The organism is Eubacterium sp. (assembly GCF_057858645.1).
On sequence record NZ_DBLZZO010000004.1, the window covers coordinates 1 to 115343 of the forward strand.

The 115343-nt window shown below is 33.8% G+C and carries 88 protein-coding genes, 1 tRNA gene, 1 pseudogene and 1 riboswitch (1 of these 91 running past the window's edge); of the genes and pseudogenes, 73 read left to right on the plus strand and 17 right to left on the minus strand.

The window, feature by feature from the left end:
* The 7 genes from ACZM4J_RS02140 to ACZM4J_RS02170 form a co-directional block, all read left to right on the plus strand.
* On the plus strand, window positions 1-225 hold a 225-nt coding region (locus ACZM4J_RS02140), incomplete at its 5' end, for a DUF4368 domain-containing protein (RefSeq protein WP_489485528.1).
* A 405-nt stretch (window positions 226-630) separates the two neighbouring features.
* A complete protein-coding gene (locus tag ACZM4J_RS02145) occupies window positions 631-1989 on the plus strand; it encodes an MATE family efflux transporter (RefSeq protein ID WP_022165884.1) in 1359 nt (452 codons plus the stop codon).
* An 86-nt stretch (window positions 1990-2075) separates the two neighbouring features.
* Window positions 2076-3005 carry a glycosyltransferase family 2 protein gene (locus ACZM4J_RS02150; protein WP_022165885.1) on the plus strand — a complete coding sequence of 310 codons (930 nt, stop codon included), beginning with the start codon at window positions 2076-2078 and terminating at the stop codon, window positions 3003-3005.
* 41 nt (window positions 3006-3046) lie between these two features.
* The gene (locus tag ACZM4J_RS02155) at window positions 3047-3538 is read left to right on the plus strand and encodes a GtrA family protein (RefSeq protein WP_022165886.1); all 492 of its coding nucleotides are present in this window, start codon (window positions 3047-3049) and stop codon (window positions 3536-3538) included.
* A gap of 58 nt (window positions 3539-3596) precedes the next feature.
* Complete coding sequence (locus tag ACZM4J_RS02160; protein ID WP_022165887.1) at window positions 3597-4091, plus strand: InlB B-repeat-containing protein; 495 nt, start codon at window positions 3597-3599, stop codon at window positions 4089-4091.
* Window positions 4092-4174: 83 nt separating this feature from the next.
* Complete coding sequence (locus tag ACZM4J_RS02165; protein ID WP_022165888.1) at window positions 4175-5299, plus strand: BNR-4 repeat-containing protein; 1125 nt, start codon at window positions 4175-4177, stop codon at window positions 5297-5299.
* Between the two features lie 323 nt (window positions 5300-5622).
* The gene (locus tag ACZM4J_RS02170; protein ID WP_489485531.1) at window positions 5623-10668 is read left to right on the plus strand and encodes a glycosyl hydrolase family 18 protein; all 5046 of its coding nucleotides are present in this window, start codon (window positions 5623-5625) and stop codon (window positions 10666-10668) included.
* A 237-nt stretch (window positions 10669-10905) separates the two neighbouring features.
* On the opposite strand, the gene ACZM4J_RS02175 is transcribed toward ACZM4J_RS02170, so the two are convergent.
* Window positions 10906-11757: a patatin-like phospholipase family protein gene (locus ACZM4J_RS02175; protein ID WP_022165890.1), complete on the minus strand. Its 852-nt coding sequence runs from the start codon at window positions 11755-11757 to the stop codon at window positions 10906-10908.
* 347 nt (window positions 11758-12104) lie between these two features.
* Between ACZM4J_RS02175 and ACZM4J_RS02180 the strand changes: the two genes are divergently transcribed.
* From ACZM4J_RS02180 to ACZM4J_RS02235, 12 genes are all read left to right on the plus strand, one after another.
* Window positions 12105-12383 carry an acylphosphatase gene (locus ACZM4J_RS02180; RefSeq protein WP_022165891.1) on the plus strand — a complete coding sequence of 93 codons (279 nt, stop codon included), beginning with the start codon at window positions 12105-12107 and terminating at the stop codon, window positions 12381-12383.
* Window positions 12384-12624: 241 nt separating this feature from the next.
* Window positions 12625-15759 (plus strand): CotH kinase family protein, encoded by a 3135-nt coding sequence (locus ACZM4J_RS02185; protein ID WP_022165892.1) that lies wholly within the window; start codon window positions 12625-12627, stop codon window positions 15757-15759.
* Between the two features lie 316 nt (window positions 15760-16075).
* Complete coding sequence (gene feoB, locus ACZM4J_RS02190; protein WP_302689321.1) at window positions 16076-18430, plus strand: ferrous iron transport protein B; 2355 nt, start codon at window positions 16076-16078, stop codon at window positions 18428-18430.
* Window positions 18431-18537: 107 nt separating this feature from the next.
* Window positions 18538-18728, plus strand: a riboswitch (cobalamin riboswitch).
* A 151-nt stretch (window positions 18729-18879) separates the two neighbouring features.
* Window positions 18880-20964: a DUF4430 domain-containing protein gene (locus ACZM4J_RS02195; protein ID WP_412334060.1), complete on the plus strand. Its 2085-nt coding sequence runs from the start codon at window positions 18880-18882 to the stop codon at window positions 20962-20964.
* A gap of 153 nt (window positions 20965-21117) precedes the next feature.
* Window positions 21118-22065 (plus strand): AAA family ATPase, encoded by a 948-nt coding sequence (locus ACZM4J_RS02200; RefSeq protein ID WP_428244909.1) that lies wholly within the window; start codon window positions 21118-21120, stop codon window positions 22063-22065.
* Between the two features lie 28 nt (window positions 22066-22093).
* Window positions 22094-23080, plus strand: coding sequence for a DUF58 domain-containing protein (locus ACZM4J_RS02205; protein ID WP_022164648.1), 987 nt, complete (start codon window positions 22094-22096; stop codon window positions 23078-23080).
* A gap of 17 nt (window positions 23081-23097) precedes the next feature.
* Entirely contained in the window at window positions 23098-25218 is a 2121-nt protein-coding gene (locus ACZM4J_RS02210) for a transglutaminase-like domain-containing protein (RefSeq protein WP_302689324.1), read from the plus strand.
* 2 nt (window positions 25219-25220) lie between these two features.
* Window positions 25221-29558 carry an outer membrane protein assembly factor BamB family protein gene (locus ACZM4J_RS02215; RefSeq protein ID WP_489485534.1) on the plus strand — a complete coding sequence of 1446 codons (4338 nt, stop codon included), beginning with the start codon at window positions 25221-25223 and terminating at the stop codon, window positions 29556-29558.
* A gap of 14 nt (window positions 29559-29572) precedes the next feature.
* Window positions 29573-35203: a hypothetical protein gene (locus ACZM4J_RS02220; protein WP_428244906.1), complete on the plus strand. Its 5631-nt coding sequence runs from the start codon at window positions 29573-29575 to the stop codon at window positions 35201-35203.
* Between the two features lie 707 nt (window positions 35204-35910).
* Window positions 35911-37668, plus strand: coding sequence for an aspartate--tRNA ligase (aspS, locus tag ACZM4J_RS02225; protein ID WP_022165742.1), 1758 nt, complete (start codon window positions 35911-35913; stop codon window positions 37666-37668).
* 184 nt (window positions 37669-37852) lie between these two features.
* Window positions 37853-38194 (plus strand): hypothetical protein, encoded by a 342-nt coding sequence (locus tag ACZM4J_RS02230; protein WP_022165743.1) that lies wholly within the window; start codon window positions 37853-37855, stop codon window positions 38192-38194.
* 143 nt (window positions 38195-38337) lie between these two features.
* The gene (locus ACZM4J_RS02235; protein ID WP_022165744.1) at window positions 38338-38991 is read left to right on the plus strand and encodes an HAD family hydrolase; all 654 of its coding nucleotides are present in this window, start codon (window positions 38338-38340) and stop codon (window positions 38989-38991) included.
* Window positions 38992-39195: 204 nt separating this feature from the next.
* On the opposite strand, the gene ACZM4J_RS02240 is transcribed toward ACZM4J_RS02235, so the two are convergent.
* Both ACZM4J_RS02240 and ACZM4J_RS02245 read right to left on the minus strand, forming a co-directional pair.
* Window positions 39196-39870, minus strand: a complete 675-nt coding sequence (locus tag ACZM4J_RS02240; protein ID WP_302689327.1) for a ribonuclease H1 domain-containing protein — start codon at window positions 39868-39870, stop codon at window positions 39196-39198.
* A gap of 63 nt (window positions 39871-39933) precedes the next feature.
* Window positions 39934-40821: a L,D-transpeptidase gene (locus ACZM4J_RS02245; protein ID WP_428244905.1), complete on the minus strand. Its 888-nt coding sequence runs from the start codon at window positions 40819-40821 to the stop codon at window positions 39934-39936.
* 207 nt (window positions 40822-41028) lie between these two features.
* On the opposite strand from ACZM4J_RS02245, the gene glnA reads away from it, so the two are divergent.
* From glnA to ACZM4J_RS02265, 4 genes are all read left to right on the plus strand, one after another.
* On the plus strand, window positions 41029-42360 hold the full coding sequence (gene glnA / locus ACZM4J_RS02250) for a type I glutamate--ammonia ligase (protein ID WP_022165746.1): 1332 nt from the start codon (window positions 41029-41031) through the stop codon (window positions 42358-42360).
* Window positions 42361-42374: 14 nt separating this feature from the next.
* Window positions 42375-42923 carry an ANTAR domain-containing response regulator gene (locus ACZM4J_RS02255; protein ID WP_022165747.1) on the plus strand — a complete coding sequence of 183 codons (549 nt, stop codon included), beginning with the start codon at window positions 42375-42377 and terminating at the stop codon, window positions 42921-42923.
* 30 nt (window positions 42924-42953) lie between these two features.
* Complete coding sequence (locus ACZM4J_RS02260) at window positions 42954-44168, plus strand: LL-diaminopimelate aminotransferase (RefSeq protein ID WP_022165748.1); 1215 nt, start codon at window positions 42954-42956, stop codon at window positions 44166-44168.
* 255 nt (window positions 44169-44423) lie between these two features.
* Window positions 44424-45179, plus strand: a complete 756-nt coding sequence (locus tag ACZM4J_RS02265; RefSeq protein ID WP_022165749.1) for an NYN domain-containing protein — start codon at window positions 44424-44426, stop codon at window positions 45177-45179.
* A gap of 126 nt (window positions 45180-45305) precedes the next feature.
* Here ACZM4J_RS02265 and ACZM4J_RS02270 read toward each other — a convergent pair whose 3' ends face one another.
* From ACZM4J_RS02270 to ACZM4J_RS02290, 5 genes are read right to left on the minus strand one after another with little or no spacing between them, the layout of a single operon-like run.
* Window positions 45306-45953, minus strand: a complete 648-nt coding sequence (locus ACZM4J_RS02270) for a phosphoribosyltransferase (RefSeq protein WP_022165750.1) — start codon at window positions 45951-45953, stop codon at window positions 45306-45308.
* A gap of 53 nt (window positions 45954-46006) precedes the next feature.
* Complete coding sequence (locus tag ACZM4J_RS02275) at window positions 46007-46984, minus strand: lysylphosphatidylglycerol synthase domain-containing protein (protein WP_022165751.1); 978 nt, start codon at window positions 46982-46984, stop codon at window positions 46007-46009.
* A 12-nt stretch (window positions 46985-46996) separates the two neighbouring features.
* Window positions 46997-49309 (minus strand): polysaccharide pyruvyl transferase family protein, encoded by a 2313-nt coding sequence (locus ACZM4J_RS02280; RefSeq protein ID WP_022165752.1) that lies wholly within the window; start codon window positions 49307-49309, stop codon window positions 46997-46999.
* An 8-nt stretch (window positions 49310-49317) separates the two neighbouring features.
* Complete coding sequence (locus ACZM4J_RS02285) at window positions 49318-50292, minus strand: glycosyltransferase family 2 protein (protein ID WP_022165753.1); 975 nt, start codon at window positions 50290-50292, stop codon at window positions 49318-49320.
* Between the two features lie 45 nt (window positions 50293-50337).
* Window positions 50338-52254 (minus strand): hypothetical protein, encoded by a 1917-nt coding sequence (locus ACZM4J_RS02290; RefSeq protein WP_022165754.1) that lies wholly within the window; start codon window positions 52252-52254, stop codon window positions 50338-50340.
* Window positions 52255-52643: 389 nt separating this feature from the next.
* Here ACZM4J_RS02290 and gatC point away from each other — a divergent pair, with 389 nt between their 5' ends.
* The 7 genes and pseudogenes from gatC to ACZM4J_RS02325 all read left to right on the plus strand — a co-directional run bounded on the left by gatC (window position 52644) and on the right by ACZM4J_RS02325 (window position 61571).
* Window positions 52644-52937 (plus strand): Asp-tRNA(Asn)/Glu-tRNA(Gln) amidotransferase subunit GatC, encoded by a 294-nt coding sequence (gene gatC / locus ACZM4J_RS02295; protein WP_022165755.1) that lies wholly within the window; start codon window positions 52644-52646, stop codon window positions 52935-52937.
* A gap of 76 nt (window positions 52938-53013) precedes the next feature.
* A complete protein-coding gene (gatA, locus tag ACZM4J_RS02300; RefSeq protein ID WP_022165756.1) occupies window positions 53014-54486 on the plus strand; it encodes an Asp-tRNA(Asn)/Glu-tRNA(Gln) amidotransferase subunit GatA in 1473 nt (490 codons plus the stop codon).
* Window positions 54459-55931, plus strand: a complete 1473-nt coding sequence (gene gatB, locus ACZM4J_RS02305) for an Asp-tRNA(Asn)/Glu-tRNA(Gln) amidotransferase subunit GatB (protein ID WP_367113880.1) — start codon at window positions 54459-54461, stop codon at window positions 55929-55931. The genes gatA and gatB overlap by 28 nt, the downstream gene beginning before the upstream one ends.
* Window positions 55932-56127: 196 nt before the next feature.
* Entirely contained in the window at window positions 56128-57570 is a 1443-nt protein-coding gene (purF, locus tag ACZM4J_RS02310; protein ID WP_199521859.1) for an amidophosphoribosyltransferase, read from the plus strand.
* A 121-nt stretch (window positions 57571-57691) separates the two neighbouring features.
* Window positions 57692-59122 (plus strand): adenylosuccinate lyase, encoded by a 1431-nt coding sequence (purB, locus tag ACZM4J_RS02315; RefSeq protein ID WP_022165759.1) that lies wholly within the window; start codon window positions 57692-57694, stop codon window positions 59120-59122.
* Window positions 59123-59276: 154 nt separating this feature from the next.
* Window positions 59277-60143 (plus strand): annotated as a pseudogene (locus ACZM4J_RS02320) (phosphoribosylaminoimidazolesuccinocarboxamide synthase); the annotation flags it as partial.
* 246 nt (window positions 60144-60389) lie between these two features.
* On the plus strand, window positions 60390-61571 hold the full coding sequence (locus ACZM4J_RS02325; protein WP_489485538.1) for an FKBP-type peptidyl-prolyl cis-trans isomerase: 1182 nt from the start codon (window positions 60390-60392) through the stop codon (window positions 61569-61571).
* Window positions 61572-61747: 176 nt separating this feature from the next.
* On the opposite strand, the gene ACZM4J_RS02330 is transcribed toward ACZM4J_RS02325, so the two are convergent.
* From ACZM4J_RS02330 to ACZM4J_RS02340, 3 genes are read right to left on the minus strand one after another with little or no spacing between them, the layout of a single operon-like run.
* Complete coding sequence (locus ACZM4J_RS02330) at window positions 61748-62221, minus strand: hypothetical protein (protein WP_022165761.1); 474 nt, start codon at window positions 62219-62221, stop codon at window positions 61748-61750.
* Between the two features lie 28 nt (window positions 62222-62249).
* On the minus strand, window positions 62250-62612 hold the full coding sequence (locus tag ACZM4J_RS02335) for a DUF6120 family protein (RefSeq protein ID WP_412335111.1): 363 nt from the start codon (window positions 62610-62612) through the stop codon (window positions 62250-62252).
* Window positions 62602-62961: a PadR family transcriptional regulator gene (locus tag ACZM4J_RS02340; RefSeq protein WP_022165763.1), complete on the minus strand. Its 360-nt coding sequence runs from the start codon at window positions 62959-62961 to the stop codon at window positions 62602-62604. The genes ACZM4J_RS02335 and ACZM4J_RS02340 overlap by 11 nt, the downstream gene beginning before the upstream one ends.
* A gap of 145 nt (window positions 62962-63106) precedes the next feature.
* On the opposite strand from ACZM4J_RS02340, the gene ACZM4J_RS02345 reads away from it, so the two are divergent.
* The 10 genes from ACZM4J_RS02345 to ACZM4J_RS02390 all read left to right on the plus strand — a co-directional run bounded on the left by ACZM4J_RS02345 (window position 63107) and on the right by ACZM4J_RS02390 (window position 72035).
* On the plus strand, window positions 63107-64282 hold the full coding sequence (locus ACZM4J_RS02345) for a C39 family peptidase (RefSeq protein ID WP_302689339.1): 1176 nt from the start codon (window positions 63107-63109) through the stop codon (window positions 64280-64282).
* Between the two features lie 14 nt (window positions 64283-64296).
* Entirely contained in the window at window positions 64297-64701 is a 405-nt protein-coding gene (locus ACZM4J_RS02350) for a hypothetical protein (protein ID WP_022165765.1), read from the plus strand.
* A gap of 85 nt (window positions 64702-64786) precedes the next feature.
* Entirely contained in the window at window positions 64787-65233 is a 447-nt protein-coding gene (locus tag ACZM4J_RS02355; protein ID WP_489485539.1) for a hypothetical protein, read from the plus strand.
* A gap of 105 nt (window positions 65234-65338) precedes the next feature.
* A complete protein-coding gene (locus ACZM4J_RS02360) occupies window positions 65339-65695 on the plus strand; it encodes an alpha-1 2-mannosidase (protein ID WP_022165767.1) in 357 nt (118 codons plus the stop codon).
* Between the two features lie 498 nt (window positions 65696-66193).
* Window positions 66194-67033, plus strand: a complete 840-nt coding sequence (locus tag ACZM4J_RS02365) for a Rossmann-like and DUF2520 domain-containing protein (RefSeq protein ID WP_022165768.1) — start codon at window positions 66194-66196, stop codon at window positions 67031-67033.
* Entirely contained in the window at window positions 67030-67857 is an 828-nt protein-coding gene (panB, locus tag ACZM4J_RS02370; RefSeq protein ID WP_022165769.1) for a 3-methyl-2-oxobutanoate hydroxymethyltransferase, read from the plus strand. Before ACZM4J_RS02365 ends, panB begins: the two co-directional genes overlap by 4 nt.
* Window positions 67858-68075: 218 nt before the next feature.
* A complete protein-coding gene (gene panC / locus ACZM4J_RS02375; RefSeq protein ID WP_428244902.1) occupies window positions 68076-68918 on the plus strand; it encodes a pantoate--beta-alanine ligase in 843 nt (280 codons plus the stop codon).
* Between the two features lie 306 nt (window positions 68919-69224).
* The gene (gene panD / locus ACZM4J_RS02380) at window positions 69225-69620 is read left to right on the plus strand and encodes an aspartate 1-decarboxylase (RefSeq protein WP_022165771.1); all 396 of its coding nucleotides are present in this window, start codon (window positions 69225-69227) and stop codon (window positions 69618-69620) included.
* A 36-nt stretch (window positions 69621-69656) separates the two neighbouring features.
* Entirely contained in the window at window positions 69657-70844 is a 1188-nt protein-coding gene (coaBC, locus tag ACZM4J_RS02385) for a bifunctional phosphopantothenoylcysteine decarboxylase/phosphopantothenate--cysteine ligase CoaBC (protein WP_302689366.1), read from the plus strand.
* A gap of 96 nt (window positions 70845-70940) precedes the next feature.
* Window positions 70941-72035 carry a glycoside hydrolase family 25 protein gene (locus tag ACZM4J_RS02390; protein WP_022165773.1) on the plus strand — a complete coding sequence of 365 codons (1095 nt, stop codon included), beginning with the start codon at window positions 70941-70943 and terminating at the stop codon, window positions 72033-72035.
* Between the two features lie 41 nt (window positions 72036-72076).
* Here ACZM4J_RS02390 and ACZM4J_RS02395 read toward each other — a convergent pair whose 3' ends face one another.
* The gene (locus ACZM4J_RS02395; protein ID WP_022165774.1) at window positions 72077-72370 is read right to left on the minus strand and encodes a helix-turn-helix domain-containing protein; all 294 of its coding nucleotides are present in this window, start codon (window positions 72368-72370) and stop codon (window positions 72077-72079) included.
* A gap of 10 nt (window positions 72371-72380) precedes the next feature.
* Complete coding sequence (locus ACZM4J_RS02400) at window positions 72381-73184, minus strand: zinc dependent phospholipase C family protein (RefSeq protein ID WP_022165775.1); 804 nt, start codon at window positions 73182-73184, stop codon at window positions 72381-72383.
* Between the two features lie 240 nt (window positions 73185-73424).
* Here ACZM4J_RS02400 and ACZM4J_RS02405 point away from each other — a divergent pair, with 240 nt between their 5' ends.
* From ACZM4J_RS02405 to ACZM4J_RS02420, 4 genes are all read left to right on the plus strand, one after another.
* Window positions 73425-74759, plus strand: coding sequence for a putative DNA modification/repair radical SAM protein (locus tag ACZM4J_RS02405; protein ID WP_489485540.1), 1335 nt, complete (start codon window positions 73425-73427; stop codon window positions 74757-74759).
* Entirely contained in the window at window positions 74759-75529 is a 771-nt protein-coding gene (locus tag ACZM4J_RS02410) for a TIGR03915 family putative DNA repair protein (RefSeq protein WP_022165777.1), read from the plus strand. The genes ACZM4J_RS02405 and ACZM4J_RS02410 overlap by 1 nt, the downstream gene beginning before the upstream one ends.
* A 138-nt stretch (window positions 75530-75667) precedes the next feature.
* Window positions 75668-79423: a phosphoribosylformylglycinamidine synthase gene (locus ACZM4J_RS02415; RefSeq protein ID WP_489485542.1), complete on the plus strand. Its 3756-nt coding sequence runs from the start codon at window positions 75668-75670 to the stop codon at window positions 79421-79423.
* A 446-nt stretch (window positions 79424-79869) separates the two neighbouring features.
* Window positions 79870-80523, plus strand: coding sequence for a DUF308 domain-containing protein (locus ACZM4J_RS02420; RefSeq protein ID WP_022165779.1), 654 nt, complete (start codon window positions 79870-79872; stop codon window positions 80521-80523).
* Between the two features lie 144 nt (window positions 80524-80667).
* Here ACZM4J_RS02420 and ACZM4J_RS02425 read toward each other — a convergent pair whose 3' ends face one another.
* A complete protein-coding gene (locus ACZM4J_RS02425; RefSeq protein ID WP_022165780.1) occupies window positions 80668-81546 on the minus strand; it encodes a DegV family protein in 879 nt (292 codons plus the stop codon).
* A 186-nt stretch (window positions 81547-81732) separates the two neighbouring features.
* Here ACZM4J_RS02425 and ACZM4J_RS02430 point away from each other — a divergent pair, with 186 nt between their 5' ends.
* The 20 genes from ACZM4J_RS02430 (at window position 81733) to ACZM4J_RS02525 (ending at window position 103745) form a co-directional block, all read left to right on the plus strand.
* Window positions 81733-83547 carry a DUF2079 domain-containing protein gene (locus ACZM4J_RS02430; RefSeq protein WP_022165781.1) on the plus strand — a complete coding sequence of 605 codons (1815 nt, stop codon included), beginning with the start codon at window positions 81733-81735 and terminating at the stop codon, window positions 83545-83547.
* Between the two features lie 277 nt (window positions 83548-83824).
* Window positions 83825-85102, plus strand: a complete 1278-nt coding sequence (locus ACZM4J_RS02435; RefSeq protein ID WP_022165546.1) for a dihydroorotase — start codon at window positions 83825-83827, stop codon at window positions 85100-85102.
* Window positions 85103-85142: 40 nt separating this feature from the next.
* Window positions 85143-86060: an orotidine-5'-phosphate decarboxylase gene (gene pyrF, locus ACZM4J_RS02440; protein WP_022165545.1), complete on the plus strand. Its 918-nt coding sequence runs from the start codon at window positions 85143-85145 to the stop codon at window positions 86058-86060.
* Window positions 86061-86151: 91 nt separating this feature from the next.
* On the plus strand, window positions 86152-86919 hold the full coding sequence (locus ACZM4J_RS02445; RefSeq protein ID WP_022165544.1) for a dihydroorotate dehydrogenase electron transfer subunit: 768 nt from the start codon (window positions 86152-86154) through the stop codon (window positions 86917-86919).
* Window positions 86919-87821: a dihydroorotate dehydrogenase gene (locus ACZM4J_RS02450; RefSeq protein ID WP_022165543.1), complete on the plus strand. Its 903-nt coding sequence runs from the start codon at window positions 86919-86921 to the stop codon at window positions 87819-87821. Before ACZM4J_RS02445 ends, ACZM4J_RS02450 begins: the two co-directional genes overlap by 1 nt.
* A 126-nt stretch (window positions 87822-87947) precedes the next feature.
* The gene (locus tag ACZM4J_RS02455; RefSeq protein ID WP_489485545.1) at window positions 87948-88949 is read left to right on the plus strand and encodes a glycosyltransferase family 2 protein; all 1002 of its coding nucleotides are present in this window, start codon (window positions 87948-87950) and stop codon (window positions 88947-88949) included.
* A 236-nt stretch (window positions 88950-89185) separates the two neighbouring features.
* On the plus strand, window positions 89186-89866 hold the full coding sequence (gene pyrE / locus ACZM4J_RS02460; RefSeq protein ID WP_022165541.1) for an orotate phosphoribosyltransferase: 681 nt from the start codon (window positions 89186-89188) through the stop codon (window positions 89864-89866).
* A 20-nt stretch (window positions 89867-89886) separates the two neighbouring features.
* Window positions 89887-90342, plus strand: a complete 456-nt coding sequence (locus tag ACZM4J_RS02465) for a VanZ family protein (protein ID WP_022165540.1) — start codon at window positions 89887-89889, stop codon at window positions 90340-90342.
* Window positions 90343-90387: 45 nt separating this feature from the next.
* A complete protein-coding gene (locus tag ACZM4J_RS02470; protein WP_022165539.1) occupies window positions 90388-90750 on the plus strand; it encodes a hypothetical protein in 363 nt (120 codons plus the stop codon).
* A gap of 41 nt (window positions 90751-90791) precedes the next feature.
* Window positions 90792-92795, plus strand: a complete 2004-nt coding sequence (locus ACZM4J_RS02475; RefSeq protein ID WP_489485547.1) for an aminopeptidase — start codon at window positions 90792-90794, stop codon at window positions 92793-92795.
* A 239-nt stretch (window positions 92796-93034) separates the two neighbouring features.
* On the plus strand, window positions 93035-93535 hold the full coding sequence (gene purE, locus ACZM4J_RS02480) for a 5-(carboxyamino)imidazole ribonucleotide mutase (RefSeq protein ID WP_022165537.1): 501 nt from the start codon (window positions 93035-93037) through the stop codon (window positions 93533-93535).
* A 155-nt stretch (window positions 93536-93690) separates the two neighbouring features.
* Window positions 93691-94716 (plus strand): phosphoribosylformylglycinamidine cyclo-ligase, encoded by a 1026-nt coding sequence (gene purM, locus ACZM4J_RS02485; RefSeq protein ID WP_117998605.1) that lies wholly within the window; start codon window positions 93691-93693, stop codon window positions 94714-94716.
* 122 nt (window positions 94717-94838) lie between these two features.
* A complete protein-coding gene (gene purN / locus ACZM4J_RS02490) occupies window positions 94839-95432 on the plus strand; it encodes a phosphoribosylglycinamide formyltransferase (protein ID WP_412621784.1) in 594 nt (197 codons plus the stop codon).
* A gap of 127 nt (window positions 95433-95559) precedes the next feature.
* A complete protein-coding gene (gene purD, locus ACZM4J_RS02495; protein WP_022165534.1) occupies window positions 95560-96831 on the plus strand; it encodes a phosphoribosylamine--glycine ligase in 1272 nt (423 codons plus the stop codon).
* A gap of 46 nt (window positions 96832-96877) precedes the next feature.
* Window positions 96878-98464 (plus strand): cadherin-like beta sandwich domain-containing protein, encoded by a 1587-nt coding sequence (locus tag ACZM4J_RS02500; RefSeq protein ID WP_489485549.1) that lies wholly within the window; start codon window positions 96878-96880, stop codon window positions 98462-98464.
* A gap of 115 nt (window positions 98465-98579) precedes the next feature.
* On the plus strand, window positions 98580-101099 hold the full coding sequence (locus tag ACZM4J_RS02505; RefSeq protein WP_489485550.1) for an ATP-dependent Clp protease ATP-binding subunit: 2520 nt from the start codon (window positions 98580-98582) through the stop codon (window positions 101097-101099).
* 132 nt (window positions 101100-101231) lie between these two features.
* Window positions 101232-101645: a hypothetical protein gene (locus ACZM4J_RS02510; protein ID WP_022165531.1), complete on the plus strand. Its 414-nt coding sequence runs from the start codon at window positions 101232-101234 to the stop codon at window positions 101643-101645.
* Between the two features lie 71 nt (window positions 101646-101716).
* Window positions 101717-103072, plus strand: coding sequence for a DNA repair protein RadA (radA, locus tag ACZM4J_RS02515; RefSeq protein WP_022165530.1), 1356 nt, complete (start codon window positions 101717-101719; stop codon window positions 103070-103072).
* 47 nt (window positions 103073-103119) lie between these two features.
* Window positions 103120-103190: transfer RNA gene (locus tag ACZM4J_RS02520), tRNA-Trp, on the plus strand.
* A 426-nt stretch (window positions 103191-103616) separates the two neighbouring features.
* Window positions 103617-103745, plus strand: coding sequence for a hypothetical protein (locus ACZM4J_RS02525; RefSeq protein WP_302689355.1), 129 nt, complete (start codon window positions 103617-103619; stop codon window positions 103743-103745).
* Here ACZM4J_RS02525 and ACZM4J_RS02530 read toward each other — a convergent pair.
* Window positions 103738-104259 (minus strand): TetR/AcrR family transcriptional regulator, encoded by a 522-nt coding sequence (locus ACZM4J_RS02530; protein ID WP_022165528.1) that lies wholly within the window; start codon window positions 104257-104259, stop codon window positions 103738-103740. The genes ACZM4J_RS02525 and ACZM4J_RS02530 overlap by 8 nt on opposite strands.
* Before the next feature lie 144 nt (window positions 104260-104403).
* On the opposite strand from ACZM4J_RS02530, the gene ACZM4J_RS02535 reads away from it, so the two are divergent.
* Entirely contained in the window at window positions 104404-105246 is an 843-nt protein-coding gene (locus ACZM4J_RS02535) for a DegV family protein (RefSeq protein WP_489485552.1), read from the plus strand.
* Window positions 105247-105397: 151 nt separating this feature from the next.
* On the opposite strand, the gene ACZM4J_RS02540 is transcribed toward ACZM4J_RS02535, so the two are convergent.
* The gene (locus ACZM4J_RS02540; RefSeq protein WP_022165526.1) at window positions 105398-106123 is read right to left on the minus strand and encodes a class I SAM-dependent methyltransferase; all 726 of its coding nucleotides are present in this window, start codon (window positions 106121-106123) and stop codon (window positions 105398-105400) included.
* Between the two features lie 237 nt (window positions 106124-106360).
* Between ACZM4J_RS02540 and ACZM4J_RS02545 the strand changes: the two genes are divergently transcribed.
* The gene (locus ACZM4J_RS02545) at window positions 106361-107044 is read left to right on the plus strand and encodes an HAD family hydrolase (RefSeq protein ID WP_022165525.1); all 684 of its coding nucleotides are present in this window, start codon (window positions 106361-106363) and stop codon (window positions 107042-107044) included.
* A 233-nt stretch (window positions 107045-107277) separates the two neighbouring features.
* Here the strand turns inward: ACZM4J_RS02545 and ACZM4J_RS02550 are convergent, their stop codons facing one another.
* On the minus strand, window positions 107278-108384 hold the full coding sequence (locus tag ACZM4J_RS02550) for a fibronectin type III domain-containing protein (RefSeq protein ID WP_489485553.1): 1107 nt from the start codon (window positions 108382-108384) through the stop codon (window positions 107278-107280).
* A gap of 401 nt (window positions 108385-108785) precedes the next feature.
* On the opposite strand from ACZM4J_RS02550, the gene ACZM4J_RS02555 reads away from it, so the two are divergent.
* From ACZM4J_RS02555 to ACZM4J_RS02585, 7 genes are all read left to right on the plus strand, one after another.
* A complete protein-coding gene (locus ACZM4J_RS02555) occupies window positions 108786-109094 on the plus strand; it encodes a hypothetical protein (RefSeq protein ID WP_022165523.1) in 309 nt (102 codons plus the stop codon).
* A gap of 447 nt (window positions 109095-109541) precedes the next feature.
* Window positions 109542-111122 (plus strand): V-type ATP synthase subunit I, encoded by a 1581-nt coding sequence (locus ACZM4J_RS02560; RefSeq protein ID WP_489485565.1) that lies wholly within the window; start codon window positions 109542-109544, stop codon window positions 111120-111122.
* Between the two features lie 2 nt (window positions 111123-111124).
* Window positions 111125-111613 (plus strand): V-type ATP synthase subunit K, encoded by a 489-nt coding sequence (locus tag ACZM4J_RS02565; RefSeq protein ID WP_022165521.1) that lies wholly within the window; start codon window positions 111125-111127, stop codon window positions 111611-111613.
* Window positions 111614-111653: 40 nt separating this feature from the next.
* The gene (locus ACZM4J_RS02570) at window positions 111654-112247 is read left to right on the plus strand and encodes a V-type ATP synthase subunit E (RefSeq protein WP_022165520.1); all 594 of its coding nucleotides are present in this window, start codon (window positions 111654-111656) and stop codon (window positions 112245-112247) included.
* Window positions 112248-112273: 26 nt separating this feature from the next.
* Window positions 112274-113242 carry a V-type ATPase subunit gene (locus ACZM4J_RS02575; protein WP_022165519.1) on the plus strand — a complete coding sequence of 323 codons (969 nt, stop codon included), beginning with the start codon at window positions 112274-112276 and terminating at the stop codon, window positions 113240-113242.
* A complete protein-coding gene (locus ACZM4J_RS02580) occupies window positions 113235-113552 on the plus strand; it encodes a V-type ATP synthase subunit F (RefSeq protein WP_022165518.1) in 318 nt (105 codons plus the stop codon). The genes ACZM4J_RS02575 and ACZM4J_RS02580 overlap by 8 nt, the downstream gene beginning before the upstream one ends.
* Before the next feature lie 24 nt (window positions 113553-113576).
* Window positions 113577-115343, plus strand: the 5' portion of a protein-coding gene (locus ACZM4J_RS02585; protein WP_022165517.1) for a V-type ATP synthase subunit A. Its footprint extends 6 nt past the window's final position; the window shows 1767 of its 1773 coding nt (coding positions 1-1767); the start codon lies at window positions 113577-113579; its stop codon lies off the right edge, out of view.

Below are 115343 nucleotides of genomic sequence, written 5' to 3' on the forward strand. Positions count from 1 at the left end.
AAAAAGGAAAGTGTAACAGAAGATGTTTTTGAAACACCGTGGTTAAGGCGGTTGTTGGAACTGAAAGACATTGAAGAATTAGACAGAGATATTATTGTGGAAATGATAGACCAGATAACAGTTTATGAAAACCGCAAACTTAAAATCTCATACAACTTCGGAAATGAGCTGGAACATTTATTTTCAAGCGTTTACTGTGAGGACTTGGAGAAAAAGGCTATCTAATCTCAATACATTTCTAACTCCCCATATATACTGGGGAATACATATCACAATTTGCGTAAACTACAATCAGCACAAGCTGCATCAAATGAAAGCGCAACTTGTTTTTTATTAGTTTGGACATTATAGATTGGAAGCTCTTTGGTTGTATTAGAGACGGTTATTGCATCAAAGCCGTCCTTAAACAGATTTTCCTGATAGTAGTATGTAAGACCAACGACTGCAATTAGAACGCAAAGCCATAAAATACTTCGCTTTAATAAGGAAACTTGTTGTGAATTAGACATAACAATTCTCCAAAAACTTATTACTATAGTTTATGCATAAATCAAGGGAATATGAGTGCCTCTTGACAGGGATGTTATAATGTTATAGGAAAAATTAGCATAGAGAAAAATGAGGTTTAGAATGAATAGAAGAGTAAAACAAAAGAAGTCAAAGCAGGTGGACATGTTACGCGGTTCCCTTGCAGATAAAATTATATTATTTGCACTTCCTTTGGCGGCAAGTAGTATTTTGCAACAGTTGTTTAACTCAGCAGATGTTGCTGTTGCAGGAAGATTTGCAGGTAGCGAGGCTTTGGCAGCCGTTGGTGGCAACAGTCCGGTTATTAACCTAATAGTTAATTTGTTTGTAGGATTTTCCATTGGGGCCAATGTTGTTATTGCCAATGCAATAGGACAGGGTAATAAGAAAAAAGCAAACAGAGCAGCACATACGGTAATTTCATTAGCAATTATTTGTGGTATAGCTTTAATATTCATAGGGAATGCAGTGGCAGCACCAATATTAAGTATGATGGATACTCCTGATAATGTATTACCTTTGGCGGTGGAATATCTTAGAATTTATTTTTGTGGCATGCCGTTTTTTATGGTTTATAATTTTGGTTCTGCTGTGCTTCGAAGTATTGGTGATACAAAAAAGCCATTATATTGTCTTTTAGTATCAGGTGTTATAAATGTTGCCCTTAATTTGTTTTTGGTAATTGTGTTCGACCTTGGAGTTGCAGGTGTGGCAATTGCCACAGTTACAGCAAATGCAATAAGTGCATCAATGATTATTTTCTTCTTAATTCATGCAGATGAAACAATCAGACTGGATATAAAGAAATTATCACTTAACAAAGATGAGGTAATCAATATAGTAAAAATTGGGGCACCGGCAGGGCTTCAGGGAATGGTATTCTCATTGTCAAATGTTTGTATTCAGGCTGGAATTAACAGTTTTGGGACAGCAGGAATTGCAGGTTCTGCGGCTGCAGTAAATTATGAATTTTTTACTTATTTTGTGACGAGTGCTTTCACACAGGCGTGTATAACATTTACAAGTCAGAATTATGGGGCAAAGCAATATGACAGATGCAAAAAAATATTGAGGGTAAGCCTTGTACTTGCTATGGTATGCACAGCCTGCATGAGTATTGTCTTTGTTCTCGGAAAAGAATTTTTCATTGGCATATACACAACAGATAAAGATGCAATGGTGTATGGTGTGGCGAGATTAATAAGAGTAGGTCTTTTAACAGCTTTGCCACCATTATATGAGGTGACAGGTGGTGCTTTAAGAGGTATAGGTCACTCCATGACACCAGCTGTGCTTACAGTTTTTGGCTCATGTGTGTTAAGAATTGTGTGGATAAATACAATATTCAAAATGTTTAGTTCATTTGAAATATTAATGGCAGTTTATCCGTTTACATGGGTAGTGACAAGCCTGTTGGTAATAGGAACGTATTTTATTATTCGGAAAAAAGAGTATGTGTAAAAATAGGGGTTTAATATGTACAGAGCAATTTTAGTGTGTTATACTTGTACAGGTTTTGAGTATAGGAAAAGGAGTAAGAGTAACCAATGAAAAAAGAAGGTTTATTATCTATTATTTTACCTGCGTTTAACGAGGAAAAAATAATAAAAAAAGCTGCAAATGTTATAGGTTCTATTTTAAATGGAGCATCTATTCCATACGAAATTATTTTTGTGGACGATGGTTCAAAGGATGATACATGGAATCAGATTGAAGCAGTATCAAAAGAAGATGAGCATATTATTGGAATTCATTTTTCAAGAAATTTTGGAAAAGAATCAGCGCTTTTTGCAGGACTTGCTAATGCTAATGGCGACTGTTGTGCAGTTATGGATTGTGATTTACAGCATCCACCTGAGGTTTTAGTGGAGATGTATAGACTTTGGCAGCAGGGCTACGAAGTTGTTGAAGGTGTTAAGCATAGCAGAGGTAAGGAAAGTTTCTTACATAAGATGAGCGCAGGCTTGTTCTACAAATTAATTTCTAAGGCTGTTAAGATTGATATGTCAAGAGCCTCTGATTTTAAATTGATGGATAGACAAGCAGTAGAATCACTTCTGAATATGCCTGAGAAAAATGCTTTCTTTAGAGCATTGTCATCATGGATTGGGTACAAGACAACAAGTGTTGAATTTGATGTAAGAGAGCGTGAAGAAGGCGAGTCAAAATGGTCAACATGGTCATTGGTAAAGTATGCAATTACAAATATAGTTGCATTTTCAGCAGCACCAATGCAGATTGTAACAATTCTTGGAGTGATAGTTTTTATTTTGGCAGTTATTTTGGGAATACAGACAATTGTAAAATTCTGTATGGGACATGCAGTTGCAGGCTTTACAACAGTTATACTTTTGGTATTGATGATAGGTAGTATCATAATGATGAGTTTAGGAATCATCGGCTACTATATTGCAAAGATTTACGAGGAAGTAAAGGGAAGACCTCGTTATTTAATATCAAAAAAAGTTGGAAAATAGTTAGTGGGGGTGTAATAAACTATATACTTGGGAGAAATTTAATGGAATCATTAATAAAATTATTTAATAAATACAAAGAGATAATAATGTATCTTATAATGGGCGGTGCTACAACAGTAGTCAACTGGGTTACATATAGCGTAATGATTACGATTTGCCATCCGGGACAAAGCCTGTCAGGACTTTTGAAAATGTCGGCAAACACAATAGATGTATTTATTGCCAATATTGTAGCGTGGACAGTTGCTGTAATATTTGCTTATATTACAAATAAAATATGGGTATTTAGAAGTTATTCCTGGAAGTTTAAATTTGTTATGAAAGAACTTGGTTTGTTTTTATCAGCCAGAATCTTAACAGGTTTAATAGAAATTTTCGGCGTTCCATTTCTTGTGGACCATGGATTTGATCAGGCAATCTTCGGCTTACGAGGCAGTGTTTGTAAGATAGCAATGTCATTCTTTGTAGTTTTACTAAACTATGTATTTAGCAAACTTGTTATTTTCAAAAAAGACAAGAGTGAAGAAGAATAGAATATTAAAACAATATCCGCTCTGTCAGTTGGCAGAGCGGTTTTTGAAAGGAAGAAAAATGAGTGAAAAACAAATAATTATAAATGAAATAAAAAATAAAATAGGATTTTATACAGTAGTAGTGCTGACTTTGGCATTAGTGTTAGGTTTTAGTAATAACATCTCGGCAAAAACAAAGATTAAAACCTACAAGATTACATATGTTTTAAAAGGCGGAACCAATAATAAGAAGAATACTAAAAAATATAAATCAACTAAAAATACAAAATTATATTCGCCTAAAAGAAAGGGCTATACTTTTAAGGGATGGTATAAGGACAAAAATTATACAAAGCGTATTAGAAAAATAAAAAAAGGTTCTAAGGGAAACAAACGGATTTATGCTTTATGGAAGGCTGTCAAATACAAACTTTCATACACTTCTAATGGTGGTGTAAATGATTATAGAAATAAGAAGAAATATACTTGTGAGAGGAGTGTAAAATTATATCCGGCAACAAAGGAGAATTATACTTTTGTAGGCTGGTACAAGGATAAAAAGTTACAAAGCTAAAAAAAGGCACAAGAGGTAACATAAGACTATACGCAAAGTGGCAATTAAAAGCTTTGAATATTAACAGGGAAGGCACTGGTGACATGATTTGGAGCTGGTGGTCTTATCCACAGGTTGTGTCTTACAACAAAACACAAAATAATGTGTATTGGGGATTTACAACAAGTAAGGGTTATAGTGGAATTGCTTCATATAATAATATAACACATAAAACAAATAAAACATTATTAAAAAAAGTGTCACAGTCAGATGTAGATGACCATAATGGTGTAGCAGTAACTATTATGAATGATGGAAAAATAATGTGTGCTTATACCGGTGGACATAACATAGATAATAAATTACATATAAGAATATCTGACAAAAAAGAAAATATCGAAAAATTTAGCAAAGACATAGTTCTTAGTTCTTCAGGAAAGGTATGTTATAGTCAGATAATTAAATATCAAAATAAATACTATATTTTCTATAGGGTAAATAACAAAAGCTGGGCTTACCGTTATTCATCTAATGGAACAAAATGGAGTGCAGAAAAAATAATAATAACAGCAAAAATGCAGTATTATTGTAAATTTATGCCTACAACAACAAATGGTGTTATTAGAATTTGTATGACATCTAATCCCGGATCTAGTGACCCTAATATTAGAATGGGTTTTATACATTTAAGTAATAAAGCTATTTATAATTCTAACAATAAAACAAAATTAGGAACTTCTAATATTTCAGCAACTAAATTTAATACAATTATAAAAAATGTGTCAGGAAAAACACAGCGTTTATTTGATGTTGCAATAACTACACCTAAAAAACCATTGGTTTTATTTACTTCATTTTCTAATAAGACTAAGGCAAAGAATTCAGTTTATTACGTTTTTGATACAAACAGAACTATAAGAATTTGCAATGGCGGAAACCCTCTTTGGAATCCAAAATATCAATTAGGAGCTTCGTTTGTTGGTAATGACAAGATTGTTGTAGCAAGAGAAGAACATGGTTATGATAAAATAGAACTTTATAATTACAGCTCTGGAAATATTACATTAAATAATTCTGTTTATTCAGAAGCCATTGGCAGTAACTATATTAGAAATGCAAGACCAATTGTAGACATAAATCAAAAAGTTTTCTTATGGCATAGGGGATTTTACAATCCAAATGTGTATACAGATTTCTTTACGGAAGCAAAAATATACGATTTGCAATAAAAATAATTCTAAAAAATCAACTTTTGTGTCATTTTTTTCAACGTTTGTGCATAAACTATTGACATTTTAAAATTAAGAAAATGAACCAGTATTGAAATGTTTTTTTCCAATATTGGTTCTTTTTTATTACATCATCACGTGCAATGTGAGTGAACTTAACAAGAATATATTCACATAAAGTTTGTGGATAAAAATATTTTCAAAAATGATTTTAGAAAAAAGAGTACCCAATAAAATAAGCCTACGTTTTCTTAAAAATGTTTTTAGTCTAGAATTTTTAGTGGAGGAGAAGCTTTAGATTTATGAAAAAATGGGAGGGTACAATGAATTTCAAAAAATCTATATCAAAAAAAAGTTTGCTTCGTAGAATTAGCGGAATCGCTTTAACATTGGTAATGGTAATAAACCTTATGTATGGTTATAGCGCAGCTAAGGCACAAGTTACTGAGGAAGCCAGAAAGGCATCACAGGTAGCAGCACAAAAAGCAGAAGCAAATAAGGCACCATACCGTAACGTAATGTATTACGGTGATTGGTCAATTTATTCAGGTCAGAAGAATTTCACACCTGATAAGATTGACGGTAGTTTAATAACACATTTGAATTTTGCATTTATGGATGCAGATGAAAATGGTGATTTAATCACAACAGACACATGGGCTGACTATGAAAATCCAAATGTAGGATATTCAGTTGGAACAGACAACAAATACGCAGGAGTGTTGGGAGGAATGCTTTTATTAAGACAAAAATATCCTAACATGAAGATAGGTATTTCTGTTGGTGGTTGGACAAGATCAGGGGATTTCCCAAAACTTGCAGCGTCAGAAAAGACAAGAAAGAACTTTGCAAACAATGTTGCAAAATTTGTTCATTACTATGGATATGATTTTGTAGATATTGACTGGGAATATCCAACAGCAGATAGAGATCCTGATCCTGAAGGCAATGGCGTTGCCATTGATAAGGGATGTAAGGGCTCAGCAGCAGACACACAGAATTATACACTGTTATTACAGGCAATTAGAGATGCATTAGACAGCTATGGAGAAGCTGATGGAAAGTATTATGAATTATCAGTGGCAATGTCAGCATCACCAAAGATGATGGCTGCAATTGAATACGAAAAAGTATTAAAAATTGTAGACTTTGCAAATATGATGACATATGACTTAAATGGTGCCTGGGGAGGTTTTACTGCTCACCAGACAGCGCTTTACACAAATCCTGCATATGATGAAGGGGACGCAGGTCTTTCAGTTGATTCATGCATTAAGTATCTTGAAAATAAATACGGTGACAGCATTGATTATTCAAAGATTGTAGTTGGTGTTGCACCTTACACAAGAGGTTGGAAAGAAGTTAAAAAGGAAACAGGAAGAGATTCTAAGAATCCGGGCTTATATGCAGACGCAACAGGAGAAAATGGCGTAACTTATGCATATGGAGACATTAACTCTTTAATAAGTAAGTATAATTTAAAGAAATATTGGGATGATACAGCAAAGGCAAACTATTTTTATAGTGAGTCAACAGGTATGTTCTTTACATGTGATACTGAAGAATCAGTAGCTGAAAAAGGAAAATATGTAAAGAGTAAACATTTAGGCGGACTTATTTCATGGATGGCATCATTGGATAGTACAAATTCAGTTACTAAGGCAATGAAGGAATCTTTATATGGTTCAGAGGCACTTCCTACAAATGAGATTACTACACCAAAAATGGATGGCATTAAATTAGATGTGCAGGCTTCAGGAGAGTCATATACTTTGAATTTGCAGAATACAAATGCAAAAGTAACACTTCCAAGTGGAGCAAAAGATATTTCGGTTATGCCATGGGCAGAAAAGTTTGGCAAGACTTTAAGCTATCCTTCATTAGAAATTAAAACAATTAACGGTGAAACTTTAACAGGAGACTGGAGTGCAGGTGGAACAATTACAACTGAAAATGGAAATACAGTAATTACACCACCTGAATGGAGTTCAAAAGCAGTGGCACCTGGTGATACATTAACATTTACATTTAAGTCAGGTAAAGGAACTGCAAGCTTATCCAATATTCAGTCAGTTACACTTAGACAGAAAGCTGTTTCAAGTGGTAGCATTATTTCAAGAAATGTTTTATATGAAAATAATGAAAGCGGTGTTGTAGAAACAACAACAGAAAAAGTTACTACAACAAAAGCACCTGAAACAACAAGTAAAACAGAGCAGGTAACAACAGTGCCTGAAGTACCGGCAACAACTGCACCGGAACAGACAACAACAAAGAAGGCTTCAACAGGTGCATATCCTCAATGGTCACCAAACAGTGTTCTTTACAACATAGGAGACCTTGTTCAGTATCAGGGAAATGTATATGAATGTACATTTGCACATACTTCAAATTCAGGTTGGACACCAACAGAAGCATTTACATTGTGGAAACTTAGAAGTGATTTAGTAGCAGGAGAAATCGAAACAACAACTAAGGGAGGAAGTTCTGTAGAAGAAACAACAACTGTTGAAAATAATTACACAGTTAATTCAAAACTTCCACAGCATATGGTAACAGGCTATTGGCATAACTTCCTTAATGGTTCAACAGCATTAAAGATTTCAGATGTTCCAAGTTACTATGACATGATTTGTGTATCTTTTGCAAACTCATCAACAACACCTGGTAAGGTTACTTTTGAGCTTGATAAGGATTTAAGCAATGCCTTAGGTGGCTATACAAAAGCACAGTTTATTCAGGACATCAAAGATGCAAAAGCAAAAGGACAGCATGTAATTATTTCAGTAGGTGGCGCTGAAGGAACTACTTATATTACAAATCAGGTAGCAGCAGATGAATTTGCAAAGAGCCTTATTTCAATGATTGAGGAATATGGATTTGAAGGTGTTGATATTGACTTTGAAGGTAGTGCAGTATCAGGAACAGATTATATTGCTGAAGCATTAAGAACAGTACATAATCATTTCGGAGATGATTTTATTATAACAATGGCACCGGAAACATATTATTTCCAGGATACAAATCCAAATGGAACAGCAGCAACATCAGCATACTACAGACTTGCATACAAGATTAAGGATATTCTTACAATCTGTTATCCACAGTTTTATAACTCAGGTGGTATGATTGGTTATAACGGATTTAATGCACAGGTTGGAACTGCAGATTTCTTAACATCACTTGCAACTTTATTATTAGAGAACGGATTAAGAGCTGATCAGGTAGCGTTAGGATTACCATCAACTGCCAAAGCAGCAGGTAGTGGCTATGTATCAACTGATGTAATTAATACTGCTGTAAAGGCACTTGTGAACGGAACATCATCAGGAAGTTTTACTGCACCAAGAGCGTACCAGTCATTTAGGGGTGTAATGACATGGTCAATTAACTGGGATGCAACTAACAACTATGCGTGGGCTAAGGCTATGGATAAGACAATGGACGAACTACCAACAACAGCACAGCCTACAACAACAAAAGCTACAGAAACAACAACTACAACAACAGAACAGACTACAACAGTTAAACCTACAACAACACAGGAAACAACAACTTCCAAGAAGGCAGAAGAAGTTACAACAGTTGACGGAAAACAGCCAATCGAAGTTATTGGTTTAACAAAGATTTCCCAGAACAAGGGAGATGTAACATTTGCCTGGGGACAGACTAATGAACAGATGGCTTTAGGTCAGACATATAACGTATATGTAGACGGCCAGTTATTTGGAACATACAATACTGCAACACAGCTTAATTATACATTTGCAACTAACGGAAATCATATAATTAAGGTAACAGCTGTTTATAACGGAAAAGAAACAGCAGGTCAGACACTTAAAGTAGTAGTAACAGGTCTTGAAAATACAACAACACAGGTAACTACAGAGCCTGTTGTGGAACCAACAACTACAGCAAAGGTAACAGAACCTGTAGTAGAGCCTACAACAAAGGCAGAAGTTACAACAAAGAAACCTGAGCAGACAACAACAAAGAAGGAAGAAACTACAACTAAACCGGAACAGTCAACAGGTACAGATGTAAAACCATCAACAGGACTTTCATCAAAATTATTAATTGGTTATTATCATACATGGAATAACGGTGGAAATCCATTTATTAAATTAAGAGATGTTGATAAAAACTGGGATGTAATTAATATCTCCTTTGCTGAACCTGTAAGTGCAGGTAGCACAGATGGAAAGATGCAGTTTAATATTTCAGGTTTAACAGCTGATTATACAAAAGCTGATTTCAAGAAAGATGTTAAAGATCTTCAGGCACAGGGCAAGAAGATTGTATTATCAATTGGTGGTTATGAAGGCTACTTCTCATTAACATCACAGAGTGCGGTTGATCAGTTTGTAAGCGATATTAAATCTATTGTAGACGAATATGGATTTGATGGAATTGATATTGATTTAGAACAGTCTTCAGTACAGTTTGAAAGTGGAAATGATAAGGACATTAACAATCCTACATCTCCAAAGATTGTAAATATGATTAAAGCAATTAGAACTATTTGCAGTAGCTATGGTGATGATTTCATTTTATCATGGGCACCTGAAACATTTTATGTACAGTTAGGTTACTCATTCTATGGTGGAATTAATCAATACTGTGATAGCAGAGCAGGGGTATATTTACCTATGATTAATGCATTAAGAAACGAAACATCATATGTACATGTACAGTTATATAATTCAGCACCTATTACAGGACTTGATGGAACTTCTTATAGCATGGGTACAAAGGAAAGCACAGTTGCAATGTGTGAAATGCTCTTAAAGGGATTCCATGTAGGAGCATATTATACAAATTCAACAGATGCTTCAACATACTTTGCTCCACTTAGACCAGATCAGGTTGTCATTGGTGTTCCATCATCAGTAAGTGCGGCAGGTAGTGGACAGATTGCAAATAAGGATCTTCAAAGCGCATTTACAGAACTTAATAATAAGTATCCGGGCTTGAGAGGAATTATGACATGGTCAATTAACTGGGATTCAAGTCAGAATAATAATTCTTTTGCAAAAGAAAATGGAGCATTTCTTGCGGCATTAAGAAATAATCAGGAAGAAACAAAGCAACCTGAAACAACAACAGAAGAGCCTACAACTAAAGCACCTGAAACAACAGAGCAGCCAACAACAAAGGCACCTGAGACAACAACGGAGAAGCCAACAACAAAGGCACCTGAAACAACAACACAGAAACCTAGTCAGTATCCAGCTTGGGATGCATCAACTATATATGTAAGAAACGATTATGTTTCATATAACGGACACGTATATAGAGCAAAATGGTGGACAAAGGGAGAAAATCCTGAAAAGTCAGGTCAGTGGGATGTATGGCAGAAGATAAAATAGTTAATATTAAATAATGTAAGCCATATAAAAGAAAATCACAGGGATTTCACAAAAGTGAAATTACCTGTGATTTTTGTGTAATAAGAAATTCCACTGGAATTTCTATTAGATAAAAAGCGTTCCACCAGGGAAGCACCTTGGTGCGAAAAGAAATCAGTTGTGAATAGGCACGTGCTCGGTGGGTAGAATGTCACAAGCGACATGCTTTACATACAATAGAAAATTTAAAAATATATTTTATTGATTTAGAAATTTTTTCATTGCTTCAATATGTTCAAGCCCTTCTTTGTAGCCTACATTGTAAAGAAGTCTAAGCTTGTTGGGATCACGTTCAGTTCGTTTAATTGTAATTGGATTTTTAGGTCTGATAACATAAACAGAACCTTCTTTTTCAAGTTCTTTAATATAGTCCAATGTTTTATTATATTCATTGTGTCTGATTTCCATATCGTGAATAAGGTTGGGATATTTTTTACCCATTTTCATTTTTAATAATGGAATAATACTGCTTTTGGTTTTGCGATAGCCGTTATGCTGGGTTAGTATCAATATGTTTTTTTCGTAGCCCATTTCTCTAAATTTCTTTATTGGTATGGAATCTGAAATACCACCATCTAAAAGTTCAAGACCATCAATTTTTACAATACGTGAAACTAAGGGCATTGATGCTGAAGCTCTATACCATTCAATATCATCAGCTTCTCCTGTAGGGCAAAGGTGATATACCGGTTTTCCTGTATTTACATCTGTTGCAACAACATAAAAAGCCATTGGATTTTCCTGATAGGTTTTGGTATCAAAGATATCCAGCTTTTCGGGGATTTCTCTGTAACAAAAATCGGCTCCATATAAATCTCCTGTTTTAATTAAAGAACGAATTCCAACATAGCGTGGATCTTTTGAATATTTCATGTTGTATCTTATTGAACGACCAATTTGTTTAGATTTGAAATTGCAACCAAAAGTTGCTCCGGCTGAAACACCAATTGTTCCATCTACTGTAATATTGTTATTCATCATGGCGTCTAAAACGCCGGCAGTGAACATGCCGCGCATGGCACCGCCTTCTAGTACAAGTCCTGTTTTCATAACACAATCCTTTCTAAAGTCATATCCCCATTATAGTGAGAGCACAGATGTGGAATGACTTTTTGACGTTGAAGTATAGATTACCCGGATTGCTCCGTGCATTGCACTCCCGCAATCCTCCCCAAGTATTCGCATATGGTGAAGCTATCGCTTCACTTTTATGCTCATACTGGGGCGTGTCTCAAAGTCATATCCCCATCATAGTTAGGGCACAGATGTGGAATGACTTTGATACACTGTAATCAAGAGTATCTTAACACAAATAGGGAAGAATGTTAAAATGAAAAAGGAAAATAAGTATGCTATTTTGATGATTTTGCAGTTTAGAATATGAAAGGAAGGTAAAAATGGAAATAAAATTAGTTAGAAAACATATTATTTTTAAGGGCAGAGTACAAGGGGTAGGTTTTAGATATTTTTGTTATACAGAAGCAAATAAAATGAACTTAACAGGTTATGTCCGAAATTTATACGATGGCAACGTGGAAATGGAAGTACAGGGAGATTATCGTGATGTTGAAATGTATGTTTTTAGAATAAAACAGGGTGATTATTTTATTAGAGTGGATGAGGCGGAAGTGACGGATATGAAAGTTAAGGAAGAGAGTGGCTTCCAGATAAAATAGGCAAATAGAAAGAAAAAGTGAAAAGCATAAAAATGAAAAGAACATAGAAAATAAAAATATACAATAACATTTAAAATAAAAACGTTACAGATATTGACATTAAATAGTTCGATGATATTATGATGATATATCACAATTACATCAAATTTTAAAGACTCACAGTAAGGTGTAATTTGATAATAGATGGTTAATTGAAATTAAAGGAAGCAATTAGCCAAATAAAACTGAAAGGAATAAAAATATGAGAAGGGAAAAAGTAGTAAAAGCGGTGGCAATATTAATGTCTGTTTGCATGGTTGCACCTGCTACAGTGTTTAGCAATGTAACCACAAAAGCAGACGTTAATGGCAATGTAACAGCCGCAGACAAAAAGGATGAACTAAAAATTGAGGGTGATTACTTCAGACAGTATATGTCAGTGCTGTTAGATCAGGGAAAACTTAAAAATGATAATAATACAATTGAAATGACAAAAGATGAAAAATCAAAATCAGTTATTTTCAGTGGCACAAAAGAAAACTTATTAGAGAATCAGATTGTTCTTGATAAGACACTTAATTTCAATGGTTCAAAAATTGACAGAATCAGTTTGGATGCCATGTCAGAAAAAGGAACAACAGTAACGTTAGGAATTTATGTTGATGGTGCAAGTGAGCCAATTGCCAAGACAGTTCTTAACAGACAGAAGAAGAAAAATGATTGGAGAAATCCAAAGAATATTTCAACAGATATTTCAAGTTTGAACTTAATAGGTGAGCATACAGTTCAACTTAAAGTATTAGATGCTTCTGCAGATAATGTGAAATTTGATATTAGTTCTATTGAATTTGTTGAAAGCACAGTGCCAACAATTTACTTTAACATTGATGAATCAGAGGGAACAATTGCAGAGATGAATGGTTCATCTGACCACAGTGCAGAATGTTATGGCAACATGACAATGACAGTTCCAGATAATTACACATGTGAATATACAGGTAAGAAGGCAAAAGGCGGAACTTATCAGTTAGAATATATTAGAGGCAGAGGAAACTCAACCTGGAGCGTTGACAAGAAACCTTACAAGATTAAGTTAGATAAGAAAGCTGATTTACTTGGTATGGGTAAGAACAAACATTGGGTTTTACTGGCAAACTATTATGACAACAGTTTGCTTAGAAACAAGATTACATATTGGCTTGGCAGCCAGTTAAATATGCCATTTACACCAAAAAGTGAACCGGTTGATGTAGTAATGAATGGTGATTATTACGGAAGCTATTTCTTGTGTGAACATGTAAGAGTTGGGGAAACACGAGTAAATATTGATGATTTGGAAGCAAACGAAGATGCAATGCATGAAACAAAGGAACCATTTATAACAGGTGGCTATTTATTATCACTTGAACCTTATGGTAATGAAGAAAAGAAATCTTTTAAAACAAAAAAGAGCAACACTTTCTTAATTGAAAGTCCTTCTTTTGAAGATTATTACAATGAAACACAATACAATTACATAAAGAATTATGTCCAAAGCGTTGAAGATGCCATTTATGGAAAGAATTTCAAAAATGAAAAAGGCGTTTCCTATTCAGATTTGATGGATGTGGCATCAACAGTTTATTACTATTTGATTCAGGAATTCTCAATGAATGGTGATGGATATGCTTCAACAAGTACATATTTATATAAACCAAGAAATGGAAAATTATTCTGGGGACCACTTTGGGATTTTGATTATGTGGCATGGGGGTCAACAGAATATGATGATTTTTCAACTACAGGCTGGACAGAAAACAGCAATATGTGGTTGGAAAGATTATTTGAGGATGAAAGCTTTTCTAAAAAAGTTGTAGATAGCTGGCCGGAATTAAAGGCTGCTGTTGAAGAACTTATAAAAGATGGTGGACAGCTTGATAAATATAAGGAGAAAGTTAAACAGTCAGCTTTATACAATTTTGAAAAATGGGGTATATCACCTATTAATTACAACGAGGGTGATTCTGCTGTTAATTTAACTTATGACCAGGAAGTTGAAAGATTAAGAAGCTGGATAAAGGAAAGACTTAATTGGGTTGATAAAAATATTAAAACTTTGTCACCTACACCTTGTACAGTAAAATATGTAGCAAACGGTAAAACAATTTATACTGGTAAAGAATACATTGGCAAAACATTAAGCAATGTACCAACAGTCCCTAAGAAAAAAGGCTATGAGTTTGCAGGCTGGACAACAAAATATCATCTTACTTATGATGAATACATAATACTCCATCCAGACTTGAGTACGGACGATTTAGATGATGAGACAAAGGCTGAATTAGAAGATATTAAGAAAAAAGGTTATGACTATGAAGGTGATTTTGATACATATGATGCTGTTCCAAAGTCAATTACATTAACAGCAAAATATATACCTGAAAACGAAGTTGTAAAAGCAAAGAAAATTTACTTAAATAAAACAAAAGTGAATATTTCAACAGATATAGGTGTAGCTACTTTAATTGCGACAGTTGCACCTTTTGACACAACATTCCCTAATTTAAAATGGTCATCAAGTGATGAAAATGTTGTAACTGTAGATGATGGTATGATAAATGTAGTAGCACCAGGTGACGCAGTAGTTACTGTAAGCACAGATAACGGAGTTAAGGCAACATGTAAAGTTCATGTATGCAACCAGCAGGAAACACGGGACTTTGACTATGAAAGTTATTTATTAGATGACAATGAAATTACAATGAATGTTGGTGAATACAGACAACTAAACATTACAAGTACACCTGACAATGCAATTTATAGTGAATTCCCATCATTTATCGGAATTGATGAGTCTATTGCAGAAGTTGAAGCAGGTGGAGTTATACATGCTGTTGCAGAAGGAAAAACTGCAGTTGTTATGGTAAAAGATGGCGATGTTTCAACATGCATAATTAATGTTGTAGACAAATCTAAGAATGTTGTAAAGAAAGGTAGTCTGTACAATGTTAAGGGCAACATTTACAAGGTAATATCTACAGGCAAGAAAAATACAGTAACATTTGCAGGCGTAAAGAATAAAAAAGTAAAGAGTGTTAAAGTTCCCGGAACTGTTAAGATTAGCAATAAAACTTTCAAGGTAACTGCCATTGAAAATAAAGCATTTGCTAATTTAACAAATGTAAAGAAAATTACAATTGGCAAGAACGTAGCAAAATTAACAAAAACGATGTTTGCAAAAAATAAGAAACTTAAAAAAATTGTTTTGAAAGCCCAAAAAACAAAAATAGCAAAGGGAACATTTTCTAAAAAGGTTAAAGTTGTAAAACCTAAGAAAACAGTAAAAAAGACATCTCATAGCAGAAAGAAGACTACAAAAAAGAAAACTGATCAAAAGAAGACAAAAAATAATGAATAAACTACTGTAGTTTTTTATGCTTTCTACCCATGGAAAGTTATTAATTATAGGTATTTGCACAATAATACTATATAACTTAAAATATAATTAACAAAAAAATTACAACGATTAAGTAATTTTGGAAAAGCAAAGTCCATATTGATAAGTTAATTATATATTATTTTGGAAAAATATAATAAATTATTGTATATGTATTTGTAAAATAAAAAATATGTTTTATACTTATTACAGTGTGTGTTTAAGTTTTATCAGCATAATAGCAGAGGAAATAAAATAGGCACTGTAATTTTATTTTGCGGAAAGAAAAGAGAAAATTATGAAATTATCTGAGTTAAAAAAAGGGGAACATGGTCAAATTATACATGTTGGTGGAGAAGGACAACTTCGAAGACATTTTTTGGACATGGGACTTATTGAAGGAACAGGGATTGAATATATGAAAACAGCTCCAATGGGAGATCCTATAGAGTATAGAATATGGGGATATGAATTGACTCTTAGGAAGGATGATGCTGCATGTATTGATATAGAACTTGTAGATGAAAAGGTCATAGAGCAACAATATCAAAAAGAGAGTAATCCAACATATAACAAAACAACGCATCCTCATATTGGGGAGCCGGGAATTTATCATGTTAAACAAAGAGGAGAAAAAATAGCTAAAGGTAAGTTAATTACATTTGGCCTTGCAGGAAATCAGAATTGTGGAAAAACAACATTGTTTAACCAACTAACAGGAGCAAATCAGCATGTTGGAAACTTTCCAGGAGTTACTGTAGACAGAAAAGATGGCCCAATTAGAGGCCAGGAAAATACAATGGTTGTGGACTTGCCGGGCATATATTCAATGTCACCTTATACAAGTGAAGAGGTAGTGTCCCGCCAATATTTTCTAGATGACAGACCACGAGGAATTATTAACATTGTGGATGCTACCAATATTGAACGAAATCTCTATTTGACAATGCAATTAATAGAACTAAATATTCCTATGGTTCTTGCACTTAACATGATGGATGAGGTTACTGCCAATGGAGGAGCAATAGATGTAAATAAGTTAGAGGCTTCTTTAGGAATACCTGTTGTGCCAATTTCAGCGGCAAAAAATGAAGGTGTGGATGAGTTAATTGAGCATGCAATGCATGTGGCAATTTACAGAGAACGTCCGGGAAGAATGGATTTTTGTGATGCTGAGGGAGAAGATGGTGGTGCAGTACATAGAGGCATTCATTCAATTATGCATTTGATTGATGACCACGCCCATAAAAATGAAGTCCCAATACGTTTTGCAGCAAGTAAGATTATAGAAGGTGATCAGGAAGTAATTGACCGACTTCATCTAGATCAAAACGAAAAAGAAATGATAGAGCATATTATTATCCAAATGGAAAAAGAAAGTGGCATGGACAGACATGCCGCTTTGGCAAAGATGCGTTTTTCATTTATTGACAAAATATGTAAACAGACAGTTGTCAGACCAAGGGAAAGTAAGGAAAGAATACGAAGCAAAAAAATTGATAAGGTTTTAACAGGAAAATACACAGCAATTCCATCATTCATTGTTATTATGGCAATAATTTTCTGGTTAACATTTAGTGTGGTGGGAGCATGGCTTCAAAACCTTATGGATATGGGAATAACCTATTTAAGCAACTTATGTGAAAATGCAATGAATGGGGCACACGTTAACGAAGTATTGCAATCATTAGTAATTGACGGAATTTTTGTTGGTGTGGGAAGTGTACTTAGTTTCCTTCCAATAATAGTTGTATTGTTTTTCTTTTTGTCATTACTTGAGGATAGTGGTTATATGGCAAGAATAGCTTTCGTAATGGATAAACCTTTTAGAAAATTAGGTTTGTCAGGACGCAGCTTTGTACCAATGATAATTGGATTTGGTTGTTCAGTTCCTGCAATTATGGCAACAAGAACATTGCCATCAGAGCGAGACAGAAAAATGACTATTTTACTTACACCATTTATGAGTTGTTCAGCAAAGATTCCTATTTATGCATTTTTCGCAGCTGCGTTTTTCAGTCACAATGCAGCTTTGGTAATGGTAGGCTTATATTTTACAGGAATAATTGTGGCAATTTTATATGCTGTTATTTTAGATAAAACTAAATTCAAGGGAGAACCGGTACCATTTGTAATGGAACTTCCAAACTATAGATTACCTGGTGCCAAAAGTGTTTTAAGATTAATGTGGGATAAGGCGAAGGACTTTATAACAAGAGCATTTACAATTATATTTTTAGCTTCAATGATAATATGGTTCCTACAGACATTCGACATACATTTTAACTTAGTAAAAGATGCAGGAGATAGCATGCTTGCAATGATAGGTGGAGTGATAGCTCCAATATTTGCACCATTAGGATTTGGAGATTGGAGAGCATCAACAGCATTAATCACAGGATTTACAGCAAAGGAAAGTGTTGTAAGTACACTAAAAGTATTGTTAGGTGGTGGAGCCATAACATCGATGTTTAATGTGAAAAGTGCAATAGTATTTTTAGTATTTACTTTACTTTATACACCATGTGTAGCCGCTGTTACTTCTGTAAAAAGAGAATTAGGCGGAAAATGGGCAATAGGATTTGTGGTTTTACAATGTGTAATTGCCTGGATAGTAGCATTTTTGTTTAAGATGGTGCTTATGATTGTATAAATATACATTTTTGTGTAAGTTATGTCCATTGAAATATAGGATAAATAATGCTATTATAAAAACAATTTAATTGAATATCAGTATATGGTTCGGCAAAAGGTTTTATTTACTTACAGAATCTAACAGGTTCTAAGGTAAATAAAACGTTTGTGTCGATTAAAAGGGAATTCGGTTAGAACCCGAAGCAGTCACCACTACTGTAATGCAGACGAGAAAGCAATTATGTCACTGGGAAACTGGGAAGGCGCTTTTAAGGATGAAGCTGAGTCAGGAGACCTGCCATATATGTGGTTTAAATATATTTTCCGGGTGAGGAGGATGTGTTTTTTTTGTTGCCTTTTTATAGTAAATTATTTCAAAAATATAGTTTTTGGTAAGCAGAGATTTAATCTATGTAAGAGAATTTACAACTTAGATAATTGTTATGATAAAAGTAATCAGGAGCGACTATGGATAAGAAAAAATACAAAAATTTAATAAATAATATAGTCGTTATAATTACGGTTATTGCTGTTATTGTTACTACATTTAATGTAATTAATAATCGGGGGGATGTGCCGGACAATCCAATGAAAGATAAACTGGCAGATACGTCCAAAGTTTATGAAAACAGTAATCTGAACCTAGATGATATAGATAATTCACAAAATCAGGAAGACACAAATAATAAAAGTAATAAGTCAGATATCAACAGCGATTACAATACTGCCAATAAAAGTGATAAGTCAGATAACGATAGCAGTAACAATACTGATAACAGAAGTAACGATGTAGAGAATAATAGAAACGACAATAATAATAAAGGCAATCAGAATACAAAAAATATAGGTAATAAGAACACAAATCTAAATAACACTTCCAAAAAATCAAGAGGAAGTAACCCTTCTAATACCGGGCCGGGAAAAGACGGCGGAAAATATGTATCCCACGTAAAAAATAAAAAAGTTAAGAAAGAATATTTTTCCACAACCATTAAGGATGGAGAAACAATATCAACTTATGAATATTCATTTAAGATAAAGCATTTAATAGATAGTCTTACAGTTGAGCAACAACTGGTTTATGTAAATGAAATGGTTGTAACTAATTTTGATGGCAGAGTTGTGCTAAAAGAGGGCGCAAATGATATAAGAATTAGCATTACATACAGAACTGAAGATGGTCAGGAAATAAATGCACAGAAAAAATATACAGTAAACGTAGACACAGAAAATCTTTTTATATCTACGGATTTGAAAAATCAAACAGTATCATCACCAATTTTAAAATTTTTTGCACTGGCAAAAATGGGAAACAATAATGGAGAAATGTTTCTTAGTTTAAATGGCAAAAACATAACTGGAGAAAATGGTAAATATTCTGTTGTATTAAAAGAAGGGGAAAATGAAATTATTGCCAAAGGAAAGTATGGCAAATATGAAATAACAAAAACTTTTAAAATTGTTTTAAAGTATCAGGAAGGTTTCGGAATCGAAACAGATTTGGAAAATCAGACAGTTAATGCAGATAAAATAAGCTTTTTTGCACTTGTTAGAAATGGAAGCAGTAAGGCGAAACTTTCAGTAATTGTCAATGGAGATATTATTGAAGGTAGCCAAAATGCTTACAGTACGAAGTTAGAAATTGGAAACAACACCATACGACTGAAAGCAGTGGACACAGGTGGTGTTTCAATAAATAAAACATACACGGTTAAATATGTGCCATTGGCTACAAAAGATACAGAACCAATTCTTGAGTACATAAATATAAAAGATGGAATGGATATTAACGGGGAAACTTTTACATTGTACATTGGCGCCAAGGACTACAAAGATAACAGGATTTACTATGATGGAATAGAAGTTAAGTTAAATGGCAAAAAGATTCAATATCGATGGTCTGCAAAATATGTTGGTTATTTACTTAATTTACAAAATGGAATTAATAATTTGGAAATTAAGCTAACCGACAATCAGGGAAGATATAAAGTATTTACTTATAAAGTTAAATGTACATACATAGATCAGGGAACAGTAATAGGAACTGCAAGGGTCAGCATAGATGCAAAGGTTATACATTTAGGCGTTTTACTTAAACCTAAGAAAGTTGACATTTATTATGGTGACAGTGCAGCAGATGTGTTTGAAAGAGCAATGGATGGAAGTGGCTTTACATTTACTAACACAGGGACAACAGGCACAGGATTTTATTTGGAGTCAATTGGCAGACCAGGGATATTAAAAGGTTGGAAAATTGACGATAAATTAAAGAAAGAAATTCAAGAAGACGGTTTACAGTTTAATATAGATCCTGCAACCGGAAACTATGTATACGATATGGATAGTCTGTCAGAGTTTGATTTTTGTCAGGGGTCAGGTTGGACATATTGCGTAAATGGTGAATTTAAGGAGTATGGCATGTCAGAATATAAGCCAAAGGATGGGGACAATATTCTCATTAGATATACGTTGGCTTATGGCAAAGATATTGGTGGATATAATCAGTCAGGCACATCCTATGGAATAAAAGACAAGTACGATATTACATATTAAAGTAAAGCTTTATTCAGAATTAAAGGAAAAGTGTCTTGAAGTAATAAGATGAAAAAATATATAAAACCTATTTGAAAAGTAATGAAGCACAACAGGTGAAAATATCTCAAATAAAAGAATAAGATTGGGTGTAATTAATGAAAGGACATAAGTATGATTGAAAAAATAAATCAGAAAATAAATGAAAAGTTAAAAGACATAATTAGTGAAGTTGAAAAAGTAATTAAAGGAAAAAATCAAATTGTGGAAAAAGTTTTAATGGCAATAATTTCCAAAGGGCACGTTTTATTGGAAGATGTGCCGGGAGTGGGAAAGACAACTTTAGCTTTAACTTTTAGTAAGGTTTTAGGACTTGATTATAAAAGAATGCAGTTTACACCGGATAGCGTGCCTTCAGATATAACAGGTTTTACAGTTTATAACAAAGAAAGCGGAAGTTTTGAGTATATGGAAGGGTGTGCAATGACAAATCTTTTGTTGGCAGATGAAATTAACAGAACCTCAAGTAAAACTCAATCGGCATTGTTGGAAGTAATGGAAGAAAGAAAAATCACAGTGGACGGAGTCACAAGAGAAACAGGTAATCCCTTTGTTGTAATTGCAACTCAGAATCCAACAGGCTGGATTGGTACACAAAGTCTTCCAAAATCTCAGTTAGACAGATTTATGGTAAGACTTAACATGGGCTATCCAAGCAGAGAGAGTCTGATAGAAATTATGAAAGACAGACACCATGAAAATCCGTTAGAAAAAGTTAAAACAGTAGTCACAAGAGAACAATTAATTGACATACAAAACCTTGCAGAAAATATTTTCGTATCTCAGGAAATTTATGAATATATAAGCAGCCTTGTGGAAAAAACAAGAGAATATGAACTGGTAAGTCTAGGTGTAAGCCCAAGAGGAGCTTTGGCAATTTGCAAAATGGCAAAGGCGAGAGCTTTAATGAAAGGCAGAGATTTCGTTGTGCCGGAAGATGTTGACTATGTATTTGAAGATGTGTGTTGCCACAGAATGGTGTTTAATAATAGTCCGTTAGATGATGAAAATTCCAAGGAAGTCATAAAAGAAATTCTAAACAGTGTGACAATTAATATTTAAAACAACATTAAAAAAAGATAGGAACCTTATGAAAATAAAAAAAATCTTATGGATATTATTTTTAATTTTTCTTTTGCTGTTGGGAATTTTGTGTGAAAAATCATTATTTCTCACAGTTGCATTGGTACTAATAATATTAGAAGCGTTTTCCTTATTGTATGGCAGATTTGCCCTTAAGAGACTTAGTGTAGATTTAAAGTTTCCGGGAATTGCCGGTAAGGAAAAAGAAACAAAAGGAAAATTAATAATTAAATTAAAGTATTTATTGCCTTTAAGTGAAATTAAGGCTAACTGCAAAATAAAAAATAAGTTTACCGGAGAGGAAAAAGCCGTAACAATTAGCACTTTTATGGGCATGAAGAAAACAGAGAAAATCCCATTAGGACTTAGCAGGGAATATTGTGGTTGCATAAACATAGCTGTTGAGAATATAGAGATAGTTGATTTGTGGGGGATTTTTTCAAACAGAAAAATATTAGGCAATATATGTAAAATTTTTATTTTGCCAGAGACAACAAATATAAAAATAGAAGAAAGTAGTGGAACAACTGCCATAGATTCATGGAAATTTGTGGAAAGTAACAGTGCTTCTTCCGGTGAAATGTACGATATTAGAGAGTATGTTAAGGGAGATAACATAAAAAATATTCATTGGAAATTAACAGGTAAATATGAAACACCTATGGTTAAGAAAATGTCAAAAGAGACAGAAGACCTGGTAATGATACTTTTTAATAATGTAGATGAACAGGAAAGCTATGAAGCTTGGGACAAGTTAGGACAACGCTTGTTTTCCCTTAGCAAAAGTTTAATTGAAAAAAATATATCTCATAGTGTTTCCTGGTGTAGCAAAGGAAAATGGATAACTTATAAAATAACAGAGCAAAAAGACTTAACAGGAAATCTTTTGAAAGTTTTAGATGTTGACAGCAATAAGGATTATTTTGTGGATTTTGAAAAGAAACTACAGGAACAAAAACTATATTATGAAAATGTGATTGTTGTTTCTAACTAACACAGAAAGGTGAAAAAATGAAAAATCAAAGTACAGTTGATTTAAAAAAATTAAATACGGAAGCTAGTAAATCAACAGCTATTTTGAGAAGCGTTTTGGAACTTATTCTTTTAATAGGAACAGGTGGATTTTTGATAACTTTATTAGATTTTAAAATCACATCCTTTGGTCTGAATGGAAAAGTATTTCTAAATAAAATTGGAAATATGGTTGGAGAAAAATTCGGAGTGATAACTTCACAATACAAGCTGACTTCTAATGGAAGTATGGATGTAATATTTCTTGTACTTATTTTGCTGTTAATTTTAACACTGCATGTGTTGATAAGCAGCGAAAGACTATTACCTTTATTTATTGTTGGAATTAGTATTTTGGTTTTACAGGGGGTGTTTGGAAATAACAAAAGTACAATTTGGATGACCATTGTTCTATTTGCAAACATGGCAATTTATTTAAATAAAACAATTGGTAAGGCAACCATTAGGTGGAAAGCACAAATAATAGTAGTTGGCACAGTGCTAATAATAGGTGTGTTAATAAATCCCATATCCAATATTTTATGGAATGAGAATGGTGGTAAGGCAAACAGTATAAAGAAAGTAAATTCTATTTTAACAGAACAAATAGATAATTTTAGATACAACAGAAAGAACAACATAGCCTTAAAAGTGAAAATGTCTAAGCCTGAGGTTTATTATTTAAAAGGATTTGTGGCAGGTGATTTTACAGACAAAGGCTGGGAAAGCACAGACAAAAAGACTTTATACAAATATTCAAATTTATTTTATTGGTTACATAAAGACAGCTTCTATGGTCAAAGCCAGTTAGCAAATGGAAAACAGGAGTTACTTGGAGAAAAGTCAGAAAACAAAATGACAGTTAGTGTTGTAGGGGCATCATCTAAATACATATACACGCCTTATGAATATATTACTGATAATGAAAAACTAAAAAATAAAAACAGAATTGGCGATGAAAGTCTTGAGTCAAAAGGTGTTTATGGAAAGAAAAACTATACATTTATTGTAAGTGAAAACATAGTTAATAATTTTTCTGAAATGGTTGATAAATTAAATAGATTACAAACCAAAACAGATTATATGGTAAAGGAAAATTATTACAATCAATTTGTATATGAGAATTATTTAAAATTAACTAATACTGAAAAGCAATTATTAAGTACATACTTGAAAAACAATACTGAAAGAAAATCTTATGGTGATGCAAAATCTGCAATTGTAAATTTTCTTAATAAAAATATAGCTTATGATGAAAAGTCAGAAGGAATAAAAGATTATAGAAGTTTTCTTACAGAGTTTTTAGAGAAAAACAAAACCGGTAATAATAAAGATTTTGCAACAGCTACAGTTTTAATGTTTAGGTATTTTGGAATTCCATCAAGATATGTAAAAGGTTATTTAATTACCAAAAAAGATATAGAAAATGTTAAGGCAAATCAAACAATTAACATTAAACAATCTAATTATCATTCCTGGGCAGAGTATTATCAGGATGGAATCGGCTGGATTCCATTTGAAACTAACAGTAAATATAGAGATTTAATGGGAACAAATGATAGTATTTCAGGCAACAATAATGATTCTAATAGTGGTAATAAGCAGACAATTCAAAACGTAAATAAGGATAAGCATTTAGATGATGAAGTAGAAGAAAAAAAGGTTAAAGATAATAAAGAGGAGAAATTAATTTATTCTATTGTTGCCTTATTGAATTTGTTAATACTTTTTGTGGTAGCTTATGAAATCAGGCTCTATATACTTAGAAGAAAAATCAGACAGAGCTTTGAAAATGGGGACAATAACAGAACAGTTATTAATTATGTTTCATTTATGGTTAGCACATTGCGCATATTTGCAAAAGTTCAATACAACAGCATAAGTGAGTATAAAAAAACAGTAGCTAAGTATCAGTTAGGAGGCAAAAACACATATTTAGAAATTGTCAATTTATATGAAAAGGCAAGATACAGTAACAAAGAAACAGATGTGAATGAAGCGAACAAAGTTAAAGCTTATGTTAATAATGTAAGGTTTAATATGTATGCAGGTTTAAAGCCGGTTCAAAAGTTCAGATGGAAGTTTGTTTCAAAATATGGAAGCTTTACAAATAGGAGGTAGTAATGAAAAAAAGAATATATTCTTTGCTGTTAATTTTAATATTAGTAGTTACAACATGCTTTTCCGGTTACGGTAATGTGTCAGCGGCTGAAACGGAAGGCAGTAAGAAAACAGTTACCGTTTATTTTACTTTAAGTGAAGATGGAAAATTTGTAACGGGAAATGATGATAATGAAACAGTTCTTTGTCATGTTCCGGTAACCATAAGCTATTTTGATTTGGCAGAGTATGGTTTGGAAGACTATTACAGATATGAAGCAGATTCATTTGAAGATGGCGGAAGATATAACAGCGATAAGATTGTTGAACAGCCAACATTACTACACTTGTTTATAAAAATGTTGGAAAAATATTATTTGCCTAATGGAGAAAAATTCATTCCTAATGACAGCACTCAGGATGCAATGAGCATATCAGGTTCTGCCACAAGTCTGTACATGACAAGATTCTGGGGCCATGATGAAAACCTTATGTATTATGTAAATCATTCTTATCCATTACAGGCAGCAGGATGGGGTTCTACATCAGACTATATTTTGTTAGAAGATGGTATGGAAATTGATGTGGCAATGTTTTCTGATTGGGACTTTTACCACACAGGGGCATTTGCTTATTTTACAAGTGAAAGTACAAATAGTGTCGACTCAGGAATATACAATATTAAAACCAATGAAAACATCAGCCTTACAATGAGAGGCACTGCAACTAATGCGGCAAATGATGGGAGCTCAACTTTTGTGGGAGAAAAGATGCCGGGGGAAGATGTTGTGTATTGCAAACAGTCTCAGGCAGTAGCCGATTATAACAATGATAATTGGAAAAGGTTTGGCACAACAGATGATAAGGGTCAGATTAATTTATCGTTTGATAAGCCGGGAACCTACTATGTGTCATCTACATCACTTTATGAAAATTATAATTTGTCATCAGGAAATGCCTGTGTGGCACCGCCTATTGCAGTAATAAATGTAAGTGATGACAGCGGGGAAGTAACGGAAACATCTACTGAAAAAGATACAGGTGAAACAGGTACAACACCACAGGAAAGTACGGGCAGTCAGGAGACTAATACTGAAACAGGAACAAAAAATCCTGATGTAACTACAGAAAATGTGGAAGACTACACCGGCAACATTATAAAAAACATGGAAATAAGTAATGGTGTTTCAGATAACGCATTAAAGTATAGCCTGGATTCTCAGTTTCAAAACAATAGAAATGAATATAACATTACAATACCCGATTATGAGAACTCAGTTTGTGTGAGAGCAGCGTTAGACAACAGTGAAATTAATGACGTAGAGATAGTAGTAAATTATACAGACATAAATGGAGAAAACAGGGTAGTTTCAATTGTTGGAGACGATGAACTTGGAAAGAAGCTTAACAGGATAATTGAAACAGGAGTAAGTGGAAATCAATTTACAATAACAGCAACTTATAAAAATAAAAAAGAAAATTACACTTTTAATATTATAAGGAAGCTGTCATTGAAAAATTTGTCTGTAAAAAGTACGGATAACAACATTGATTTACAACCACAGTTTGAACAAAACACAAATGAATATGAAATAAACATACCTGAAAGTTTAAAGGAAATTACTTTAACGGCAGTTCCTTATATGAAAAATCAATACAAGGTTTACATAAATGGAAAAGAAACAAAGAGTGGCAATGATTACACAGTTAGCACAGATAACAATGTAGAAATAAAGCTTGAAAAGGATGGCTGTGAAAGTAATTTATACATCTTAAAAATTAATAAAACAAAACTTGTAAGTGTAGATTTTGAATTGACCAAAGAAAGTGTTTTACAGGTAAAAAATTCAAATAAAGAAACAATTGTTAGTGAAAAAGTTCCTGAAGATAAATATACTCTTGAGAATTTACTTCAGGGCGAAGAGTACTCCTATGTAATCACAAAAAATGGCCATGTATCTAAAAATGGAACTTTTAAAGCAGGGGAAGTTTCAAGTATTAATGGAATTTTAAGCGAAGCTCAGAATAATGAAACAATAAACAAAAACATTAAATCTCAGTGGAGTAATTTCAGAGGTAATAGTGACAATAATGCAGTAACAGATTCATTAACTGCTACAGATTACAAAAACTCAATGTTGTATTGGGCAAAAAAAGTAGGCAAGGGCTATGGCAGTGGAGCACCAAGTTCACCAATTCTTGTGGGGGAAGATTTGGTTTATACTACAGCAACATCAGTTGTAAAAATTAATACAATTACAGGAGAGATAATTAAAAGTGGCGACATGATTAGAACTTCAGCTTTTAATATTACACCACCAACTTATGGTGATGGAATGATTTTTGTGGCACTGGCAAGTGGTGCCGTACAGGCGTTTAATGCGGATACATTGGAATCTTTGTGGGTTTATGAAGATCCGTTACATGGTCAACCTAATTCGCCAATTACATATCACGATGGTTATGTGTACACGGGATTTTGGAATGGTGAAACAGGCGTTGCTAATTATGTTTGTCTTTCTGCTACAGATGAAAATACAGGTAATCAGACTGAAAGCAAAGAAGCAACCTGGACATATACTTCAAAAGGTGGGTTTTACTGGGCAGGCAGTTATGTTAATGATAATTATCTGGTAGTTGGAACAGATGATGGAGCCAGTGCAGACGAGACAGGAAATGGCTCACTGCTTGTATTAAATCCATTAACAGGAAAAGTAATTTCAAAATACAGTGACATTAGAGGTGATGTGAGAAGCACCATTACCTATGATAAAGATACTGACAGATTTTATTTTACATCAAAAGGAGGAGATTTCTGTTGTGCAAAAATTGACTCCAAAGGAAATATAGAAGAGATTAAGAAAACAGACCTTGGCAGCGCAAGTACATCCACACCTGTAATTGCAAACAGGCGGGCATACGTTGGTGTAAAGGGTAAAGAGCAGTTTGGAGTAAACTCAGGGCACCACATTACAGTTATAGATTTAGAGAATATGAGCATAGCTTACAGCCTTTTAACAAGAGGTTATCCACAGACAAGTGGACTTGCCACAACAGGCTATGAACAACAGGACGGCTATACCTATGTTTATTTTATAGATAACTATGAGCCGGGTAAGGTAAGAGTTCTGAAAGATAAACCGGGTCAAAGCTCAGCAATTATAACAAGAGACAGCGAGTACGAAGACGAAAATGACTACAATGTTTTGTTTTCACCAAAGGGTGAACAGGCAAACTATGCAATATGTAGTTTGATAACTGATGAATACGGAACAATGTATTTCAAAAATGACTCGGCATACATGATGGCTCTTGGCAGTAAAATAACTAAAATAATGGTTACAAAGAAGCCTGACAAATTAGTTTATAAGGCTGGTGAAACATTTGACTCTACAGGTATGGAAGTTACGGCTTTTTATTCAAATGGAAAAACAAGAGATATTACAAAATACGTTACTGTGGAAAACAAAAAATTAACAGCCAACATGACAGACATAGAAGTGTCATTTGAACATGTTTTGTATAACGATGAATTAAAGAATTATGAAAAATTTGAGCCTTTAATTGACACAGTAGACATAACTGTCATTGACGAGGCAGGGGAAAAGCAGGCAGCAAATGTTGTAAACAAAATCAACTTAATTGGCGACAATATTACAATAAATTCCAAACAGGCAATTTTTAATGCAAGAAATGCTTATGACAGTTTAGATAGTTCATTAGAATTTCTTGTTAGCAACTACGGAAAACTAACAAAAGCTGAGGCAACTTTCAAACAGGTAGCAGCTAAATATTTTAGCCAAAATCCGTTGAAAACAAAATGGGATAATAAGTTATTCCAAACAATAAACATAAGTTGGAATAGTTTAAAACAGGCTGATGGATATTTAGTTTACAAATTGAATTCAGCAGGAAAGTATGTGGAAGCTGCAAACATAACAAAGTTAAATTTCAAAGACACAACAGCTATAGTTGGACAAACTTACAAATATAAAGTTATTCCATACATAAAAATTTCAAATAGCAAAATGGGAATAATTTTAGGTAAAGCTTCTGCTATACAGGCAAAGTCAAAGCTTGGAAAAACAGAGAGAGTGAAGCTTTCTAAAGCAAAGAAGAAATACATAAAGATTAAATGGAAGGGAAACAAAAACTGTAGTGGATATGTAATTTACAAAAAAACAGGTAAGAAATTTAAAGTTGTTAAAACAGTAACCACTAATAAAAAGATTACATATTTAGATAAAAAAGTGAAACTTAACAAAAAGTATTCTTACAAAATCAGAGGATACAGAATTGTTAGTGGAAAGAAAATTTATGGTGATTTTTCAGCTATTAAAAGCTTAAAAATAAAAAAATAAAAAAGGAGAAAGAGATGAAACATGTAGGAAAAAAGCTACTTGCATTACTGTTAGTATTATCAATGCTATCAGGTATGTCATTTAACAACGTGACAATTGCAAGTGCAGAAGAAACAACGGCGGCTTGTATTACATTAAGTAAAAATGTGAAAAGTGAAGTTAAGGATACAACTTATATTTACAATGGTTACAAGCCAAATTTAGGAGTAAAATTTACAGATAGTGAAAAACATAGTCTGGTTTATTATGAAAGCAGAAGTGTTTACGATGAAGAAAGTGGAGAATGGTCAGAAGCATCAGACTTCTCAGAAATCGTAATAGGTTTTGCAAGTAGTTTGTCAGAATATGCCGTAACAGAAAACACTCCGGGCAGATATAAGTACACTTGGAAGGCGTATTGTAAGTCAACAGGAGAATTTTCTAAGGAAACTTACACTGTGGATTTAACAGTGGAAGATCCTGAAACAACAGTATATGACATGACATTTTATGTTGGACAGGATAATAATGGAAAAAATAAAAATCCCAAAATTAAATTATACAAAACAACAGGTCATGATGCAGATGGATATGATACATTTGATGAAGATAATGAAATAGAAATTACTGACAATGGTATAGATGCCAGCGGCCAGTATAGAGTATACACTGCTTCTTTACTTGGAGCCACATATTCATACAGAGCTTATGGCTATGATGAAAGCACAGATGACTATACTGTGCCAATGGGGGGGATGAATGTTAATATTCCAATGGCATCAAACGTTACCCAGTCAGGTTATGACTCAAAGTCAGTGTATATTAAATGTACAAATGTTGGTTCAAACAGTAAATACGATGGAACTAATTATTTAACAGAAGACCAGTACACAACGCAGGTAGTATGTCCATATTATAATTGTATTGCAACACCGGGCACACCTATTGTAAAAAATAATATTACATATTATCCTTATATGCTTATTGCGCAGGGCAATGCCTGTCTTTATAATTATTTTTCAAATCCAAATGATGATGTTGCAGACAATTATGATCTTATGTATGGATATGGAATAAACAAGACAGTAAATAAAGGTTATTCTGTAGATACATGGAATGCAGCAGTGGCTAAAAGAATTACATCAGAGATTACAGTACCTGATGAAGCAAAGGCGCAGGTTTTCTTCCAGATGAATAACTTTAATGACAGGGAAATTAAAAGCTATAAACAGAAAACAAATTCAGATGGAACAGTAACCTGGTTATTCTATGTGCCAAAATCAAATGGAAATTATTCTTATCGTGTATCAAAAGACGGTTATGTAACTAAGGCAGGCTATATGAGCCTTGGTAGTGAAGAGTCAGCTAAGATTTCAGTTGATTTAGACAGAAAAGATGTTACCAGTCATGATTTTAGCAAGCTGGGTAGCACAGTTATTAAAAGGGATGAAGCAAACTTAATTATGAATGTAAGTGATAAGAATGTAAAAAATCTAAATGTAAATGATACATTCAGACTTAGAGCTTACAGAGTTTGGGAAATTGTAAACAGCGATGCAGGAAATATTATGATAGAGCCTGACTTTAATTATCAGGTATTATCAGGGGAAGACTGCATTAACATTAAGGAAGTAGAAGATAACAGAACTAATGGAAAAGGCAACTGGTTAGATATTACAGGTGTAAAAGACGGCATAGCAGTAATTGCTGTTACATACAATGCAATTGATGTAGAAGGTTCAGCAAGTTGCGGATTTTACCCTGCAATTTCTCCAAAGAGAACAGGTATTGTTGTAATTAATGTTGGAGATAAGGATTCCGATATTTTAGACGTTGGTGTAAAAAATAATAACGGTAAAAATTGGTGTTGGAATTATGATACATTTTTCTTTGACAAAGAAGAAGGAACTATGAACATTGCTCCAACAGCGAAAAGTGGAATTGCCAAAGTTGAAGTTACACCAGTTAAAACAACAGATGATTTGAACAGTAGTTTAGGTGATAGTGAAGAAATAACAGCTAATGAAGATGGCACGTATAATGTTAAACTTGAAGATGGAAACAATATTATTAAGGTTACTTCTAATAATGGCTCTGTTGACTATCAGGTAGTAAGAGCTGCAAAAATCAAAATCAATTATGAAAATATGTCAAATCCAGGTGAAGACATTATGCCAGGTGACAAAGTAAAAATTACTTTTAACGGATTATACAGATCAATTCCTAAAATCTCAGGAATTTTTAATCCGGTAATATTACAGGTTGTAGGTTATGATGAAAACAACAATCAGTACACTGGTTTAATTTCACAGTATCAGGTTGCAGATAATGGTTCACTGGAAATTACAGTACCAAAAGATGTTACATTTGAAGAAGGTAAAGAAGAGACAGAGTACAAAATAAATAATGGATTTGTTAATTTACAGTCCATGTATAGTTATGCAAATGCATGGGCATTTATGTATACATTAACAGATGCAGGTGCAGGCACATGTTTTAATGCAGTTAATGTAACAGGTCAGCATTCTACAATTGCAGATTTTGGCGTTCCTGTAAAAAGAAAAGTAACATACGGGGTTAATTTTAAGGTTACAGATGAACAGGGAAATGAAATTAAAGATTATGACATAAATGTTCATGACAAGAATGCTGATGAAGACGTTACTAACTTTACAGCACTTGGTTATGGAAAATACTATTATACAATTGATGCAAAGGGCTATGTAGTTTCAAACAGCACATTCTCATTAGGTTCAAAGACTGAAACTGTAGATGGTACATACACAGTTAATGTTGTATTAAAGAAGGCAGCTGAAAATGCGTGGGACGGTCAGACATTTACTGAACCACAAAAAGATGAAGATGGTACATATTTAATTAGCACCGGTGCAGAACTTGCATGGTTTGCAAAGGAAGTAAATTCAGTGGCGGCTAAGTCAACATCAACAATTAATGGAAAATTAACAAAGGATATTGACCTTGCAAGCCATAATTTCCCACAGATTGGTTATTTCAACGGTGGAAAAGAATATGTTTACTACGGAGGAAACTTCGAAGGAAATAATCATAAGATTTATAATTTTAGATTTGAGAAAAAAGCCAAGGCAGCAACAGGAGTTTATGGCGGTTTATTCGGTTACATAAAGGGAGCAAAAATAACTAACCTTTCAGTATATGGTGAAGTTTTAGTGTCAGCTCTTTCTACAGTATCAGTTTCATCTGCATACACAGGTGGTGTTGTAGCTTATGCTGACAGCTCAGAACTCACAAACATAACATCAAATGTAAATGTATCTATTAAAGATTACGAAAAAGGAACATGGAATTATATTGGTGGTATTGCAGGTTATGCAAGAACAACAGTTATTAAAAACTCACAGAACTTAGGAAATATTACAGGAAATAGAAATGCAGCAGGTATTGTTGGCGGAACATACAGTAATATTGAAAACTGTGTAAACAAAGGTAAAGTATATTCAACTGTAGGATTTGCAGGTGGTATAGTAGCAGAAATGTCATCAGGTTCTGTTAAAAACTGTATTAATACAGGAGGTGTTGAAAGCAAAAAAGGTGGCACAATTGGTGGTATTGTAGGTTATGGAAATGGTTCTACAACATCTGTTATTGAAAACTGTATTTCTCTTGGAAAAGTAACAACAGAAGTAAACAGCACTACAGTTGGTTCAGTTGTAGGTTCATTAAAATATGGTACAGCTAAGAACTGCTATGGTATCTCAGAAGATGGTGTTACATGCGGTACAGTGGCAAGTAATACTAAAGAAGAGGACTGCTATACTTTTGATAATAATGATGCCTTGTTATACAAATATGCTACAGGAAAAGATTTAGATGACTGTGGTGAAAATGCTAAACAGGACATAAAGAAAATTACTTCAAAATATGAAGAATTAATTTTAAGTGATAATAGCACAGAAGATTTATTAAATGGTTTGTCAGAAATTTCTAATGAAAACTTTGATAAATGTATATTAGAAAATGAAAATGCAAGAGTAACAGTAAGAGTTCAGTCAGAAAATAAATATATTGCAGTTTCAGACACTATTGTGGTAAACGGCTATTTAGCTGAATCTTATGGATTTACAGATTCAGTAGAGGATAGTGTATCAGCATTAGACGTACTTGTTGCTGAACATGAAAAGTTATACGGCGACAAATTTACTGAAAGTACAGCAGATGAGTACCTTGTAGTTAGTGCAAACCAGTATGGAACTATGGTTTCAAAAGCATTCGGAAAAGATGCGTCAACATTTATGTATGCAGTTAATGAAAAATATCCACATAATGATACATTGGTTGATGGATACTATACAGGCTACACTGTAGACCAGGCAAAAGTAAGCGATGGAAATACAGCAGATTTCTATTTCTTACAAGATGCATCTTACAGTGATGACCTTTCAACAATTACATTAAGCACTAATGAAATTACAACTGACAAGTCATTTAATTTATCATTAAAGGGTTATAATTATGCATGGTATGGAGCTTGTGAACAGTCTACAATTGATGCAAATACACATGCTATTGAAGGGGCTAAAGTAGCAATTATTGATGTTACAACAGGAAAAATGGAAACACTTGAGAATGTTGTAACAGATAAAAACGGTAATGCCAGCGTAAATATTGACAAGGCAGGAAAATATTTTGTTACAGCTTATGTTGATGGTGAAGGTAAAACACCAATTCTTATGTCACAGGCAGTAATTAATGTAGAGTGGGCTAAACCTTTAGAAGTAAAAGGTGTTGCTGTTGCTAAGCAGAATAAAAATGTTGTCTCAGTTATGTGGAAACAGGATTTAGAACAGATTAGATTAGGACAGATTTACAATGTTTATGTAGATGGTGGACTATATAACAAATATCCTGCAGCTTCTACAATTACATATACTTTTGACAAACCGGGTAAACATACTATTAAGATTACAGCTGAGTTAAATGGCTTCGAAACAGAAGGTAAAACAGTGGAAATTGAAGTTGAGAAAGAAACAACAACTGAAAAGGCAACATCAGCAGATACAACTGCAGAAAATGTGACATCAAACATTACTGAACCGGTAAGTACGGAAGATAATGTAACACCAGCGGAAACAACAAGCGCAGAAGACAACACAACTACTGAACCGGCAAGTACGGAAGATAATGTAACACCAGCGGAAACAACAAGCGCAGAAGACAACACAACTACTGAACCGGCAAGTACGGAAGATAATGTAACACCAGTGGAAACAACAAGCGCAGAAGACAACACAACTACTGAATCGGCAGTTAGCACAACAGCTGAAACAACATCTAAGGTTGTAACAACAGGCAAAAAGACACCTACTACAAAAGCACCTAAGGTAACAAAGAAAGTTATAAATAAGATTGTTAAAGTTAAAAAGGCTGTAAAGAAGAAATCATCAAAGAAGATTTCCATAAAGTTACAGAAAATTAAGAGTGCAAAAGGCTATGAAGTAAGAATAGCTACAAACAAGAAATTTACAGGTAAAAAAGTTATCAAAATTAGAACTAAGAAAATAAGCTTTGTTTATAAGAAACTTAAACCAAATAAGAAATATTATGTAAAAGCCAGATTCTATAGAATTATAAAAGGCAAGAAAGTTTACGGGAAATGGGGTAAGGCTAAAAAGGTAACTTTTAAGTAAAAATCAAAAATAATTTTAAAGTTAAAATGTAAAAATCAACTGAAAAGCTAAATGAATTTTACAGACAAAAACATTGTCAGGGAAGAATGTGGTTTTCCTTTGTGTGGTGGGACATTTAAGGACCGCTACACAGGGATTGCATACCTTGACAATGTTTTTTTATTATAATATAATCAATTTTAATGGCGTTGAAAGAGAGAAGTAGCTTTAATTATCGCTTATAGAGAGCAGAAGATGGTGGAATTTCTGTAGAATGAATTAATGTGAATAACACTCCGGAGCTGCAATCTGAAAGAACATATTTAATTGGATATTTAAGAGTATCCGGATAATATTTATAACAGATAACTTGAATAAAGTTTTTTGAAACAGAATTGGAAATAGTTGTAGAAGCAGATGTGTTTTAGTAGGAGAGCCGTCACCGAGCGATAATCGGAAGGTTTTTAAACCAGAGAGTGGCTGCATGGCAGTAAATCAGGTGGTACCGCGGACAACATGTTCGTCCTGAATAATTGTTTTCAGGATGAATGATATAGATATAATTAAGAAAGATTCATTCTGAAAAGGGATGAATCTTTCTTGCTTTAAATAATATTAAACTTAAAACTTCAAATAAATATATAAGCAAAGTTGAGTTTCATCTTTCTGTTACATACAGGCAATTAAACAACAAAAACACTCATTAACAATTTGAAGGGAGAAAACTAATGGACGTAAACACAAACAACATCTATCGTGATGTGACAATTGACCAGCTTAGCGAAGCAAACGTTGGTGAAACAAAGAAAATTGCCGGATGGATTGAAAACATTCGTGACCATGGTGGAGTATCATTTATTGACCTTAGAGATATGTATGGTGTAATGCAGGTAGTTATGCGTGACACATCACTTCTTGAAGGACTTAGTAAGGAAGATTGTATTTCAGTAGAAGGACCTATTGAACATAGAGATGAAGAAACATACAATCCAAAGATTCCAACAGGAACAATTGAATTAGAAGCAAAGGAAGTTAAGGTACTTGGTAAGACTTACAGACAGCTTCCATTTGAAGTAATGACATCAAAGGAAACAAGAGAAGACGTAAGACTTAAATATCGTTATCTTGACCTTAGAAATACAAAAGTAAAAGATAACATGATTTTCAGATCAAATGTTATTTCTTATTTAAGACAGAAGATGACAGAAATGGGATTCTTAGAAATTCAGACTCCTATTCTTTGTGCATCATCACCTGAAGGAGCAAGAGATTACATTGTTCCAAGTAGAAAATTTAAAGGAAAATTCTATGCATTACCACAGGCACCACAGCAGTATAAGCAGTTACTTATGGTGTCAGGATTTGATAAATATTTCCAGATTGCACCTTGCTTTAGAGATGAAGATGCAAGAGCTGACAGATCTCCTGGAGAATTCTATCAGTTAGACTTTGAAATGAGTTTTGCAACACAGGAAGATGTATTTAGAGTTGGTGAAGAAGTATTAGCAGACACATTTAACAAGTTTGCACCTGAAGGTTATGAAGTAACACAGACTCCATTCCCAATTATCAGCTACAAAGAAGCTATGCTTAAGTACGGAACAGATAAGCCTGATCTTCGTAACCCATTAGAAATAATCGATGTAACTGATTTCTTCCAAAGATGTACATTTAAGCCTTTCCACGGAAAGACAGTTCGTGCAATTAAGGTTGAACAGAAGTTATCAAAAGGCTTCCACGAGAAGTTGCTTAAGTTTGCACAGAGCATTGGTATGGGTGGACTTGGTTACTTAGAAGTATTAGAAGATGGCTCATATAAGGGACCAATTGACAAATTTATTCCTGATGAAATGAAAGATGAAATTAGAGAAATGGCTGGTCTTAAAGCATTAGACACAATTTTCTTTATTGCAGATACAGAAAAGACTGCATCAATTTATGCAGGACAGATTCGTACAGCACTTGGTGAGAGACTTGACTTAATTGATCAGAAATCATATAAGTTCTGTTACATTAATGACTTCCCAATGTATGAATATGATCCTGAAGAAAAGAAGATGATTTTCACACATAATCCATTCTCAATGCCACAGGGTGGTCTTGAGGCACTGGAGACAAAAGATCCTGAAGATATTCTTGCATACCAGTATGACATTGTATGTAACGGTGTTGAATTATCATCAGGTGCAGTTAGAAATCACGATATGGAAATCATGGTTAAAGCTTTTGAAATTGCAGGCTACACAGAAGATGACTTAAAGGAAAAATTCGGAGCTTTATACAATGCATTCCAGTTTGGTGCTCCACCACATGCAGGTATGGCACCAGGTGTGGACAGAATGATTATGCTTCTTAGAAATGAAGAAAACATTCGTGAAGTTATTCCATTCCCAATGAATGGTAATGCTCAGGACTTAATGTGTGGTGCTCCAAGCGAAGTTACAGAACAGCAGTTAAGAGAAACACATATTAAAGTTAGACAGTAAATTAAATAGATATATAAGCTTTAATTAAAAGTGAAGTATAAACTATAAATATTAAAAAACAGGTTGTTTGATATGCATAGAAATGTTGAATTAAAGTAGCATTAGCAGATTCAGGCAACTTGTTTTTTGTAATAGGAAATTCCCACGAAATTGAGGGAGAAAATTTAAGGATAAGGATTTCTATGTGAAATTAGGGGATTACCTAACACGAAAAGAATATAATTTTAATATTAAAGGCACAAGTTATGTAAAAACTTATAAGGATGGGGATACAACAGTAGAAATTTCACCTTTAGGCGTTTCAATTTCAGCAAAAGAAAAGAGTGCAGGAATGAGTCTTGTTGTTTACACCGATAAAGGAAAGAAAGAACTTATCAACACAAAGAAAGACATTGGCACAAATGCACACGAAAGCTCAGAGGCATACAAGGGTAAGTCTAAAAGCTATCAGTACATTTTAAAGTTCAAAAATCTTTTGGATATATCCAAGATTGAAAAGATAGAATTTAATGGAAAAAGCGAATAGAAAACGAGTTTACCCAAGAACCTTTTTCTGCTATACTCAAAAAAGAAATAAAAACAGGGGAGTAAATAAAGGTATTGTTGAGTAGAAATTAATTTTTAAATATTGAATATAAAGAAAAATAATAATAACTTCAGGAGGAAACAATGTACAATACAATTATTTTTGATTTAGATGGAACGTTACTTAATACAATAGAGGATCTTGCGGATTCTGTTAATTACATGCAGAGAAAATATGGATTGAAAGAAGACAGTGTAGATACTGTCAGACAGCATGTAGGAAATGGATTAAGACTTTTAGTTGAGCGTTCGGTTCCGGATGGTCAGGATAATCCACAGTTTGAAGAAATGTTTAAGTGTCAGAAGGATTATTATCAGGAACACTGTCAGATAAAAACATGTGCATATCCTGGAATTATGGAGTTATTAAAAGAATTACATAATATGGGAATTAAGATGGCAATAGTATCAAATAAGGCCCATGAAGCAGTTCTCGAATTAAATGATATTTATTTTAAACATTATATTGAGGTGGCTATTGGGGAAAATGAGGAAGCAGGCATTAAGAAAAAACCGGCACCTGATAGTGTAAATCAGGCACTTAAATTATTAGGGGCAGAGAAGTCAGAAGCGATTTATGTAGGTGATTCAGAGGTGGACAGAGCCACAGCTGAGAATGCAGGTTTAGATTGTATTTCATGTAGTTGGGGATTTAGAGAACGTTCACTACTTGAAAGTTTGAAGCCAATGGCTATTATTGACAAGCCGGAAGAATTGTTGAAGTTTGTACAGGAATAAAAGAGAAGTTGTAAATCAACTTTTATGTACATATTGGGATATGTCTTAAAGTTGATTACCTACAATTATACAGGCGAAGGTAAAATAACGGCTTGTATAATTGAATGAATAATAAAAAGGTCTGTTGAATATTTAGAGTCTTACTAAATATTTAACAGACCTTTTTGACTTTCTAACAAATAATTGGAGTGGATTCCAAAAAGATTATTCCACACCGCAGGCCTTTTTTGCCAGAGCATCAGCCATATCATTGTATTTGTCGCCGGAATGTCCTTTGACTTTACAAAAAGTGATATTTACGTGTTTTTTTGCTTTATTATAAAATTTCTTGTAGGCGATTGTGCCTTCTTTAGTGGCATTCCATTCACCGGTACACCATTTGGCGATTCCCATGTAGTCGTAATAAATAGATAGATATTTTATATTATGGTTTATTGCGTATTTCATTGCTGCTATGGCACCATATATTTCACCGGCAACATTTCGCATTGTGGCAAGGCTTGGATCATTGCCTCTGTCATATAATTTAATTTCTTTGCCGTTATGAAATAAAACGACACCATATCCAAAAATCTTTGTAACTGAGTTAAAGCTTCCGTCAACATAGGCCACAGCTTTTGTGCTACTTGATAAAGGAATATCATTATCTACAGGTTTTTCGTTTTCAATAGGAGTAGTGTCATTTTGGTCAAAAGTATTCATATTGAAAATATCCATTTGTTCTCCGTTCCAACCCATATAGTTGTAAGCTTCAGTTTTAGTTTTAAAGCTCTTGTATAAAGCACCTGGATAGCCATTCACACTGGCCTTACATTGATCCCATGTTTCAAAAATTCCGGTAGTTCTTCCAACTTTTACTGCGTAATATTTAGTTGCCATGCAAAATCCCCTTTCTAATATAATATTAAAGCGGTGCCAAATGTAAAAGACACCGCTATGATTTTAAAATGAGTTATTTATTTTAAATTTCGATTCAGCAGTTGTTGTTTCTGCAACAGTTGTAGTTTCCTTAGGTTCTTTTTTTAACCAAGGATTATTCTCTTGTGGATCAGTTGGATCCCAATTTCTGTTTTTGTTTTTCTTTTTAATCTTCTTAATTTTTTTTATTTTTATAAGTGGTTTTTCACCCTTTTGACTATAAATTGTAACAATTGTTCCATCAGGACAATTATCGTATATCCATTTGATATTTCCAGCTTGTAATCTGACACAACCAAGGGACGCCGGTTTTCCGATTTTGTTATATTCCCAATACTCTAATGAGTCATAAGAGTCGGAAGTGTAAGGAACAGAGTGGAGCATAATCTGTCCGTAAATTCTAACAGCATACTGGGCGTAAGTTCCATCAACCATTAAACGCCAATCATATCTTTGATATATTGAGTATGTGCCAAGAGGTGTATCTTCAGGATTCAGACCTGTTGAACACCAAAATGTTTTGTATGGTATGGTACATTCACCGTTTTTATCTAATGTGTAAACAGTAACAAAGTTTTCGTCCCTATTAACAGTAATCATGTATGGTAAACGGTCTTTATACTTCTTTCGGTATTTGGCTGTTTTCTTAAGTAGTCTTTTGGCTGCTTTTTTGTTTTTTGAAAGTTTGTGAACTTTCATTTTTACCGTAGTAGACTCAACTTCTGTAGTAGTTTCCTTTAGATTAAAATTGCCTGTAAATTTATCATTTGCTGTAATTCTTTTATTGTTAGAATCATTATTGGCAACATTGTTATTGCTTTCAGGGGCATGCGTAAATGCCAAAAAAAGAGCTACCACAATTATGGTAATAAAGGCTGCAAGCCCTAGTTGTTTTCTATTTCTATTTATCATTAATATTTTCTCCATTTTTTCTTTTGTCAGGATATATTTTATAATTTAATTAAACTAATTGCAATAGAATATATATGGAAAGTGAATATAGTTTGAAAACAGGGAAAATATAGTTTATAATTAAAATCGCGGGTAAGCGCAAAAAGGTATATTAGTTACCTTGTCCCTTAATCTTATTAAAAATTTTCATTTTGGAAGGAGTAAAAAATGGGATACACTAAACAGAAAATTTTAAACATAGCAGAAACTGAGGATGTAGAATTTATCAGACTCCAGTTTACTGACCTCTTTGGAACATTGAAAAATGTGGCTATTACTAAAAGTCAGTTAGCAAAAGCATTAGATAACAAGATAATGTTTGATGGATCATCCATTGAAGGATTCGCAAGAATCGAGGAATCTGACATGTATCTATATCCTGATTATGATACATTCGAAATTTTACCATTTAGACCACATCAGGGAAAAGTTGCAAGACTTATTTGTGACGTTTACAAGCCGGATGGAAAACAGCTTGAAAATGATCCAAGATATATTTTAAAGAAAGTAATTAAAGAAGCAGCAAGCATGGGCTATACATTTAATGTAGGTCCTGAATGTGAATTCTTCTTATTCCATACAGATGATAATGGAAATCCAACAACAATTAGTCATGAACATGGAAGTTACTTCGATTTAGGACCAACAGATTTAGGTGAAAATGCACGTAGAGACATGGTTCTTAATTTAGAAGAAATGGGATTTGAAGTTGAAGCATCTCATCACGAGGTAGCCCCTGCTCAACATGAAATTGATTTTAAATATGGTGAAGCATTAAAAACAGCAGACAGAATTATGACATATAAACTTACTGTAAAAACTATTGCTAAAAGACATGGACTTTATGCTTCATTTATGCCAAAGCCAAAGTATGGCATGTGTGGTTCAGGAATGCATATTAATATGTCTTTATGGGATAGCCATGGAAATAATATTTTTGCAGATGCAAGTGATGAAAATGGATTAAGCAAAGAAGCATACAGTTTCATAGCAGGTATTATGGAACATATGAGTGCAATGTCAGCTATTACAAATCCAATTGTAAACTCATACAAGAGACTTGTGCCGGGATTTGAAGCACCTACATATATTGCATGGTCTGCAACAAACAGAAGCCCACTTATTAGAGTACCGGCTGCAAGAGGAACAGGTACAAGAATTGAACTTAGATGCCCTGACTGTGCTTGTAACCCATATCTTGCATTTGCGGTATGTTTAGCAGCAGGTTTAGATGGAATTAAGAGAAAACTTACACCAAAGGAAAGTGTTCAAAAAGATATTTTCTCAATGACAGATGCAGAAAGAGAAGAGGCTGGTATTAAAAATTTACCAAAGAACCTTTATGAAGCTGTAAGAGAAATGAGAAAATCGCCATTTATGAAAGAGGTACTTGGAGAAGAAGTATACAAAAAATACATTAATGCAAAGGAACAGGAATGGATGGAATATACTTCACAGGTAACAGATTGGGAAATTAACAGATATTTGGACCGCATTTAGTGTAGGAGGCAAAGTTGGCAGGAATTATAGTAGTGTTCCCCAAAATTGAAGACAGCAAGGCTATTCGTAATTTACTTGTGCACAATGGTTATGATAATGTGTTTCATTGTAACACAGGGGCAAAAGCAATAACTTTGGCAGATTCATTGGGCGAGGGAGTAATTATCAGTGGATTTAGAATGCCAGATATGCCGTGCACAGATATTTTGGATTATGTTGAAGGACGATTCGAAATGCTTTTGGTTGCATCAAGACAGAAACTTCTTGAAGATGAAAGAGGAGTGGCAATGGTTGAGATGCCTATAAAAGTTCGAGATTTTCTTAATTCAGTTGAAATGATGCAAAATAATATTTACGCAAAGTTTTCACGAAAAAAGAAATCGCCCCCAAAAAGAACAAAAGAAGAGCAAAGCATTGTGGATGAGGCAAAGGCAGTATTAATGGAGAAAAATAATATGTCAGAAAATGAAGCTCACAGATACGTTCAGAAGTCTGCCATGGATAGTGGCAGAACTATGGTAGAAACTGCAGAGTCAATTCTGAAAATTATGTATAAAGATTAAATTAATTTTATATTTAGGAGGACTGAAAAAATGTACAAAATTAATGAGAACTATTTAAAATTACCTGGAAGTTATTTATTTTCTAATATTGGAAAAAAAGTAGCTGCCTACAAGGAAGCAAATCCTGATAAGGATGTAATCAGTTTAGGAATAGGTGACGTAACACAGCCACTTTGCCCTGCTGTAATTGACGCTATGCATAAGGCTGTTGATGAAATGGCAAATGCAGAAACATTTCATGGTTATGCCCCTGATTTAGGCTATGAATTTTTAAGAAGTGCAATTAGAGATAATGACTACAAGGCAAGAGGTGTTGACATTGCTCTTGATGAAATTTTTGTAAGTGATGGAGCAAAGTCAGATTCAGGAAATATTGGTGATATTTTCTCAGTTGATAATAAAATTGCTGTATGTGATCCGGTTTATCCTGTATACGTAGATACAAATGCAATGGCAGGCAGAACAGGTGATTACATAGCAGAACAGGAAAGATGGAGCAACGTAATTTACATGCCATGTACAAAGGCAACAAATTTTGCACCTGAACTCCCAAAGGAGACACCGGATATTATTTATCTTTGCTTCCCAAATAACCCTACAGGTTCTACAATTACAAAATCACAGCTTCAGGAATGGGTTGATTATGCTAATAAAGTTGGTGCAGTTATTATTTACGATGCAGCTTATGAAGCATACATTTCAGAAGACGATGTGCCTCACACAATTTATGAATGTGATGGAGCAAAAACATGTGCAATTGAACTTAGAAGTTTTTCTAAAAATGCCGGATTTACAGGAACAAGACTTGGCTTCACTGTTATTCCAAAAGAATTAAAATCAAATGGCGTTATGCTAAACTCATTATGGGCAAGAAGACATGGAACAAAATTCAACGGAGCCCCATATATTATTCAAAGAGCAGGAGAAGCTGTTTACTCAGAAGCAGGAAAGGCTCAGACAAAAGAACAGGTTGCTTACTATATGAACAATGCAAAAGTTATTATGGATGGATTAAAGAACGCAGGTTTCTCAGTAAGTGGTGGTGTAAATGCACCATATGTATGGCTTGAAACACCTGATGGAATGTCATCATGGGATTTCTTTGATCACCTTCTTACAAATGCAAATATAGTTGGTACACCAGGTTCAGGATTTGGACCAAGTGGAGAAGGATACTTTAGACTGACAGCATTTGGTACTTACGAAAATACACTTAAAGCAATTGAAAGAATTAAGAGTTTATAATTTTGAATAATTAAATAGACTAAATATTAAGGGGAGGTAAAAAACTCTCCTAAAAGCAAAACAGCTATGAGCATTGATATGGACCCATAGCTGTTTTTTTCGGTGAAAATGGCAAAGGAGCTTTCAGCATCATTAGCTTCAAAAGGACTTATATGTTGCCTAGCTTCTTTTTTCTGTTATAATATAATAGGTGTTTGGAACATCAATATAACAGGTAAATGAGATTTTGCCTAGAAAAACAGAAAGGAGGAGAACATGTTAGGCGGATTATTTAGCAATAAAAGTACCGCAGCAGTATTTGTAGATTACGAACACTGGTATTATGGATACAAAAATATTTTCGCAATGCGTCCAAACGTTGAGGAATGGTACAAGGAACTTAAAGAAGAATATAATGTTAAGTCAATTACATTTTTCGGAGATTTTCATGGAAGTCCCATTGAAAGAGATTTAGAAAGATTAGAAAAGTTATCAAAAAATGTTGTCCATACGGCCAGCACAAAAGATGGTGTGGATAAGGACTTTACAGATTTTATTATTTTGGATGCGATATATCGTGAAGCTGCTAAGAAGAACTCACCAGAAGTATTTATAATATTTACGGGGGATGCACATTTTAATTTAGCAATAAAATATTTAAGAGAGCTTAAGAAAAAAGTTATTGTATATGGTGTAAAACATTCACTTAGCAACAAGCTTAAAGCTTCAGCAAATTCATATGTGGAGATGCCAAGATCAAATCAGGAAAGAAAATATTATTATGACGCAATTTTACAGTCTTTATATATTTTAAAGAAAAGACGCAAAATGGCAACTTATTCAAAAACTGTTGAGAACGTTTCATCACACAGTGGTGTGTCTAGAGAGCGAATTCAGGCTGCATTAGACGATTTAATGAATAATAAGTATTTGAATATGACTGAAAAGAAATACCATGGTAAAAAGCCAAAAATTCTAGAAGCAGATTGGAACAAATTAAAAGCTGACGGTTTGTGGAAAGAAAAAGCATAGTATTTTATTTGGAAGCAATTTATATGAGAACATTTTATATGAAAAACAATATTTTTATATAATGACAAAAAGCTTAGGTGTTAACAACCTAAGCTTTTCTGTTATAAAAAATCTTTTTGTATAAAATTATAATTCACTGTATCCATAACCGTTGACAATTGCCTCCACAGCCTTGCCGGCTTTACAAAGAGGACAATCATCATGAGTATACGCTTCATAATTTGGAATGTCATCGGCTCTAAACAATGCATCAATTCTATGTCCGTCAATAGAATCAACAGCACTAAAGATAGAAGAAATTCCCTGAAGAATTCCACCGTAGTATTGAATACATTCTATGCTGTTACGAACTGTCTTGCCTGTTGTAGCTGAAGCAAGAAGCAAAAGTACGTTTTTGCCTGCAATTTCAGGTTTCAGATTGTCTCTGAAAATCATCTGACCATTATTGTTAAATTCAGGTGTTACAACATAAATTGTTTTGTGAGCATTCATTGATAAAATTCCTGCTCTGCTTAATTCACTTGCAAGAAATGCACCAATGACTTCACAGCCTTCAATACAGACGATTGTGTCAATAGGCTTGCCCATCACATTGTAGTAATCTTTCATTGCGATGGCTATTCGTTCAGCCTCGTTCTGACGTGTCTTCATGGTTGTCATATCAAGGTAATTGTTAAGGTGTGAATGTGTTGAAACAAAATGTCCCGGAATTACCTTAATTGCGATGTTGGGATCTTTTTTTGCGTAGTATTTAACTATTCTGCTTTGTATCATATAACCGCCTCCTATCTTTTTTAAAATCCGTTCAACAATATAATACTATCTTATTATTTTGTTGACTGATTTTCAAGTGTAGGATTAGTTTTTTTTGACTTAATATCAATAATTTTATTAGCTATAAAAGCTACTAAAATTAATATAAGTTCAGCAATTGTTGCCCAAAGTCTTGAAACTATTGAAATAATTACTGCATACTCTTTTGGCATAATAAGAATTAATCCGGCGATTAAGATGCCTTCTCTTACACCAAGTCCTGAAACAGTAAAAATTGCAAGAATACCGATAATTGCTGATAAACCGTAAATTCCACCAACATATAGCCACTGTGAAAATCCAACGCTAGGGTAAAGTGAAACTACCAAAATGTAGAAACCTGTGCCAACGATCAACCAGTTACAAATGAATAGTAGAACAACTTTAATCATTTGTGGGTAAGTTATTGTAATTTCCATATCATCTTTCTTCATTAATTTTCCAAGCTTTGAAAGGAAGAAATTAATGATTTTAGGATTAATGCAAATAAAAAACAGAATAACTAAACCAATAGTTGCCCATTTGTAGTTAGCTAATAATTCATTTGGGAAGAAGAACAGTGAAATTAAGAATAAAAATGCTGCTCCAAGTAATGTACAAATGTTTTCAAGGAAGAAACATATTGTAACCTTTCGCATTGGAACGCCTTCTTCCTGATATCCCGGAATTCTTGCCGCAAGCATAAATACTTTTCCCGGTATATACTTACCTAAAATTGAGTAAAGATAGCTTGTTACGGCTTTAGTGTATTTAATGCTACATTTATTTAATTTTGTAATGTAGTGCCACAATGAAGCTAATGTAACTTTGTAAGCAAAGTATAGGAATATTGACAAAATAAATATGCCCCAGTTGAATTTGCCCCAGTCGATTTTTTTGATATCATCCCAACTTGTATAAAAATATTTTGCAAGGAATATTGCTACAAGAACTAAAAAAAGTATCTTGCAGATTTTCATTATATTCTTTTTGTTGAATTTATTTGATTTCATTTGTTAAAACTCCTAAAAACTTAATAGCACACGAATAAAGCACATGTAGTAATAAATTACTTTAGTAGGAACTTTGGCTAACTTATCATAATGTTCTTCTGAATATTTTTTGTTATGTTCAGCTAACTTTAATGCAAGTTTGTGGTTCCATTTGCATTTATCACTTGTATCTAATTTTGCAGTTGTTTTCTTTGCTTTTGCAAGGTTAAATTTGAATACAAGAGCACGTTTCTGGCTTCTAACCATGTCTTTGTCACTAATATGTGTTGCGTAAATATCTCCATCAGCAATAGCCTGATTAAGAGCATCATACGCTTTCTGTGAACGAATAACACAGCTTGTGTGCTTTATAGGGTTACCCTTCATTTCTTTAAGCCAAATGTCACCGAAGCTTATGTCGCTACATTCACCAAAGTGATCCTGGCATGTCATACAACTGTCTTTTTCAAAGAAATAAGCATTTTTGTAGGAACAAATTGTTTTTGAGTAAGAGAATTCCTTTGTGCTGCCATCATTGTAGATCACACTGGAAATTCCGCGCCAATGTCCTCTTCTGTAGTAAAGACGTTTGGCATTTTCGCTTGTAACACCTGACTTTTCCATTGAGAGGGTAGTTGCCTTAGGAGAATGGTTGCCACTACAGTACAAACCAAGTTTAAGAACAATCTTATCTTTAATAGACTGGTCTTTTTTCATTATTGCATCTAAACCTCTTAACATACATGGTGTCATTACAACAGCAACTTTTCCGTCAAAATTTCTAACTACATCAATGTGCTTAAGAATAGGAATGTTCATATAAACACTTGATGAAGCATCTCTGATTTCTTCTTCTGTAGTTGCAATGTATGTTTTGTAAGTTAATTCGCCGTTTTCAAAAGCTGTCTTAGTTACCCAGGCACCGTCAATTTCTTTGTTCTTTAACATATTGCAAAGAAGAGCAGTAACCATACCGCCTGAAGCTGCGTTGCCACGAATGTCTTCGTTTGTTGAATAACCTTTTTTACAGCCAATGTGAGCACCAATGTATTTATCAGGATTGTTAAAATCTAATAATTTACATTTTTTTTTTGGATTTTTTGTTACATCATCTATAATTTCGCTAATATATTTAATGTTGTTTCTTGAACTTGCTAAAACAGAATCAAGGTTTTTGTTAAGTTTAGCTCTAATATCATCTTCGTGAGAAACAAAGTCCTCAAAACTTTTCTTTAATTCTGATAATTCTAATTTTGAAAAGTCTATTGCGTACTGACCAAGTTCAAACATATCAAGAACTTCCTGATATTTGTGGCTCCAACCAATAAGAAGAACAGGAACTTTCTGTTCAAGGGAACCAATCATTGCATGGAATCTTGAAGCAACTAAAAATCTACATTTTCCAATGAAAGCTCTAATCTGTTCTGCATCCATTTCTTCATGGTACCAACGAACTTTGTCTTTGTTAGAAACGTCGTTATAAATTGCATCTCCAACCATAAGGTCGTTGTTTCTTGACTTTTCACTGTTAATTCTTGCTGCGTTTGCAATAAGAATTACGTTATAACCGCTTTCGTTTAAGTAGTTTACAAAGGAAACCATTGTATCCTTGTAAGGAATACCCATTTTTTCGCATTTCTTCTCAACTACAGAACTAATTGAAAGACCAACAACATTGTCATTGTAAAAACTGTCTTCGCTACAGATTCTGTTGATTTCGTTGTTCCAGTATTCGCTGTCTTCCATTGAGAAAGCACCGTCAGCACATAACTTAACATTGTCTTTTACGCCGATACCCATAAGGTTATCGTATGTTTTCTGACCTCTGGCGCAAACAAGCTTAAGCTTTGGAAGAATCCATTTTGCTAGGAATTTGTTATAAGGATTCTTAAATGTACCTAAAGCCTGTGAATACTTAACAACAGGAGTGCCAACTAAAAGTGGAACTGCTGCACAAACAAAAGCGTAAGTATTCATTACAAAACCACGACTGTCAACAAAAGAAATACCTGCTTCGTCAACAACTAGGTCTGTGTTTGTGTAAGTTTTTAATATTTTGTTTTTTAAAAGAAGCTTTTTAATAGGTGGACACCATTTAAAAAGCTTATAGAGTATAGCAAGTGGAAAAGCTACAAATAAAAGCTGTTCCGGTTTTGTGCTTGTAATATTAATAAAGTCAAAAGGTAATTGTTTCTTGTCCTCGCCCGGATAAACAGACATTAAGTTAATATTTAGTCTGTCTCCGTAAACATCGTGTAACTGTTTAATTGAACTTTGTAGCATAGCAGCGGCACCTTTGTTGCCGCTGTAGCTTGCTGCTGTAATAGCAATTGTTATATCTCTCATGATTACTCCTATTTGCTTTCTTTGTCTTCTTTGTTTTTAGCATCATTATCATAGTCGATTTTTCTTACATGGTACTGAACATCTTCTAAAATCTTGCGGTTAGCAGCAATAATGTCTGCCTGGAGTGCAATAATAAATGTTTGTACACCCATAAGTAAAAATGTGCTTGCTAAAATAAGTGACTGAACATGTCCGCTACCTGCACCCATGCCATAATATACAAGGAATCTGATTCCAAGTGCAAGTCCTAATGCGAAAAGGATGCCTCCAATGATTCCAAAGAATTTTAATGGCTTGTACATCATAAATGAACGGACAATAGTTACCATAGATCTTTTTACATATCCAAACATACTGCTGAACAAACGTGATTTTCTAAGTTCAGGGTTTGTTCTAATAGGAACAGATGTCATTGCCATCTTAGTTCTTCCTGCCTGGACAATAGTTTCAAGTGTGTATGTGTATTCATTTACAACATTTAATCTTAAAGCAGCTTCTCTGCTGTATGCTCTAAAACCACTTGGAGCATCAGGTATGTCTGATTTAGAAGCTACACGAACAGTCCAGCTTCCAAAGTGTTGTAATTTCTTCTTAAGAGGAGAAAAGTGAGCTGTGTTATCAATAGGTCTTTCACCAATAACAATATCTGCCTTTTCATCTAAAATAGGTCTTACTAATTTTTCAATGTCATCACCGTTATACTGGTTGTCGGCATCAGTATTAACGATAATATCTGCACCGTTTCGCAAACATGCATCAAGACCTGCCATAAATCCTTTGGCTAAGCCCTTGTTCTGTTTAAAGTTTACTACATAGTGAACACCCCATTTTTTTGCAACTTCCACAGTGTTATCGGCACTACCGTCATTAATAATGAGGTATTCAATCTCATCAATTCCGTCAATGTGCTTTGGTAAATCATTAAGCGCAATTTCCAGAGTCTCTGCTTCGTTATAACATGGTACCTGAATAATTAATTTCATTTCAAATCTCCTTACTGTATTGTTATATTCTACTGTACTTTAAATCTATTGTACCTTATATTCTGAAAGAGCGTAACCTTTGCTCTTTAAAAATTTAGCTAAATTTTTTCCTTTTACAAAAATTGTATCAGGAACACCTACAATATTCTTAAATGTATTAAAAGTATAGAACTTATCATTGTCGCCGTAAATATCATTAGCGTTCTCAATAGCAATATTAACACTGGCTTTATCACATATAACAATAAATTCCTTCTGCTTCTTGTCGTCACGTAAATATTTTAATGTTCCTATATTAAACTGTGGAAGACCAAATTGATATGTTTTAACCAAATATCCACTATTGTGGAAGAAAATATCAGGATATTTTTCTGACACGTTTGTTTTTTCATCAATTTCTGCAATATAGTCAATGATGTTGTGAGTTCTTTCATATACTAATTCATCACGTCCACCTCTAACTTCTGAAGTTACATATCTGTAGTTAAGAGCAGAGAGAACAAATATTAAAACAGTAGCGCTGTAAATAACCTGTATTTTGTTAATACTTGTAAGTATTAATATTACAAGTAACAAACCTAATGATAGGAAGCCTGCTTTTGTGAAAGCTTCCGGCATCTGTGGGTAAGTACCGGTTGTGATTCCGTCTTCCACGTTGAAGAACTTTGTTAATGAAATGAAGTATCTTGTATTTGTTTTTGGAACAGTAGCCAAAACAGGACTAACTTTCTTTATAAAATAAACAAATACTAAAACGTAAGACACTACAGCTAAAACTTTAGCCTTCCACTTAATAATAATTCCCTTCTTTATAACTAAAGAATAAAGGGCAACTAAAACTATAAGTCCCACAGCACCAACTGTGTAACGGCCGAAAACAATACGGTCAGCTCGTTTAAGTTCAACTCCTGTAAATAGTTCGTATGCACTTGGGAAGAAGAATAATGCTCCCAGCGCAAAAGTTCCCATTAAGCATAAAGCGGAAAATAAAGATAAAATAGTTTCACTTATATTTTTGCCTCTGTTAGCTTTTTTCAAATTAATAAATAATATTATTAATGCTGCAAAGAAGCCAATGATAACAAGTCCCATAGTTGAGGCAAAAAGGTTAAATAACCAGCCGGCAACTAATTTAAGTTCGATTAACATGCCCTTAAGTGTAAATAACTTGCCAAGAGTTTCCATGTCGATTACATCAATGCTACCATGTCTTGTACCATAAATTCCATAAACGCCATTTTTAAAGAAAGCGGCCAGGAATTTGTCAATAACCATTAAAACTCCTGAGACAGGAACGTATATAAAATAATTAACTGTTTTGTGTTTGTAAACTGCAGAAATTAAAACTACAGTCATAAATGCCGCAATAATTAAAACGACACCCCTTGTATGTGTCATATAAGCATATACTGTCACAAATGCCAACACTGCTGAAAGAGTATTTCTAACGGCCTTACTTGTTGTTGAAGATAATTCTAATATTACAAGTAAAATTGGCCATGGTAAAAATATAAGCATAACATCACAACGGGCATACATTGCATATAACCAAATTGAAGAAATACCAACAGCTGGTACGGATATTAATAATGCCTGTATTTTTGATTCCATTTTTAAATGTTTTCTGCAAATATGATATGAAATAACAGGTATAAAGCTCATAATAAGCATGTTAAATGATATCATTGCCTTGTACATATAAACGGGATTGCTTCTGAATGCAATATAAATAGGATAATATAATGCAGAGAATGCATATTTGTAATAAAAACCTCCCATTGTTTGTACACAAAAACTCCAATCATCTCCTGCCATAAAAGCTGTATTGGCAACTGTACCTGTTTCATCAAGTACATACGGAAGTGATAGTGTTGAGGCAAAGAAAACAGTTGTTATTGCAAAAACAGCGTAAATCAGTATCTTTACATCTCTATCAGACATGTTTTTAAGAAAACTTTTCATATGCTATAAATCCTTTCGTGTTATAAAAATATTAAATTGTTTTTTGACAGCATTAAAAGGGTTTGCAGATATATAAATATTTGCAAACACCTGATGAAAAAATATTAAGTAATTTTGCTTAAGTCAAATGTTATTTTTTTAAACGTATTATAATAGGAAATAATCAATATTAAATAGGTATAAATAAATAACAAAAAAAGTATAAGATAGTTGTAATAAAAAGTCAATAGTAGTGATAATAACACTTAATGGAAATATTTTTTAAGTATATTGTGAAGAATATTAGTTATATTTTGTAGCTAATTGATTTTTGCATTGTTTTTATGTAAAATATAGACTATATGTAAATTTTACCCAAAACAGAGGTATTAAAATAGAAGGAGGTTTCAATGGCTAACGTTATTTCAGACGAAACAATTGAATATGTTGGTATTTTAGCGAAGCTTGAATTGTCCGACGAGGAAAAAGAAAAAGCAAAAGAAGATATGGGAAAAATGCTTGATTACATTGACAAACTTAATGAACTTGATACAAGCAACGTTGAACCTATGAGTCACGTATTCCCTGTAAACAATGTTTTCAGAGAAGATGTTGTAACTAATGGTGATGACAGGGAGAATATATTAAAGAATGCACCGGAAGAAAAAAATGGCGCATTTGTTGTACCAAAAACATTTGATTAATAATAAGGAAGATAATAAAAATTATTTAATAAATAAGTTTTAGAATAGTTATTACAATTTATCGAAAGGAACAAATATGAGTTTAATGAATCTTACAGCTGTTCAATTAGGTAAAAAAATCAAAAGCGGTGAAGTGAAAGTTGAAGATGCCGTTCTTGATGCTTTTGCACAGATTGAAGCAGTGGAAAGCGATATAAACAGTTATGTGACTGTATTAGAAAAAGAAAAAGTATTGGCTAAAGCAAAGGAAGTTCAGGCAAAAATAGATGCAGGAGAGCTTACAGGACCTTTAGCAGGTGTGCCTGTGGCAATAAAGGACAACATGTGTACAGAAGGAGTCTTAACAACATGTAGTTCAAAAATATTAGAAAACTTTAATCCAACATACACAGCTGAGGCTGTTTTGAATTTGGAAAAAGCAGGAGCCATTATAATAGGAAAGACTAATATGGATGAGTTCGCAATGGGTAGTACAACAGAAACTTCTCATTACGGGGTAACAAAAAATCCTTGGAACAATGAACATGTACCAGGTGGTTCATCAGGTGGTAGCTGTGCAGCCGTTGCAGCAGAAGAATGTTCATATGCCCTTGGTTCAGACACAGGTGGATCAATTAGACAGCCAAGTTCATTTTGTGGTGTAACAGGTATTAAGCCAACATATGGTACAGTATCAAGATACGGTCTTATTGCTTACGGTTCATCACTTGATCAGATTGGACCAGTTGCAAAGGATGTTACAGACTGTGCAACAATTTTAGAGACAATAGCAAGCTATGATCCAAAAGATTCTACATCAGTAAAAAGAGAATCATATGATTTTACAAGTGCCTTGGTAGATGATGTAAAAGGTTTAAAGATTGGTATTCCAAAGGGCTATTTTGGTGAAGGTCTTAACAGCGAAGTTAAAGAAGCAATTCTTAATGGTGTAAAAGTTCTTGAAGAAAAGGGAGCTGTTGTTGAAGAATTTGACTTAGATTTAATAGATTATGCAATTCCTGCATATTACGTTATCGCAGCAGCAGAAGCAAGCTCAAACCTTGCAAGATTTGATGGTGTAAAATACGGTTATCGTACACCTGAGTACGAAGGACTACACAACATGTACAAGAAAACACGTTCCGAAGGCTTTGGTGCGGAAGTTAAGAGACGTATTATGCTTGGTTCTTTCGTATTAAGTTCAGGATATTATGATGCATATTATCTAAAAGCATTAAGAACAAAGGCTTTAATTAAGAAGGCATTTGATGAAGCTTTTGCAAAATATGATGTTATTATTGGACCTGCAGCTCCAACAACAGCACCAAAACTTGGTGAGAGCTTATCGGATCCAATTCAGATGTATCTAGGTGACATTTATACAATTTCAGTAAACTTAGCAGGGCTTCCGGGAATCAGTGTTCCTTGTGGAACAGACAGTAAGGGACTTCCAATTGGCATGCAGATTATTGGAGATTGTTTCAAAGAAAATAATATTATCAGAGCAGCTTATGCATATGAACAGTCAAGAGACTATGAAAGATGCAAAGTAGCAAAGAACAGAGATTAGGAGGAGCAGCAATGGAAAAAGCGTACGAGACAGTCATAGGACTTGAAGTTCATGTGGAATTAGCAACAAAAACAAAAATTTTCTGCTCCTGTTCAACAGAGTTTGGTGGAGCACCAAATACACATACATGCCCTGTTTGTACAGGTATGCCGGGTTCACTTCCTGTATTAAATAAACAGGTAGTAGAATATGCAATGGCAGTTGGACTTGCTACAAACTGCGACATTACAAGAAACGGGAAGTTTGATAGAAAGAATTATTTTTATCCTGACAATCCACAGAACTATCAGATTTCACAGTTATACAAACCAATTTGTACTAATGGATATGTTGAAATCAAAGGTGATGATGGTGAGAAAAAGCAGGTTAGAATTCATGAAATTCATATGGAAGAAGATGCAGGTAAGTTAGTCCATGATGACTTTTACGATTGTTCATTAGTGGACTTAAACCGTTCAGGTGTGCCACTTATTGAAATCGTGTCAGAACCTGACATGAGAAGTGCTGACGAAGTAGTAGCATATCTTGAAAAATTGCGTATGATTATTCAGTACCTTGGAGCTTCTGACTGTAAGCTTAACGAAGGCTCAATGAGAGCTGACGTAAACCTTTCAGTAAGAGAAGTTGGTGCCAGTGAATTTGGTACAAGAACTGAAATGAAGAACCTTAACTCATTTAAGGCAATTGCAAGAGCTATAGAAAACGAAAGAGAAAGACAGATTGACTTAATAGAAGCTGGTAAGGAAGTAATTCAGGAAACAAGACGTTGGGATGATACAAAAGAGTATTCTTACGCTATGCGTTCAAAAGAAGATGCACAGGATTACAGATACTTCCCTGATCCTGATTTAGTACCTGTTATAATCAGTGAAGAATGGTTACAGGAAGTAAAATCACGTGAGCCTGAATTTAGAGACGAAAAGATGGCAAGATACATTGAGGAATTTGAACTTCCTGAATATGACGCAGATATTATTACACAGTACAAGCCACTTGCAGATTTATTTGAAGAGACAGTTGCTCTTGGAAATAAACCAAAAGAAGTTAGTAACTGGATTATGGGTGAAACAATGAGACTTTGCAAGGAAGAGTCAATTGATCCTGACCAGATTAAGTTCTCAGCAGCCAACCTTTCAAAATTAATTAAGTTAATTGAAGATAGCGTAATTAACCGTGGTGCTGCTAAGGAAGTCTTTGAAGAAATGTTCAAGTCAGATGTTGATCCTGAAAAATATGTTGAAGAACATGGTATGAAACAGGATAATGACGAGGATGCTTTAAGAGAAATCGTTAAAAAAGTAATCGAAGAAAATCCTAAGGCAGTAGAGGATGTCCGTTCAGGAAAAGGAAAAGCTATTGGAGCTTTAGTTGGTCAGACAATGAAGGCAACACAGGGCAAAGCAAATCCAGGTGTTGTAAACAAATTATTAAAAGAACTTATTTAGTTAAATAAAGTAATAAAGTGTCGGAAAGAGAAAATCTGTGTTGATTTTCTCTTTTCTTCGTTTTATAATGTACGCGTGGCGTTTTTTTCTAAATGTCACAATAGCGAATTTTAATATGAAGGAGGAAAATGAAAAAATACATATAATATATGTTTTCATTTTTACCTTCATTTTTTTATTTTCAAGGGAGATTATAATGAATCAGAGAGATGTAAGTATGAGTTGGGAACCTGATGCATTACACGAAGAATGTGGTGTGTTTGGAATGTATGACTTTGACGGAAATGACGTGGCTTCTTCCATATACTATGGTCTTTTTGCACTACAGCACAGAGGACAGGAAAGTTGTGGTATTGCTGTATCAGATACCAGTGGTCCAAGAAAAGTAGACTTATATAAGGGAATGGGCCTTGTAAATGAAGTGTTTGATCAGGAAAAGATTCAAAGTCTAAAGGGCAATATCGGTGTAGGACATGTTAGATATTCTACAGCCGGAGACAGTGTAATTAGCAACGCACAGCCATTAGTTATTAATTATGTAAAAGGTACATTAATGATGGCACATAATGGTAACTTAATTAACGCTAATGAACTTAGAGATGAGTTAGCTTATACAGGTGCTATTTTCCAGACTACTATTGATTCTGAAGTTATTGCTTATTTAGTAGCAAGAGAAAGAATCAAAAGTAAAACAGCAGAAGAAGCAGTTGTAAATGCAATGAAAAAATTAAAAGGTGCATATGCATTGGTAGTTTCAAGTCCAAGAAAATTAATCGGCGCCAGAGATCCATACGGATTTAAGCCATTATGTATTGGAAAAAGAGACAATGCTTATATCTTGGCATCTGAGTCCTGTGCACTTGACACAATTGATGCAGAATTTGTTAGAGATGTAGAACCGGGAGAAGTTGTAACTATCGACGAAAACGGTATTAAGTCAGACAAATCACTTTGTGTTAAGCCGGAAGATCAGGCAAGATGCATATTTGAATATATTTATTTTGCAAGACCTGACAGTTACTTTGATGGAGTAAGTGTTTACGATTCAAGAATTATGGCAGGTAAATTTTTAGCAATGGACAGCCCTGTAGATGCTGATATTGTTGTAGGTGTACCTGAATCAGGTAATGTTGCTGCAATGGGATATGCAATGCAGGCAGGAATTCCTTACGGAACAGCTTTTGTAAAGAACAGTTATGTTGGAAGAACATTTATTAAGCCACAGCAAAAGAGTCGTGAGTCAAGTGTTCGTGTAAAACTTAACGTGTTAAAAGAAGTAGTTAAGGGCAAGAGAGTTATTATGATTGATGACTCAATTGTACGAGGAACTACAAGTGATAGAATTGTACAGATGGTAAGAGAAGCAGGTGCTACAGAAGTACATATGAGAATAAGCTCTCCACCATTTATTAGCGAATGTTATTTTGGAACAGATATTCCTTCTAAGGAACAGTTAATAGCTCATAACAGAACAGTTGAAGAAATCAATGATGTTATTGGAGCAGATTCTTTAGGTTACCTTAAAGTGGAACGCTTGAAGGAACTTTCAAGAGGACAGGAAATATGTATGGGATGTTTTACAGGAAAATATCCCCTTGAACCACCTAAGGAAGATATTCGTGGTGAATATAAGAAATAAAATATATTTACTAAAATATAAGGCTTAAGCTGATTTGTAAATCAGCCGGCACAGACAAATATTTATTCGGTATTAAAGAAATTTAATATATACAAACTATTTAAAAATCAAGGAGGTTTTTATGAACGACAGATATAACAGCCCATTGTCAGAAAGATACGCAAGTAAGGAAATGCAGTACATTTTTTCACCTGACATGAAGTTTAAAACATGGAGAAAGTTATGGATTGCACTTGCTGAATCAGAGATGGAACTTGGACTTAACATTACACAGGAACAGATTGATGAATTAAAAGCTCACGCTGAAGACATTAATTATGATGTTGCAAAAGAAAGAGAAAAATTAGTTCGTCACGATGTAATGTCACACGTTTATGCTTACGGACAGCAGTGCCCAAAGGCAAAAGGTATTATTCATCTTGGTGCAACATCATGTTACGTTGGGGATAACACTGATATTATCATTATGACAGAAGGTCTTAAGTTAGTTCGTAAGAAATTAATTAATGTTATAAATGAACTTGCAAAGTTTGCTGACAAGTATAAATCACAGCCAACTTTAGCATTTACACATTTCCAGCCTGCTCAGCCAACAACAGTAGGTAAAAGAGCTACATTATGGCTTATGGAATTAAAATTAGATTTAGATGATTTAGATTATATTTTAGATAACATGATGCTTCTTGGAAGTAAGGGAACTACAGGAACACAGGCTAGTTTCTTAGAACTTTTCGAAGGTGATCATGAAAAAATCAAAGAACTTGAAAAGAAAATTGCAAACAAAATGGGATTTGATAAGTGCTTCCCTGTATCAGGTCAGACATATTCAAGAAAGATGGATACAAGAGTGCTTAACATCTTAGCAGGTATTGCAGCAAGTGCCCACAAATTCTCTAATGACATTAGATTATTACAGCACTTAAAGGAAATTGAAGAACCATTTGAAAAGAATCAGATTGGTTCATCAGCAATGGCTTACAAGAGAAATCCTATGAGAAGCGAAAGAATTGCATCACTTGCAAATTATGTAATGGTTACAGCATTAAATCCAGCCATTACATCAGCTACACAGTGGTTTGAAAGAACATTAGATGACTCAGCAAACAAGAGACTTAGCGTGCCTGAATCATTCCTTGCAATTGATGGAATTTTAGATTTATATCTTAACGTAGTAGACGGTTTGGTTGTATACGATAAGGTTATTGAAAAGAGACTTATGAGCGAACTTCCATTTATGGCAACAGAAAATATTATGATGGATGCTGTAAAAGCTGGCGGGGACAGACAGGAATTACACGAAAAGATTCGTGAACTTTCAATGGAAGCCGGAGCAAACGTTAAGCAGAAAGGTCTTGATAACAACTTACTTGAACTTATTGCAAATGATGACGCATTTAATATGTCACTTGAAGATCTTCAGAAAACAATGGATCCAAGCAAGTATGTAGGACGTTCACCTGAACAGGTAGATGAATTCTTAGCAGAAGAAATAAATCCAATCTTAGATGCAAATAAAGACATCTTAGGATTAAGTGCAGAAATAAACGTGTAAATCCAAAGGTAAGCTATTGGAGAAAGTGCTCTAACGCGGTCGGTTCATTAAGGCAGCGTAGCTGGCTTGATAGAACTGCTACCAGTGTTTGGCAGCGGGAGCGTGCTTTCGACAATAGTTACCTTCGGCGAATGAGAGTGTAAAGGAGAGGAAAAAGATGAAGCCAATTAAAGAAGGAAAAGTAAGAGAAATCTATGACAACGGAGACAGCTTAATTATGGTAGCAACTGACAGAATTAGTTGCTTTGATGTAATTTTAAAAAATGTAATTGAAAAGAAGGGTACAGTTCTTACACAGATGTCAAAGTTCTGGTTTGACATGACAGAAGATATCGTTCCTAACCACATGATTTCAGTAGACGTAAACGATATGCCTGAATTTTTCAGACAGCCAAAATTTGATGGAAACAGCATGATGTGTAAGAAACTTGAAATGCTTCCAATCGAATGTATCGTTCGTGGATATATTACAGGTAGCGGTTGGGCAAGCTATCAGGAAAATGGAACAGTTTGCGGAATCAAACTTCCTGAGGGCTTAAAAGAATCAGATAAGCTTCCTGAACCAATTTACACACCTTCAACAAAGGCAGAAATTGGTGATCATGATGAAAATATTTCTTATGAAGAAAGCATTAAAGTTTTAGAAAAACAGTTCCCAGGTAAGGGTGAAGAATATGCTGCAAAATTAAAAGAATATACAATTGCTCTTTATAAGAAGTGTGCAGACTATGCATTAGAACGTGGAATTATTATTGCAGATACAAAGTTTGAATTTGGTCTTGATGAAAATGGAAACATCGTAATCGGTGATGAAATGCTTACACCTGACAGCTCAAGATTCTGGCCTGCAGATGTTTATGAACCTGGACATGGTCAGCCATCATTTGACAAACAGTTTGCACGTGACTGGTTAAAAGCAAACGACAATCATAACTGGACACTTCCAAAAGAAGTAGAAGATAAAACAATTGCTATTTATTTAGAAGGTTATGAAAAGATTACAGGCAAGAAATTAGTTTAAAATTTTGTTTGGAAATTATTTTGAAAATAGTTTTATACAGATTATCAGGTAAAAGGGGATATAAGTTTAAATAGAACTTCCTAATTTCAAAAGTAAAAAAGTGTGATAATTTTGTGAATTAAAACGTTTTTTGAAAATAGACTTTAAATAATAAGGTTATTGTGATAGAATCAGTTGTATGCGTGTTAGGGCGTACGACTGATTTTGCTTTTAACACAAAAAATAGAAGAGGAGAAAAAATATAAGATGTATAAGAAGATTTTAGCAGTTGCATTATCAGCAACTATGGCATTAGGTCTTGTAGGTTGTGGTAGCACAACATCAGGAACAGTAAAGACAGATTTAGGCTCAATTAAGTTAGCTGAATACAAAGGATTAACAGCTTACGAAGATGATATTAAGGTTACAGACAGTGAATTACAGCAGACAATTGATCAGGATTTATCATCACATAAGACAACAGAAAAGATTAAAAAAGGTTCTGTTAAGAAGGATTCATCTGTAGTATTTAATTATACAGGAAAGATTGAATCAAAAGGTAAGAAGGTAGCATTTGACGGTGGCTCAGCAACAGATCAGGTAGCAGATATGTCAGCTAAGACAGTTGGTGGAAGCAAGATGATTGATGGTTTTGTTGATGCACTTAAAGGACACAAGGTTGGAGATACATTTACTAAGAAGTTAAATTTCCCTTCAAACTACACAGGAACGACAACAGTTAATAGTAAGAAAGTTAAGTTGGCTGGTAAGTCAGTATGGTTTACATACAAGATTACAGCTTTACAGAAAACAAACCCACCTGAATTAAATGACGAATTTGTTAAGACAAACTATTCATCAGACAAGTTGACAACAGTTAAGGCTTACAAAGAATATCAGAAAAAAGAATTAAAGTACAACAAGATTATGAACGGCTTATGGCAGGATTATGTTGCTGACTGTAAGGTTTCAGAATACAATAAGGAACAGTTAACACAGTACGAATCACAGGCTGAATCACAGATTGTAGCTCAGTATTCATCATACGGTATTAAAGACATTAAGACATACTTAGAAGCATGCAGCATGTCAGAAAGTGATTGGCATAAGCAGTCAAAAGAAGCTATCAAGAGTAGAATGGTAATTTACGCTATTGCTAAAGAAGAAGGTCTTGATGGAGACAAGATTTACAAGAGCGAAGGCGATGCATATGCTAAGAAATACTACGGAGCAGATGTTAAGACATTAGCAAAGAACTACGGAGAATCAACAGTAAAAGATACTCTTAAACTTAATATTTTATTAATGAAGGTTAGAGATATCATATGTGAAAATGTTAAGACAAAGAAGGGCTCAGCTCCAACTACAACAGTTGAAACAACAACAGCAGCTTCTACAACAGCAGCTTCAACAGAAACAACAAAGGCAGCTGAAACAACAAAAAAATAAACAAGAAATGAAATGTATGAAAGAGTCATTGAAGTTTTTCAGTGGCTCTTTTATTGTATTTAAAAAATATATAAATGTGTTAGAGAGTTAGAAGAATAGTGTATATAAAAACCACTAATATATCCATAGTATGGATTATTAGTGGTTTAACATAAAACACCAAAGAGATTTTTGAATTACTTTAATTTACCATTTTTGTCGCATGCTAAGGTGAGCTCTTTGCTTAAATTACCACCACCTTTTTGATGCATAGTTATTTTGGCACGGGCAATATTTTTTGAGCTTGTAACCGATTTAGATTTTACAGACCAGTTAGAGTTTAAATTGCTAATAGAACATGATGCTTTAGTACAACTAGATGAAGAACCATTGTAACTGAAGGTTCCAGATAAATGTATTGTCCATAACAATTTATTTGAGGATGTATAGTAAGAAAGCTTTTTGGTTGCAGTTTTAAATTTAGATACTGAATGCGGAGCTATACTTTTAGATGTGTTTGTAATTATTTCCGCAACTATGTAACCATCTTCATGAAGAACAGTAGTTTTACTGTAAAAAGAAGAATTATAAACATCTTTTGCGAAAGTATTGGTATAAGATAGTACACCGCATAGTACCATCAGTGATAGTAAAATAAATGATTTTTTCATAAGTCCCTCCTAATTATTATCGTTTGTTTTAAGATTCATCAATTGTCTCAATGGTGTAGGATGGTAAATTTTTGTTTAGGTTTTGATAGTAATGCATAAAAGAAAAAACACATATTATACTAACTGTAACAGCAATAATAATGATGTGTTTTTTCAACTTTTGCTGTTTTCTTATTTCGTTGGAACTAAGAGATTCATAAAATGACTCTGAAACATCTTCTGGTGTTCCAAAAATTTCAACTAAATCGTTATAAGTAGTTTCAGGATGTTCAACCATATAACTTTTAACATTAACTTCTAAATCGTTTAATAGATTTCTCTTATATTTAGATGAGATTTTTAATTCTTTTTTGAGATTTTTAATATATACTTTTTTTGTATTACTCAACATCGTTTTCAACTTTTGCTCCTTTTGAAAATTCTAAAATTTTTGTTATGCAATCATTAACAGCATAGTATTCCTTAATTAGTTCGCAAAGATATTCTGCTCCCTGATCTTCAAGGTGGTAATATATTCGTTTTAGACGCTTACCAACTTGTTTTTGATATGATGAAATCATATGCTTGTCCTCAAGTTTATATAAAGTTGGATAAAGAGAACCCTCTGGAATTTTTATATATCCGCCCCCACGTTCTATTACCAATTGTGTCATTTCATACCCATATAAATCCTTTTCTGAAAGAAAATTCAATATAAGCATTTCGACATACCCCTTTTTAAAGTTATCTCGAATATTCATACAAGTGCTCCTAAATTAAAATGTATAGTATACATTTTAATATACATACACACTAATGTAAATACATAAGTAAGTAAAGTGATTATTGACACAAATATTTCAAAATGATAATATTAAAGAAAATTAAATTAAAGGAGAGGAATGTATGAGTAAGAAAATTTGTAAAATAATTATTGCAACTATAATGTTGATGATATTGGGGATAACAGAGTTATCGGAGGGGAGCATAGTTGCAATGAGCAAACAGGAAGATAGTATTGCTAGTGTCCAAGATAATGTCGAGTATCAGTTTAATGTGTTAAGAAAAAATAAAAAAGAGTGGAAAGATTCTGAACTTGTTTTAAAAAAAGTATTATTCGACTCAAATCAGAAGGTGAGTGCATATTTATATAATGTTAAAAAGAATAAACAAATAGAAGGATATATAATAGCTAGTTCTGAAGAAAATAATAATATTATTGAATTTGGAGATGAATTGTTTTTGGATAATGCATCAGAGAAAGTTGAAGAAAATTTTGATGTAAAAAAGAAAAAACAGAAAGTTTATTATCTAGGCGGTATGAGTTATGCAATAGGAGGCAATGATAATAAAGATGAAAAGGTATTAGTAGATGTTTCTAACAATAACATAGAGAAAATATCAGAAAAAGAAATGTGCAGAATGGAGAGTGAAGTAGATAAAGTGTCATTATCGTCACCACCTGATAATTCAGGCGATGGGTTTATTACAAATCCAGGAAAGTATGAAAGTGGTTATGATTCTTCAAGCTCTAAAAATGTTAAGGGGTATAATATAACGTATAAGATTATGTCTGAATTGCAAAGTGGTGGAGTATGTGCACCAACAGCAGCTACTAATATTATGCTATACTGGTATAAAAGAGATAGCAAAAAATATAAAAAACTTTATTATAAGTCTAATTGGAAAACAACATTTACAAAGTTGCGTGATTATATGAAATGTAAATCAAAAGGAGGGACATTAGATAAAAATGTTGCAACGGGATATAGCAAATTTTTTGATTTAGTGGGAGTAAATAATTATACAGTTAAATTTCATAGTGGTACAAATAGCGGAAGAAAAATTGTGAGTGAGATTAACAATGGTAGACCGTGTCACTTGATAGTTCACGATCATTACAAGTATAATGATCATTCGGTTGTAGCACTAGGATATAAGCAGTACATTTATGAACATTGGTATGGAGATAGGTATGAAACGTACATTCGTATAGCAGATGGTTGGACAAACTCACCTACACGTTTTGTTTGGGGAAAATGTAAAGGCAGTTGGAATTATGTTACTGTAAATATAAAGTAAGTAAAGGAGAAATTATGAAAAAAAAAGTATGCATTGTGATTATTCCTTTGGTATTAGTAATGGTTGTTGTATCAATTATTATCGTAAAGTCATCATCGACGCAGAAAATGTTATCTATTCCCAAAGAAGAAATTACAAAAATTTTAGTTACAGATGGTAATAACGGAAATGTAACGGAGTTGACGAAAGAACAAACAGATAAGTTATATAATAAATTAACTAATACCAAGATAAAAAAGAAAGTTTCGGAAGATGCTAGTGGTTGGTTATATAATATAGATATCTTTAGAAAAAATTCTTCAATTAGCATTATAGTAATTTCCAATGAAGAATGTAGTATATCGAATAAGAAATATTCTATTAAAGAAAATAAAGGTAAAGAAATTATTGATATGGTCAAAGAGTTTACTGATAAATAAATTGAAAATAATAAAGTAAATTAATAAATCACATCTACGTTAGATATGTTTTTGAATATAAAAAAAGGACATATTTAGCGTAGATGTGATTTTAAAGGAATATGTTATACTAACAAGTAGGATGAGAGAGTATATCAGTAAGTATTCCGGTAAGGATTTCAGTGACGAGGAAGCAGTGAAAATGGCTGTGGACGAATGCATAAATGAAAATGTGTTGCGAGAATTTCTGCTGGAAAATAAGGCGGAGGTGGTAAAAATGTTCTTGACAGAGTATAACGAAAAGCAGACATTGGAAAACACGTATAATGATGGCGTTGAAGTTGGCAAAGAGATTGGTAAATCGCAGGGAATTGAATTCGGAGAACGCAGAAAACTTGTTGAAATGGTATATAAGAAAATAAAAAGAGGAAAAAGTGTAGAAGAAATAGCAGACGATTTGGAAGAAGATATAGAAGTGATTAATCCTATTTTTAATGAAATAGAAAAGTTAGGGTTAGATAAAAGTTTGGAAGAGATAATGGAACATTTTTAATAAAAAATAACAAAGACCTCTACGATAAAAAGTTGAAGAGTGTTATGTGAATAAAGAGGTTAACGCTAAGTTGATACCAGCTTCATTAGAGACATGTTTTTAAGCATGTCTAATTTAATTGACAATGAGGAGTTAAATGGAGATTATGTTGAAACTAAGGTAAGACCGTATGGTGGCACAGCAGGAAAAAAATATATTGGTAACCTAACTGCTAATTCCACTATTGAGTATAAAACCAATATTGCAAAATCAGGGAAATACAGATTAGATGTAGATGCTGTTGCAGGAAATAGCAATAGCAATAGAATATTAACAGTATATTTAGATGATAAGGAGTTGGCGAAAGTACCTGTGGTTTCAAAGAACGGTGTGACACAGGCTAAGGGCAAAGGAAAATGTTTAGTTTATGTTTACGCACAAAACGGTATTTATAAGAAAATCAAAGTTAAAGTTTTGAAATAGTACAAACACAAAGAAAATTAAATTGTTAAAAATAGAAAGACATTTGTAGCAGTATAAAGATATTGTTACAGATGTCTTTTTAGTTATTAAAAAGAATCGAAATTATTATTTGATAAAAAACGTTGGGCTGTGGATATATCTTGATGCAAAAAAAGTTGTTGAAACAATACGCACTGGTTACGTGAAATGTTGCAAACGATAATCTTTAGTACGTTATAGGAAAGTTTAATGGAATTTTTATTACGTTATATATAACAGTGCATTTGTTATAATGAAAAAATGTGATTAGATAATAGCCAAAAAAGATTTGCATTAATTTCCTAATTGTGTTAAATTATTTCGCGGATGGTATTCGAAATGAAACTATACTGATGAATAAAATATTTTTCACTATAAAGATTGGAGCGTAGCTTATATCTTGAAGGAATGAGACTCATTGTCCCAAAACTATAATATTTAGTTGACATAAGTCAAAAAATATTAAAAGGAGGGATGCCCATGAAAGTTGGATTTATAGGAGCAGGGAAAGTTGGATTTTCTCTGGGAAAATATTTAGCAGATAATAATCAAAAAGTTATTGGTTATTACAGTGAATTTAAAGAAGATGCAAAAGAAGCATCGAAGTTTACTAATTCGGCATGTTATACGGATGTTGAATTGTTAGTAAAGGATAGTGAGATTGTTTTTATTACGGTCCCGGACGGTGTAATTGAAAAGGTCTGGAGTAGTATAAAACATTTTAGTCTAAGTGGAAAAATTATTTGCCACACAAGTGGCGCATTATCGTCAGAAGTCTTTTCGGATATTTCAAAACGTGGTGGTTTTGGATTTTCTATTCACCCACTCTTTGCAGTGAGCGACAAATATAGTTCTTACAAAGAGTTGTCAAAAAGTTATTTCACAGTAGAAGGATCAGAAGAAAAAATTAACTTTGTAAAACAATGGCTTGAAAGTTTTGGAAACAATGTTTGTGTTATTTCCAAGGAAAACAAAGTTAAATATCATGCGTCAGCGGCAATTGCAAGTAATCTTGTTGTTGGGCTTATTAGTTTAAGTGAGCAGTTGTTACTTGAATGTGGCTTTGACAAAGATTCAGCCGATACTGCATTAGCCCCGATTATTAGAGGAAATGTTGAACATTGTTTGAATGATGGTTGCAGTGCTGCATTAACCGGTCCAATTGAGCGAAATGACACAACAACAGTTTTGAAACATTTGAAAACATTAAGTGGAAACAGCAAAGAAATTTATAAGGCAGTGTCAAGACAGGTTTTAGACGTTGCCAAAAATAAAAATAAAGATAGAGATTACAGTGAAATGGAGGATATTCTAAAATGAAGAACACAGTAAATACATTATTAAAACAGAAACAGGACGGAGATAAAATTACAATGTTGACTTGCTATGATTACTCAACAGCAAAGTTAATGGAAGAAGTTGGTGTAAACACAATTTTAGTTGGTGACTCACTTGGAAATACAATGCTTGGATATGAAGATACAATTCAGGTAACAATGGAAGACATGATTCACCATTGTGCAGCAGTTTCAAGAGGAATCAAAGATATTCTTTTAGTTTGCGATATGCCATTTATGTCATATCAGACATCAGTTTACGATGCAGTTGTAAACGCAGGCAGACTTATGAAGGAAGGTCACGCTAATATGGTAAAACTTGAAGGTGGCGTGGAAGTTGCACCACAAATCGAAGCAATTGTAAAAGCATCAATTCCGGTTTGTGCACATATCGGTCTTACACCACAGTCAATTAATGCATTTGGTGGTTTCAAAGTTCAGGGAAAAACTGAAGCAGCAGCAAAGAAGTTAATTGAAGATGCAAAAGCAGTTCAGGCAGCAGGTGCATCAATGGTTGTTTTAGAAGCAGTACCTGCAAAACTTGCAGCAAAAGTTACAGAAATTCTTGACATACCAACTATTGGAATTGGGGCAGGAGCAGGCTGTGACGGACAGGTTTTAGTTTACCAGGATATGCTTGGAATGTTCACTGATTATGTTCCAAAATTTGTACGTCAGTTTGCAAATGTAGGTGAAGTAATGAAAGGTGCATTCAGGGATTATATCAAGGCTGTAAAAGATAAGAGCTTCCCTGCCGAAGAGAACACATACAAAATTGATGATGAAATAATTAATAAATTATACTAATTTACTATAGAAAATTAAGTATAGGATAACAAATAATTAATTATTTAAGTGCAGACAGGTTCTATTTTACCTATGCCTACACAAAGGAGAAAAATTATTTTAAAAGTAATGCATAACTTACTTTACTAATTACTTTTAAAGTATTATATTAAGAAACGGTTAGTTTGAAAATAAGATACACAAAGTGTAAATGAAGATATAAAGAGAGGTTTAATAAAATGAAGGTTGTTGGTACAATAAAAGAAGTTAGAGAATTAGTAAAAGAATGGAAGAAAAATGGAGAAACAGTAGGTTTCGTTCCTACAATGGGATATTTACATGAAGGTCATGGAAGCCTTATTACAAAGGCAAGAGAAAACAATGACAAAGTAGTAGTAAGTATTTTTGTTAATCCAATGCAGTTTGGACCAACAGAAGATTTAGACAGCTATCCAAGAGATTTAGAAAAAGACAGTAAATTCTGCGAAAGCCTTGGAGCTGATTTAATATTCCATCCAGAACCGGAAGAAATGTATCATGATGACTTTAGTTCATATGTTGATATGTCAGTTTTAACAGAAGAATTATGTGGTCTTAGCCGTCCTGTTCATTTTAGAGGTGTATGTACAGTTGTAACAAAATTATTTAACATTGTTCAGCCAGACAACGCATACTTTGGACAGAAAGATGCACAGCAGCTTGCAATTATTAAACACATGGTTCAGGATTTAAACATGGACATTAACGTAGTAGGTTGTCCAATTGTTCGTGAAGAAGACGGCCTTGCAAAAAGTTCAAGAAACACATATCTTTTACCAGAAGAAAGAAAAGCAGCTTTAATTCTTAGCAAAACAGTAAAATTAGCAAAAGAATTAATTGATGCAGGAGAAAAAGACGCGGATGTTGTAGTTGCAAAAATGAAAGAAAACATCGAAACAGAACCAATGGCAAAAATTGATTACGTAAAAGCCGTAAACGGACTTACAATGCAGCAGCAGAAAGAAATAAAAGCACCAATGCTTATTGCAATGGCAGTATACATCGGAAAAACAAGATTAATCGACAACATGATTTTGGATTAAGCCACGCACCCCGAAAATAATTTTACATGTGCAAGCTTGCTTGCAAACATGAAAAAATTATTTTCGGGGTATGGGGCGCAGCCCCTCAGCGAAGGAACACGAAGTGTTACGAGCTGATAGCGTGGCTAAGGAAATGTTGAAGGAAGCCACGCACGAAGGAACACGAAGTGTTACGAGCTGATGGCGTGGCTTATAGCTGCGTGGCGAAGGAGAACAAAGTGTTACGAGCTGATAGCGTGGCTTATAGCTGCGTGGCGAAGGAGAACAAAGTTAAAATATACAAATAAATAAGTAAAGAGGTAAAAAATGCAAGTTAATATGTTAAAAAGTAAAATACACAGAGCTACAGTTGTTCAATCAGAACTTGACTATGTAGGAAGTATCACTGTTGATGAAGAATTAATGGAAGCAGCAGGAATTTATGAATACGAAAAAGTTCAAATTGCAGATGTAAATAATGGAAACAGATTTGAAACATACGTTATTGCAGGAGAAAAAGGTTCAGGTATGATTTGTTTAAACGGTGCTGCAGCACACATGGTAAGTTTAGGTGATAAAATAATTATCATGAGTTACGCACAAATGACACCTGAAGAAATAAAAGACAACAAGCCAAAAGTTGTATTTGTAGATGACGACAATAAGATTACAAGAGTAACAAATTACGAAAAACATGGAAAATTATTTGACTTAGAAAAATAATTTTTCCTTTATGAAAGTGAATTTATTATGGAAAAAATTTTAAAGAACAAAACAGTTGTATTAGGAGTTACAGGAAGTATTGCGGCGTACAAAATTGCTAACCTTGCAAGCAGTCTTGTGAAAAAAGGCGCTAATGTACATGTTATAATGACAAAAAATGCTACAAACTTTATTAATCCAATTACATTTGAAACATTAACAGGAAATAAATGTTTAGTAGATACATTTGACAGAAATTTTGAATTCAGCGTTGAGCACGTATCTTTGGCAAAGCAGGCTGACATATTTATGGTAGCCCCTGCAAGTGCCAATGTTATTGGAAAGATTGCAAATGGTATAGCAGATGATATGCTTACCACAACAATTATGGCATGCAAGTGTCACAAAGTTATTTCCCCGGCGATGAATACAAATATGTTTGAAAATCCTATTGTTCAGGATAATCTGGAGAAATTAAGAAATTACGGTTACGAAGTTATTGATCCGGCAAGTGGATATTTAGCCTGTGGAGACACAGGGGCAGGAAAAATGCCTGAACCTACAGTTCTTGAAAGTTATATAATGAAGAATATTGCCATGGAAAAAGATATGGCAGGAAAAAAAGTTTTAATTACTGCAGGACCAACAATGGAAGCCATTGATCCGGTTAGATTTATCAGCAATCACTCAACAGGTAAGATGGGTTATGCCCTTGCAAAGATTGCAATGGAACGTGGTGCAGAAGTAACACTTGTTACTGGAAAAACATATATTGAAAAGCCTGACTTTGTAAAAATTATTGATGTAAAGAGTGCAAAAGAAATGTTTGATGCAGTTGATAAAGAATTTGACAGTCAGGATATTGTTATAATGAGTGCAGCAGTTGCTGATTACAGACCAAAGACAGTAGCTGATGAAAAAATCAAGAAAAATGATGGGGAAACAGCCATTGAACTTGAGAGAACCGACGACATTCTTGGAACAATGTCAAGGAGAAAGAAGAACCAGTTCCTTTGTGGTTTTTCAATGGAAACAGAGCATATGCTTGAAAATTCTAAGAACAAGCTTAAAAAGAAAAATCTTGATATGATTTGTGCTAACAATCTTAAAGTTGAAGGGGCAGGATTTGGAACAGACACAAATGTTGTTACTTTAATAACAGAGAATGAAAGCAGACAATTGCCAATTATGTCAAAAGAACAGGTGGCAAACGAAATTTTAACTGAAATAAATAACAGAATATAAAGCCGAGTGGCTGTAAAGCATGAGACTATGGACTCACATACTTGTATCATAGTTAGGTTGTACCATACGAATTATAAGATACAAAAGGAGATTACAATGAAAAGATTAGTAAGAATACTCACTGTAGTGGCATGCTTTATGGCCACTTTTACGTTTGCAATTAATGATGTTAGCGCTGCTACGAAGGCATGGTCAAAAAATGCAGACGGTAAGTTTGTAGATGGTAACGGCAAAGTAATGGAAGGTGCCACAATGAAGGGCATTGATGTTAGCAAATGGAATGGAAATATTAATTGGAAAAAAGTTGCTGCATCAGATGTAGATTACGCAATTATCAGATGCGGCTTTGGGGACGATTACACAAGTCAGGATGACAAATATTGGGAAAAAAATGTAAAAGGATGCGAAGATAACAATATTCCTTATGGCGTATATATTTATTCTTATGCTCAAAGTGTTTCTCAGGCAAAAAGTGAAGCAAAGCATGTTCTTAGATTGGTTGAAAATCATAAACTGAATTTTCCTATTTACCTTGACGTGGAAGAAGATGACCAGGCAAAATTATCAAAAAGTAAATTAACTGATATTATTAATACATTTGTTACGGAAATACATAATCAGGGATACGAGGTCGGAATTTATGCTAATCTTAACTGGTGGACTAACTATATTGATAAATCTGTAGCAAGTAACCAAACTTGGTTTAAATGGGTGGCACAGTACAACAACATAGGTACAACATACACAGGTGTTTATCAGATGTGGCAGTGTAGTGATAAAGGAACTGTAAGTGGTATAAGAGGAAACGTTGATTTGAATTTCTGGTTTGATAAAGTAAGAACAACAACGTATAATGCAAGAAATGTCAAATTAAATGCTGCACCTGTCATAAAAGTTACAAAGGTAACCAGACCGGCAAAAACACCTATAGTATCAGTTACTGCCGGTAAGAAAAAAGCCAAATTAAAACTCCAAAAGGTTTCCGGGGCAAAAGGTTATCAGATACAATATTCAACAAAGAAAAACTTCCATGGTAAAAAGTCAAAATATATTAAATGGACAAGAACTACAATAAAAAGTTTAAAATCCAAGAAAAAATATTATTTTAGAGCCAGAGCCTATAAGCTTAATGGAACTAAAAAAGTTTACTCAAAAAAATGGTGCAAAGTTAAAAGCGCCTACATAAAATAAAAAAACAGAAAAAAAGTAAATGAAAGAGTAGATAAGAAAATCTACTCTTTCATAACAGAAATTAAATCCTGTAACACTGTAATCTGGTGTATGGTAAGCCCTTGTGCATCGATTGTAATTGATGGCTCTTCATGGTGTAATCCAAGAAGATAGTCTGTACTACAATCATATAGTTGTGCAAGGGCTATTAAATTCTCCAAACTGGGAGTTCGCTCTCCTGTTTCATATCCGGAAACAATTGAAGGCGAAACATCTAAAAGTTCAGCCAATTGTTTTTGAGTATATTTATTTTCTGATCTAAGTAGTCGTAACTTTTCCGGTAAATCTTTAATCATTAGTGTCCTCCTAAAATGAAAAGTGGTTTCCATTAAAATCTCTGTGAAACTCAGCAGGTAAAATATTACCACTTAAAGTGGAAATGGTAAAGTCGTTAATTAAATTAACAGCATCATCTACTGAATTGTATAGAATATTACACAAAATCTCACTTTCTCTTCGGCATTGCATATTGGCATTAGGAAAAATCACATGTCCTTTTAACTGCTTATAATGAAAAGTTGCGTGCATGGATAGGTCTAAAAGGCTTCTTTTCAAACAATTAGGAGCAACAAATATTTTTTTCACCTTTTTCATCATATGAAGACTATGATAAATATCTTCAAGAGAAACATAATTATATAAAGAATCCATGGCAATAGCTACCTTATACGTTGCAGGGACTAATTTGTAAATAGGATAACTTTCAGGATTGAAGCTATCTTTGGTAATTAACAAATGCTCCAAGTCCCCTTCTATTTCCACATGTCCACAACCAGTTTCCTTCATAAATCTGTTTACATACGGATGACAAGCGTTGTCCAAAGCAAAATGACATATAAATCCCAGAATGTAACTATACTCAGGACTGTTAATTCCCAGTTCCTGTACAATTTCTGAGGCATGCTCCATAAAAGGATACACATCGCTGTGGTGCATTGTAACGCCAATCTTAGTAATATCTTTTCTGGTTAAATAGAAAAATAAAAAATCAGGTCCCTGTAATCCCATTCTAAATTCATTAGGATACTTTCTCACAGTTTCTTTTATTGTTGAAGGCAACTTTGGAATAACAAGTTTGCCAAATTTGTTATGTGCGTAAAGTGCTGGCATAATGAACACCTCCTATGTAAAAATATTTATAACTACAGTTTAACATATTTGAAATGTAAAAATACAAAAAACTAAATATTATTTCGAATAACCATATTTTGACTGTTGCAATTAATTTTTAAAAGTGTTATCATAACGATAGAACAAACGTTCGAAAAAGTCAACTGCTAATTTTAAGATAATAGGAAACGTTAATTTTATCTGATGGCAACTATTAATTTTTAAGACGATTGAAACGAGGTGAGGAACATTAATATACAGCAGAATATGGATTTATCTGAAAAATTGAAGATTTTAACAGATGGGGCCAAGTACGATGTTGCATGTACCAGTAGTGGCGTTGACCGTTCCAATAAGGGAAAAGGAATGGGAGATGCTCATGCGTGTGGAATATGTCATACTTTTGCGTCAGATGGCCGTTGTGTATCGCTACTTAAGATACTTTATACAAATGAATGTATTTATGACTGCAAGTATTGTATTAACAGAAAGTCAAATGATGTTCCAAGAGCCAGTTTTACACCCGATGAAGTTTGTAAGCTTACCATGGAATTTTATAGACGCAATTATATTGAAGGATTATTTTTAAGTTCAGGAATTTTGAAAAGTCCGGATTTTACAATGGGGCTTGTATATGAAACTTTATGGAAATTACGCAACGAACATCATTTCTTTGGATATATTCATGTAAAGGCAATACCGGGAGCCTCTCCTGAAATTATTGATAAAATAGGATTTCTTGCAGATAGAATGAGTACTAATTTGGAGTTGCCTACAAAGGAGAGTCTTAAGGAATTAGCACCGAATAAGAGTCATAAGAATATGCTTATGTCTATGAAACAGATACAGATTGGCTCAGGAAACCTTATACCGTCTTCAGGTGATGGGTATAGTTTGATTACAAAAACAGGAAGAAAGAAGCAGTCAAAGTTCGTTCCGGCAGGACAAAGCACCCAGATGATTATAGGGGCAACACCGGAAACTGATTATCAGTTAATGTCAGTAACTGAATATATGTATAAACAGTTTAAGATGAAGAGAGTTTTTTATTCGGCTTTTGTAGATGTGAATCACAATATTGACGCACCGGCGCCAGTTGGACCTAATCCGTTATTAAGGGAGCATAGATTATATCAGGCAGATTGGCTGCTTAGATTCTACGGATTTAATGTGAAGGAATTACTGAATGAAAATCATCCTAATTTTAATGTGGTACTAGATCCGAAATGTGATTGGGCAGTTAATCATTTGGAGTTGTTTCCTGTTGAAATAATGCGAGCAGATTATTATACATTATTAAGAGTACCGGGACTTGGAGTGAAGTCTGCAAGGCGCATTATGTCAGCAAGAAGATATGGTGTTATTGATTTTGATGGTTTGAAACGTATGGGAGTTGTACTGAAAAGAGCTGCATATTTTATTACATGCAATGGTAAAACAATGTTTCCACTGAGACTGGATAAAGATTTTATTGCAAGGTCTATAGCAGCAGATGACAGAAAGCAATTATTTTCAATTGAAGAAGATACAACGTACAGGCAGATGACGTTGTTGGATTTGGAGGCGAAAGCTTAATGAAGAATAAAAATGTAACATTGGTATGCGATGATACTTTTGATGGGATAATGACGGCAATTTATGACGGCTGGGTATTAATGAACAAAGGCTGCATAGTTAGTATACATCCGGGAAAGGGTTATTCGGCAACTTTTTTTTCAGAATTTATAACAATTGATACTAGTTTAGACAAGTCTGTTAGAGTGGCAAAATCCATAAGAATAAAGATTTCAATTGAAGCATACATGATGGTTTACAGAGCCTGTATGCATTTTGATAATGACAAAGGTAATGAAATATTTGAGTTTTTGAAATTAGGATATGCAGTGGGAGCCAGAGTGACGAAAATGCTAACGAATCCTCATGTGTTACGGGTTACTGAATTAAGTAGAAAGGCAGTTAATGAAGCACATTTGTTTAAGGGATTTGTAAGGTTTGATGAATTAAAGGGTGGGGTCCTTTACAGTAGAATACAACCAAAATGCGATGTGGTTCCGTTAATAATTAATCATTTTCAGGACAGATTTCCGGAAGAAGATTGGATAATATATGATTCAAAAAGAAAGAAAGCAGCAGTACACAAGCATGAAACAGATACGATTATTGTTGAAGGACAGGATGTGGAGGCATTGACCAAAGACTTACAGTATAACGATGAGTATAGAGAATTGTGGAAGATATTTTTTGATACTATTGGAATAGATGCAAGGAAGAATCCTAAATGTCAGCGAACACAACTTCCAATGTGGTTTAGAAAAAATATGACCGAATTTGTAAAGGAAAAATAAGTAAAAGTATACCGAATAACCACAAAATCTTTACTTTATTCGTCACTCTTCACTTTTTTTCTTATTAATGATATACTAGCGGGTGTGGTTTAACACATTACAAAAGGAAAACAGAATAGAACTAATCAGGAGGAATCTATGAGTAAAGTTAAGCGTGTTTATGTGGAAAAAAAGAAACCTTATGCTGTAAAAGCAAAGGAATTAACAGAAGATATCAAGGGATATCTTGGGATTGACGGATTAAAAGAAGTAAGAGAATTAGTAAGATATGATGTAGAAAATCTTACAGAAGATACTTATAAGAAAGCTCTTACATGTGTATTTTCAGAACCACCGGTTGATGATGTTTATGAAGAAACATTTCCTTATGATGAAGCTGAATCAAAGATTTTCAGTGTAGAATTTTTACCGGGACAGTTTGATCAGAGAGCTGATTCAGCTGTACAGTGTGTTAAGTTTTTAAACGAGGATGAGAATCCTGAAATAAAAACTGCAACAACATACGTTTTAGTTGGAGATATTACAGAGGAACAGTTTGAACAGATTAAGTCATATTGTATCAACCCTGTAGATTCAAGAGAAACAGGATTAGAAAAGCCTGAAACTTTAGTAACAGAATTTGAGGAACCGGCAGATGTAATCATTTTTGATGGTTTCAAGGACATGGATGATGCTCCACTTAAAGAACTTTACGATTCACTTGGATTAGCAATGACATTTAAGGATTTCAAACATATTCAGAATTATTTTAAATCTGAAGAAAACAGAGATCCATCAATGACAGAAATCAGAGTATTAGATACTTACTGGTCAGATCATTGTCGTCATACTACTTTTAATACAGAACTTACAGATGTTAAGTTCGATGATGGTTTTTATAATGAACCAATTGTCAAAACATATGAAGAATATCTTGAAACAAGAAAAGATGTTTTTGGAGAAAGAAAAGACAAATTTGTATGCCTTATGGATTTAGCCCTTATTGCAATGAGAAAGTTAAAGAAGGAAGGCAAGTTAGATGATCAGGAAAAATCAGATGAAATCAATGCATGTAGTATTGTAGTTCCTGTTGAAGTTGACGGAAATACAGAAGAATGTTTAGTAAACTTCAAAAACGAAACACATAACCATCCTACAGAAATTGAACCATTTGGTGGTGCTGCAACATGTTTAGGTGGTGCTATTAGAGATCCATTATCAGGACGTACATATGTATATCAGGCTATGCGTGTAACAGGTGCAGCAGATCCTACTAAGCCAATGAGCGAAACATTAAGTGGTAAGCTTCCACAGAAGAAACTTGTTCAGGGAGCTGCAAATGGATATAGTTCATATGGTAACCAGATTGGTCTTGCAACAGGTTTAGTAAAAGAAATTTATCATCCTGATTATGTTGCAAAGAGAATGGAAATTGGTGCAGTTATGGGAGCAGCTCCTAGACGTGCAGTACAGAGACTTACATCAGATCCAGGAGACATTATCGTACTTTTAGGTGGTAGAACAGGACGTGATGGCTGTGGTGGAGCAACAGGTTCTTCAAAGATTCATACAGAAGAATCTATTGAAACATGTGGTGCTGAAGTACAGAAAGGTAACGCACCTACAGAACGTAAATTACAGAGATTATTTAGAAGAGAAGAAGTTAGTCACATTATCAAGAAGTGTAATGATTTCGGTGCCGGCGGTGTTTCAGTAGCCATCGGTGAGTTAGCTGACGGACTTCATATTAACTTAGATAAAGTTCCAAAGAAATATGCAGGCTTAGATGGAACAGAAATTGCTATTTCTGAATCACAGGAAAGAATGGCAGTAGTAGTTGATCCTTCTGATGTAGAAAAATTCTTAGAATATGCTAATGAAGAAAACTTAGAGGCTACAGTAGTAGCAGAAGTTACAGAGGATCCTAGATTAGTATTAGAATGGAGAGGAAAGGAAATTGTAAATCTTTCACGTGCATTCTTAGATACAAACGGTGCACATCAGGAAACAACAGTTGAAGTAGATATGCCTGAAAAGGATGCAAACTTCTTCAAGAAACCTGAAGTAGCAGACGTAAAAGAAAAATGGTTAGAAACACTTGCTGACTTAAATGAATGTTCACAGAAGGGATTAGTTGAAAAATTCGACGGTTCAATCGGTGCAGGTTCAGTATTTATGCCACATGGTGGAAAATACCAGAAGACAGAAACACAGGCAATGGTTGCAAAACTTCCAGTGCTTAAAGGAAAATGCGATACAGTAACAATGATGAGTTATGGATTTGATCCATATTTATCAAGTTGGAGTCCATATCATGGAGCAATGTATGCAGTAGTAGATTCAATTGCAAAGATTGTTGCAAATGGTGGTGACTACAAGAAGATTCGTATGACATATCAGGAATACTTTAGAAGAATGACAGAAGATCCACGTCGTTGGAGTCAGCCATTTGCATCACTTCTTGGTTCATTTGATGCACAGATGGGATTTGGTCTTCCATCAATTGGTGGTAAAGATAGTATGTCAGGAACATTTAATGATATTGATGTACCACCAACATTAGTTTCATTTGCAGTTGATGTAGCAAAAGAAAAAGATATTATCACTCCTGAATTTAAGAAAGCAGGCAACAAGATTGTTAAATTTGAAATTAGCAAAGATCAGTATGACAAGCCTGTATATGAAGAAATCATGAAGTTATATGATCAGATTCATGAAATGATTCAGAATGGTGTGATTATTTCAGCTTATGCCCTAGACGCTAAGGGCGTAATTCCTGCTGTAAGTAAGATGGCATTTGGTAATGGAATAGGTGTAAGCATTAGCGGGAATATTCCTGGTGCAGATTTATTCGCACCTGCATTTGGTGATATTGTTGCTGAAGTACCTGCAGACAAACTTAGTGATATAACAGCAAGTTATGTATTATTAGGTGAAACAACTGATAAAGCTGAATTTAAGTATGGCGAAGAAGTAATTCCAATGGATGAAGCTCTTAAGGTTTGGGAGAAACCATTAGAAAAAGTATTCCCAACAAGAAGCCATAATGATAAGACAATATTAGATACACCAATTTATGATAAGGGAAGTATCTATGTATGCAAGAACAGAGTTGCAAAACCAACAGTATTTATTCCTGTATTCCCAGGAACAAACTGTGAATATGATACAGCGAAAGCATTTGAAAATGCTGGAGCAAACGTTATCACAAAGGTATTCAAGAACCTTACACCAGAAGACATTAGAGATTCTGTTAAGATATTTGAAGATTCAATTAATCAGGCACAGATTATTATGTTCCCAGGTGGATTTAGTGCAGGTGATGAACCTGATGGCTCAGCTAAGTTCTTCGCAACAGCATTTAGAAACGCAAAGATTGAAGAAGCTGTACATAAATTATTAAATGAAAGAGATGGTTTAGCTCTTGGTATTTGTAATGGTTTCCAGGCATTAATTAAGTTAGGATTAGTACCAAATGGAAAGATTACAGGACAGGATATTAACGCTCCAACATTAACATACAACACAATTAACCGTCATGTATCAAAGATGGTATACACAAAGGTTGTTTCAAACAAGTCACCTTGGTTACAGGAAGCTGAACTTGGTGGTGTATATGTAAATCCGGCATCACATGGTGAAGGACGTTTCGTAGCACCAAAAGAATGTATTGAGCAGTTATTTGCAAATGGTCAGGTAGCAACACAATATGTAAATCAGCAGGGACAGCCAACAATGGACGAAGAATGGAACGTAAACGGTTCATATATGGCAATCGAAGGTATCACAAGCCCAGACGGAAGATGCTTCGGTAAGATGGCTCATATTGAACGTAAAGGAACATCCGTAGCAACAAACATCTACGGAGAACAAGACCTCAAAGTCTTTGAATCAGGCGTACACTACTTTGCGTAAGCAAAGCCATGCATAAACAAACAACGGGACGCTCGTCGAAAGCTTGCTTTCGAAAGAGAGTTCCGTTGCTTGTTTATATAGGGCGCAGCCCGACAGCGAGATGAAACGAAGTGAAATCGAGCTGCATGGCTTTGCATTTGTAAGGGCAGCTAAAAGGCGAAGCCCGACAGCGAGATGAAACGAAGTGAAATCGAGCTGCATGGCTTTGCATTTTTAAGGGTAGCTAAAAGGCGAAGCCCGACAGCGAGATGGAACGAAGTGAAATCGAGCTGCATGGCTTTGCAAAAGAATGCATGGCTTTGCCGAAAGCTTGCTTTCTGGTAAATGTCACAGAAATTTCATTTTAATGTGATATAAATATATGTTAGAATATGTTTTATAAAAGCGTAGAAAATATGGTTATAAAACAAATAGTTATAACAACAGAAAAGAATAGGAGAAATGCTATGAATTATTTAAAAAATCTAAAATGGGAAATGATTTTATTTTCCTTAATTAGTATTGTTCTTGGAGTGTTAATGTGGTTGTATCCAAATCAAATTGTTAAAACAGCATGTGTAATTCTTGCAGTGATTTTGTTTATTATGGGTATAAGATATTTTATAGAATACAGAAGAACAAATTCTATTAAAAAATATTATCAATATGAACTTGTTGCATCAATAGCTTTAATAATTGGTGGAATAGTAGTTTTATGTTGCATGGATTGGATTTTATCAATTATCACATACGTCATCGCAATTATAATAATTATTAGTGGATTAATGAAGGTAGAGAATTCTTTAGACCTGAAAAGGATGAGATGCCATTGGATTCCGTTGATGATTTTTGCTGTAATATGTATTCTTTTAGGAATATCAGTTTTAATGATGCCTATGGATCATAATGATAATGGCACAACAACAGCGGGAGATTTCTTTATTCAGGTTTCAGGAATCATTTTGGCAGTAACAGGATTGATTGATTTAATTACAACCTTAACGGTTTCAGGAAAAATTAAAAGATGGACAATCGGCCAGATTGCAAACATCGTAGACGATGAAATTGTTGGGGAGGAAATTGTAGAGGATAATGATGACGATGATGAAATAGTACAATAGAATACGATTAATATTAGATTAAGACATACAATGAAAAAGGACAGAGTCGTTAAAATAAGACTCTGTCCTTTTTTTAAAAATCAAATTTAATATTATATTAATATATACAGCGTTAAAAAAGATGATGATATAAAAATACATTTTTTAAACTGTCTCATATTTTTTTACAACTCCAAGACCGATTGGGTGAGGACCTGTATGTACACCTGAAACAATGCCGATTGCCACGTTAGTTTCCCTTTGAAGTTTTACATTAAGTGTTTCTTCTAACTGGTTCATAAAACTTACACCTTCAGAAGCATCATAGCCATATCCAACTGAGATAACAAAGTTATCTTTTCCGTTTTCTGTTAAATATTTATCGGCAACTTCCAATACTTTTTTCTTTAATTTGTTTCTGTTACGACCTATGCCACCAAGACCAATATCCCCGTCTTTCATAATTATAACTGGTTTCACATCAATCTTGCTGGCTGCTGCTGCAACTTTGCCGATTCGACCGCCCATTTGTAAATAATCAAGTGAACCAACTGTAAAGAAAATACGTGCAGATGCAATGACTTTTTCGATTTTTTCTAATGCAGTTTCTAAAGGTACATTGTTGTCACGCATTTTTGCCATTTGGTCAACAATTAGTCCCTGAGTAACGGTGTTTTGCTTTGAGTCAATAATATGAATTTCAGCATTTGGATATTCCTCAAGAATAAGTTCCTTTGCGTTTCTTGCTGAATTGTACGAACCACTAAATATTAATGAAATAGTAAAGCAGACAACAGGAATATCTTCTTTTACATACATTTCAAAAGCTTTATAAAAAAGGTCCACACTTGGTAGTGAAGTCTTAGGGTATGTTTTTGGATTGTCGACCATTCTCTGATAACATTCGTTTCTTGTAATATCAACTCCGTCTAAAAAATAATTTTCTCCGTCAAAAGAAACTGATAGAGGGACGATATCTATATTATTTTTTTCTATATAAGCCTGAGATAAATCACAGGCACTATCACTAATTATTTTGAACATAGATTTTAAAAACTCCTTCACGTAGTATTCAATACTATATAATATACCACTTGCAAAATATAATTCAATACATTTGAATCAAATAAAGAAAGTTTAACAGTTATTTAACATTTAGAAGTACGTATATTTATTAATAAACAAATATGTGGTACAATGATAGGCAATTAAGAATCGGAGGGGAGTTTTATGGATAAATTAAAAAACGAAAGAGCAATAGTAGAAGGTTTTTTCGTTAGTGTCATAGCCGCCTGGGGATTACTATCTACATTTCGTGGAACTTTTGGAAGTATAAACAGTTTAGACAGTGTTGCAAAAGCAAATTTTCCAATGATAATATTATTGCTTGCAGTATTGACTGCAATTATGGCAGGCATATATTATAAAGAAAAATTTATTGCAAAAATAGTAATGTTTATAAGTGTTTATATTTATGCAATCTTATGTGCAACATCAGGTGACAAAGTGGTGTGGAGCAAAACGAACAATAATGAAATTGGTGACACATGTTTTATGTGCATGCTGTGTTTTATTACAGTGTTAGCGTTCTTATACATAAAAGATGAAATTATGCAATTGTTTGGCTATATTAAGCTGAATGGAAAGATTGCTAAAATATTTTTTGTGATAATAGGAATTCTTTTGTTTGGAATTGTAGCTGCAGTTACAATTTTTAGGTATAAAACATATAGTAGTTCAACTTATGATTTTGGGATTTTTGCTCAGATGTATGAGTACATGAAGCAGACAGGAAAAATGACAACAACAGTTGAAAGAAATACATTGTTGTCACATTTTGGAGTACATTTCTCACCTATATTTTATATAGGTCTACCAATATACATGATTTTTCCAAGTGCAATAACTGTTCAGGTTATACAGGCGATTATGGTGGCATTACCGATTATTCCAATAATGTTATTATGCAGACACTATAAGTTGTCTAATTGGATTACGGTTGCAGTTACATTAATTTATGCTTTGTATCCGGCTACGGCAGGCGGAACATTTTACGACATACATGAAAATTGCTTTTTAACATTTTTCTTATTGCTGACAATTTATTTTGTTGAGAAAAAGAAAGACATACTGGCAATTATCTGCATGCTATTAGTATTTTTTGTAAAAGAAGATGCAGCAGCATATATAATGATTGTGGGTGCATATTTCTTATTTTCAAGAAGGGATAAGAAACGTGGAATTATAATGATAATTTTGTCAGCTATTTATTTTGTGGTAGCATTATCAGTAGTAAACAGTTATGGACTGGGAGTTCTAGACGATAGATTTGCAAATTTATATGCAGATCCAAATGGCGGCTTAGGACAGGTTTTCAAAACAATAATTGCAAATCCGGCATACGTAATTGCCCAGATGATTTCAAATGCTGACGCAACAGGTATGGACAAAATACAGTATTTACTTTTGATGATTGTTCCCATGGCGACAATGTTGTTTGCAACAGGAAAGAAATACTCAAGATATATTTTAATGGCACCATTTTTAGTGTTTAATGTTTTTACAACATATTTATATTTACATGATGTTGGTTTTCAGTATAACTTTGGTGTGATTGCGTTATTTATGTATTTGGCAATTATGAACATTTCCGAAATGGATTATAAAAAAGCAAGAACTGTAGCTGGCATTTCTGTGATTTGTACAAGCATTATGTTTTTTGGAACAACATATCCAAGGATTAATCATTACGGTGAAAAATATAGTACAGATAAAGCTAAAATAGAAAAAATTAATAAAGGTATTGAGATGGTTCCGAGAACAGCATCTGTTGCAGTTTCAGGATTCTTTATGCCACATTTATCAAGAAATCTTGATGTGTATGATCAGACTCATTTAAAGGAAGTTAAAGAAATGGAATATCTTGTTGTTGACGAAAGAGGACAGGAAGAAAAGGAAAAGTTTGACGAAGTTCTGGCAACAGGAAAATATGAACTTATATATCATGAAGATAACCTGATAAGTGTATATCACAAAAAGCAATAATAGATGGATATAAAAATATAAAGACAAAAAAGCCAAGACAAGAATAGAAAAATAAGAATACAAAGATAAGAATACAAATATAAGAATATGTGGAAGTGGGCATACGAATACTATTTCAAAAATTAGAATCAAAATCTAATTATTTACAATGATTTGAAATAAGTACGCTAGGCACTTCACGTATTCTTATTTTTTTGGTATACTTTAATTTGTGTAATTAGGCAAAAATAAAGTAACTTACAAGTTATGATTTTTATTTGAAAGCAGAGGTGTATACTTGACAATTTTAATTAAAAACGGAAGAGTTTTAAATCCTTCAGAAAACATGGACAAAGTAATGGATGTTTTAATTGAAGATGGTTTAATTAAGAAGAAAGCAGAAAACATTCAGTGTGATGCAGACAAAGTAATTGATGCACAGGGATGTTACGTGATGCCGGGATTAATCGATTTACATGTACATTTTAGAGATCCGGGACTTACATACAAAGAAGATATTGAAACAGGAAGCAGGGCTGCTGCTAAAGGTGGCTTTACAACAGTATGCTGTATGCCAAATACAAAGCCTGTAATTGACAATGTGGAAACTGTTGAATATGTAATTAACAAAAGTAAGAAGGTAGGACTTACTAATGTTCTTCCTGTGGGTGCTGTCACAAAGAATATGGCAGGTGTGGAAGTTACAAACATTAGCAAGTTAAAAGATGCCGGAATTTGTGCAATTAGTGAAGATGGAAAATCAGTAATGAATTCAGGCGTTTATAGAAAGGCAATGAAAGAAGCCGCAAGACTTAACATACCGGTTATGGCTCACTGCGAAGATATTAACTTAGTTGAAGGCGGAGTTATTAATCTTGGTGACAAATCACAGGAATTAGGTGTTAAGGGAATAAGTAATGCAGTAGAAGATGTTATCGCGATGAGAGACATTATGCTTGCAAAAGAAACTAATGCAACCCTTCACTTATGCCACTGCTCAACAAAAGACAGCGTTGAGATGGTAAGAAGAGCAAAAGAAGAAGGCATAAAGGTTACAGCAGAAGTTTGTCCACATCATTTCTCAATGTGTTCAGATGATATTACAGGTAATGACAGCAATTTTAAAATGAATCCACCTCTTAGAGCAAGAGAAGACATGGAAGCATTAATTAAAGGTTTGTCAGATGATATAATGGATGTAATCTCAACAGACCATGCTCCACATAGTGCGGAAGAAAAAGCAAAAGATTTAGAACATGCACCTTTTGGAATTGTTGGACTTGAAACATCAGTTGCATTAACAATTACAAACTTAGTTAAAAAGGGACATATTACACCATTACAAATGGCTGCAAAGATGAGCTATAATCCTGCAAAAGTTTTAGGCTCTAATAAGGGAACTTTAAATGAAAATGCAGTTGCAGATGTAGTAGTAATTAATCCTGACACAGAATACGAAATAGATGCAAACACATTTGCTTCAAAGGGAAAGAATACACCATTTAACGGCTACAAGGTAAACGGTCAGGTAGAATTTACAATACTTGGCGGAAAAATTGTATACGAAAATAAATAAAATTTTACAATAATTATATACATCATAAAGGAGATATAAGATGATTAATAAGTTAGTTGACAAAATCAAAAAAACAAATGCACCAGTAGTAGTTGGACTTGATCCAATGTTAAGCTATGTACCTGAACACATTCAAAAGAAAGCTTTTGATGAATTTGGTGAAACATTAGAGGGCGCAGCAGAAGCAATTTGGCAGTACAACAAGGGAATTATCGATACAACTTATGATTTAATCCCAGCTGTAAAACCACAGATTGCAATGTATGAACAGTTTGGTGTGCCGGGACTTCAGGCATTTAAGAAAACAGTTGATTATGCTAAGGAAAAAGATTTAGTAGTAATTGGTGATGTTAAGCGTGGAGATATTGGTTCAACTTCAGCCGCTTATGCAGTTGGACATTTAGGAAAAGTTCAGGTGGGAAGCAAGAAGTATTCATTATTTGATGAAGATTTTGCAACAGTTAATCCATATCTTGGAACTGACGGCATCAAGCCTTTCGTTGATGTATGTAAAGAAGAAAACAAGGGATTATTTATCTTAGTAAAAACATCAAATCCTTCAAGTGGAGAATTCCAGGACAGATTAATTGAAGGAAGACCACTTTACGAATGGGTTGGTGAACAGGTTGCAAAATGGGGTGAAGACCACATGGGTAACGACTATAGCTACATTGGAGCAGTAGTTGGAGCTACATATCCTGAAATGGGTAAGGTTCTTCGTAAGGTTATGCCAAAGAGCTACATCTTAGTGCCTGGTTACGGTGCACAGGGTGGTACTGCAGAAGGTCTTAAGCCATATTTTAACGAAGATGGTTTAGGAGCAATTGTAAACTCATCAAGAGGAATCATCTGCGCTTATAAGCAGGACAAGTATGCTAAGTTTGGTGCTGAAAATTACGCAGACGCATCAAGACAGGCAGTGATTGATATGATTGAAGACATTAACTCAATTTTTTAATGCAATAAAAAATTAAAAATAACCGTATAACAATTAACAGCTTAAACTAAACTGTTTTTGTTATGGGGAATTGGAAAGAATGGAGATAGGAATGAGAGAAAAGGAAACTGCAAGTGTAGTAAGCCAGGAATCTATTGGTACAGATATTTATAGCATGGTAATTAAAACAAAAGCTGCAAAAGAGGCAAGAGCCGGACAGTTTATTTCCATGTATTGTAACGACAAGACAAAATTACTTCCAAGACCAATTAGTATATGTGAGGTAAACAAGCAGGAGAGTACACTTCGTGTGGTTTATCGTGTTGTAGGCGGTGGGACAGAAGAGTTCTCAACTTATACAGCAGGAGATAAGATAGACATTATTGGACCATTAGGAAATGGATTTGTAAAAAGAGCAGGTAAGAAAGCTATTTTAATAGGTGGTGGAATCGGAATTCCACCAATGGTTGAATTAGCAAAGGAATTAAAAGATATTGCTGAAGTTCAAATTGTTGCCGGTTATAGAAATGAATTATTTTTAACTGAAGAATTAGAAAACAATGGTACACTTTTTATAGCTACAGAAGATGGAAGCACAGGAACAAAAGGAACTGTTATTGATGCAATAAAAGAACAGAACGTTGAAGGGGCGGTTATTTACGCATGTGGACCAACACCTATGTTAAAGGCAATTAAAGAGTATGCTCTTGAAAAGAAAATCGAATGTCAGCTTTCATTAGAAGAAAGAATGGCATGTGGTATAGGTGCATGTTTAGCATGTGTTTGTAAATCAACAAACAAAGACCATCACACAAATGTTAATAACAAACGTATTTGTAAAGATGGGCCGGTATTTTTAGCAGAGGAGGTAGACTTATAATGAATACAAAAGTAAATATTGCAGGTGTAGAATTTAAGAATCCTGTTATGGTTGCCTCAGGAACTTTTGGTTCAGGTGCAGAATATGACGAGTTTGTTGACTTAAACAGACTTGGTGCCGTAGTAACAAAAGGTGTGGCAAATGTGCCATGGGAAGGAAATCCAACACCTAGAATTGCAGAAACTTATGGTGGAATGCTTAATGCAGTAGGACTTCAGAATCCAGGCTATGATTTGTTTGCAAAAAGAGATATTCCTTATTTAAAGAAATATGACACAAACATTATTGTAAATGTATGTGGAAGAACAACAGAAGATTATATAGACGTTGTAGAAAAGCTTGGTCATGAAGATGTGGATATGTTAGAAATCAACATTTCCTGTCCAAACGTAAAACATGGTGGAATTGCTTTTGGCCAGGATCCAAAAGCTGTTGAAACTATTACAAAGGAAGTAAAGAAAGTTGCTAAACAGCCTGTTATTATGAAACTTAGCCCAAATGTAACTGATATTACAGAAATGGCAAAAGCGGCAGAAGCCGGTGGAGCAGATGCACTATCTTTGATTAATACATTAACAGGTATGCAAATCGATGTTGAAAGACAGAAATTTGTTTTGGCTAACAAGACAGGTGGTTTATCAGGCCCGGCCATTAAGCCGGTTGCCGTAAGAATGGTATATCAGGTGGCAAATGCAGTTAAGGTTCCAATTATCGGTATGGGTGGAATTGCAAATGCAAAAGATGCAATGGAATTTATTTTAGCAGGAGCTACAGCAGTATCTGTTGGAACAGCTAATTTTAATAATCCCCATACAACAATTGATGTAATTGAGGGAATTGAAGACTACATGAAACGCCATAACGTTGAAGACATTAACAGTCTTATTGGCTTAGTAAAATAATTGCAAAAGAAAAAAAACAAAAACAAGAAAATAATAAGGAAAAATAATAAAGAAATAATAAAAAAATAAGAAAAAATTAAGAATTAAATTATACAATTAATCAAAAAGAAAATGGAAGGGCTTGAAATGGAAGAAATAAAAGAAAAAAATAAAATCGAAAAGAAAAATGAAATTAAAAAGAAAAAAATATCTTTAATAATTCCATGCTATAACGAAGAAGAAGTACTTGGAATATTACATGAAGAATTGAAAAAAGTTACGGGCAAAATGCCAAAATATGATTTTGAATTTTTGTTTGTAAATGATGGCTTAAAGGACAAAACTCTTGAAATATTAAAGATGATGGCTAAGGAAGATGACAGAGTTGTGTATTTATCATTTTCCAAAAACTTTGGAAAAGAAGCTGCAATGTATGCAGGTTTTTGCAATGCAGCAGGTGATTATGTTGCGGTTATGGATGCGGACATGCAGGACCCACCGGCACTTTTACCTGAAATGGTAACTTACCTTGAAAGCGGTGAATATGACAGTGTTGCAACAAGAAGAGTTACAAGACAGGGAGAACCAAAAATCCGTTCTTTTTTCGCCCGCAAATTTTACAAATTAATCAACAAAATTTCTGATGCTGACGTAGTGGACGGAGCAAGAGATTTTAGATTAATGAAAAGAGAAATGGTGGAGGCCATTGTGGCAATGGGAGAACAGAACAGATTTTCAAAAGGAATTTTTGGTTGGATTGGCTTTAAGACAAAGTGGTTACCATTTGAAAATGTTGAGAGAGCAGCAGGAGAAACAAAGTGGAATTTTTGGAAATTATTTAAATATTCACTTGACGGAATTTTCAACTTCTCCAATGCACCACTACAAATTGCATCAGTTATAGGATTACTGTTTACATTTGTTTCTTTTATTGCAATTGTTTTAATTGTAGTTAGAAAAGCAATATGGGGTGATCCCGTAGACGGTTGGCCATCACTTGCCTGCATAATTACTTTTATCGGTGGAATCCAACTTTTCTGTATGGGCATTATGGGACAGTATTTGTCAAAAACATACATGGAAGTTAAGAAAAGGCCACATTTTATAATTGATGAAACAAATGGCGAGGATATAAAGAAAATTAAATAATTACATATAATAAAGTAAAAAAAGAACTGTAAGACAAATAAGTTTTATGGTTCCTTTTTGTTTGTTAGAAAAAATACAATTTTTAACGCATTGTGAAACTTAGCTTTTCGTGGTAAGATAAAAAGGATATATTGGCTAATGCTAAATTGAGAAAATTATATCAAAATTAGCAGAAGATATCAGATAAGTTGAAATAAAAAGGTCAAAGAGCCTAAAGATAAAGGAGAAATTATATAATGGAAGCATATAAGAAGGAATTTATAGAATTTATGGTAGAAAGTGATGTTTTAAAATTTGGAGAGTTTACACTTAAGAGTGGTAGAAAGTCTCCATTTTTCATGAATGCAGGAGCCTATGTAACAGGTTCACAGCTTCACAGATTAGGTCAGTATTATGCAAAGGCAATTCATGACAGATATGGTGATGACTTTGATGTGCTTTTCGGACCTGCATACAAGGGAATTCCACTTGCAGTTGTAACAGCAATTGCTTTTAATGAATTATATGGAAAAGAAATCCGTTATTGTTCAGATAGAAAAGAAGAAAAGGACCATGGTGCAGACAAAGGAAACTTCCTTGGTAGCAATTTAAAAGATGGTGACAGAGTAGTAATGATTGAAGATGTTACAACTTCAGGTAAGTCAATGGAAGAAACAGTTCCAAAGGTAAAAGGTGCAGCAGATGTGACAATTGTTGGTCTTATGGTTTCTCTTGACAGAATGGAAGTTGGTAAGGGTGGAGAGAAGTGCGCTCTTGACGAAGTAAAAGACCTTTATGGATTTGAAACAAATGCAATTGTTACAATGTCTGATGTTGTAGAGCATCTTTACAATAAGGAATGTAATGGAAAAGTTGTAATTGATGATGAAATAAAAGAAGCAATTGACAAATACTATGCACAGTATGGTGCAAAATAATCCATTAGGAGAATAGAAAAGTGACAAAGGCAACTAGAAAAGTTCGCATTTTTGGAAGAATATTTTTTGTGGCATACATGATATTGGCGCTTTATTTTATGTTTTTTTCTGAAACGCTAGACAGAACCATGGTTAGTGATCAGTACCGATATAATCTCACATTATTTAAAGAGATTACACGTTTTTGGAATATGCGTCATACTTATGGATGGAATATAACAATAATTAATCTTTTAGGAAATGTTGTATGTTTTATGCCATTTGGATTTTTACTTCCAATGGTATCAAAAAGAAGTGTATTTAAAAATTTCTTAAGTGTTACATTTTTAGCAATGCTTTTTAGTATAGGAATAGAAACAGCACAGTTAGTTACAAAAGTAGGAGCATTTGATGTTGATGATATATTTCTTAATACTATAGGAGGTTTATTAGGATATATCTTCTTGAAATTAACTAAATTAAGGAAACATATATAAGCTTGTTTTTACTTAGATAAAAGCCGGCTTATAAGAAGTAAAGATATGAGTATAAAATTTTGGGATAAAAAGAAAAAAATAAAATTAGATGAAAAAGGGGACAAACCAGAGAAACATATACCACTTAGAAAATATACAAAAGGTGGCAAGAAGTCTACAGTTATGGGCCTTATTAGTCTTTTAATAATTGTGCTTGCAGTGGCAATATCAATAGCGTTAAAAGGCAAGGCAGGTGTTTACGTAGGACTTATGGTTTTAGTTTCTCTCATTGTTTCAGCCTGGGGATTCGCAGTAGGGTTAAAGAGTTTTAGTGAAGAAAACCGATTTTTAAGATACACATACATAGGTACAATAGGAAATGCCGCAATATGGATTTTTATTTTAGGACTTTATTTAATCTATGTATAATTCAATTTATTAAAAAATAAAACTAAGCAAAGAGGAATGAAATGGATATAGTTAGAGAGCGTTATGAGATTGCAATTGAAAGAATAAAAGAAATTTCAACAGAAAATATTAGCAATGAAAAATATCAGGAATATTTTAGTAAGGTTGCTAAATTTATTTTGAAATTAAATTCTGTAAAAGATGAAATTGAAAGTGGCAGATTAAAGGAATATACCACAGAGCAATTAGAACAATTAAATTACGAACTTTATGAAGACATTTATAAAGAAAATTATGAAACATCTTTGGCTAATCCAAAGTTTGCCTGTGAAGAACTGGGAGAAGAATACGGCAGAATTCTATGCTATGTTTACAAAAAAATCAGAGATCTAATGGGCAATGTGTATAGACAGGAACTTGAAATTGTAACTTTAAGAATTGAGTTATTTATAGAGCTATTCTATTATTTTGAAAATTCTGAAGAGTTAGAATATCGAAGCATAGAAGAGGCTGTGTATTCATTTGAAAAAGATAATACAGAAATTTTTGTTGATGACATGGTTGACTGGAGAGTTAATCCGAAAAGAACTTTTGCAGTTGATATTGTAATGAACAGTGATTTAAATGACATTAGATATTTGTACATGTATGGAGAGCATATTGGTGCAAATGAAATTGGAATGGCACAGTATCTTAACAGCTTGAGCCAAAGTGAGATTGATAGTTTGGCGCATGTTTACACAGAAGGCTATAGAAAAGGCTTCGTTATTGCAGGGAAAGATTTGTCAATTAAGGATACTGTAGATATTAGATATAATATTGGTTTTGAGAGGATTATTAAATCAGCAATATTAGATTTTGAAAAAATGGGGCTTAAACCAATAATTTATCCATTAGGATATGGAAGCACAATGTGCAATAAACAGTATTGGTTTGACCATAAGTTTGATGAGGCATTATATCTTGATAAGGCTTTTGTTAAGCGCAAGTTAGAAGTGGCAAAACAGGCTTTTGAAAACAGAAAAGATTTGGCACTAAAGATGGCAGGCCCGGCTGTTATAGAAATATTTGGTGAAAATCCATTTGAGCCTGAAAGCAAAAAAGAAGCTTACAAGTTAACAAAGGAACAGCAGAAATTAAGTGCAGGCTATATTAATGAATACCAGAGAATCGTGCAGGAACATATTCCGGGGGACGAGAGAAGTTTTACAATTATTGCTTTTCCAATCCCTGAGTTTGGCCACAACTTTAAGGAAATGTTTGATGCAACAGTGAAGATTAATACACTTGATTCAGAAAAATACGAAATAATTCAGAATAAAATAATTGATGAATTAGACAAAGCAGATTATGTAAGGGTTGTGGGCAAAGGAGATAACAGAACCTATATTAATGTAAAACTACATGAACTTAAAAATCCTGAAAAAGAAACTAATTTTGAAAATTGTCTTGCCGACGTAAACATTCCTTTAGGTGAAGTATTTACATCACCTGTTCTAAAGGGAACAAATGGTGTATTACATGTAAGTGAAGTTTATTTAGGTGAATTGAAATATAAAGATTTAGAAATAAAATTTGAAGATGGAATGATTGCAGACTATACCTGCAAAAATTTCCAGACAGAAGAGGAAAACAAAAAGTACATTAAAGAAAATGTAATGTACAACCACGAAACACTTCCTATTGGAGAGTTTGCCATTGGAACGAATACTACAGCTTATGCAATTGCAAATAAGTTTGATGTAGTGTACAAACTTCCAATATTAATTGTTGAAAAAATGGGTCCTCATTTTGCAGTAGGTGATACATGCTATTCTTTTGAGGAAGATGTGGAACTTCACAATCCTAATGGAAAAGAAATTATTGCAAAAGAAAACGAAGTTTCAGCCCTTAGAAAAACAGATATTGACAAGGCATATTTCAGTTGCCATACAGATATAACAATTCCTTATGATGAGTTAGGAGAAATTGTTGCTGTAACTAAAGACGGAGAAGAAATTGACATAATAAGAGATGGCAGATTTGTTTTAGCAGGTTGCGAATTGTTAAATGAACCACTTAAATAAAATTTAAAAATAAAGAAAACAAATTAATAGGGAAAACAAATTAAATAAAGAAAACAATACATTTAAACGAAAATGTATACAAAAATAAAGAAAATATCTTGTAATAAACATTATATTATCTTTTCGAAATAGTGGTTTTATGATAAAATAAAAGTCGATTTTTGCTTGTTGTTTATTAGATGACAGGCATTTAACTATAAATTTAACTATACAAAGTTTATGAGAAAAAGGAGAGCAAAATGGCAAAAGTTGGTATTGTAATGGGTAGTGATTCAGATATGCCTATCATGAGCAAGGCAGCAGACATGTTGGAAAAATTTGGTATTGAATATGAGATGACAATTATTTCAGCTCATAGAGAACCTGATATTTTCTTTGAATGGGCAAAGGGTGCTGAAGAAAGAGGAATCAAAGTTATTATCGCAGGAGCTGGAAAAGCAGCTCATTTACCTGGTATGTGTGCAGCATTATTTAAAATGCCTGTAATTGGAATTCCAATGAAAACATCAGATTTAGGTGGAGTTGATTCTTTATATTCAATAGTTCAGATGCCATCAGGTGTACCTGTTGCAACAGTTGCAATTAACGGCGGTCAGAACGCAGGTATTTTAGCAGCACAGATTTTAGCAACATCAGATGATGCTCTTTTAGAAAAAATAAAAAATTACGCAGATGAAATGAAATCTGAAGTAGTAGCAAAAGACGCTAAATTAAAAGAAGTAGGATATAAAGCATACTAAGGCATTATATAACCTTGTAATATTTTCTGAGATAAATTAAGAGATTAAGGCGTTGGAGCCACTAAGTCATAATTGCTTAGAGAATATTATTGAAACAAGAATATTATTGAAACAACATTATTATTTTAAATCAACATTTAGGAGGAAGTAAGAAAATGGATTACAAGAAGGCAGGCGTAGATATTGAAGCAGGTTACAAGTCAGTAGAATTAATTAAAGGTTCTATTAAAGAAACAGTAAGACCTGAAGTTTTAGGTGGTATTGGTGGTTTTGCCGGTGCATTTGATATGAGTGCTTTTAAGAATATGGAAGAACCAATTTTAGTATCAGGAACAGACGGCGTAGGAACAAAGATTAAGCTTGCTTTTGTTTTAGATAAACATGATACAATCGGTATTGATTGTGTAGCTATGTGCGTAAACGATATAGTTTGTGGTGGTGGAGAACCATTATTCTTCTTAGACTACATCGCATGTGGTAAAAACTATCCTGAAAAGATTGCTGAGATTGTAAAAGGTGTTGCTGAAGGTTGTAAACAGTCAGGATGTGCTTTAATCGGTGGAGAAACAGCAGAACATCCAGGACTTATGCCTGAAGATGATTATGATTTAGCAGGATTTGCAGTAGGTGTTGTAGATAAGAAGGATTTAGTTACAGGAGAAGACATTAAGCCTGGAGACAAACTTATTGGAATTGCTTCATCAGGTGTACATAGTAACGGATTCTCATTAGTAAGAAAAGTATTTGACATGACAGAAGAGTCACTTAACAAATACTATGATGAATTAGGAACAACTTTAGGAGAAGCTTTACTTGCTCCAACAATTATATATGTAAAAGCCCTTAACTCAATTAAGGACGCAGGTGTTAAGATTCATGGTTGCAGCCATATTACAGGTGGTGGCTTCTATGAAAACATTCCAAGAATGCTTCCTGAAAATGTTAAGGCAGTAGTTAAGAAAGATTCTTATGAAATTCCACCAATCTTTAAATTACTTCAGAAGACTGGTGATATTGCAGAAGAAATGATGTACAACACATATAACATGGGGATTGGTATGTTATTAGCTGTTGATGAAGCTGACGTAGATAAGACAATGGAAGCCATCACAAAAGCAGGAGAAAAGTGCTTCGTAGTAGGTGAAGTTGTTGAAGGCGAAAAGGGCGTAGAATTAGTTTAAAATAAGTTAAAATTAACTTTAGTTGAGCTTTAAATTAATTTCAGATTAGTTTTGAATTAGCTTGAGACAGTTGTAATTGACACATAATTGAAACAAACAGCATTTAATCAAAAGAGGTTATTATGATTAGAGTAGGAGTTTTAGTTTCAGGTGGTGGAACTAATTTACAGGCAATTATTGATGCCGTAAAAAACAAAACAATAACTAATGCATCATTAGAAGTTGTTATAAGTAACAAAAAAGACGCATACGCATTAACAAGAGCAAAAGAAAACAACATTGCAGCAGAATGTGTTTGTGTAAAAGATTACGAAACAAGAGAAGAATTCAACAAAGCATTAATCGAAAAAATTGATTCATACAATTTAGACTTAATTGTGTTAGCCGGATTCTTAGTAGTATTACCACCGGAATTAATAGCAAAATATAGAAATAAAATTATAAATGTACATCCATCACTTATACCATCTTTCTGTGGAAATGGTTTCTATGGATTACATGTACATGAAAAAGCATTAGAACGCGGAGTAAAAGTTACAGGAGCTACAGTTCATTTCGTAGATGAAGGAACAGACACTGGCCCAATAATTTATCAGAAGGCAGTAGAAGTTTTATCTGACGATACACCTGAAACTTTGCAGAAACGTGTAATGGAACAGGCAGAGTGGAAAATACTTCCACAAGCCATCAACGCAATTGCAAACAATTTATTGTAAACACAAATATAGTACGCTTTTAGGTTAGCATTTATGAAAAAATATATTTCGAAAGCAGTGGGAGCGTGCTTTCGTAATACGCTTTGGGCAAAACTCAACCAGAATAGCGAAAAGAGAGGAGATTGAAATGAAAGTTCTTATTGTAGGAAGCGGCGGAAGAGAACATGCCATTGCAACAGCAGTAGCCAAAAGTTCAAAGGTGGACAAAATATATTGTGCCCCTGGAAATGCCGGCATAGGACAGATTGCAGAATGTGTAAACATAGGGGCAATGGAATTTGATAAATTAGTAGAATTTGCAAAAAACAACGAAATAGATTTAACAGTTGTTGGTATGGACGATCCTTTAGTTGGAGGAATTGTTGATAAGTTTGAAGAAGCAGGACTTAGAGTGTTTGGTCCAAGAGAAAATGCAGCTATATTAGAAGGTTCAAAAGCATTTTCAAAGGACTTAATGAAGAAATACAATATTCCTACAGCAGCTTATGAAAATTTTGATACACCGGAAGAAGCAATGAAGTATCTTGAAACTTCAAAATATCCTATTGTTTTAAAAGCTGACGGATTAGCTCTTGGAAAAGGTGTTTTAATTTGTAATACAAAAGAAGAAGCAATGGATGGCGTTAAGGAATTAATGTTAGACAAAAAATTCGGTAATGCAGGTAACACAATTGTTATTGAAGAATTTATGACAGGTCGTGAAGTTTCAGTTCTTTCTTTTGTTGATGGAAAAACAATTAAAATTATGACATCAGCTCAGGACCATAAGAGAGCAAAAGATGGCGACCAGGGACTTAACACAGGGGGTATGGGAACATTTTCACCAAGTCCATTCTATACAGAAGAAGTTGACGAGTTTTGTAAGAAATATGTTTACCAGGCTACAGTTGATGCCATGGCGTCAGAAGGAAGAGAATTCAAGGGAATTATTTTCTTTGGCTTAATGCTCACAGAAGATGGACCAAAAGTATTAGAATACAATGCAAGATTTGGTGATCCTGAAGCCCAGGTAGTTCTTCCAAGAATGAAGAATGACATTATTGATGTATTTGAAGCTTGTATTGATGGAACATTAGATCAGATTGATTTACAGTTTGAAGACAACGCAGCAGTTTGTGTTGTACTTGCAAGTGACGGTTACCCTGTTTCTTATGAAAAAGGATTTGAAATCAAAGGTCTTGAGAAGTTTGAAAACAAGGAAGGTTATTATGTTTTCCATGCAGGAACAAAATTAGATAATGGAAAAATAGTAACTAATGGTGGTCGAGTTCTTGGTGTTACAGCAAAAGGTAAAGACTTAAAAGAGGCAAGAGCAAACGCTTACGAAGCAACAAAACTTATTGATTTTGAAAATAAATATATGCGTAATGATATTGGTAAAGCAATTGATGAAGCATAATAATTAAAAAGCTTGTATAGAATACAGGAGAAGAAAGGAAATAAGAATGAAGAAGTTAAAAAGCCTGCTAATTATGATAGCTGCAATGTCTGCTATGATGGTTACAATGATTTTTACAGTTAGTGCTGATGAAACAACTGATTTGTCAGATTTAAAAGTTTATGCAATTGACAATTCAGGAAATCAGACAGAGGTGCCTTTAGATTTTAATTCAACTACATACGAATATAACTTAACAGTTAAGTCAACAGTAAAGTCTATTAAGATTGAGGCAACTGCAAAGGACAGCACATCACAGTGGTCAGTAGAAAAAGATGGTATTAATACTGTAATGGATACTGGTGATAATTTAACAATAGTTGATGTTACATCATCAACAGGAGCTGTTCAAAAGTATACTTTGAAAACAAAGAAATTAACAGAAGCAGAAGATTCAACATATAAAGACTCAAGTAGCACAAAAAAGAAAACTTCAAAGAAGACTGCAACTGATTCTACAGTAAAGGTTGGAAAGAATACATTTACTATTTCAGAATCATTTAAAAAGTCAGAAATTCCTGAAGGATTTTCAAAGAGTACAGCAAAGTATAATGGAAACAGTTATACTTGCATTAAGGGAGACGTTAAGGAATTAACAGCTTTTTATTTAAAGGGTGATGAAACATCAGGTTTTTATATTTATGATAAGAGCCAGAAAAAGTTCTACCCAATGAGCAATATTAAAATAAAGAGCAGAATGTACACAATTGTACAGCCTAAGAAGGTAGACGGAATTGTAAAAGCTTACGATAAAAAGAAAGTTACAATTATTGATCAGGAAGTTAAAGCATGGGTACTTGATGAAGATGAAGGAATGTATCTTGTGTATGCAATGAACTGGAATGGTGATACTAATTTATACAGCTATGATGATAACGAAAAATGTTTACAGAGATATTTAACATCATCAGACGCAAACCAGCAGTCAGAAGCAGCAGCTAAGGCATATAACAATTTACAGAAACAGTACAACCAGTTAGTTGACAAGTACAATGTTTTAATTAAAATTTTATGCGGATTAGCAGTAGTAATCGTTATTTTAATTTTTGTATCTATTAATTTAGGCATAAGCAAAAAAGAAAAGAAAATTAAAAAGACATATTCAGAGGATGAATTAAAAGATCCAAAGAAAGAAAAGAAAGCCCAGAAGAAGGCTGAAAAGAAAGCTAAAAAAGAAAACAAAAAGAAAAAATACGAAGAAGACGAAGATGATATTGATTCAGGAGTATCAATTGAAGAAGAGGAAGCAGAAGCAAAGCAAGTTGCTGAACCTTCAAAGGAAGAAGTAAAAGAAGCTCCTGAAGAAGTTGAAGAATTAAAGGAAGCTGACATTGATTCAGATGAACTTGTTGATATCGAAAAAGCTTTAGAAGCAGAGATAGCAAACGAAGTAGCGAAGGAAATTGATGAACCTGTAGAGGAACTTCCAAATGATAATACAATTACTATTGATGCAGAACAGATTAATGATAGCGCAGAAAGCAGTGCTGAAGAGGTAAATAAATCAGAAGAAATCGATGCATACGATGATTCAGAAATTGATTTTGATGACGATGACGATGATGATGATTTCGAATTTATCGATTTAGATTAACGTAAGATTAAAGGGCAATTCTTTCATGAGAATTGCCCTTTATTTAAAAAATCGTAAAATAATGTACACATTTTTAGAGTATATTAAAATCCTAGACTAATATGGAGGGATGCATATGGAAAGTAGTAGATTTACCAGACAGACAATTGAAGCAATCGGATATGCAAAAGATGTGGCAATTGACTTGGGAATGGATTACATTGGAACAGAGCATATTTTGGCAGGTATTGCAAAAGTTACAGATGGAGTGGCTGCCAATATTTTATATAATTACAACTTAATGTACAAGGATATTATTAACGCAATCGAAGACGATATGGGAATAAAATCAAGGGTACGTTCAAAAACCAGAGCAAAAAATATAATGCCTTCAAACAGAGCACACGTATTACTTGGCAGAGCTGCTGAGGAAGCTGCAAGTCAGGGGATTCCACAAATAGGAACAGAACATGTTCTTTTGGCAATATTAGCTGATCCTGATTGTGAAGCACATTGCATATTAGCAAGCTTTGGCATTAATTTGAAAAAAGTTTGTGTGGATATTCTTAATTTGACAAATAGAGATGCAAACGAAGTTAAAAACTACATTAAGCCTGCAAAGAGGGGCAGAAGTGCAGTTCAGGCAAGTCCCATACCTACTTTGGAAAAGTACGGTAGGGATTTAACAGCCGAGGCAAAGGCGAACAAACTTGATCCTGTAGTTGGACGTGAAAATGAAATAGGAAGAATTATCCAGATATTAAGCAGAAGAACAAAGAACAACCCATGCTTAATTGGTGAACCTGGCGTTGGTAAGACTGCAATTGTTGAGGCTATTGCATGGCGTATTTGTGAAGGAACAGTTCCCAAAACAATGGCTGGCAAAAGAATTTTCAGCCTTGATTTATCAGGAGCAGTAGCCGGTTCCAAATACAGAGGTGAGTTTGAAGAAAGATTAAAAAACATAATTGATGAAGTACAAAATTCAGGAAACATAATTTTATTTATAGATGAAATTCATACAATAGTAGGTGCCGGTGGAGCAGAAGGCTCAATGGATGCGTCAAATATTTTGAAACCTTCATTAACTAAGGGCAATTTGCAGGTTATTGGGGCAACTACAATTTCTGAATTTAGAAAATATTTCGAAAAAGATGCAGCTTTAGAGAGAAGATTTCAGCCGGTAACAGTTGAGGAACCAACTGAAGAACAGGCTGTGGAAATACTAAAAGGTCTAAAATCTGCTTATGAAGATTTTCATAACGTTACAATCTCAGATGAGGCAATTAGGGCAGCGGTAAAATTATCATCAAGATATATTAACGACAGAAATTTACCTGATAAGGCAATAGATTTAATTGATGAAGCATGTTCAAAAATGCGAATTAGGGAAGTGCCAAAACCAAAGTCTGTAAAAGATAAGGAAATTGATATTGCAGAACTTAACTTAGAACTTGAAATGTGTGTAAGACATGCTGATTTTAAGAGTGCAACAGAAATAAAGAAGCAACTGGACAAGGCTCAGAACAAGTTAAACAAGGCAATTGCAAAATGGGAAGGCACAGAAGAAGAGTTCCGCCCTATTATAACAGAAAACTCAATTGAGGAAGTTGTTGCAATGTGGACAGGTATACCTGTAACAAGACTTGAGAAAAACGAGCAGAAGAGACTTCTTGATTTGGAAAAAGTTTTACACAAGAGAATGATAGGGCAGGAAGAAGCCGTAAGTGCAGTTGCTAAGGCTGTAAGAAGAGGTAGAGTAGGACTTAAAAATCCTAACAGACCTATTGGTTCATTCCTTTTCCTAGGGCCTACAGGTGTTGGAAAAACTGAATTGTCTAAAACTTTGGCAGAGGCAGTTTTTGGAACAGAAGACTCAATTATCAGAGTTGATATGTCTGAATACATGGAGAAACATAGTGTGTCAAAATTAATTGGCTCACCACCGGGATATGTTGGATTTGAAGATGGGGGTCAGTTAAGCGATAAGGTTAGACAGAACCCATATTCTGTAGTGCTTTTTGATGAAATAGAAAAGGCACATCCGGATGTATTTAATGTACTTTTACAGGTATTAGATGATGGCCATATTACAGATTCTAAAGGAAGAAAAGTAAGTTTTAAGAATACAATTATCATAATGACAAGTAATGCCGGTGCCAACAGAATAGTAGATCCTAAGCATTTAGGCTTCAGTCAGGGTGATACAGAAAAAGCCGACTACGAAAAGATGAAGGCAAATGTTATGGAAGAAGTTAAGCTAATGTTCAGACCTGAATTTTTAAACAGAATTGATGACATTATTGTTTTCCATACATTAAGTGAAAGCGAAGTAAAGAGTATTGTATCATTAATGCTTAAAAATCTTGCAAAGCAGGTTAAAGAACAGATGGATATAGCTTTATCTTTCACGTCATCTCTTAAAACTTATCTTGCAAAAGAAAGTTACGACAAGAAGTTTGGCGCAAGACCACTTAGAAGAATGATTCAGAATAAGGTTGAGGATATGCTTGCTGAGGAGGTACTTGCCGAAAAAGTGAAGGCAGGAGATAAAGTAACTGTTGGCTATAAGAGCAATAATGTTACATTCAAAGTAAAAGAGGAGCCTAAGGAAGAATCTAAGAAAGAGTCAGAGAAAAAATCAGAGAAAAAATAGAGGGACTAAAATTCCCTAATTGAATAAAAAAAATCAAGACTATTACACTAGAAAGCTAATGAAAAAATATGATAAGTGTGATAGAATGATTTTAAGATAAATCGCATCGGCGAATAATTACAGGAGGAAGAAATGGCAATCATTAAGGAATTAATAAAGAAAGAAAGCAATGGAACAATTAGCTTTGGAAATTACGAATTAGATGCAAAGAAGAAGGTGTCAGATTTTGAAGTTTCAGGAGACATGTATAAGGTTAAAACATGGAATGAAATTACAAAATTAGAAAGAAACGGAACATTCGTATATGAATCACTTCCAGGAACAGCAGTAAACGTATTTAAGGAAACTGCTGATGAAGTAAGTTTCTTCGTAGATGGAATGGGACAGACTCAGATTACTTTAGAATTAGAAGCAAACAAGGAATACAAAGTATTTGTTAATGATAAAGATCTTGGAGTTTCAAAGACAGATATTGGTGGAAAGCTTACATTTGATGTAGACTTACAGAAAGGTGTAATGACAACAGTTAAGGTCGTTGCAGCGTAATTGAATATATGATTAAGTAAAGGTCCGTAAGGGCCTTTCTTAATATTCAAAAATAGAATAAGGGGAAGTAAATGGCAAAAGCAGATAAGACAGTATTTTTTTGTAAAGAGTGCGGATATGAATCAGCAAAATGGCTAGGTCAGTGTCCGGGATGTAAAGAGGTGGGGACTTTTGTGGAAGAGCCTAAAGGTCCTAAAAATAAAATAATAAGAAGAAATATAACCAACTCAATGCCTGTAACAATCAATGAAGTGAAGGCAGATGATGAAGAAAGAATAAGCACAGGTTTTAGTGAATTAGACAGGGTTCTCGGAGGTGGTGTTGTGCCGGGAGGTTTAATTTTAGTTGGTGGTGATCCTGGTATTGGAAAATCAACATTGCTTCTTCAGGTTTGTAGAAACATGTCAGCTTCAGGAAAGAAAATATTATATATTTCAGGAGAAGAATCTTTAAAGCAAATTAAGCTTCGAGCAAACAGAATGGGAGAGTTCAGCAATAATTTAAGTTTGTTATCAGAAACAAGTCTTGATAATATTGAAGCAGTTGTTACGGAAACAAAGCCTGATGCAGTAGTAATTGACTCTATTCAGACAATTTATAGGGAAGATATTAGTTCAGCACCGGGAAGTGTTAGTCAGGTAAGAGAATCCACTAACACATTAATGCAAATAGCAAAAGGACTGACCATTCCGATTTTTATTGTTGGTCATGTTACAAAAGAAGGTGTAGTGGCTGGACCTAGAGTTTTAGAGCACATGGTAGATACGGTTTTGTATTTTGAAGGAGACAGACATGCTGCGTACCGTATTTTACGAGGTGTAAAAAACAGATTCGGCTCAACCAATGAAATTGGTGTTTTTGAAATGAGAGAGGAAGGTCTGGAACAGGTTTTAAATCCATCTGAATTTATGCTTGAGGGACGCCCTACTGACGCGTCAGGCTCAGTGGTTGCGTGTTTAATGGAAGGAACAAGACCTATTTTGGTTGAAGTGCAGGCATTGATTAATCATACAGCTTTCGGTATGCCAAGAAGAACAGCAGTTGGAACGGATTATAACAGAGTTAATTTGCTTATGGCAGTTATTGAAAAGAGAATGGGTATACAAATGGGCGACTACGATGCCTATGTTAATGTGGCTGGCGGTATGAAAGTAAATGAGCCGGCAATGGATTTGGCATTGGTAATGGCACTAATTAGTAGTTACAAAAACAGGGCAATAGATCCGGCAACATTAGTGTTTGGAGAAGTAGGTCTTTCGGGAGAAGTTCGTGCAGTATCAAATGTACAACAGAGAGTTATGGAAGCTAAAAAATTGGGCTTCAAACGCTGTATACTTCCGGCAGTATCAGTGAAATCTTTAAAAGACGTTGAAGGAATTGAATTAGTAGGCGTAAAAAACATAAAAGAAGCTGGAGAAAACATTTGACATATTAGGTGCGTTATGGTATAAATATACTTGTGCTTAAACGCAATAGGGGCATAGTTCATCGGTAGAATAAGAGTCTCCAAAACTCCAGAGCTGGGTTCGATTCCTAGTGCCCCTGTTATTAAAAAGCCTTTGTTTAAAGGGATTCCTTTAAACAAGGGCTTTTTTTGTTGTACAAGAAAATTCTGTTTTTTACTTGTTTTTACTAATGAATTCTGATTAAATTGGTGGACTTTTTTGAGAGAAAAATCCGCATAATGAAAATTATAAGTAGTAGGGAATAATATTTTATTTCAGTAATATATGTTATACTATTGGCTAATGAGAAGAAATTTTATGAGGGTGAAGATATGAGAGGATATAATTGTTGTATATAATGAAAATACATATTATCTTGAAGAATGTTGTCTTGAAGTTTATGTTGGAAAGTTAAACAAAATAATAGATGTTAAGGGCACAGAAAACAAATTGTTTTGGTCTACATTAGATAAGAAGTTCTTTGATGAAACAAAATATGCGGAAAAAAAACTATTTCGGAGACTGGGTGGATTATGACAAAGTAGAACATTTTGTTGAAATTTTAAATGAAGAAGTAGTAAATGGAGGAATAAAAGTCAGAATAATACAAAGGCAAATAGAGAATGCTAATGATTATAAAATAATAATTATTTAACTAATTCTTTTGCAATTTCTTCAGCACTTTCTTTTTTTCCATTTTCTTCCCATTTGATAAAGGTGTTCAAAATGGCACCGGCAAAATAGTAGGCTTTGTATAGCGAAATGCCGTATTTAGGTACAATATTATTTTCCATATATTCGTTTGTGGCGTCGACTAACAGAGAATACAGCCCGGCATTGGCAAGCCCCACGAAAAAGTCGGCATATTTATCGAAGTATACAAGAGCATTAAGCATATTGTTATAGTTTGGAAAATCACCAGATGGATCATTATCATATATATCAACATAGCCTGAAATAATCTCGTTAAGGTAGTCCCCAAGAACTTCTTCTTTTGTGTGATAGTATTTGTAGAAAGTCATTCTTGAAACGCCGGCTTTTACAGCTAAATCTAAAATTTTAATTTTGCTATAGGATTTTTCTTTCATAAGAGAAACCATGGCTTCCCCAATACACATTCGTGTGAATTTATTTCGCTTTGTATAATTGCTAATGGAAAATTTATTCATATTAATCCTCTCAAATGTTTACATTTTTGACATTTATGTAAATTGTAGCATAACAAAGATAATAGTACAATAGTATGTAGTAATGAATACTACATAACATATTTTTTGTAGAAAAGATAATATTGCTGTCGAGAGGAGACTAATATGAAATATGCAATAATCGTGGATTCAAGTTGCGATTTGGTAATAGAAAATAAAACTGAAAATAATATATACATGGATGGAGTTCCACTTAGATTAAGAGTAGGGGAGAAGGAATATGTAGACGATTTTAATTTGGATATTAAATCTTTTATGGAAGACATGAAATCATATCATGGAACAAGTGGGTCTGCAGCACCAAGTCCTGAGGAATGGTATAATGCTTTTAGGCAGGCAGATGAAGTGTTTGCGGTTACTATTTCAGGTGAGTTGTCAGGCAGTTATAGTAGTGCGTCAGTTGGAAAACACATGGCATTAGAAGATGATCCTGAAAAGAAAATCCACATATTCGATTCGAAGTCAGCAGGAGCCGGCTTAACACTTATTGTAAGAAAGATTCAGGAACTGATCGCAAAAGAAAAATCTTTTGAAGAAATAGTTGAAGCAGTTGAAGAGTATAAAACAAAAATTAAAACATTCTTTATTTTGGAATCAATCGACAATCTTGTAAAAAATGGTCGTGTAAGTGCCTTAAGTGGCAAACTTGCAGGAATGCTTGGCATTAAGATTTTAGGTCAGGGTTCAAGTGAAGGAAAAATCGAGTTGTTAAGAAAAATTAGAGGAAAAGATGCTATTTACAAAAAGACTGTTCAGGATATGCTTGCCAATGGATATAAGGGTGGCAATCTTGTTATAAGTCAGTGCTTTAACAAAGAAAAAGTTCAGTTCTTGTTAGACAATTTACGTGAACACACAGAAGTTGGCAAGGTAGAAACAATGCCAACAAGTGGGTTATGTAGTTTTTATGCTGAAATGGGTGGCATAATTTTAGCCTATGAAATATAAGAGTTTTATAGAATTGAGATAGTGCAATATAAGAATTTTAGAAGATTGGAATAATAGAATATTATAATAAAAAGTACCGACCCTTATTAGGTATGGATATGCTGATTTAAATACATGTTCATATAACTAAGGATCGGTATTTTTATGTAAATTATTTCTTCTGTAATAAAAACAGGCGATTCATGCCTTCCTGCCAAGGATATGGAAATTCCAGATATCTTATGATTTCATAGTGCTTCTCAAAACTTTGTTTCCAGGAGGCAGTGTCTAATTCTCTATAGCGAAGAATACCGTTTTCTTCAAAAAGATTATCTTTAATTTGAGTAAAACCCCATTGCTTCATATCTGTCTTTTCGTAAAATGGATTTAATTTTACAAACATAAGTCCCTTTGGGGCGAGAAGTTTTGTAAGACCTTTAAAAGTCTTTAAGGCAATATCTTTTGGCATAACATCTAGAACGTTTGACAGTATGATTCCGTCAAAAGGTTTGCCGTTATAATTATCAAAATATGAAATATCTCCCATCTCAAAATTAAGGTTAGTGTATTTGTTTACGGTTGCAAATTCTTTGGCAAAATTAATACCTGTTTCAGATAAATCAATACCAAGACCTGAATCCATGTTTCCGAACTCATAGCATTGGAAAATAACATCTCCTGTACCACAACCAAAGTCTAATATGTTTTTGCATTTGCTTGCAAAAATATCGAGACATATATCAAACATTGGCTCAACAGAAAGAGATTTACCTTTTAAATCTACAATTTGGCATTTGGAATAAACATCGTTCCACATGTTAATAGACCTGTCGTAATCACGTTCTATTTTTTCGTCAATGTTCTTTTTAGGTTCAGCTTGTTCATATTCATTATTCATCACAAATACCTCTTTTCTAACATTTTCGTGTATTATTTTAGCATTTGTTTTCTCTTTATGAAATAGGAAGTTATCTGCAAATTTCTATTTCGTAAAAATATAATAGGAATTACATACAAAAATATCCTACAAATACATACAAATTACTGGTATATTATAAATAACAATTAGTTCTAAATACAACCAGTGTAAGGCTAAAAATAAATTTAACATAAAGATTTTGAAAAAGGAGGTCATATGATAAAAGCAGTAATTTTTGACCAGGACGGAGTATTAGTGGATAGCGAGCCTGTGTATATAAAATGTTTTAAGGATTTTTTAGATGCAAATGATATACATTTGGATTTGGAGGAGATATACACTCTGGCGGGCTGTTCAGGTGAAATGGAGAAAATTCTTTTGGCAAAATGGTGGAATCAGGCAAAGGGAGATAATCTGTCCCCACAGGAAGTTTACAAAATGTGCGAAAGATTTTGGGAGGTGACAGGAGCAGAAAAAAACTTTTCTTATAAAGACATTCCAAATCCTCATGTAAAAGAAGTTATTAGTACATTAAAGAAAGATGGCTATATTGTGGCAATAGCTTCGTCATCACCTATGGATAACATAAAACATGTGGCAAAAGAAATTGGGGTTAGCTCGTATATTGACCTAATTGTAAGTGGTCATATGTTTAAGGAGAGCAAGCCTAATCCGGAAATTTATAACTATACAGTTTCAAAACTGGGGTTAGACAAAGAGGAGTGTCTTGTGATTGAAGACTCAACTTATGGAATTCAGGCAGCAAAAGCAGCAGGCCTTGTTACAGTTGCAAAGAAAGACGATAGATTTTCTTATAATCAGTCACCGGCAGATTATAAGATTGATGATTTAATTGAAATTTTAGATATAGTAAAAATGAAAAATGAAAATAGTGTATAAAGATTTAATCTGCAAAAAATAATGAATAAAGAACTAATCTGCAAAAAAATATATATAAAGAAATAATGCATAAAAAATAGCATATAAAAAAGAACCAAGGGAATAACCATAACTAGAAAAAATTCCGGATATAGTTATTGCCGTGGTTCTTTTTTACTTTTATGAAACTATGAATATAGTTACAAAATTGTGTAGTTACTTAACATTTATTATTATTGAGTAATACACTGGTGTTATTTCAACAATGAAATTGAATGAGAAATTGTGCTTGCTCCGCTACCGGTTGTAGTAGTGTTAGCGTTGTTACAAATATAAATCTGATTACCATTTCCCATACCACCCTGGATAACCCAGTGCTTGCAGTTGCCATTCCATGACTTAATCCAACTTGTATTCGTTGAACATTTAATTCCAACTTCAGTGTTTAAATATTCAACAAGGTCTGATTTAGAATCAAAGCGACCAATATAGACAGCAACGTGTGTTGCCCGGCCACCTTTACTATAGGCAATGATATCTCCCGCATCTAATGAATCCATATCATTAGTAGAAGTAACAGCAGTGTGGGTTAAACCTGATGATTTAACAGGATATGTAGTGGATTTGACTTTTCCTGATTTCTTATAAGTGCTTTGTTTTAATGAATAAGTATAAGAAACTTTTGCGTAGCCGTTTTTCCAACTGTTAGCAGTAGGGCTGCCCTGTAATTTTAAATTAGTAACTTCCTTTGAAGTTTTAACTTTTGTGCCAGATGACTCAACATATTTTTTCACTAAAACATTACATGGATAATGTTTGTTTACATTATTGGTAATTAATTTCTTTAACTGTTTATTAAAGTTGATTTTCAGTTTCTTGTAAGATGTCTTGTATTTTACAGGCTTAGAAACTGAAGTATTAGTGTTTGTACTATATGTTTTTATTTTGTAATAATAAGTTGTGTTACTCTTTATACTTTTGTCTGTGTAACTTGTAGTTTTCTTACTTTTAATAGTTTTTACAGGCTTGTAGCCTTTTGATTTTTTTTTGCTTCGGTAAATTTTGTACTTTGAAACATTGACCTTTTTCCAAGTGATTTTGATTCCGGTTTTTGTATCGGAAATGCCTTTAACATAAGTTTTAGGGGCAAAGGTGTCATACGTATTAGTTGTAGTATTTTCATTAGTGGTTGCTTCAATGTTTGTGAGAGTTGTTGCTCCATTAGTATGGCTTGTAGCCGTTGCATTTTCGTTAATTAAAATATTTGTATTATTAGAATTGTCATTTGCTTTTGTAATTACACATGTCATAAGAACTAACGACATTGTTAGTGATGGTATGATATGTATTTTTCTGCTCATATTAATTCTTAACCTTCTTTCTTGAATGAATTAGCCATATACTAACACATACTTATTGCAAAATCAATACAAATATTACAAAAATATTACAAAATAGAATAAAAATGTTACAATGTAGCGAAAAACAAAGAAAATATAGGCTTAAAAATTACATTAGCAGGTCTTAATCCCCACAGCAATTCTCTTATAATGTTAAAAATAACCACATAAAAAAATTAAATTATGATATAATAAAACAAGAATTTGGTACGGATAAAAGACAAAATATACAATTTGTAAGGTTTATATACAATTGCCATAAATTGGAACTTGTATATAAAAAAGAGACAGACTATTATAAAATTTATAATGTAACTTTAGGAGGAGTATAAGCGAAGGTTTTTAGAAAGGAAGGGATAAGTATGATTAAAGAAACTATTGATGCTGTACGTGTAGCTGAAATGGAAGCTGAAAAGCAGATTCAGGTGGCAATGGACAACGCAGCAGGAAAGAAGGCAGAATTAGATTCAAGGAAAGCACAGTTTAGAAAAGAAAAACTAATGAAGGTTCAGGAAGAAGCTAAGAGGGCAATGGATGAGGTAGTTTCAGAATGTAACAACTATGATTTGGAAATGGACAAGGAAATCCAAATGAAGGTAATGGAACTTAGAGATTTGGCAAAAGAAAGGACGGACAACGCAATTAAAGCAGTAATACAGGCATTGGCTTAAAAGTTAGGAGGTATTATGGCAGTTTTAGAAATGCGCAAAATAAACATTTGTGCTTTAAAAAAGGATAGAAAGAAAATTCTTGAATTTTTACAGAGAAAAGGCTGTCTGGAAATACATGAAACTGAAAATAAAGACTCTGTTTTTCAAAAAGTAAATACAGCAACACAGATTTCGATTTTTCAAAGGAATGCGGCATTAGCGGAAAATGCACTTAACATTCTTGAAAAATTCTATCCGGAAAAAACATCAATGTTTTCAAGTTTAGAAGGAAAGAAAGAAATTGAAATAAGTGAATTTAAGAAGTCTACTGAAAATCAACAGGAAATAATGAATGTGGCAAAAGATATTATTCAGTTAAACAAAGCAGTAGATGAAAAGATTGCTGAAAAGGCGAGACGTTATGATGAAATAGAAGCCCTTAAGCCATGGGCAGAACTTGATGTTCCAATGAATTATAAAGGAACAAAGAAAACAGGATTTTTACTTGGAACTATTTTAGGAACTTATACGGAGAATCAATTGATTAACAGATTAGAGAGTTTGGAGGAATTGCCAAAATTAACATACGCTCAGATTTTAAGTTCAGATAAGTTTCAAACTTATATAGCAGTAGTATTTCTGAAACAGAATGAAGAAAAAACGGAGAAGGCACTTAGAGGTTTGGGCTTTAACAGACCCCCTATTATGACAAGCCATCTTCCAAAAGAATCGGTAAAAAAGAGAGAAAAAGTTATTACTATTCTTGATAATGAAATACAGGAAATCAAAAATAAAATAAAAGAATATAGTGAAAGAAGAATTGAACTAAAGGAAATTTCAGATTATTACACAATCAGAGCTGAAAAATATAGAGCTTTGGGAGAAATTCTTCAAACAAAACATACATTTTTTGTTACAGGTTTTATTCCAAAGAAAGAGATTGAAAGTTTAAGAATGAACTTGGAAAATGACTATACTGTGGCAATAGATGTGGAAGCACCAAAGGATAACGAAGATGTACCTGTTCTTTTATCTAACAGTAAAACAGCAGGAGCAGTTGAAGGAGTTGTAACTTCTTTTGGTTATCCAACAAAAACAGAAATTGATCCAACATTAATTACGGCATTTTTCTATTATTTCTTTTTTGGAATAATGTTAAGTGATGCAGCTTACGGCTTGCTTATGTTTCTTGGTTGTTTATGGGCGCTTAAAAAGTTTCCTAACATGGAAGAATCCATGGGGAAAACATTACGAATGTTTAAGAACTGTGGAATTTCAACTTTAATATGGGGCATACTTTTTGGTGGATATTTTGGTGATGCAATAACTGCTATTGGTAGCACCTTCTTTGGTGTAAAAATAACAATACCTGCATTGTGGTTTACTCCTATAGAGCAACCAATGAGAATGTTGATTTATTGCATGATTTTCGGAATTATACATTTGTTTGTTGGCCTTGGAATTAAAGGCTACATGATGATAAAGCAAAAAGATGTTATGTCATTTGTATGTGACGTAGTGCTTTGGTATGTATTTTTAATAGGCTTAATTTTATTGTTAGTGCCAACATCAATTTTTGCATCTCTTGCAGGAACAACAATAGTATTTCCGGCTTGGGCTAATATGCTGGCAAAGGTTATGGCTATTGGTGGCATGGTTGGAATACTTTTAATGGCAGGAAGAAGAACAAAGAACCCTGTTAAGAGATTACTACTTGGAGCATATAGTCTTTATGATACAACAAGCTGGCTTAGTGATTTGTTATCGTACTCAAGACTTTTGGCTTTGGGACTTGCGACAGGTGTAATTGCACAGGTTATTAATACAATGGCAGCCATGGGCGGCAAGTCGGTAGTTGGTGTGATAATGTTTATTGTTATTTTCATTATTGGTCACACATTTAATATGGCAATTAATTTATTAGGTGCTTATGTTCATACAAACAGACTTCAGTATGTGGAATTTTTCGGAAAATTCTTTGAAGGTGGAAGTAGAGAGTTTAAGCCATTTAAGGAAAATGCAAAATACGTGAAAGTAAAGGAGAATTAGTTATGGGAGAATTTTTTAATAATTTAGGTTTATTTTATGCTTTATTAGGAGCGGCTCTTGCAGTGCTAATGGCAGGTATGGGCTCAGCAATTGGAGTAGGTACGGCAGGTCAGGCGGCCTCAGGCGTTATGACAGAAGATCCATCAAAGTTTGCTAAAGTATTAGTAATGCAGTTACTACCTGGTACTCAGGGACTTTATGGTTTGTTAATTGGCTTCGTAACTTTATCAAAAATCGGAATTATCGGTGGAAATGCAGTAAGTATTTCAGCGTTACAGGGACTTGAAATTTTGGCAGCATGTTTACCAATTGCAATTGTTGGTCTTGTTTCTGGAAAACATCAGGGCAAAACAGCAGCCGCTAGTATTGGTATTATAGCAAAAAGACCGGAACAGTTTGCAAAGGCAATGCTTTTCCCTGCAATGGTTGAAACTTATGCAATTCTTGCATTACTTATTTCATTCCTTGCAATTAACGGTATCGCATTATAAAAATTACACATTAACATATTAGAGTAAATGGGAGAAGTGTATGAGTGGATTGAATAATATTATAAAAGAAATCCAGGCAAGTGCTAAAGAAGAAGCAGATGCTATTTTAAAAGAAGCAGATGATTTCTGTAATGCACAGATGGAAGAGGCAAAAATTGAGATTGAAAAAGAAATTAAGGGATTTGAAAAAAAATCTCTTGCCTCAAGAAAGTTATACAAAGAAAAAACAAAATCTTCTGCCGGTTTTAGAGAAAGAAATGCAATTCTAAATAATAAACAAAAATGTATAAACGATGTAATCGAAAGTGCAATTTGCAAAATAGAAAATTTAGACACAACAGAATATTTTGATTTTCTTGAAAAGTTATTTAATAAAAATGTGCAAAGTGGCACGGGTGTAATGTACATTAGCACAAGCGACAAAGACAGAATGCCTGAAGATTTTGTTAAGAAAATAGAGAAGATAGCAAAAGAAAAAAATGGCAGTATTACCATTGAAGATAGCAGGGACAATGTAGAAAACGGTTTTGTTCTTGTTTACGGAGACATTGAAGAAAACTGTCAGATTAAAGCTTTGTTTAATGGTCAGCTAGACAGGTTAAAAGACATAGCTAACAGAGAACTATTTGGATAGGAGAAAATATATTAGGAGGAAACACTATGGAAATGGATTATACCTACGGTGTTGCAAGAATACGAGCCCTTGAAAGTAGTTTGTTTGGCAATGACACAATACAGGCTTTGTTGAATTTGGAAACCTATGACCAGTGCATGACTTTTTTGAGAGACAAAGGTTGGGGAGACGGTCATTTAGATGAAACTTTGGAACATATGCTTAATGAAGAATCAGAGAAGACGAAAAGAGTTTTGGATGATTTGGTAAAAGATGAAAAAGTAGTTTCCATACTGACAATCAAGGATGAGTTCCACAATTTAAAGGCAGCAATAAAACAGGTTTGCACAGAAGATGAAACGGAAAATATTTTTATGGCAGGCTGTAAGATTGAACCTGAATTCTTAAAGGATGTAATTCGCCAGGGAGAATACGGCAAACTACCTGATAACATGGCAGGAGTTGCAAAAGAAGCAACTGAGATTCTTTTAAAATCAGGCAACGGTCAGTTGTGTGATGTGTTAATTGATAAGGTAACTTTAGAGGCTATAAAAAAGGCTGGCAATGAGTCTGATAATCAGTTAATTAGAAAATACGCAGATTCTCAGGTGACAATTGCTAATATCAAAATTGCCGTAAGATGTGCAGCAACAGGAAAGGACAGCGAGTTTGTAAAAAAATGCCTTGTTCCATGTAACGGAGTAAGCATAACTGATTTAATAAAAGCAGTTGACGGTGGCCTTGAAGGCGTTCTTGAATACTTGGAAAATTCAGGCTTTGGGGACCTTGCAATAGCACTAAAAAAATCAAAATCAGTTTTTGAATGTTGGTGCGATAACAAAATTATTGAAGATATAAAAAGTGAAAAATATAATTCTTTTTCCGTTGGTCCAATAGTTGCGTATGTTATTGCAAGAGAAAATGAAATTAAAACAGTGAAAATTATCATGTCAGGAAAGTTAAACGGTTTTGACAATGACTTTATAAAAGAAAGGGTAAGGGAAATGTATGCTTAAAGTAGCAGTAATGGGCGATTACGATAGTATATATGGTTTTCAGGCATTGGGGCTTGATATTTACCCGGTGGATGAAAAGGCAAAGGCGGAAGCAATACTTAAAAAGCTGGCAAATGGAAACTATCCGATAATATATATTACTGAATCGCTGGCGGAAGAAATAAAAAGTGAAATTGAAAAATTTAGTGAATTAGTTACTCCGGCAATTATTTTAATTCCGGGAGTTAAAGGCAACACAGGCGCAGGAGTTAAAGGAGTTAAGGATTCGGTAGAAAAGGCAATTGGCTCAGATATTGTTTTTGGAAAATAATATTTGAACCGGAAAGGACAGAATATGGAATATAGCAAGGGAGTAATCAGAAAAGTGGCAGGTCCATTGGTTATTGCTGATGGAATGCGTGATGCCAATATGTTTGATGTGGTTCGTGTTAGTGACAAAGAACTAATTGGTGAAATTATAGAAATGCATGGTGATCAGGCGTCAATACAGGTTTATGAAGAAACAGCAGGGCTTGGTCCCGGTGAACCTGTAGTTTCAACAGGAGCGCCTATGTCTGTAGAATTGGGACCCGGACTAATTGGAAGTATATATGATGGTATACAAAGACCGTTAGATGACATTATGAAAGTGTCAGGTAGCCTATTAGAAAGAGGAGTTCAGGTCCCATCTCTTAAACGTGAATTGAAATGGGATTTTGAGGCAACTGCAAAGGTTGGAGATGTAGTTGAAGAAGGAGATATTTTAGGTACAGTAAAAGAAACTCCTGTAGTTACACAGAAAATCATGGTTCCATACGGAGTAAAAGGTGAAGTAACAAGCATAAAGTCAGGAAATTATTTTGTTACAGATGTAGTTGCCACAATTAAAACTGAAAAAGGTGAGCAGAAAATTACATTAATGCAAAAATGGCCTGTACGAAAAGGCCGTCCATATAAGGAAAAGAAAAATCCTAACAAGCCATTAATTACAGGGCAGAGAGTTGTTGATACATTATTTCCTATAGCAAGAGGTGGTGTGGCAGCAGTTCCCGGACCTTTTGGTAGTGGTAAAACAGTAATCCAGCATCAGCTGGCAAAATGGGCAGAGGCAGACATTGTAGTTTACATTGGTTGCGGTGAGCGTGGAAATGAAATGACTGACGTACTTAATGAATTCCCTGAGTTAAAAGATCCAAAAACAGGTGAGTCGTTAATGGAACGTACAGTTTTAATTGCTAATACATCAGACATGCCTGTTGCAGCCAGAGAGGCTTCAATTTATACAGGTATAACAATTGCAGAATATTTTAGAGATATGGGATATTCAGTAGCCCTTATGGCTGATTCAACTTCAAGATGGGCAGAGGCTCTTCGTGAAATGTCAGGCCGACTTGAAGAAATGCCCGGTGAGGAAGGCTATCCTGCATACTTAGGAAGTAGACTTGCACAGTTTTATGAAAGAGCAGGTGACGTTGTAACACTTGGAAAAGAAGGCAGAGACGGAGCCTTGTCAGTTATTGGAGCCGTATCACCTCCAGGTGGTGATATTTCAGAACCGGTATCACAGGCTACACTTCGTATTGTAAAAGTATTCTGGGGACTTGATTCAGCCTTGGCTTACAAGAGACATTTCCCGGCAATTAACTGGCTTACAAGTTATTCACTTTATATTGACAGTATTGGTTCATGGTTTACGGAAAATGTTGATAAGGACTGGCTTATTTTAAGACAAAAGTTAATGACTTTACTTCAGGAAGAAGCAGAGTTGGAAGAAATAGTAAAAATGGTAGGTATGGATGCCTTGTCTGCACCTGACCGTTTGAAAATGGAAGCTGCCCGTTCCATAAGAGAGGATTATTTACATCAGAACTCGTTCCATGAAGTTGACACTTATACATCTTTGGAAAAACAGGACATGATGATGAAAATGGTTATGGGATTTTATGAGGAGGCAATGGATGCACTAAACAAAGGTGCAAATATAAATGACCTTATAAAAATGCCTGTAAGAGAAGCCATTGGTCGTTTTAAATATACACACGAAGATAATATTGAGAGTGAATTTGACAGAATTAATAATCAGTTATCTCTTGAAATCGCAAATGCTTTAAGTAAGGAGGAA

Excerpts from the sequence above, each read along its gene's own strand:
- glnA (WP_022165746.1), top strand. The coding sequence starts at position 41,029 with ATGGGATACACTAAACAGAAAATTTTAAACATAGCAGAAACTGAGGAT.
- gatC (WP_022165755.1), top strand. The coding sequence starts at position 52,644 with ATGGCTAACGTTATTTCAGACGAAACAATTGAATATGTTGGTATTTTA.
- ACZM4J_RS02425 (WP_022165780.1), bottom strand. The coding sequence starts at position 81,546 with ATGTTCAAAATAATTAGTGATAGTGCCTGTGATTTATCTCAGGCTTAT.
- ACZM4J_RS02470 (WP_022165539.1), top strand. The coding sequence starts at position 90,388 with ATGAGTATAAAATTTTGGGATAAAAAGAAAAAAATAAAATTAGATGAA.
- ACZM4J_RS02175 (WP_022165890.1), bottom strand. The coding sequence starts at position 11,757 with ATGAAAACAGGACTTGTACTAGAAGGCGGTGCCATGCGCGGCATGTTC.
- panD (WP_022165771.1), top strand. The coding sequence starts at position 69,225 with ATGCAAGTTAATATGTTAAAAAGTAAAATACACAGAGCTACAGTTGTT.
- ACZM4J_RS02560 (WP_489485565.1), top strand. The coding sequence starts at position 109,542 with ATGAATTATAAAGGAACAAAGAAAACAGGATTTTTACTTGGAACTATT.
- ACZM4J_RS02145 (WP_022165884.1), top strand. The coding sequence starts at position 631 with ATGAATAGAAGAGTAAAACAAAAGAAGTCAAAGCAGGTGGACATGTTA.
- ACZM4J_RS02565 (WP_022165521.1), top strand. The coding sequence starts at position 111,125 with ATGGGAGAATTTTTTAATAATTTAGGTTTATTTTATGCTTTATTAGGA.
- ACZM4J_RS02240 (WP_302689327.1), bottom strand. The coding sequence starts at position 39,870 with ATGGCAACTAAATATTACGCAGTAAAAGTTGGAAGAACTACCGGAATT.
- ACZM4J_RS02395 (WP_022165774.1), bottom strand. The coding sequence starts at position 72,370 with ATGATTAAAGATTTACCGGAAAAGTTACGACTACTTAGATCAGAAAAT.
- panC (WP_428244902.1), top strand. The coding sequence starts at position 68,076 with ATGAAGGTTGTTGGTACAATAAAAGAAGTTAGAGAATTAGTAAAAGAA.
- ACZM4J_RS02285 (WP_022165753.1), bottom strand. The coding sequence starts at position 50,292 with ATGAAATTAATTATTCAGGTACCATGTTATAACGAAGCAGAGACTCTG.
- pyrF (WP_022165545.1), top strand. The coding sequence starts at position 85,143 with ATGATTAATAAGTTAGTTGACAAAATCAAAAAAACAAATGCACCAGTA.
- ACZM4J_RS02160 (WP_022165887.1), top strand. The coding sequence starts at position 3,597 with ATGAGTGAAAAACAAATAATTATAAATGAAATAAAAAATAAAATAGGA.
- ACZM4J_RS02220 (WP_428244906.1), top strand. The coding sequence starts at position 29,573 with ATGAAACATGTAGGAAAAAAGCTACTTGCATTACTGTTAGTATTATCA.
- ACZM4J_RS02245 (WP_428244905.1), bottom strand. The coding sequence starts at position 40,821 with ATGATAAATAGAAATAGAAAACAACTAGGGCTTGCAGCCTTTATTACC.
- ACZM4J_RS02270 (WP_022165750.1), bottom strand. The coding sequence starts at position 45,953 with ATGATACAAAGCAGAATAGTTAAATACTACGCAAAAAAAGATCCCAAC.
- ACZM4J_RS02365 (WP_022165768.1), top strand. The coding sequence starts at position 66,194 with ATGAAAGTTGGATTTATAGGAGCAGGGAAAGTTGGATTTTCTCTGGGA.
- ACZM4J_RS02180 (WP_022165891.1), top strand. The coding sequence starts at position 12,105 with ATGGAAATAAAATTAGTTAGAAAACATATTATTTTTAAGGGCAGAGTA.
- ACZM4J_RS02430 (WP_022165781.1), top strand. The coding sequence starts at position 81,733 with ATGGATAAATTAAAAAACGAAAGAGCAATAGTAGAAGGTTTTTTCGTT.
- ACZM4J_RS02235 (WP_022165744.1), top strand. The coding sequence starts at position 38,338 with ATGTACAATACAATTATTTTTGATTTAGATGGAACGTTACTTAATACA.
- panB (WP_022165769.1), top strand. The coding sequence starts at position 67,030 with ATGAAGAACACAGTAAATACATTATTAAAACAGAAACAGGACGGAGAT.
- ACZM4J_RS02550 (WP_489485553.1), bottom strand. The coding sequence starts at position 108,384 with ATGAGCAGAAAAATACATATCATACCATCACTAACAATGTCGTTAGTT.
- purM (WP_117998605.1), top strand. The coding sequence starts at position 93,691 with ATGGATTACAAGAAGGCAGGCGTAGATATTGAAGCAGGTTACAAGTCA.
- ACZM4J_RS02275 (WP_022165751.1), bottom strand. The coding sequence starts at position 46,984 with ATGAAATCAAATAAATTCAACAAAAAGAATATAATGAAAATCTGCAAG.
- ACZM4J_RS02205 (WP_022164648.1), top strand. The coding sequence starts at position 22,094 with ATGAAAATAAAAAAAATCTTATGGATATTATTTTTAATTTTTCTTTTG.
- ACZM4J_RS02290 (WP_022165754.1), bottom strand. The coding sequence starts at position 52,254 with ATGAAAAGTTTTCTTAAAAACATGTCTGATAGAGATGTAAAGATACTG.
- ACZM4J_RS02420 (WP_022165779.1), top strand. The coding sequence starts at position 79,870 with ATGAATTATTTAAAAAATCTAAAATGGGAAATGATTTTATTTTCCTTA.
- ACZM4J_RS02540 (WP_022165526.1), bottom strand. The coding sequence starts at position 106,123 with ATGAATAATGAATATGAACAAGCTGAACCTAAAAAGAACATTGACGAA.
- ACZM4J_RS02350 (WP_022165765.1), top strand. The coding sequence starts at position 64,297 with ATGAAAAAAAAAGTATGCATTGTGATTATTCCTTTGGTATTAGTAATG.
- ACZM4J_RS02340 (WP_022165763.1), bottom strand. The coding sequence starts at position 62,961 with ATGAATATTCGAGATAACTTTAAAAAGGGGTATGTCGAAATGCTTATA.
- ACZM4J_RS02345 (WP_302689339.1), top strand. The coding sequence starts at position 63,107 with ATGAGTAAGAAAATTTGTAAAATAATTATTGCAACTATAATGTTGATG.
- purE (WP_022165537.1), top strand. The coding sequence starts at position 93,035 with ATGGCAAAAGTTGGTATTGTAATGGGTAGTGATTCAGATATGCCTATC.
- ACZM4J_RS02410 (WP_022165777.1), top strand. The coding sequence starts at position 74,759 with ATGAAGAATAAAAATGTAACATTGGTATGCGATGATACTTTTGATGGG.
- ACZM4J_RS02325 (WP_489485538.1), top strand. The coding sequence starts at position 60,390 with ATGTATAAGAAGATTTTAGCAGTTGCATTATCAGCAACTATGGCATTA.
- purB (WP_022165759.1), top strand. The coding sequence starts at position 57,692 with ATGAACGACAGATATAACAGCCCATTGTCAGAAAGATACGCAAGTAAG.
- ACZM4J_RS02555 (WP_022165523.1), top strand. The coding sequence starts at position 108,786 with ATGATTAAAGAAACTATTGATGCTGTACGTGTAGCTGAAATGGAAGCT.
- ACZM4J_RS02150 (WP_022165885.1), top strand. The coding sequence starts at position 2,076 with ATGAAAAAAGAAGGTTTATTATCTATTATTTTACCTGCGTTTAACGAG.
- ACZM4J_RS02280 (WP_022165752.1), bottom strand. The coding sequence starts at position 49,309 with ATGAGAGATATAACAATTGCTATTACAGCAGCAAGCTACAGCGGCAAC.
- purF (WP_199521859.1), top strand. The coding sequence starts at position 56,128 with ATGAATCAGAGAGATGTAAGTATGAGTTGGGAACCTGATGCATTACAC.
- ACZM4J_RS02530 (WP_022165528.1), bottom strand. The coding sequence starts at position 104,259 with ATGAATAAATTTTCCATTAGCAATTATACAAAGCGAAATAAATTCACA.
- ACZM4J_RS02330 (WP_022165761.1), bottom strand. The coding sequence starts at position 62,221 with ATGAAAAAATCATTTATTTTACTATCACTGATGGTACTATGCGGTGTA.
- ACZM4J_RS02575 (WP_022165519.1), top strand. The coding sequence starts at position 112,274 with ATGGAAATGGATTATACCTACGGTGTTGCAAGAATACGAGCCCTTGAA.
- ACZM4J_RS02215 (WP_489485534.1), top strand. The coding sequence starts at position 25,221 with ATGAAAAAAAGAATATATTCTTTGCTGTTAATTTTAATATTAGTAGTT.
- ACZM4J_RS02210 (WP_302689324.1), top strand. The coding sequence starts at position 23,098 with ATGAAAAATCAAAGTACAGTTGATTTAAAAAAATTAAATACGGAAGCT.
- purN (WP_412621784.1), top strand. The coding sequence starts at position 94,839 with ATGATTAGAGTAGGAGTTTTAGTTTCAGGTGGTGGAACTAATTTACAG.
- ACZM4J_RS02570 (WP_022165520.1), top strand. The coding sequence starts at position 111,654 with ATGAGTGGATTGAATAATATTATAAAAGAAATCCAGGCAAGTGCTAAA.
- ACZM4J_RS02170 (WP_489485531.1), top strand. The coding sequence starts at position 5,623 with ATGAATTTCAAAAAATCTATATCAAAAAAAAGTTTGCTTCGTAGAATT.
- ACZM4J_RS02455 (WP_489485545.1), top strand. The coding sequence starts at position 87,948 with ATGGAAGAAATAAAAGAAAAAAATAAAATCGAAAAGAAAAATGAAATT.
- gatA (WP_022165756.1), top strand. The coding sequence starts at position 53,014 with ATGAGTTTAATGAATCTTACAGCTGTTCAATTAGGTAAAAAAATCAAA.
- ACZM4J_RS02390 (WP_022165773.1), top strand. The coding sequence starts at position 70,941 with ATGAAAAGATTAGTAAGAATACTCACTGTAGTGGCATGCTTTATGGCC.
- purD (WP_022165534.1), top strand. The coding sequence starts at position 95,560 with ATGAAAGTTCTTATTGTAGGAAGCGGCGGAAGAGAACATGCCATTGCA.
- ACZM4J_RS02185 (WP_022165892.1), top strand. The coding sequence starts at position 12,625 with ATGAGAAGGGAAAAAGTAGTAAAAGCGGTGGCAATATTAATGTCTGTT.
- ACZM4J_RS02335 (WP_412335111.1), bottom strand. The coding sequence starts at position 62,612 with ATGTTGAGTAATACAAAAAAAGTATATATTAAAAATCTCAAAAAAGAA.
- feoB (WP_302689321.1), top strand. The coding sequence starts at position 16,076 with ATGAAATTATCTGAGTTAAAAAAAGGGGAACATGGTCAAATTATACAT.
- gatB (WP_367113880.1), top strand. The coding sequence starts at position 54,459 with ATGCAAAGTAGCAAAGAACAGAGATTAGGAGGAGCAGCAATGGAAAAA.
- ACZM4J_RS02475 (WP_489485547.1), top strand. The coding sequence starts at position 90,792 with ATGGATATAGTTAGAGAGCGTTATGAGATTGCAATTGAAAGAATAAAA.
- ACZM4J_RS02500 (WP_489485549.1), top strand. The coding sequence starts at position 96,878 with ATGAAGAAGTTAAAAAGCCTGCTAATTATGATAGCTGCAATGTCTGCT.
- radA (WP_022165530.1), top strand. The coding sequence starts at position 101,717 with ATGGCAAAAGCAGATAAGACAGTATTTTTTTGTAAAGAGTGCGGATAT.
- ACZM4J_RS02545 (WP_022165525.1), top strand. The coding sequence starts at position 106,361 with ATGATAAAAGCAGTAATTTTTGACCAGGACGGAGTATTAGTGGATAGC.
- ACZM4J_RS02400 (WP_022165775.1), bottom strand. The coding sequence starts at position 73,184 with ATGCCAGCACTTTACGCACATAACAAATTTGGCAAACTTGTTATTCCA.
- aspS (WP_022165742.1), top strand. The coding sequence starts at position 35,911 with ATGGACGTAAACACAAACAACATCTATCGTGATGTGACAATTGACCAG.
- ACZM4J_RS02580 (WP_022165518.1), top strand. The coding sequence starts at position 113,235 with ATGCTTAAAGTAGCAGTAATGGGCGATTACGATAGTATATATGGTTTT.
- ACZM4J_RS02195 (WP_412334060.1), top strand. The coding sequence starts at position 18,880 with ATGGATAAGAAAAAATACAAAAATTTAATAAATAATATAGTCGTTATA.
- ACZM4J_RS02510 (WP_022165531.1), top strand. The coding sequence starts at position 101,232 with ATGGCAATCATTAAGGAATTAATAAAGAAAGAAAGCAATGGAACAATT.
- ACZM4J_RS02415 (WP_489485542.1), top strand. The coding sequence starts at position 75,668 with ATGAGTAAAGTTAAGCGTGTTTATGTGGAAAAAAAGAAACCTTATGCT.
- ACZM4J_RS02360 (WP_022165767.1), top strand. The coding sequence starts at position 65,339 with ATGTCTAATTTAATTGACAATGAGGAGTTAAATGGAGATTATGTTGAA.
- ACZM4J_RS02505 (WP_489485550.1), top strand. The coding sequence starts at position 98,580 with ATGGAAAGTAGTAGATTTACCAGACAGACAATTGAAGCAATCGGATAT.
- ACZM4J_RS02155 (WP_022165886.1), top strand. The coding sequence starts at position 3,047 with ATGGAATCATTAATAAAATTATTTAATAAATACAAAGAGATAATAATG.
- ACZM4J_RS02260 (WP_022165748.1), top strand. The coding sequence starts at position 42,954 with ATGTACAAAATTAATGAGAACTATTTAAAATTACCTGGAAGTTATTTA.
- ACZM4J_RS02200 (WP_428244909.1), top strand. The coding sequence starts at position 21,118 with ATGATTGAAAAAATAAATCAGAAAATAAATGAAAAGTTAAAAGACATA.
- ACZM4J_RS02450 (WP_022165543.1), top strand. The coding sequence starts at position 86,919 with ATGAATACAAAAGTAAATATTGCAGGTGTAGAATTTAAGAATCCTGTT.
- pyrE (WP_022165541.1), top strand. The coding sequence starts at position 89,186 with ATGGAAGCATATAAGAAGGAATTTATAGAATTTATGGTAGAAAGTGAT.
- ACZM4J_RS02535 (WP_489485552.1), top strand. The coding sequence starts at position 104,404 with ATGAAATATGCAATAATCGTGGATTCAAGTTGCGATTTGGTAATAGAA.
- ACZM4J_RS02265 (WP_022165749.1), top strand. The coding sequence starts at position 44,424 with ATGTTAGGCGGATTATTTAGCAATAAAAGTACCGCAGCAGTATTTGTA.
- ACZM4J_RS02445 (WP_022165544.1), top strand. The coding sequence starts at position 86,152 with ATGAGAGAAAAGGAAACTGCAAGTGTAGTAAGCCAGGAATCTATTGGT.
- ACZM4J_RS02165 (WP_022165888.1), top strand. The coding sequence starts at position 4,175 with ATGATTTGGAGCTGGTGGTCTTATCCACAGGTTGTGTCTTACAACAAA.